Origin of the sequence: Microcoleus sp. FACHB-68, from assembly GCF_014695715.1 — a bacterium.
Classification (GTDB): domain Bacteria; phylum Cyanobacteriota; class Cyanobacteriia; order Cyanobacteriales; family Oscillatoriaceae; genus FACHB-68.
Genome location: NZ_JACJOT010000016.1, coordinates 57,672 through 173,014, shown reverse-complemented (window position 1 = coordinate 173,014; position 115,343 = coordinate 57,672). Strand labels below are relative to the sequence as shown.

Annotated in this window: 93 protein-coding genes, 1 other RNA gene and 1 pseudogene (1 of these 95 only partly in view); 37 read left to right on the top strand and 58 right to left on the bottom strand. The window is 46.5% G+C overall.

Going from position 1 to position 115,343, the window contains the following annotated elements:
- Window positions 1-197: 197 nt before the first annotated feature.
- The 3 genes from H6F73_RS22140 to H6F73_RS22130 all read right to left on the bottom strand — a co-directional run bounded on the left by H6F73_RS22140 (window position 198) and on the right by H6F73_RS22130 (window position 1,914).
- Entirely contained in the window at window positions 198-1,001 is an 804-nt protein-coding gene (locus H6F73_RS22140) for a phytanoyl-CoA dioxygenase family protein (protein WP_190760927.1), read from the bottom strand.
- Between the two features lie 236 nt (window positions 1,002-1,237).
- On the bottom strand, window positions 1,238-1,537 hold the full coding sequence (locus H6F73_RS22135) for a nucleotidyltransferase (protein ID WP_190760923.1): 300 nt from the start codon (window positions 1,535-1,537) through the stop codon (window positions 1,238-1,240).
- A gap of 161 nt (window positions 1,538-1,698) precedes the next feature.
- Window positions 1,699-1,914 (bottom strand): hypothetical protein, encoded by a 216-nt coding sequence (locus H6F73_RS22130; RefSeq protein ID WP_190760921.1) that lies wholly within the window; start codon window positions 1,912-1,914, stop codon window positions 1,699-1,701.
- A 574-nt stretch (window positions 1,915-2,488) separates the two neighbouring features.
- On the opposite strand from H6F73_RS22130, the gene H6F73_RS22125 reads away from it, so the two are divergent.
- The 3 genes from H6F73_RS22125 (at window position 2,489) to H6F73_RS22115 (ending at window position 6,745) form a co-directional block, all read left to right on the top strand.
- On the top strand, window positions 2,489-4,090 hold the full coding sequence (locus tag H6F73_RS22125; protein WP_190760920.1) for a WG repeat-containing protein: 1,602 nt from the start codon (window positions 2,489-2,491) through the stop codon (window positions 4,088-4,090).
- A gap of 303 nt (window positions 4,091-4,393) precedes the next feature.
- Window positions 4,394-5,206: a carbon-nitrogen hydrolase family protein gene (locus tag H6F73_RS22120; protein ID WP_190760919.1), complete on the top strand. Its 813-nt coding sequence runs from the start codon at window positions 4,394-4,396 to the stop codon at window positions 5,204-5,206.
- A gap of 123 nt (window positions 5,207-5,329) precedes the next feature.
- Window positions 5,330-6,745 (top strand): cation:proton antiporter, encoded by a 1,416-nt coding sequence (locus H6F73_RS22115; protein ID WP_190760990.1) that lies wholly within the window; start codon window positions 5,330-5,332, stop codon window positions 6,743-6,745.
- Between the two features lie 267 nt (window positions 6,746-7,012).
- On the opposite strand, the gene H6F73_RS22110 is transcribed toward H6F73_RS22115, so the two are convergent.
- The gene (locus H6F73_RS22110) at window positions 7,013-7,381 is read right to left on the bottom strand and encodes a BON domain-containing protein (protein WP_190669767.1); all 369 of its coding nucleotides are present in this window, start codon (window positions 7,379-7,381) and stop codon (window positions 7,013-7,015) included.
- A 185-nt stretch (window positions 7,382-7,566) separates the two neighbouring features.
- On the opposite strand from H6F73_RS22110, the gene ilvN reads away from it, so the two are divergent.
- Window positions 7,567-8,085, top strand: coding sequence for an acetolactate synthase small subunit (gene ilvN / locus H6F73_RS22105; RefSeq protein WP_190760918.1), 519 nt, complete (start codon window positions 7,567-7,569; stop codon window positions 8,083-8,085).
- Window positions 8,086-8,283: 198 nt separating this feature from the next.
- On the opposite strand, the gene H6F73_RS26260 is transcribed toward ilvN, so the two are convergent.
- Window positions 8,284-11,775 carry a PAS domain S-box protein gene (locus H6F73_RS26260; RefSeq protein WP_190760912.1) on the bottom strand — a complete coding sequence of 1,164 codons (3,492 nt, stop codon included), beginning with the start codon at window positions 11,773-11,775 and terminating at the stop codon, window positions 8,284-8,286.
- A 312-nt stretch (window positions 11,776-12,087) separates the two neighbouring features.
- Between H6F73_RS26260 and H6F73_RS22095 the strand changes: the two genes are divergently transcribed.
- Complete coding sequence (locus H6F73_RS22095; RefSeq protein WP_190760911.1) at window positions 12,088-12,330, top strand: hypothetical protein; 243 nt, start codon at window positions 12,088-12,090, stop codon at window positions 12,328-12,330.
- Window positions 12,331-12,564: 234 nt separating this feature from the next.
- On the opposite strand, the gene H6F73_RS22090 is transcribed toward H6F73_RS22095, so the two are convergent.
- The 8 genes from H6F73_RS22090 to H6F73_RS22055 all read right to left on the bottom strand — a co-directional run bounded on the left by H6F73_RS22090 (window position 12,565) and on the right by H6F73_RS22055 (window position 29,532).
- Complete coding sequence (locus tag H6F73_RS22090; RefSeq protein ID WP_190760910.1) at window positions 12,565-20,238, bottom strand: CHAT domain-containing protein; 7,674 nt, start codon at window positions 20,236-20,238, stop codon at window positions 12,565-12,567.
- A gap of 304 nt (window positions 20,239-20,542) precedes the next feature.
- On the bottom strand, window positions 20,543-21,544 hold the full coding sequence (locus H6F73_RS22085) for a zinc-dependent alcohol dehydrogenase family protein (RefSeq protein ID WP_190760909.1): 1,002 nt from the start codon (window positions 21,542-21,544) through the stop codon (window positions 20,543-20,545).
- 337 nt (window positions 21,545-21,881) lie between these two features.
- Window positions 21,882-22,589, bottom strand: coding sequence for an ROK family protein (locus H6F73_RS22080; protein ID WP_190760908.1), 708 nt, complete (start codon window positions 22,587-22,589; stop codon window positions 21,882-21,884).
- A gap of 89 nt (window positions 22,590-22,678) precedes the next feature.
- A complete protein-coding gene (locus H6F73_RS22075; protein ID WP_190760906.1) occupies window positions 22,679-23,983 on the bottom strand; it encodes a dihydrolipoamide acetyltransferase family protein in 1,305 nt (434 codons plus the stop codon).
- Window positions 23,984-24,147: 164 nt separating this feature from the next.
- Complete coding sequence (locus H6F73_RS22070) at window positions 24,148-24,594, bottom strand: YlqD family protein (protein ID WP_190669754.1); 447 nt, start codon at window positions 24,592-24,594, stop codon at window positions 24,148-24,150.
- Between the two features lie 35 nt (window positions 24,595-24,629).
- A complete protein-coding gene (locus H6F73_RS22065) occupies window positions 24,630-26,591 on the bottom strand; it encodes a long-chain fatty acid--CoA ligase (RefSeq protein ID WP_190760905.1) in 1,962 nt (653 codons plus the stop codon).
- Window positions 26,592-26,773: 182 nt separating this feature from the next.
- Window positions 26,774-29,023 (bottom strand): DNA helicase RecQ, encoded by a 2,250-nt coding sequence (recQ, locus tag H6F73_RS22060; RefSeq protein WP_190760903.1) that lies wholly within the window; start codon window positions 29,021-29,023, stop codon window positions 26,774-26,776.
- 272 nt (window positions 29,024-29,295) lie between these two features.
- On the bottom strand, window positions 29,296-29,532 hold the full coding sequence (locus tag H6F73_RS22055) for a hypothetical protein (protein ID WP_190760902.1): 237 nt from the start codon (window positions 29,530-29,532) through the stop codon (window positions 29,296-29,298).
- 281 nt (window positions 29,533-29,813) lie between these two features.
- On the opposite strand from H6F73_RS22055, the gene H6F73_RS22050 reads away from it, so the two are divergent.
- Window positions 29,814-30,095: a DUF427 domain-containing protein gene (locus H6F73_RS22050; protein WP_190760901.1), complete on the top strand. Its 282-nt coding sequence runs from the start codon at window positions 29,814-29,816 to the stop codon at window positions 30,093-30,095.
- Window positions 30,096-30,158: 63 nt separating this feature from the next.
- On the opposite strand, the gene H6F73_RS22045 is transcribed toward H6F73_RS22050, so the two are convergent.
- The 8 genes from H6F73_RS22045 to H6F73_RS22010 form a co-directional block, all read right to left on the bottom strand.
- Window positions 30,159-31,595: a hypothetical protein gene (locus H6F73_RS22045; protein ID WP_190760900.1), complete on the bottom strand. Its 1,437-nt coding sequence runs from the start codon at window positions 31,593-31,595 to the stop codon at window positions 30,159-30,161.
- A 429-nt stretch (window positions 31,596-32,024) separates the two neighbouring features.
- A complete protein-coding gene (recR, locus tag H6F73_RS22040) occupies window positions 32,025-32,642 on the bottom strand; it encodes a recombination mediator RecR (RefSeq protein ID WP_190760989.1) in 618 nt (205 codons plus the stop codon).
- A 130-nt stretch (window positions 32,643-32,772) separates the two neighbouring features.
- Window positions 32,773-34,461 (bottom strand): glycosyl hydrolase family 28-related protein, encoded by a 1,689-nt coding sequence (locus H6F73_RS22035; protein WP_190760899.1) that lies wholly within the window; start codon window positions 34,459-34,461, stop codon window positions 32,773-32,775.
- Between the two features lie 284 nt (window positions 34,462-34,745).
- Window positions 34,746-35,048 carry a Mo-dependent nitrogenase C-terminal domain-containing protein gene (locus H6F73_RS22030; RefSeq protein ID WP_347239597.1) on the bottom strand — a complete coding sequence of 101 codons (303 nt, stop codon included), beginning with the start codon at window positions 35,046-35,048 and terminating at the stop codon, window positions 34,746-34,748.
- Between the two features lie 507 nt (window positions 35,049-35,555).
- Complete coding sequence (locus H6F73_RS22025) at window positions 35,556-37,583, bottom strand: bifunctional serine/threonine-protein kinase/formylglycine-generating enzyme family protein (protein WP_190760988.1); 2,028 nt, start codon at window positions 37,581-37,583, stop codon at window positions 35,556-35,558.
- A gap of 146 nt (window positions 37,584-37,729) precedes the next feature.
- Complete coding sequence (locus H6F73_RS22020) at window positions 37,730-39,493, bottom strand: ribonuclease J (RefSeq protein ID WP_190760897.1); 1,764 nt, start codon at window positions 39,491-39,493, stop codon at window positions 37,730-37,732.
- A gap of 199 nt (window positions 39,494-39,692) precedes the next feature.
- A complete protein-coding gene (gene dapA, locus H6F73_RS22015) occupies window positions 39,693-40,592 on the bottom strand; it encodes a 4-hydroxy-tetrahydrodipicolinate synthase (protein ID WP_190760896.1) in 900 nt (299 codons plus the stop codon).
- Between the two features lie 124 nt (window positions 40,593-40,716).
- On the bottom strand, window positions 40,717-41,763 hold the full coding sequence (locus tag H6F73_RS22010; RefSeq protein WP_190760895.1) for an aspartate-semialdehyde dehydrogenase: 1,047 nt from the start codon (window positions 41,761-41,763) through the stop codon (window positions 40,717-40,719).
- A gap of 554 nt (window positions 41,764-42,317) precedes the next feature.
- Here H6F73_RS22010 and tig point away from each other — a divergent pair.
- The 6 genes from tig (at window position 42,318) to H6F73_RS21980 (ending at window position 50,101) form a co-directional block, all read left to right on the top strand.
- A complete protein-coding gene (gene tig / locus H6F73_RS22005; protein ID WP_347239596.1) occupies window positions 42,318-43,949 on the top strand; it encodes a trigger factor in 1,632 nt (543 codons plus the stop codon).
- A gap of 206 nt (window positions 43,950-44,155) precedes the next feature.
- The gene (clpP, locus tag H6F73_RS22000; protein WP_190760894.1) at window positions 44,156-44,839 is read left to right on the top strand and encodes an ATP-dependent Clp endopeptidase proteolytic subunit ClpP; all 684 of its coding nucleotides are present in this window, start codon (window positions 44,156-44,158) and stop codon (window positions 44,837-44,839) included.
- Between the two features lie 15 nt (window positions 44,840-44,854).
- Entirely contained in the window at window positions 44,855-46,195 is a 1,341-nt protein-coding gene (gene clpX, locus H6F73_RS21995) for an ATP-dependent protease ATP-binding subunit ClpX (RefSeq protein ID WP_190760893.1), read from the top strand.
- Window positions 46,196-46,286: 91 nt separating this feature from the next.
- Window positions 46,287-47,144 carry an alpha/beta hydrolase gene (locus tag H6F73_RS21990; RefSeq protein ID WP_190760892.1) on the top strand — a complete coding sequence of 286 codons (858 nt, stop codon included), beginning with the start codon at window positions 46,287-46,289 and terminating at the stop codon, window positions 47,142-47,144.
- A 194-nt stretch (window positions 47,145-47,338) separates the two neighbouring features.
- Window positions 47,339-48,076 carry a rubrerythrin family protein gene (locus tag H6F73_RS27105; protein ID WP_199330729.1) on the top strand — a complete coding sequence of 246 codons (738 nt, stop codon included), beginning with the start codon at window positions 47,339-47,341 and terminating at the stop codon, window positions 48,074-48,076.
- Window positions 48,077-48,655: 579 nt separating this feature from the next.
- Window positions 48,656-50,101 carry a ribulose bisphosphate carboxylase small subunit gene (locus H6F73_RS21980; RefSeq protein WP_190760891.1) on the top strand — a complete coding sequence of 482 codons (1,446 nt, stop codon included), beginning with the start codon at window positions 48,656-48,658 and terminating at the stop codon, window positions 50,099-50,101.
- A gap of 77 nt (window positions 50,102-50,178) precedes the next feature.
- Here the strand turns inward: H6F73_RS21980 and H6F73_RS21975 are convergent, their stop codons facing one another.
- On the bottom strand, window positions 50,179-50,739 hold the full coding sequence (locus H6F73_RS21975) for a 2'-5' RNA ligase family protein (protein WP_190760890.1): 561 nt from the start codon (window positions 50,737-50,739) through the stop codon (window positions 50,179-50,181).
- Window positions 50,740-50,769: 30 nt separating this feature from the next.
- Between H6F73_RS21975 and H6F73_RS21970 the strand changes: the two genes are divergently transcribed.
- From H6F73_RS21970 to H6F73_RS21955, 4 genes are all read left to right on the top strand, one after another.
- Window positions 50,770-51,036, top strand: a complete 267-nt coding sequence (locus H6F73_RS21970) for a YciI family protein (protein ID WP_147683344.1) — start codon at window positions 50,770-50,772, stop codon at window positions 51,034-51,036.
- 22 nt (window positions 51,037-51,058) lie between these two features.
- Window positions 51,059-51,155: signal recognition particle sRNA small type (gene ffs / locus H6F73_RS21965), an RNA gene on the top strand.
- 95 nt (window positions 51,156-51,250) lie between these two features.
- Window positions 51,251-51,619: a hypothetical protein gene (locus tag H6F73_RS21960; RefSeq protein WP_147683346.1), complete on the top strand. Its 369-nt coding sequence runs from the start codon at window positions 51,251-51,253 to the stop codon at window positions 51,617-51,619.
- Window positions 51,620-51,812: 193 nt separating this feature from the next.
- Window positions 51,813-52,235 carry a hypothetical protein gene (locus H6F73_RS21955; protein ID WP_190760889.1) on the top strand — a complete coding sequence of 141 codons (423 nt, stop codon included), beginning with the start codon at window positions 51,813-51,815 and terminating at the stop codon, window positions 52,233-52,235.
- A 186-nt stretch (window positions 52,236-52,421) separates the two neighbouring features.
- Here H6F73_RS21955 and H6F73_RS21950 read toward each other — a convergent pair whose 3' ends face one another.
- Complete coding sequence (locus tag H6F73_RS21950) at window positions 52,422-52,916, bottom strand: peptidoglycan-binding protein (protein WP_190760888.1); 495 nt, start codon at window positions 52,914-52,916, stop codon at window positions 52,422-52,424.
- Window positions 52,917-53,864: 948 nt separating this feature from the next.
- On the opposite strand from H6F73_RS21950, the gene H6F73_RS21940 reads away from it, so the two are divergent.
- Window positions 53,865-54,377: a type II toxin-antitoxin system Phd/YefM family antitoxin gene (locus tag H6F73_RS21940; RefSeq protein ID WP_190760886.1), complete on the top strand. Its 513-nt coding sequence runs from the start codon at window positions 53,865-53,867 to the stop codon at window positions 54,375-54,377.
- Window positions 54,364-54,708 carry a type II toxin-antitoxin system PemK/MazF family toxin gene (locus H6F73_RS21935; RefSeq protein WP_199330728.1) on the top strand — a complete coding sequence of 115 codons (345 nt, stop codon included), beginning with the start codon at window positions 54,364-54,366 and terminating at the stop codon, window positions 54,706-54,708. The genes H6F73_RS21940 and H6F73_RS21935 overlap by 14 nt, the downstream gene beginning before the upstream one ends.
- A gap of 67 nt (window positions 54,709-54,775) precedes the next feature.
- Here H6F73_RS21935 and H6F73_RS21930 read toward each other — a convergent pair whose 3' ends face one another.
- Complete coding sequence (locus H6F73_RS21930; RefSeq protein WP_190760885.1) at window positions 54,776-56,782, bottom strand: alpha-amylase family glycosyl hydrolase; 2,007 nt, start codon at window positions 56,780-56,782, stop codon at window positions 54,776-54,778.
- Between the two features lie 191 nt (window positions 56,783-56,973).
- Here H6F73_RS21930 and H6F73_RS21925 point away from each other — a divergent pair, with 191 nt between their 5' ends.
- Both H6F73_RS21925 and H6F73_RS21920 read left to right on the top strand, forming a co-directional pair.
- On the top strand, window positions 56,974-60,621 hold the full coding sequence (locus H6F73_RS21925) for a hydantoinase B/oxoprolinase family protein (RefSeq protein ID WP_190760884.1): 3,648 nt from the start codon (window positions 56,974-56,976) through the stop codon (window positions 60,619-60,621).
- A 215-nt stretch (window positions 60,622-60,836) separates the two neighbouring features.
- Window positions 60,837-61,949, top strand: a complete 1,113-nt coding sequence (locus H6F73_RS21920; protein WP_190760883.1) for a three-Cys-motif partner protein TcmP — start codon at window positions 60,837-60,839, stop codon at window positions 61,947-61,949.
- Here the strand turns inward: H6F73_RS21920 and H6F73_RS21915 are convergent.
- From H6F73_RS21915 to H6F73_RS21905, 3 genes are all read right to left on the bottom strand, one after another.
- Complete coding sequence (locus H6F73_RS21915; protein WP_190760882.1) at window positions 61,930-62,718, bottom strand: phage Gp37/Gp68 family protein; 789 nt, start codon at window positions 62,716-62,718, stop codon at window positions 61,930-61,932. The genes H6F73_RS21920 and H6F73_RS21915 overlap by 20 nt on opposite strands.
- 266 nt (window positions 62,719-62,984) lie before the next feature.
- Complete coding sequence (locus tag H6F73_RS21910; protein ID WP_190760881.1) at window positions 62,985-63,173, bottom strand: hypothetical protein; 189 nt, start codon at window positions 63,171-63,173, stop codon at window positions 62,985-62,987.
- 151 nt (window positions 63,174-63,324) lie between these two features.
- Window positions 63,325-64,314, bottom strand: coding sequence for a pentapeptide repeat-containing protein (locus tag H6F73_RS21905; protein ID WP_190760880.1), 990 nt, complete (start codon window positions 64,312-64,314; stop codon window positions 63,325-63,327).
- 432 nt (window positions 64,315-64,746) lie between these two features.
- Here H6F73_RS21905 and H6F73_RS21900 point away from each other — a divergent pair, with 432 nt between their 5' ends.
- Together H6F73_RS21900 and H6F73_RS21895 are read left to right on the top strand one after the other, a co-directional pair.
- Window positions 64,747-64,962, top strand: a complete 216-nt coding sequence (locus tag H6F73_RS21900; RefSeq protein ID WP_190760879.1) for a DUF2945 domain-containing protein — start codon at window positions 64,747-64,749, stop codon at window positions 64,960-64,962.
- 10 nt (window positions 64,963-64,972) lie between these two features.
- Window positions 64,973-65,302, top strand: a complete 330-nt coding sequence (locus H6F73_RS21895; protein WP_190760878.1) for a DUF3140 domain-containing protein — start codon at window positions 64,973-64,975, stop codon at window positions 65,300-65,302.
- Window positions 65,303-65,400: 98 nt separating this feature from the next.
- On the opposite strand, the gene H6F73_RS21890 is transcribed toward H6F73_RS21895, so the two are convergent.
- The 8 genes and pseudogenes from H6F73_RS21890 to H6F73_RS21860 all read right to left on the bottom strand — a co-directional run bounded on the left by H6F73_RS21890 (window position 65,401) and on the right by H6F73_RS21860 (window position 74,252).
- A complete protein-coding gene (locus H6F73_RS21890) occupies window positions 65,401-66,405 on the bottom strand; it encodes a pentapeptide repeat-containing protein (RefSeq protein WP_190760877.1) in 1,005 nt (334 codons plus the stop codon).
- Between the two features lie 359 nt (window positions 66,406-66,764).
- Entirely contained in the window at window positions 66,765-67,916 is a 1,152-nt protein-coding gene (locus H6F73_RS21885; protein ID WP_190760876.1) for a glycosyltransferase, read from the bottom strand.
- Between the two features lie 119 nt (window positions 67,917-68,035).
- Window positions 68,036-68,941 (bottom strand): annotated as a pseudogene (locus H6F73_RS26715) (GDP-mannose 4,6-dehydratase).
- 8 nt (window positions 68,942-68,949) lie between these two features.
- Window positions 68,950-69,150, bottom strand: a complete 201-nt coding sequence (locus tag H6F73_RS26125; protein ID WP_199330725.1) for a hypothetical protein — start codon at window positions 69,148-69,150, stop codon at window positions 68,950-68,952.
- A 60-nt stretch (window positions 69,151-69,210) separates the two neighbouring features.
- Window positions 69,211-69,801, bottom strand: coding sequence for a class I SAM-dependent methyltransferase (locus H6F73_RS21875; protein ID WP_199330724.1), 591 nt, complete (start codon window positions 69,799-69,801; stop codon window positions 69,211-69,213).
- A gap of 491 nt (window positions 69,802-70,292) precedes the next feature.
- A complete protein-coding gene (locus H6F73_RS21870; RefSeq protein ID WP_190760875.1) occupies window positions 70,293-71,219 on the bottom strand; it encodes a glycosyltransferase family 2 protein in 927 nt (308 codons plus the stop codon).
- A gap of 152 nt (window positions 71,220-71,371) precedes the next feature.
- Window positions 71,372-72,724 carry a flippase gene (locus H6F73_RS21865; protein ID WP_190760874.1) on the bottom strand — a complete coding sequence of 451 codons (1,353 nt, stop codon included), beginning with the start codon at window positions 72,722-72,724 and terminating at the stop codon, window positions 71,372-71,374.
- 130 nt (window positions 72,725-72,854) lie between these two features.
- The gene (locus tag H6F73_RS21860) at window positions 72,855-74,252 is read right to left on the bottom strand and encodes an O-antigen ligase family protein (RefSeq protein ID WP_190760873.1); all 1,398 of its coding nucleotides are present in this window, start codon (window positions 74,250-74,252) and stop codon (window positions 72,855-72,857) included.
- A gap of 467 nt (window positions 74,253-74,719) precedes the next feature.
- On the opposite strand from H6F73_RS21860, the gene H6F73_RS21855 reads away from it, so the two are divergent.
- The 5 genes from H6F73_RS21855 (at window position 74,720) to H6F73_RS21835 (ending at window position 82,585) form a co-directional block, all read left to right on the top strand.
- Entirely contained in the window at window positions 74,720-76,165 is a 1,446-nt protein-coding gene (locus H6F73_RS21855) for an SLBB domain-containing protein (RefSeq protein ID WP_242072600.1), read from the top strand.
- A 39-nt stretch (window positions 76,166-76,204) separates the two neighbouring features.
- Window positions 76,205-78,499, top strand: a complete 2,295-nt coding sequence (locus H6F73_RS21850) for a tyrosine-protein kinase family protein (RefSeq protein ID WP_190760871.1) — start codon at window positions 76,205-76,207, stop codon at window positions 78,497-78,499.
- Between the two features lie 689 nt (window positions 78,500-79,188).
- Window positions 79,189-79,833 carry a PEP-CTERM sorting domain-containing protein gene (locus tag H6F73_RS26710; RefSeq protein ID WP_242072599.1) on the top strand — a complete coding sequence of 215 codons (645 nt, stop codon included), beginning with the start codon at window positions 79,189-79,191 and terminating at the stop codon, window positions 79,831-79,833.
- Window positions 79,834-80,171: 338 nt separating this feature from the next.
- Window positions 80,172-81,743, top strand: coding sequence for a glycosyltransferase family 39 protein (locus tag H6F73_RS21840; protein WP_190760870.1), 1,572 nt, complete (start codon window positions 80,172-80,174; stop codon window positions 81,741-81,743).
- A gap of 641 nt (window positions 81,744-82,384) precedes the next feature.
- Window positions 82,385-82,585, top strand: a complete 201-nt coding sequence (locus H6F73_RS21835; RefSeq protein ID WP_190760869.1) for a hypothetical protein — start codon at window positions 82,385-82,387, stop codon at window positions 82,583-82,585.
- A 76-nt stretch (window positions 82,586-82,661) separates the two neighbouring features.
- Here the strand turns inward: H6F73_RS21835 and H6F73_RS21830 are convergent, their stop codons facing one another.
- Window positions 82,662-84,770 carry a cation:proton antiporter gene (locus tag H6F73_RS21830; RefSeq protein WP_190760984.1) on the bottom strand — a complete coding sequence of 703 codons (2,109 nt, stop codon included), beginning with the start codon at window positions 84,768-84,770 and terminating at the stop codon, window positions 82,662-82,664.
- Window positions 84,771-84,799: 29 nt separating this feature from the next.
- Between H6F73_RS21830 and H6F73_RS21825 the strand changes: the two genes are divergently transcribed.
- Complete coding sequence (locus tag H6F73_RS21825; RefSeq protein ID WP_190760868.1) at window positions 84,800-85,186, top strand: hypothetical protein; 387 nt, start codon at window positions 84,800-84,802, stop codon at window positions 85,184-85,186.
- Between the two features lie 177 nt (window positions 85,187-85,363).
- Here H6F73_RS21825 and H6F73_RS21820 read toward each other — a convergent pair whose 3' ends face one another.
- From H6F73_RS21820 to H6F73_RS21805, 4 genes are all read right to left on the bottom strand, one after another.
- A complete protein-coding gene (locus H6F73_RS21820; protein WP_190760867.1) occupies window positions 85,364-86,032 on the bottom strand; it encodes a hypothetical protein in 669 nt (222 codons plus the stop codon).
- Window positions 86,033-86,121: 89 nt separating this feature from the next.
- On the bottom strand, window positions 86,122-86,319 hold the full coding sequence (locus H6F73_RS21815) for an NAD(P)H dehydrogenase subunit NdhS (RefSeq protein WP_190669685.1): 198 nt from the start codon (window positions 86,317-86,319) through the stop codon (window positions 86,122-86,124).
- A 137-nt stretch (window positions 86,320-86,456) separates the two neighbouring features.
- Window positions 86,457-87,722 (bottom strand): rod shape-determining protein RodA, encoded by a 1,266-nt coding sequence (rodA, locus tag H6F73_RS21810; RefSeq protein WP_242072598.1) that lies wholly within the window; start codon window positions 87,720-87,722, stop codon window positions 86,457-86,459.
- 214 nt (window positions 87,723-87,936) lie between these two features.
- The gene (locus H6F73_RS21805; RefSeq protein ID WP_190760865.1) at window positions 87,937-89,007 is read right to left on the bottom strand and encodes an Mrp/NBP35 family ATP-binding protein; all 1,071 of its coding nucleotides are present in this window, start codon (window positions 89,005-89,007) and stop codon (window positions 87,937-87,939) included.
- Between the two features lie 318 nt (window positions 89,008-89,325).
- Between H6F73_RS21805 and hemF the strand changes: the two genes are divergently transcribed.
- Both hemF and H6F73_RS21795 read left to right on the top strand, forming a co-directional pair.
- Window positions 89,326-90,369 carry an oxygen-dependent coproporphyrinogen oxidase gene (hemF, locus tag H6F73_RS21800; protein ID WP_190760864.1) on the top strand — a complete coding sequence of 348 codons (1,044 nt, stop codon included), beginning with the start codon at window positions 89,326-89,328 and terminating at the stop codon, window positions 90,367-90,369.
- Window positions 90,370-90,625: 256 nt separating this feature from the next.
- Window positions 90,626-90,997 (top strand): STAS domain-containing protein, encoded by a 372-nt coding sequence (locus tag H6F73_RS21795; protein ID WP_190669678.1) that lies wholly within the window; start codon window positions 90,626-90,628, stop codon window positions 90,995-90,997.
- A gap of 151 nt (window positions 90,998-91,148) precedes the next feature.
- Here H6F73_RS21795 and H6F73_RS21790 read toward each other — a convergent pair whose 3' ends face one another.
- Window positions 91,149-91,820, bottom strand: a complete 672-nt coding sequence (locus H6F73_RS21790; protein WP_347239595.1) for a chromophore lyase CpcT/CpeT — start codon at window positions 91,818-91,820, stop codon at window positions 91,149-91,151.
- Window positions 91,810-91,932: a hypothetical protein gene (locus H6F73_RS27100; RefSeq protein ID WP_277882638.1), complete on the bottom strand. Its 123-nt coding sequence runs from the start codon at window positions 91,930-91,932 to the stop codon at window positions 91,810-91,812. Before H6F73_RS27100 ends, H6F73_RS21790 begins: the two co-directional genes overlap by 11 nt.
- 73 nt (window positions 91,933-92,005) lie before the next feature.
- Here H6F73_RS27100 and psb29 point away from each other — a divergent pair, with 73 nt between their 5' ends.
- Together psb29 and H6F73_RS21780 are read left to right on the top strand one after the other, a co-directional pair.
- Entirely contained in the window at window positions 92,006-92,725 is a 720-nt protein-coding gene (gene psb29, locus H6F73_RS21785) for a photosystem II biogenesis protein Psp29 (RefSeq protein WP_190760863.1), read from the top strand.
- 106 nt (window positions 92,726-92,831) lie between these two features.
- Window positions 92,832-93,218 (top strand): VOC family protein, encoded by a 387-nt coding sequence (locus tag H6F73_RS21780; protein WP_190760862.1) that lies wholly within the window; start codon window positions 92,832-92,834, stop codon window positions 93,216-93,218.
- A 16-nt stretch (window positions 93,219-93,234) separates the two neighbouring features.
- Here H6F73_RS21780 and H6F73_RS21775 read toward each other — a convergent pair whose 3' ends face one another.
- The 3 genes from H6F73_RS21775 to H6F73_RS21765 all read right to left on the bottom strand — a co-directional run bounded on the left by H6F73_RS21775 (window position 93,235) and on the right by H6F73_RS21765 (window position 95,041).
- Entirely contained in the window at window positions 93,235-93,768 is a 534-nt protein-coding gene (locus tag H6F73_RS21775; protein ID WP_190760861.1) for a GAF domain-containing protein, read from the bottom strand.
- Window positions 93,769-93,882: 114 nt separating this feature from the next.
- Window positions 93,883-94,179 (bottom strand): hypothetical protein, encoded by a 297-nt coding sequence (locus tag H6F73_RS21770; protein WP_190760860.1) that lies wholly within the window; start codon window positions 94,177-94,179, stop codon window positions 93,883-93,885.
- A gap of 187 nt (window positions 94,180-94,366) precedes the next feature.
- Window positions 94,367-95,041: a phosphoribosyltransferase family protein gene (locus tag H6F73_RS21765; protein ID WP_190760859.1), complete on the bottom strand. Its 675-nt coding sequence runs from the start codon at window positions 95,039-95,041 to the stop codon at window positions 94,367-94,369.
- Between the two features lie 131 nt (window positions 95,042-95,172).
- Here H6F73_RS21765 and H6F73_RS21760 point away from each other — a divergent pair, with 131 nt between their 5' ends.
- Window positions 95,173-95,871 (top strand): uracil-DNA glycosylase, encoded by a 699-nt coding sequence (locus H6F73_RS21760; protein ID WP_190760858.1) that lies wholly within the window; start codon window positions 95,173-95,175, stop codon window positions 95,869-95,871.
- Window positions 95,872-95,980: 109 nt separating this feature from the next.
- On the opposite strand, the gene H6F73_RS21755 is transcribed toward H6F73_RS21760, so the two are convergent.
- The 9 genes from H6F73_RS21755 to tyrS all read right to left on the bottom strand — a co-directional run bounded on the left by H6F73_RS21755 (window position 95,981) and on the right by tyrS (window position 104,732).
- Window positions 95,981-96,820, bottom strand: a complete 840-nt coding sequence (locus tag H6F73_RS21755) for an exosortase-dependent surface protein XDP2 (protein ID WP_190760857.1) — start codon at window positions 96,818-96,820, stop codon at window positions 95,981-95,983.
- Between the two features lie 495 nt (window positions 96,821-97,315).
- Window positions 97,316-97,804, bottom strand: coding sequence for a zinc-dependent metalloprotease family protein (locus tag H6F73_RS21750; RefSeq protein WP_199330722.1), 489 nt, complete (start codon window positions 97,802-97,804; stop codon window positions 97,316-97,318).
- A 277-nt stretch (window positions 97,805-98,081) separates the two neighbouring features.
- Window positions 98,082-99,452, bottom strand: a complete 1,371-nt coding sequence (locus H6F73_RS21745) for a VWA domain-containing protein (RefSeq protein WP_190760855.1) — start codon at window positions 99,450-99,452, stop codon at window positions 98,082-98,084.
- A 117-nt stretch (window positions 99,453-99,569) separates the two neighbouring features.
- Window positions 99,570-100,142, bottom strand: coding sequence for a TerD family protein (locus tag H6F73_RS21740; protein ID WP_190760854.1), 573 nt, complete (start codon window positions 100,140-100,142; stop codon window positions 99,570-99,572).
- A gap of 93 nt (window positions 100,143-100,235) precedes the next feature.
- Window positions 100,236-100,838, bottom strand: coding sequence for a TerD family protein (locus tag H6F73_RS21735; protein ID WP_190760853.1), 603 nt, complete (start codon window positions 100,836-100,838; stop codon window positions 100,236-100,238).
- 96 nt (window positions 100,839-100,934) lie between these two features.
- Window positions 100,935-101,510, bottom strand: a complete 576-nt coding sequence (locus H6F73_RS21730; protein WP_190760852.1) for a TerD family protein — start codon at window positions 101,508-101,510, stop codon at window positions 100,935-100,937.
- 542 nt (window positions 101,511-102,052) lie between these two features.
- Window positions 102,053-102,712, bottom strand: coding sequence for a hypothetical protein (locus H6F73_RS21725; protein ID WP_242072597.1), 660 nt, complete (start codon window positions 102,710-102,712; stop codon window positions 102,053-102,055).
- Window positions 102,705-103,427, bottom strand: a complete 723-nt coding sequence (gene pyrF, locus H6F73_RS21720) for an orotidine-5'-phosphate decarboxylase (RefSeq protein ID WP_190760851.1) — start codon at window positions 103,425-103,427, stop codon at window positions 102,705-102,707. Before pyrF ends, H6F73_RS21725 begins: the two co-directional genes overlap by 8 nt.
- A 120-nt stretch (window positions 103,428-103,547) precedes the next feature.
- Window positions 103,548-104,732 carry a tyrosine--tRNA ligase gene (gene tyrS, locus H6F73_RS21715; protein WP_242072608.1) on the bottom strand — a complete coding sequence of 395 codons (1,185 nt, stop codon included), beginning with the start codon at window positions 104,730-104,732 and terminating at the stop codon, window positions 103,548-103,550.
- 599 nt (window positions 104,733-105,331) lie between these two features.
- Between tyrS and H6F73_RS21710 the strand changes: the two genes are divergently transcribed.
- Window positions 105,332-107,140: a penicillin-binding protein 1A gene (locus tag H6F73_RS21710; RefSeq protein ID WP_242072607.1), complete on the top strand. Its 1,809-nt coding sequence runs from the start codon at window positions 105,332-105,334 to the stop codon at window positions 107,138-107,140.
- Window positions 107,141-107,243: 103 nt separating this feature from the next.
- Here H6F73_RS21710 and H6F73_RS21705 read toward each other — a convergent pair whose 3' ends face one another.
- The 4 genes from H6F73_RS21705 to rimI form a co-directional block, all read right to left on the bottom strand.
- Window positions 107,244-107,567, bottom strand: coding sequence for a DUF1825 family protein (locus H6F73_RS21705; protein WP_190760849.1), 324 nt, complete (start codon window positions 107,565-107,567; stop codon window positions 107,244-107,246).
- Window positions 107,568-107,824: 257 nt separating this feature from the next.
- Window positions 107,825-108,397, bottom strand: coding sequence for a signal peptidase I (gene lepB / locus H6F73_RS21700; protein WP_190760848.1), 573 nt, complete (start codon window positions 108,395-108,397; stop codon window positions 107,825-107,827).
- Window positions 108,398-108,636: 239 nt separating this feature from the next.
- On the bottom strand, window positions 108,637-111,111 hold the full coding sequence (locus H6F73_RS21695; RefSeq protein ID WP_190760847.1) for an ATP-dependent Clp protease ATP-binding subunit: 2,475 nt from the start codon (window positions 111,109-111,111) through the stop codon (window positions 108,637-108,639).
- Window positions 111,112-111,294: 183 nt separating this feature from the next.
- Complete coding sequence (rimI, locus tag H6F73_RS21690) at window positions 111,295-111,900, bottom strand: ribosomal protein S18-alanine N-acetyltransferase (RefSeq protein ID WP_190760846.1); 606 nt, start codon at window positions 111,898-111,900, stop codon at window positions 111,295-111,297.
- A gap of 181 nt (window positions 111,901-112,081) precedes the next feature.
- Between rimI and lysA the strand changes: the two genes are divergently transcribed.
- From lysA to H6F73_RS21675, 3 genes are all read left to right on the top strand, one after another.
- Window positions 112,082-113,494: a diaminopimelate decarboxylase gene (lysA, locus tag H6F73_RS21685; protein WP_190760845.1), complete on the top strand. Its 1,413-nt coding sequence runs from the start codon at window positions 112,082-112,084 to the stop codon at window positions 113,492-113,494.
- 300 nt (window positions 113,495-113,794) lie between these two features.
- On the top strand, window positions 113,795-114,739 hold the full coding sequence (cdaA, locus tag H6F73_RS21680; protein ID WP_190760844.1) for a diadenylate cyclase CdaA: 945 nt from the start codon (window positions 113,795-113,797) through the stop codon (window positions 114,737-114,739).
- A protein-coding gene (locus H6F73_RS21675; protein ID WP_190760843.1) for an isoprenyl transferase crosses the window boundary here: on the top strand, window positions 114,736-115,343 show its 5' portion. The gene runs 142 nt beyond the window's last position; the window shows 608 of its 750 coding nt (coding positions 1-608); it begins with the start codon at window positions 114,736-114,738; its stop codon lies off the right edge, out of view. Before cdaA ends, H6F73_RS21675 begins: the two co-directional genes overlap by 4 nt.

Sequence of the window (115,343 nt, the reverse complement as noted above, 5' to 3'; positions counted from 1 at the left end):
GCTCTACCTATCCGCGCTGTAATTTAGCGAAGTGAATTAGAAAAGTCTTTCTTAACCCCAGATAAACACAGATGAGTTAAAAGCTTGTATTTAAGACCTATTAGCAATTCGAGACTTTTTCCAGCAATTTAATATAAAAAAAAGCAAAAGCGCTCGCCCTTTTTATGTTACAGAGCGAACGCCTATCACATCATTTCTTAGTAAGCAAACGCTTGATAAACCTCAACTGCCGGCTTCTCTTCCAAGGATTCAACAATTGGATTGAAGCGCAATAAATGGCGGGCGCGTTCCGAAAGTGCATCAAAGGAAGCACGGGGAATGTGAATGCAAACCTCCGGGCGATATAACCAGCGCCGGCTATAGCCAATTACCACCATTGGACGCGGTATTTCTGTGCGGTTAGGAGTGCCTCTGTGAAGTCCCCGCACATCGCGGATCATCACATCGCCGGCTTTCAGCAAAACCGGCTCTAACTTGATCTCACCCGACTCCAGGCGCTGCAAGCCTTCCGCCTTGGGGATCATGTGCGTGCCCCGCACCACCTCAAACGGGCCATTTTCCAGCGTCACATCCACGAGTGGGAAGTTAATTGCTAGCTGAAATGGCGGCGTTTCTATCCCAGCTTCCGGGAAAAGCGGCGGCGCATCCCGGTGCACATCTTGATAGTCAGAACCCAGCAATGGCGTGTCTGTTGCCAACTGGCACATCACCGCATCTTCGCCCACCAAACGCTCAACCAGCGCTAGCACATCCTCATCTTCATAAATACTGGGATCGGCAAAGGGAGCGTTGAAGGGAAGGGTAACATAATAACGAGCTGAGCCGCGATTGCGAAGTTTACCTTCGCGCTCGATATGATCGTGTAGCAAGGGCGCAAAGGCTTCGCGCCAAACATTCAGTGTTGCGGTGGAAAAGTGATCGCGCAACACGCAATAGCCATCGTTCAAAACCGCTTGGGCGAACGAGTCAATTTGTTGTTGATTATACCGTTGTTGCTTCATATTTCAATTTTTAGCATTTCATTCGGCTTTTGTGGTGGAGTAGAAAGCTAAAAATTGCCGGTTTTAATCAATCGTTACGGAACAGCGAACTCAGCCTTTTATTGCTAAGTATTATCCCTGATTTTAATTTTTTAACCGAGGGTGGCGGCGTTCATGATTATTTGATTCAGATTAGATAAAAATGCTTATTAAGTTGACAGCGAACTGAGCTATATTAAATGCTAAGTTGCCCATCTTTAGAAGCTGCGGAGTGCTTCTTGGAGAACCGGCGATTGTAAATACGCTCTCTCAGCTTTTTCCGTTCCCAAATTTATCGGACAGCCTAGGATATCTTCTAAGTAGTGTTTGACGCGGAAGAATTGAAATAGCCCGCACGGTCGCTCGAACTTGGCTAAAACGTTTAGATTATTATTAGAATCGGCTTCATTTCTGACTTCCCAACCTAGCAAGTCTAAAGAGTTCACACCCATTTCTTGTAAATCCTGCCGGTGTGCCGCCACTATTGCTAATAGTTCTTCACGCTTCTTCGCTACCATCTTTGTACGCTTTCCCGAAAAAAATCTATTTTAATGACCTGCAAAAGTTTGTCCTGCCGGCACCCAAATGTTCTTTAATGCTGGCTTTCTTGGTATTTTTTACTCAACCGCTGCCGGCTCAATTTTATTAAACCAACTTTGGCGAAATTCAGAGAAAGGGTTCAAGCCGCTGCGGAAACATATTGAGAACGCAGCAATTCACGAGATTCTTGCATAACTCGACCTTTCATTGCTTCTTGCTGTAAGGTAATGAAAGCTCTAAAATCTTCGATGCTGTACTTAGTCGTTTGTAAAAGCTGACGCAACTGTTCTTCGGCTTCAACCGTAAGATAGCCGGTGGCTAATGCTTGTTTGACAATCGGACGGATTCCATTCATTGTTACAGCTCCCTAAACACCAACATTCAAAATCTTTGTTAGTTAGTTAAGACCCGCCTCGCTTTATATTGTTTCGCAAAGCAGGACAAGTCTTGGTAATCTCTATCAAAAGAAAGAGTTACAACCGCAGCAGTTTGGGTGATATTCCTATTAACATAGTGCTTATCTACCTTTGGATGGTTGACAAGGTTAGATTTATTTGAATTCCGCTCGCCTTTGCTTTGCCTGTCGGTTCCTTCGATCATTGCGTCATTCAGCGAGGCGAAAAATATATTTTGATAATTTGCAAAACTTACACAAAGCCGGCACCTAACGGACAGGCTCTCATTTATAAGGCGCTTTGTCAAAATTCTAACTAATATTTTTATGATTAAATATCTATTTCCATTAAATTTCAAATATCAATAAAATCGCTCTGTGCAGCAATTTAGAATTATTTGTGAATACTCCGAACAATTACAATGCCTAGACAACAGAGAAAATGCTATATTTTTAGTTTAAATAAACTATCCTGATTAAACCTATGAAGCTTGAATACTTACCGTTAGCTGTGATTTATTTATGGAGTCCCTCAATGGCAACTGCTTTAACATTTTCTGACGTTCAAAACCACTGGGCGCAAGTCTCAATTGTCAAACTACAAGAGCGAAATTTAATTAGTGGCTATCCAGAGGGAGATTTTCGTCCCGAAGGAACGATTACCCGCGCTGAATTTGCCGCGATTTTGCTAAAAGCTTTCCCCAATGCCCAGCCGGTTCGCAAGCCGGCTAACTTCACAGATGTCCCTAATACTTACTGGGCTTATAAAGCGATTCAAGCTGCCTCTAAAAATGGCTTCTTTGCCGGCTATCCAGACGGGACATTTAAACCGAATCAAACCATCCCACGTGTGCAAGCATTAGTCATTCTTGCTAATGGTTTGAACTACAGCGCCCCTTCACCATCTGTGGAAATGCTGAAACAGTATTTTGAGGATGCAACGCAAGTTCCCGACTATGCAATCAACGCAGTGTCATCTGCAATTTTTGGAAATCTTGTGGTGAATTATCCGAATGTCAAACAATTGAAGCCCAATCAAAATGCGACGCGGGGTGAAGTCACTGCCTTAATCGCTCAAGCTTTACAAATTCCAGAGGCAGTTTCTCCGCAGTACATTGCAAGACTGAATTATATCTCGCCGCCGGCACAATCGTATTGGGCATCAAATTTTTCAGAAGGGCTGGCGGCATTCAGTACCGGCACGCTCAATGATGCAAAATTTGGTTATGCAGACACCAATGGAAAGGTGGTTATTCAGCCCCAATTTACTGCCGCTAATGAATTTTCCGAAGGGCTAGCAGCCGTCAGAGTTGGCTATAAATTCGGTTATATCGATAACACAGGTAAAATGGTTATTCAGCCACAGTATGATATTGCCAAGCCCTTTTCTGAAGGAATCGCACTGGTTGAAATCGATTACAAAGATGCCTATATTGACAAAACCGGCAAGCGCATCAGCAACGAACCCTATTATAATGCAGAATCATTTTCTGAAGGATTTGCGTTAGTTGGCGTTGTGGCAGGAGGTGGCAAATATGGCTATATCGATAAAACCGGCAAACTTGTAATTCCTAATAAATTTGATCAAGCAAAGTCTTTTTCTGACGGACTCGCCCTCGTTAGAATTGGTGAAACTTGGGGCTATATCGATAAAACCGGCAACTTCCCGATTCAGCCCCATTCCGCAGGTGAATCGTTTTCAGAAGGACTTGCACCCGTGAAAATTGGCGACAAATTCGGTTATATCGATAAAACTGGAAAAGTTGTGATTCAGCCGCAATTTACCGTTGCTTGGCCTTTTTCTGAAGGGTTAGCAGCAGCCGGCAATTATGGAAGTTTTGGCTATATTGACAAAACTGGCAAAATGGTAATTCAACCAAAATATCAACTGGTTGAACCTTTTTCTGAAGGGCTAGCCCTTGTAAGAATCGATCGTCCTGAAGGAATTGGTTACGCCTATGGCTACATCGATAAAACCGGCAAGTATGTAATTTATCCGCAATTTGGGGATGCTGCATCTTTTTCTGAAGGGGTGGCGCGAGTTGCCATTGGCGGAAAATGGCGCAATGAAGAGTTAGTAGCCAATGGAGTTTTTGAAGGCGGCACATGGGTTTATCTTCGCAACCCACTCAAATAGTTTATAGCAAATTCTCGTTTTGATTAAGGGGAAGACGTGAAAGAAATTTCGCGTCTCTATTTTTTCTAAGCTTATTGAAATATCAACATATTCAAGATAAAATATTTAGCATATCAACAGCTTTTTCTTTAATAAACAGCGTTGCCAGGGCTTCTCAAAAGCTATAGAATTAGCAAAGTATCTGAGAGTTTTCTGAAAAAAGTAATAAAACGTTGACAAGCAAGATATTTTGGATCTGGGTACTCTAGTAGAACGAGACCTATCGATTGCCAATCTATCGCTCAATCTCTGTTAAATCAATCCATGAAATCTTATCTAGCCGCCGCTCTCCAAATGACCAGCTTGCCTGACCTGCAAAAAAACCTGGTTCAGGCAGAAGAATTGATTGATCTTGCCGTGCGTCGTGGTGCCGAGTTGGTCAGCTTGCCAGAAAACTTCTCCTTTCTAGGAGAAGAAAAGGACAAGATTGCCCAAGCCGAAGAGATCGCGCAGCAGAGTGAAAAATTCCTCAAAACGATGGCCCAGCGCTTTCAGGTGACAATCGTGGGCGGTGGCTTCCCAGTACCGGAAGACAGCGGCAAAGTCTATAACACAGCACTGCTGGTAGATCCCACCGGCACCGAACAAGCTCGGTATAAAAAAGTGCACCTGTTTGATGTGAACTTGCCCGATGGCAACACTTATCAAGAATCGAGCACGGTAATGGCCGGCACAACACTACCGCCGGTTTATCCTTCTGAACATCTCGGTAACATCGGACTCTCGGTTTGTTATGATGTCCGCTTCCCGGAACTGTACCGGCACCTTTCTTACAAAGGCGCGGAAGTTTTATTTGTCCCCGCCGCCTTCACTGCCTACACCGGCAAAGATCACTGGCAAGTGCTGCTGCAAGCCAGAGCCATTGAAAACACCTGCTATGTGATTGCACCGGCACAAACAGGCCGGCACTACGCCATGCGCCACTCACACGGCCACGCCATGATCATAGATCCTTGGGGCGTAATTCTCGCCGATGCCGGTGACAGACCGGGAGTTGCAATCGCCGAAATTGAACCCAGTCGCATCGAGCAAGTGCGCCGGCAAATGCCCTCCCTGCTGCATCGCGTTTTTGTCTAAAAAGCCAGAATCAACCAAAATTTACCGCAAGGTGGGCAAGTTGTGGAATTCCAACACCCAGCAGAATTGCCCACCCCACAGCTTTTGACTGGTACATTAAACAGGATGAGTTCTGCGGAAGTAATGGTTGATGTCATAACCGGGGTGAGTACCTTCACCCCAACCAACTGGAGCCTCGCTGCCGGCTCGCTGGGGCCGGTTCTCGCAGCCGCAACCGAAACGGCAACAGAAGCACAAGGCCCAATGATCCTAGCCGGCGTGCTACTGAGTTTAGTTGTAATTTATCTTGCCAGCAAAATCGGTGGAGAATTTTCTAACTGGCTGGGGTTCCCCCCCGTACTGGGCGAACTGGTGGCTGGGGTTATCGTCGGCGTTTCAGCTTTGCATTTGCTGGTGTTTCCAGAAGGCGTAGCAGACAGTTCCGGTTCTGCGCTCATCGCCTTCCTCCAAGCCACTGCCGGCCTGACTCCTGAGACCGCAAACGCCACATTCCAAGTTCAGAGCGAAGTCATCTCAGTTTTAGCCGAACTGGGCGTGATTGTTTTGCTATTTGAAATTGGTCTGGAATCGAACTTAAGAGAACTGATAGAAGCCGGCGTTCAAGCAACTCTCGTCGCCGTCGTGGGGGTGACAGTACCCTTTGTTATCGGCACAGTCGGGCTGATTGCCTTGTTTAACTTTGCCACTGTTCCAGCGGTGTTTGCTGGGGCTGCTTTAACGGCTACTAGCATTGGAATTACTTCCAGAGTGCTCACAGAAATTGGAGCACTCAAATCGAAAGAAGGTCAGATTATCATTGGCGCGGCGGTGATCGACGACGTTCTGGGGATCATCATCCTAGCCGTGGTGGCGAGTTTGGCCAAAACCGGCGAAGTGGACGTGTACAACGTTGTTTATCTGATTATCAGTGCCAGCGTTTTCCTCGTCGGTGCCATTCTGTTGGGGCGTTTTATCAACACCTCGTTTGTGGCACTGGCCGATCAACTCAAAACACGCGGCCAGATCATCATGCCGGCTATCATCTTCGCCTTGGTTCTGTCTTATATTGGCGCAGCAATCCATTTGGAAGCGATTTTAGGTGCCTTTGCTGCTGGACTCGTCTTAGATGAGACAGATAAGCGCAAAGAGTTGCAAAGACAGGTTATCCCCATTGCCGATATCCTGGTACCGATCTTTTTTGTTACCGTGGGGGCTAAAACCAACTTAGGCGTTCTCAATCCAGCAGTTCCCGCGAATCGAGAAGGTCTGATCATTGCCACTTTCCTAATTGGAGTGGCTATTCTGGGTAAAGTAGTTGCCGGTTTCAGCGTCTTTGGTCAAGAAAAGATCAACCGCTTAGCCATTGGCGTCGGCATGATTCCGCGAGGTGAAGTGGGACTTGTGTTTGCCGCTGTTGGATCAGACAGTGGTGCGCTCTCTGAAGCTTTGGAAGTCGCGATTATTCTCATGGTGATCTTGACGACCTTTATCGCGCCACCCCTATTACGGGTTGTCTTTCAACAACCGGCAGTTGCTGACACCCCTCAAGAATCCGAATAAGATTCTCCTAACATCTCCCCCGTTCCCAGGCGTTGGCCTGGGAGGGTGCGAGGCCGGCCTGGTTTTCTTGGTGATTAGCCCAGTAGCGACAATTTACAATCAACCCCTCAAAACCAGCCGCCGCACAAATGCCGGTACTCAAAACGACTGTAGGGGCGCTTCGTAAAGCCCCCCTACATAGAATGAGATAAAATCCCAAGTTAAGTCACCGCGTCATTTCCAGACAAGCGCCTGAAAACAAGCGAGTATTTAAAACTTTAAACCGGCCTAGCCTACGTTGACTTGATCGGTTTCAACACCCGTAGCACCGTAAGTTCCCTTTGCGATGGACACCAGTTTGTTCAGCTTATCCTGGCTGGGAACGTCTCCTTTTAATACAACGGTGCCGCCGGTTTGAGCCACCCAGACTCTGTCCAGGTCAGCGACTTCTGCATCTTCATCAAACGCTAAAGCGACTCGCTTGGCGAGACCGCTTTGGTCATATTCTCCACTCAAGCCTAACCGTTCTGGTGGGATATCCGGTGTTTGTGGTGCAGCCGGCACTGTATAACTCTGCTGCGGTTGATCAGGTGCCTGAACGGTAGCCTGCTGATTCTGTGGTTTTTCCAGCCCAAATAATCTTTTTAACCAACCCATAAGCTTTTTCTCCAATCAGGTTAAACAAAGTTGATGCACCAGTGATTGAGACTCTGGTTAATCTCCACCATGATATTGTTAAAAACCTCTGTAATCGCAGGAGGTCAAGTAAAATAATTCTTTAGATAGAGATAAGCTGCTTAAAAACTCTGGTTGCTCATCCATAGCAGCGTTTCCTGTAACTTATGAAACACACCCTTTCCGTCCTAGTTGAAGATGAAGCGGGAGTCCTGACCCGCATTGCCGGCTTGTTTGCCCGTCGCGGTTTTAATATTGAAAGCTTAGCCGTTGGGCCGGCTGAGCAAATGGGAATTTCTCGGATTACGATGGTCGTACCCGGTGATGACCGGATTATTGAGCAACTCACCAAGCAGCTCTATAAACTGATTAACGTCCTGAAAGTACAGGACATCACCGAGATTCCCTGTGTCGAGAGAGAGTTAATGCTCGTCAAGGTTAATGCCAATAGCAACAACCGCTCAGAAGTGATTGAACTGGCCCAGATTTTCCGCGCCCGCGTCGTGGATGTTGCAGAAGACTCACTCACTTTGGAAGTGGTGGGAGATCCGGGCAAAATGGTCGCGATTGTGCAGGTACTTAACAAATTTGGCATTCGTGAAATTGCCCGCACCGGCAAAATTGCTCTCACCCGCGAATCAGGCGTCAATACCGAGTTTCTCAAGTCTTTGGAAGCCAAGATTTAGGGAATGGGGCATGGGGAATGGGGCAAGGCTTCGCCAACCTAAAGGTATGGGCATGGGGCATTGGGCTATGGAAATTAAGGCTTTTATGTATTTTCACCCTTCTCCCCCTCTCACCATTCCCCCCACTCAGCACTCAGGACTCCCTCTCCCCCTCTCACCATTCCCCCAATCAAAAGCTCAGGACTCAGAACTCAGGACTCAGGACTCAGGACTGAGCACTTCCCTTCTCATCGGCAGCGTAAAGCAGAAGGTGCTACCCTCGCCCAAGCGGCTTTCAGCCCAGATATGGCCCCCGTGCTGCTGCGCGATACTGCGGCAGATGGCTAAACCCAAGCCGGTGCCCCCCTTCTGTCGGGAGTCGGAGGAATCCACTTGTTGAAAGCGCTCAAAGATAATCTCTAACTTGTCTGCTGGAATGCCCCGCCCTTGATCTTTGACCGTAAATAATACTTCGTAAGGCAACATGAGGGGATTTATGCGTTCAGCCCGCACGTTATCGCCAATCCTCTGATTCCCAGAACCTAAACCTCCCACAGAAGAGAGGATGACCGGCTCGGCTTCTCGTTCTCTTTCCCTAACTTCGGCAGTGAGCCAAACTGTATTGCCTCGTGCGGAAAACTTTATTGCATTACTCAGTAGATTTGTCAAGGTTTGAAAGATACGGTCGGGGTCAGCCCAGAGTTGGACATCCACCGGCACTAAGGAGAGGGTGATGCCGGCCTTATCTGCCATTGCCTGCATCGCCTCACAAGCCTGCTGCATCAGGTCAGCGGCATTACAGTTTTGTTTGGCCATCGTGATTTTGCCTGAGTGGATGCGCTCAAGATCGAGGATATCGTTGATCAAGCGCATCAACCGCTCCGTATTCGTCAGCGCAATATCCAGCATCCGTTGCGCTTTTTCTGGTTGAGCGTTGAGCATACCACTGGTGAGCAAACCCAAAGCACCCCGCATTGAGGTTAGAGGCGTTCGCAGTTCGTGACTCACCACTGAAATAAACTCATCCTTCATTCGTTCCACCGCAAGGCGTTCGGTGATGTCTTTAAAGGTAATCACCGCGCCAACAATCTCACCTCGTTCTTGAATGGGTGTACACACATACTCAACGGGAAAACTTGACCCATCTGATCGCCAAAACAAGTCTTTGTTAATAGAACCCATCTGTGAGGTCTGAGTTGACTGGCAAACCTCCTCTTGAAGGGCAATCGCAATCGGACTTTGAGGCTGGCTGTCAGAGAAGTTGGCGTCAGTTTGGGGGGGATGAAGGCTTGCCTGTAAGGGCCGCTCAAGCAATTCCTCGACTTCATAGCCCAACATTTTTGCGGCTGCCGGGTTGGCGAAGATGACTCTTAAGAGCCGGTCAAAGCCCAGAATCCCCTCTCCCGCCGAGTTCAAAATTAACTCATTGCGATGGCGAAGCTGTTTGAGTTCCTCCTCTGCCTGCTTACGCTCAGTGATGTCCGCGCCAATCCCAACAACGCGGTAAACTTCTCCTAGCTCATTGCGAATCGGGAACTCTCGCGCCCAAATCCAACGCACGCTGCCATCGGGCAGAATGATCCGGTACTCTTCTCTAAAAGGTTGGTCTCTTTCGTAACGTTCGGCAAAGGCAGTGCTGACACGCTCACGATCCTCAAAATGAATACTGTTGATCCAAATTTCCGGGTTTTGGTATAAACTCTCACAGGATCGTTTCCAGAGATTCTCGTATGCTGGACTGATGTAGAGCATCTGCTTGGCATCAGGAGCGACGATCCAAAAAACTTCTTCGATGTTTTCAGCGATCTGGCGGAACTTGGCTTCGCTCTGTCGCAGTGCTTCTTCCACTCGCTGGCGTTCGCTGATCTCACGTTTCAATTCTTCGTTAGCACGTTGCAATTCGGCGGTGCGCTCGATCACCCGTTGCTCAAGTTCTTCATTGAGCAAGCAAATTTCCGCCTCTGCGCGTTTACGCTCGGTGATATCACGCGAAACGGCAATAATTTCTTGAACTTCTGGCTTTTCGGGGTGGCGGACTGTGCGGCTGGTAGTTTCTAACCAGATATAACTTCCGTCTTTACGGCGGTGCCGGTGTGTGAGCGTGTAAATTTCTGGCAGGTTGCTGACAGCCGAATGAGTTTGCCTGAACGCTGCGGCGTATTCAGGGTGGTAAAATTCATATACTGAATGTCCTAGCAACTCCTCTGGCTCATATCCTAGCAGGGTACGGCAAGCCGGTGAGGCGTAGAGATAATCTCCTTGAGGAGTATGTCTAGAAATTAAATCGGCTGACAATTCAGCCATTAATTGATAGCGTTGCTCGCTCGCTTTGCGTGCCTTTTCGGCTTGTTGTCGCTCAGTAATATCTAAACTCACACTCACGTAGCCTTTGGGATTTCCCTCAGCGTCTAGAACGATAGTTTCTACCAAGTGTATCGGAAAAGGCGTTCCATCCTTTCGCCGAACCGTAAATTCTCCTTCCCAGTATCCTGTAGCGTTGATACTATCAAACATTTCCTGACAAAGTTCTTTGTCGCTTAAAGGAGCAGTCACATCAAGGATGGGTTTGCCGATCGCTTCTTCATCTGTCCATTGGTAAAAACTTTGGGCAAACTGATTCCAGTAAATGATGTTTCCTTCTAAATCTGTAGCGATCACGGCGTTACGAACTTGGTTTAAAAGCGAGGCTTGAAAAATAATTTGCTCTTGCGCTCGTTTGCGATCTGTTATGTTACGAGAGTTGACGACGATCCCTTTAATACTGGGATCGTGAAGCAAATTATTGGCAACAGATTCGATGTAGATCCAGGAACCGTCTGCATGACGCACTCGATAGGCAATTGAACTTGTCAGTCCGGGTTGTTGTAGTCTCTGTACCAATAAAGATCGCACTGCCGGCTCATCATCTGGGTGAATTAACTCAAAGATATTTTGGCTAATCTGTTCTGCGGCTTTGTAACCGAGGATCTGCTCTAGCGCTGGACTGTTGAATCGTATGGTGCCGTCGGCTTCTAAGATGGTAATTAGGTCAGACGAATTCTGAACTAAGGCTCTAAATCGGGCTTCGCTTTGAGCCACGGCTGCCTCGGCTTGCTTGCGAACCGCAATCTCAAAGCGCAACTGCTCATTCAAGTTTTTTAATTCGGCTGTGCGCTGCTCGACTCTGGTTTCTAAATCTTGTTTGGTTTTTTGCAGCGCTTCCTGTGCTCTGGCTGTTGCCACTGCGGCTTCTGTGCAATGTGTGATGTCGGAAAACATGGCTAGCATACAGGGTTGGCCGGCCAGCTCAAGGGTTTCTATGGCGGTGATTGCTGTGCGGAGTTCACCGTATTTTCTCCGTAACTGGACTTTGAATTCACTGATTGAGTGGCCTTTGTGCAGCGTTTGCATGATGTTTAAGCGCTCATCGGCATTCGCCCACATCCCAAGTTCTACAGTAGTGCTACCGATGATTTCTTCCCGGCTGTAACCCATTAGCTGTAGAAATGGGTGATTTGCATCGAGGATGCGGCTATCTGTGAGGCGGATAATACAAATGCTCAGCAAACCTGCATGAAAGACTTTGGAGAACAGTTCTTCACTGTGATCTGGTATTGCCACCTGTTTACGTTTGATGAGTGCTGTCAAGATCGACGCACTGATGAGTGAGAGCGCTAACCCAAACATTTGCAGCGCCTCCATTTGGCTAATTTCACAGCTAGAAAGTAGCATTAAAACCACCAAATCAACTACTTCGATCTACTCAAGCTTTTAACTTATTATACTGTCTTAATTTTTGTGCTTTATCAGTTTGTTGCGATTCGTAGCGTTCACTCATTCGTGACGATTATGACTTGTGCTGATGAGGAAACTCATTTAATATCTTATCTCAAAGGCAAGGATGTGTCATAAAATTGCAAATCTTTATTTATAAAGTTTTTATTAATTTATATAATATTTAGAAATAAATAGTTAACTAAAAGTGCTTTTAAAAATTGCTCATAAAATTTACTTTTTTTTGAAATAAATCGTTGGACATAAAAATTGTCCGAATCAACCCCTGGCTGTCGCCGGCTAAATGTTGCCTGGGATGGGCGTTTGGCCGTTAAAAGAGCAGTTCCAGAAACGATTTTACCCGACTTCATGGAGAAAAGGACATTTTCTGTGACTGTAAGGCTGTCTGAAGGAAGTACCTTAAGAGCGCATACCAGACGCTACAGCTCGAATTTTGAACCGGCAGCGGGTTATGGGGTGGGTGCGCCGGCAGCAGTGAGGGAAACACAATGACAGATTATCGCTGATTGAAACCGGCCTTTTCGCGATTTTAAGCTTAAACCTGTCTTTTCTGGCTAAGCGCTCGCTGCCAGTGCTGTCGGTGTTGCTGCCACAATTACGAGCATCAAAGCAAAAAATAATACAAATAGCAACCTGAAAAAAAAAAGACATTGGGTAATTTTAAATTGACAAAATGTAGCCGATGTACCCCTTTAAATCACAACTGACTTTAACATCATCAAACAACTACCACGGACTACCAATCATTGTAAAGCCGGCCCAAAAGTAAGGATGTTTGAGTAACTGGCTCTGCTTCTGTGCTAGAGAAGAGGGCGACGCGAGGCGTTCTTTAGGTGTTATCAACTCACCATCTTGTAGATAGATTTGACCACTGAGCATAGCCAGTTGCGCCTGCCTGAGAGCTTCCGATTTGATCGGAGCGGTTTTAAGCTGCCGGTAAAACTCACTCATCAGCGCCAACGTACCTTTATCACTGACATACCACAAACTCGCCATTGCCGATTTGACGCCGGCACCGACTGCTAAGCCGGCAAAGCCTAACTCTGCCTGCTTATCGCCTACCGCCGTGCGACAGGCACTTAGCACCAATAACTGCACTTGGGGATTATTCCAATCCATTTGCCGCAGTTGATTCATTTGTAACTTTTTGTCCCACATTTGAATGTAGGAATTACTGGCATTTCCCGAATTAAATTCGCCATGCGTTGCCAAGTGAATAATCCCATAGGGGTAGTTTTCTCGGAGAGATTGCAAGTTTTGTAAGGTGAATTTTTGATTAAGGTAATAATCTTTTGACTGTGTTTCTTGGGCGATGTTAGCTAATTCTAATGGCACCGCCGGCAAATCTGGAAGCTCATTAAATTCTGAAGCTCCCATTGCCAAAATCGGCATATTTTGTACAGATTCATAGCGTAAATCAGTCAGCGTCATACTGGGGATCAGGCTAAAATTGTACTTTTCAATTAAAAATTGTTTGCCATTATGTAAAGCTGCAATGGGTAAGGATCGCAAGCCTGCATCCATTGAAAACAGCAGCGTCTCAATGCCTTGGGCTTTTAGCTCCGGCTCTAGGGGGGCGATGATCCACTGATAAAGTTGTTGGGCATTGAGCAAATAGCCGGTGCTATTGAGTTTTAAGGGATTGGTGATTTGATGGCGAAACTGCTCAGCCACTTGCAGCACAGTCTCTTCCGGGATAGGAACACTCTTGTGAATTGGTTTGCCTTCTGCTGTAAACAAGATGAGTTCTAATTGCTCTGGCTGGGCTATTACATAAATAATGGCTGAGCGGTTGCCGATTTCACGGGCAATTGTTTTGAGAACCTCTTGAATACTTTCCGCAGTCATCAAGGTGGGGGCTTCCATCTCATAGTAATCCCCAACTTCCTGACTCTGAAGTTGCTCGATCTGCGGGACTGCTGCCTCGATATTCCCGGAAGCGAGGTTATTTTTTACCAGTGTAGCGAGGTTGACTTCAGCACCGGCATCGGGCATACCCGACATTCGCTGTGACAGATTGGAACCTTCGCGGGAGCCAAAAACCTCAATCTCTCCTGCCAGAGAACCTACCTTGTGGGGGACTGCTGCCTTTATGCTGCCTCGCCCTACCCAGTTTGAACCCTCTGTGGGGAGTTCGGAGATTTGGGAGTTGCTTGTATTTCCCGTGGCAAGTGGGTTTTCTGCTTGAGCCAGTTCCCCACCTATTGCCGGCACGGCTGGAGAGGGTGTACCAATCCCAACCGGCTCAGCCAGTTCCCCGCCTATTGCCGGCACTGTAGGAGCGACGTTACCACTGCCTGATAAAACAGGATTGCTGGCTGTGCCGGTATTTATAGGAGTCGTTGATAAAACAGGATTGCTGGCTGTGCCGGTATTTATAGGAGTCGTTGATAAAACAGGATTGCTGGCTGTGCCGGTATTGATGGGAGTCGTTACTGTCTCTGAGGGAGGAGTGTTAAGGTTTGGTACGATTTGAGGCTCAATAACCAAAATTGGCTGGTTGTTAGCCGCATTTGGCACCTGTGTCGATGGTGTGCGTGTTTGAACCTCCGTTGGGGGGGAGACATTACAGTTAACCCCTGTACAGTTACTATTTGGCGCTGGAGTAATAGTTGGTGCCGGTGTGGGTTCGGGAATGGGTGCCGGCGCTGGGGTAGGTTCAGGAGTTGGTGCTGGGGTAGGTTCGGGAATGGGTATAGGCGCTGGAGTAATTGTGGGTGTCGGTGTAGGTTCAGGAATGGGTGTAGGCGTTGGAGTAATTGTGGGTGTCGGTGTGGGTTGGGGAATGGGTGTAGGCGCTGGAGTAATTGTGGGTGCCGGTGTCGGTTCAGGAATTGGTGGCGGTGCTGGAGTAATTGTGGGTGTCGGTGTCGGTTCAGGAATGAAAGTCGGTTCAGGAATGGGTGCCGGCGTGGTAATGATTTGAATATTGCCTTGAGTATAAGGGCCGGGAAACGATTGAATGGGGGAGATGGCATTTGTTGAACTGCCAACAATTGCAGCAGCCGTGCCGTTGGTTGTGGCATCACCGACAACAAAGGGTTGATTAACCGGATAACCGCCGCCATGCCGAATCACTATCTCGCCATTTGCTGCACCACCGGCAGAGGAAATACTGCAACCATTTAGGCAGAAGTTTGAGGAAAACGAGCCTGGAACCCGAATAAAATTACTCGCTTCAACCGTAACATTACCGCCTGTACCGGAAGCGCTTTCGGCATTAATAGTATTAACCGTAATATCAATGGGGTCGATTATTACATCACCGGCTTTACCCGATGTAGTGCTGGAGTTGATATCACCGGCATTAATAACTCCTGCACCCAGCACTGTGATATTGCCGCCGCCGGTTGATCCAGAAGCGTTTAAGTTGCCTGAGTAGACGTTGCCGGTGAGTGCTTCTAGGCGAATCTCACCGCCATTACCCGTGCTGTTGCTCGTGTTAATTGTGCCGGCACTGGTGTTGATGCTGCCGGTGGTGCTGGTTGCAGTCACCGCTCGACCTGGATTTATAATATTGCCGGCGATAATATCTCTATCGGCAGAGAGCGTAATCGTGGCGTTATCCGTGCCGCTGAGGGTGCCGCTGGTAAAATTAATCGAGCCACCGGGAGCGAGGGAACGTATCGTTACCGGATCATTAAACGTTAAATTTCCTGTCTGAGTAATAACGCCGCTGCTATTAGCGCTTCCGATAAAAATTTGGGAAAATCCATTTTGTAAGGTATTCAATTCGCCGGAGTCTAAATTCAAGCGAGTGTCTGCCACAGTGCCGCCGACAGTCATGCCTAAACTGGGAGTGAGCTGCTGCAACACGAGGCTGCCGGTGCCTCTAATTTGGGTATTGCCTTGTAAATCAATTTCATCGGCACTTAACGTAACCGTGCCGGTAGCGCCGACTCCTGTCGGGTTAATCGAGCCATTTTGCACCAGAATTCCTGCCGCACCATTTGCACCTGTGCCGGTGAGGCTAATATTTCCCATGCCGGTTGCTTCGACAATGCCGTTATTCGTTGAAAAGAGGCTGCGTAATATAATGCCGTTGTTATTGCTGCCCGTCGCTTCACTCGTTCCCGTCAGAAAAATATTTCCAACGCCTGTAGAGCGCACTGTGGCACTGTCTCGGATTTCTATCCCGTAACCTTCATTGCCACCTTTCCCTGTACCCGTCAGCCGAATATCCCCATCTATAGCGCTAATCAGGGAATTAATATCCCCCAGATCGATACCCACACCAACTTGCGGTTCACTACTGCCACCAGTCCCCTCAAGGGTGATACTACCCGAACCCGTGGCTCGCACTGTCGCGCCGCTAAAAAGGATGATGCCGGTACTGCCGTTGCCTGTGGCGTTGGCAGAAGCGGTGCCAGTCAGGCTAATATTGCCGGTGCCGGTTGTTTCTATGATGCCGCTATTGCGAAAAATAATACCGTGGTTATGACTGCCGGCTCCTGTGCTGTTCCCCGTTAGAAAAATATTCCCAACGCCTGTAGAGCGCACTGCACCGCCGTTTTGAACTTCTATACCAAAACCGTTACTACCGCCGTTGCCAGTACCTGTAAGCCTAATATCCCCATCTACGGCACCGATCATTGAGTTAATGCCTGCCACATCGATCCCAATGCCGGCTGAGGTTGAATTGCCGGCAATCCCTTCAAAGGAAACTGTGCCGATGCCGCTAGTTTGCACCAATGCCCCGCCATAAAGCGCGATGCCAGTGTTTCCAGTTCCAATAGCATTAGCAGAGCCGGTGCCATTGAGGCTAATATTGCCGCCTGTGGTTTGCACAGTGCCGCTATTGGTGCTTGAATACTGGCGGAGGATAATGCCGTGGTTCTGGCTGCCCGTCGCCGTGCTGTTTCCTGTTAGGGAAATATCCCCACCGGCTGTGGAATCGACTGTAGCCCCGCTGCGAATTTCAATGCCGAAACCGTCATCAATGCCGCTGCCTGTACCTGTCAGGTTGATATTCCCACTGGTGGAGCTAATAATCGAGTCATTGGTATGATCGATGCCAATATTACCAGTTGCTCCATTACCGCCGCTACCTTGGAGTGTGACGCTGCCGGTGCCGGTGGCTTGCACTGTACTGTTAGAAAGATTGATCGCGGTGTTATTGTTTCCGGTGCCGCTAGGAGAGCCGGTGCCATTGAGCGTAATATTCCCTGTGCCGGTGGATTGCACCACCGCACCGCTGTCAAGATAAATTCCTAGGTTGAAGTTCCCAGTGCCATTACCGGCACCTGTGAGTGTGATATCTCCATCCGCTGAACTCACCCTGGAACCGGCTCCAGTCAGGTTTATCCCATGATTGGCACTGTCCCCAACACCGCCGGTGCCTGTTAGTTGAATCGTTCCCGCGCCGTTTGTTTGCACCTGGCTGTTACTAATGTAAATGCCTTCATTACCCGAACCCGTGGATGCTCCTGTGCCGGTGAGTGCAATGTTTCCACCTCCAGCATTAATGCTGCTATTGAGGATACTAACCCCTTCACTGGCTGAAACATTGCTTATACCGTTACCCGTGAGGTTGCCACCGTTTGTATTAATCGTGGCATTGCTGATAGAAAGTGTGCCATTACCTGTCCCGTCGGCATCAGCAATGAGATCGATATTTCCATTGGTGGTGATATTGCTATTGACTGTTATATTGCTGCCGACAATTGCGCTCAAGGAAGGAGCGTTGAGGGTAAAACCATTGGTGCTGATAGTGCCGGCACCTACAGGTGAGCGCAAAATTAGTGGATCATTAAAGATAACGTTATTTCCTAAAGAGATGGCACCGCTGCTGTTATCGCGTCCGATAGTGATGGCACTAAAACCATCTTGCAAAACGCCGATCTCTGTATCGGTAATATCCAAGATTCCGGTGTTAGCGCTATCAGCAGCCCCGATGGTAATCGGCTGATTAACTGTAAACGGCTGGAGGGTAAGGCTACCAGTTCCAGATACAGAGCTGGCAAAGTTAATCTCATCACCCGTTAGCGTTAAATTGCCCAATGCAGCGCTATCGCCTACCGCATTTGCAAAACTGATGGTGCCGGTGCCGGCATTAACCGCCAGATCGAAGCTACCGTTCACCGTATTGTTAAATGAAATATTTCCTGATATGTCTCTGTTCCTAATAATGATGTTATTGTTAATAACAACTGGGCTGTTGAAAACGATAGGATTATTGTTAGTTTCTACATCGCTATTGAGATTAATAATGCCATTGCTGCTCGTTAATTGAATGCTTCCTCCCGGAGTGGGAAAACTCCCATAGGCAAGGATATAATTTGTAAAGATGCTTCCGCTAGCAGTGAGGCTAATATCGCTGCCGTTCCCAGCGGCATAACTTACTGAGTATAAATTCCCTGCCAGTATATCACCGCTACTGCTGTTCAGGGTAATCTTGCCCCCATTGCCGCTGCCACTAGATGCGATAATATCGCCTGTTTGAATATTGCCGCCAGCACTAATATTAACCTGACCCCCGTTACCACTATAAGAACCCGTAATGTAGGCTTGCGCCTCAATATTGCCGGCTGTAATTGTGCCGACTGGCGCGGATAAAGTAACATTCCCGCCAGTTGGAAAATTCAAATCTCCTAAAAAATCATCATTAGCCTTAGTATCAATATTTCCTATCTGAAGATTGCCGCTATTAGCAGTTAAATTAATGCTGCCGGCTGGGGCAACATTGGAATCACTGGTAATAATATTTCCTACCGTTATACTAGCTCCAGAAACGGTTAAGTTTCTCCCTAAAGCGCTAATTGTGTCGCTAGTGTTCATTGAAAAAGAACCGCCTCCAACATTATCGGCATCCGCCGTAAATGTAATTGAGCCGGTGCCAGGTTGAAAAGTGAGGAAATTGTCTGTTAAGTCATTAATTGTAATATTATTGCTGGCTTCGAGGAGGACATTACTATTACCTGATAGGGTTTCCAGTGCGGTTTCAGAAATGGTATAGGATGTGCCGGCATCTTCTCCTGAGAGGATTTGAGCGTCCGCTACTTGGGGATCGTTCGCACCGGCACTTCCATCAATAATAGTGATATCTACCGGATCGAGCAGTAAACTGCCGAAATTGCCTGTAGTCGCGCTTAAATCTGCACTGCCTCGAAAAATTAGTGTTTGTTTGCCGGATACTTCTGCAAACCCGCCATTGCCTGAATTGCTACCGCCACGAGCGCTCAGATGGCCAAAAAAGCCGATTGTCTGATCCGCCCAGACGATAACTCGTCCGCCATTCCCGTTTAACAACGCATCGGCATTAATAACGGAGTCACGGCTAACAAAGGTGCGTAAGGCATTAGGGACGCTTCCTAAACCTTTGTAATCTCCTCCAATTCGCACATCTCCGCCGCCGTTGCTACCAGAAGCATTGATGCCGGCGTTAAATAACCCAACTTTGTCGCCAAAAAGGTTAACTTCTCCCCCACTTCCTGCCGCTACCGCAGACACATCAATATTGCCGGCTGTAATTGTTGTTCCGCTGTTTGTGGGGATAGTAATTCCAGACCCTGCTAACTGTACCGTACCATCAGGATTAACCGTTAATTCTGTTGCATGATTAATATTTCCACCTGTAAGTAACTGCGGTAAAGATGGAATCGGTAAGATCCAGTTTTCTGGTAAAGATGCCGTGCCGACATTTGCAATGGGTTGAACTTCTAAACTTAATAAATGTCCCTGTTGAGAAAGACGCACGAGGCTGTCTCCGGGGATTGCTGCCAGGGTAATATTGCCTGCCGGTGCCCTCAAGTTTCCGGTATTAATAACTGTGCCACCTAAAAAGGTGAGATTTTGCCCCTGGGAAACGCTCAAATCACCAAAATTGACGATTCCACCCGGATGACTCATTGGGAAGGCAAAGGCGCTGGGAGTCCCCACTAAAGCCGCATAATCATTCACTCCAGAAGCGCTAAACCAACGTGATCCAAATCCAATTCCGCCGGCAGTTGTCGCCGTGAAAGAAGCCGGCACGTTTAAGCTGGAATTTGGGCCAAATACGATGCCGGCTGGATTCATTAAAAATAAGTTGGAATTGCCGCCGGTTACTTGAATTAATCCGTTGATATAGGAAGCGTTACCGCCGCTGATGCGTCCTAAAATATTTTCAATTTGCGGATTAGAAACAAAATTAGCAATCTCACCTGAATTTAAGCCAAAGCGCTCAAAGCTATGGAATAAATTCGCCTGATCCTTCGAGAGCTGTCCTCCAGTAATGTTAATGGTGTTGCCGTTTTGAGTCGTCGTTGTGTTGGTTCCATCAGTTGCCGGTTTAATCGATTGTGCCGGCACTTGTGAAGGCATCAGTAAACAGGACAAACTCAACACAAAAACAGAACTCGAAAACCGCCGAACTCCTTTTGATTTGCGTACTTTGAGGGTTGACTTATGTAAATTGTTCATGTTAAGCGCCAAAGCTTGCTCTTACAGGATAGCTTCAGCATCCGTTGTCTGTTAAGGGGCTATGGCTGCGCTTGCTCTAAAAAAACGAAACTTTAATAAGTTTTTACAATGACTATGTCGTTTTTTCACAAATACGATTAAATTTAAGCCAGTTTAGTAGGATGGGTTGCGCTTCGCTTAACCCACCCTACTGATAAATTAAAGTTCAATGCGCGACATCGATCAACTTGTTGTGAATCACCCTATAGCCGCTTAAATTACTTTAACAAGGCTAGGCGTGAACGACAGACAACCCAAAGAATTATTAGTCGATCAGCAAGACAATCTTGCCAGTCATCGAACCCGTTTCTTGGAGTCGATGAGCTGCTACAGCCTCTTGCAATGGAAACGTTTTACCCAAATGAATTTTGAGCCGGCCCTCATCAATCAGAGTGGCACATTGTTGCAAAATCTTTGCCTGATCTTCCTGATATTTCGCCAAGCCTTGAAACATCGGTGTGAGCATCAGTTCTAGACTAATTCGCAAGTTTCGTAGCCGAGCGACTTTCAAATTTCCATCTTCAGGTGCTGGCTCTAAAATGGTGACAATATCGCCATAAACTCGCACCGCTGGACAACTTTTATAAAACGTTTCTCCCCCAACGGTATCGAAAACAATATCCGCACCTTCTCCATCCGTCCAGTCTAAAGTTGCTTGAACAAAGTCCGTTTCTTTGTACAAAATCGCTAAATCAGCACCGAGTTGCCGGACAAACTCCGCTTTTTCTTCATCTCCCACCGTTGTGCAAACCTCAGCACCTTGCAATTTTGCCAGTTGAATTGCCACATGACCAACCCCACCGGCACCGGCATGAATTAACACTTTTTGGCCGGCTTGCAAGCGTGCGCGATCATAAAGCGCTTCCCAAGCCGTCAACAGAACCAGAGGCGCTGCTGCGGCTTCAGCAAAGCTCAATGAAGCCGGTTTTTTAGCTGCAAAGCGCTCATCAATAACCGCATATTCTGCATAGTTGCCGGTAGAGCCACCAAGTCCACCATTGCAGAAATAAACTTCATCGCCGGCATTAAACTTACTAACAGCACTGCCGGTTGCTTCCACAATGCCGGCACCGTCGCATCCCAAAACTGCCGGTGTTTGATCAGGGTAAAAAGTCCCCCGTTTACGAAGTTTAGTATCGATGGGATTAACCCCGGCTGCTTTTAACCGCACTAAAATTTCTGTATCTTTTTCAATATTCGGTTGTGGAATATCTTGTAATTGCAAGACTTCTGGATCGCCGGCTGCGGTCATCACCACTGCTTTCATAATTGCATTCCCTGTTTAACTGCTTTGCTCGATTAGCTAGATCCTACCTCACTCTAATTCAATCGGAGCCAACAGCACCCTACCGATAACCCACCTTTAAAAATTACCAATTTTCTGGTTGCAAAATTTCTCGACAGCAACCCAAATAATTATATTACCGATAAAAACCCCAACCTTCCCAAAAAACCGCAGATCACAACCTCATAATCTTAAAACATCAAAAAAACTAAAAATATTATCCTCCCAACCCTTAACCCATCTGTGTTTATCTGTGTGCATCTGTGGTTAAAAAACTCTTGAAAAACCCTGTTGGTAATCGCAAAAGCCTCGACCGTTTTTAATCGCGCCACAAAGCAATACCGCCTAATAAACCACTAATATTCGGCACAATTTTGACATTTGCCGGCAACTCCAGCGAGACTTTTTTCGCCTCACCGCCGCCAATATAAAGGCAATCATAATTAAACAAACGTCCAAGGGTGCCAATCGCTTTTTCCAAGCGCCGGTTCCACCGTTTTTGACCGATATCATCCAACGCCGTACGCCTTAATTGTTGTTCGTAGGTTTCCCCCTTGCGAAATGGATGATGTCCCATTTCTAAATTCGGCACTAATTTACCGTTCACAAAGAGTGCAGAACCAAAGCCGGTGCCCAAAGTAACCACCAGTTCAACTCCGTTGCCGGCAATTGCGCCCATTCCCTGCATATCCGCATCATTTGCCACGCGCACCGGCTTGCCTAACCGCTCTTGCAGCGCCGCCGCCAGGTCAAATTCCATCCAAGCTGGGTCTAAATTTACCGCCGTATAAGTAACCCCGTTTCGCACCACACCGGGAAATCCCACAGAGACGCGATCAAATTCTCCCTGTCCGGCGGCTAATTGGGCGATCACCGCGAGTACCGCATCCGGTTTGGGGGGTTGCGGCGTCTCCATCCGACTACGTTCCGTCAGCGGTTCACCGGCTTCATCCAAGACGATTACTTTAATACCACTGCCGCCAATGTCTACGGCTAGGGTGCGGGCCGATCCAGTTGTTTCAACCATTTTAGGCAAAAGATGAGGTGGTTGATGATAGTTCGAGATCCCCCAACTCCCCTTAACAAGAGGCGCTGGGGTATCCCAGGAGAGTCTTCCTACATAGTCAGTGATTGAGTATTTGTTTCAATCAATTTTGCCAAATCCTGCAAGAATGCCGCAGCATCGGCACCGTAGATAATCCGGTGGTCACAGGTGATATTGACCGTCATTTGCCGGCGTACACCCATCATGCCATCTTCGGTCGCCACCACTTGAGGCCGCGCCCCTCCAATTGCCAGAATGGAACCTTGTCCAGGCGGCAAAATCGCATCGAAGCTATCCACCCCGTACATTCCCAGGTTTGACAAAGTGAAGGTTCCTGTGGTATATTCCGCCGGCTGTAATTGCTTGGCTCTGGAGCGCTCCACTAAATCCTTCCAGCTGCGAGACAGGGAGTAAATATCAACTTGATCGGCATTTTGTAACACCGGCGTGATCAAGCCGCCGCCTTCCATTGCCACGGCTACCGCAATATTGATTCCGGAGTTATGCTGAATTCCCGCATCTGTGTAGCTGGCATTTAGCAGCGGGTGTTTTTGCAGTGTCACCGCCACGGCTTTTGCCAGCAGGGCCGTCATGGTAACGCCTTTGGACTTGATTTGCTTGTAAAGCTTATCTAAATTGTCCGTGGTAATGGTGTAACCCACACGGAACACCGGCACTTGCAAACTCGCCACCATATTCCGCACCACTGCATTTTGCAGGGTGTTGAAGGGCACCACTTGGCCCGGTGCCACAGATACCGGGGCGGCGGGGGCTGCCGGCTTCACTTGAGGTGCCGGGGCCGGGGCCGGTGTCGGTGTCGGGGATGTCATTCCTGGCGTTGCTGTGGCACCCACCGGCTGTTTCGCCTTCCCGGCAGCCGCTTCCACATCCTCTGCCACGATCCGGCCATGTGGGCCACTTCCGTGCAGGGACTTCAAATCAACGTTAAGTTCCTTTGCCAGCTTCTTAGCGCGGGGTGAGGCAATACTGCGTCCGTTTTGCCGGCTGGTGCTTGCCTGAGTAATTGCCGGTTCTTCAACTTTGGACTGAGTTGCTGCTGCCGGCTCAGGAGTTGCACTTTTTGCTGCCGGCTGACTTTTGCCAGCGGCTTGCTGCTTGGCGCTTTCAATTTCTGCTTCTGTTTCGGCGACTAAAGCGATGGCAGCACCAACCGGGGCGGTGTCGCCGGCAGATACGATGATCGTGGCTAGATACCCTTCATAGAAGGACTCCACATCCATATCTGCCTTGTCAGACTCGACCACCACCACCGTTTCACCTTTTTCGATTTTGTCCCCTGGAGATTTTTCCCAAGAGACGATTTTGCCTTCGGTCATGGTGGAACTGAGGGCCGGCATGAAAACTTCGTGAATCATAAGGAGGCGATCTGAATCGACAATTAAAACGACAGCAGGACAAGATTGAATTGTACCCTGTTTAGGGGTAAGGGAAAATAGAGAGGAATTCGGGGCTAGGTAGAAGAGAGGGAGTGAGTGGTTGAGTGGACTCAGCACTCAGCACTCAAAACTTAGCACTCAGACTAGAGATCGCCGCGAATTTCCTCTACCACACCATCGCGCAGCAGAATTTCAACTTGCATTTTGTGAATCAAGTTGTCACCGCGCTCAATGCGGAAAAAGCTTTCAATTTGACCTTGGTTGACCTCTTGTTCAAGTTCTAACTGCTGCACTTGTTGCAACTGTTGTAAAATTTGATTTTTTTGCTCTAGCAGCTCACTTTTCTTTTGATTCACCTGACCTTGAATGTTTTCAATTTGTTGCATTACCTGAGGGCCGGGGGGCTGCAAGCTTTGCCTCTGAATTTCCGAAATCATCCGCTGCCCTTGCATTTCTAGCTGTTGCAACTGACTGTCTAGTTGGTTGATTTGGGCTTGGAGTTGCTGTTGCGCTTCTTCTTTCCACCGCGAGGTGACGATAGCTTTAACCGTAATAGCGCGTTTCAGTAATAAAGAGTTGGCCGCATCCATAAACATTGCTCTGGGGAACGCTTAGTATTTCGGGATCAAGAAAACATCCCGTTAATCATATCGCGGTAGTGTTCCATCACAACGGGTCGCTTAATTTTCAGCGTTTGTGTCATCATGCCGTTTTCGATCGTAAAGGGTTCGGCAATTAGGCGGAAGGGTCCAATGCGGTCGTCTGGGCGGTATCCAGGCCGGTTTGGTACTTCACGATTTAATTCTTGGCGGAACAACTCTTGCACCGGCTTAGCACTCAAATCAAGTTCTTTTCCATCTGCCGGCAGCGGGATATTTTGCTCAATTGCCCATTTTTGCAGTGCGTCTAAGTTTGGCACAATCAAAGCCCCTAGCACTTTTTGGTCTTGACCGACTAACATAATTTGGTCAATGTAAGGACTACGAACACAGGCATCTTCAATCGGCTGAGGCTCGATATTTTCCCCATTGGTTAGCACAATGGTATCCTTGGCGCGACCTGTGAGTACCACATCATTACCCGGTGTTAGCCAGCCCAAGTCGCCGGTGTCAAACCAGCCGTCTTTGTCAATTGCCTTACTTGTTGCTTGGGGATTTTGAAAATAACCTTGCATGAGTTGCGGCCCTCGCGCCAGAACTAAACCACGTTCACCGGCAGGTAAGACTTGGCGAGTTTCTGGATCGACAATGCGAATTTCAGTTGCCGGTAGAGGCCGGCCAGATGAACCGCGCAAGTTATGCCAGGGACGCCGTGCAGTTAAAACCGGCGTGGTTTCTGTTAAACCGTAACCTACCAGCAATTGCACATCAACAATTTCAAAAAAGTTTTCCAAGTGCATTGCCAGGGAACCGCCTCCACAGATGGCGTACTTCATCCGCCCTCCTGTGGCTTCCCGAATCTTGCCGTAAACCAGCCGGTCTGCGAAGGTATGGAATGGCCAGAAAGCGGCTGTTTTGATGCCGGCCAGTAACTTTTCAGGAAGTGAGGGAGGATGAGGTTCTAGGCGCAATTCTTTCAGCGTGCGGCGAGATTCGATGTAGCTTTGACTGAAGCCTAGCAAGGTTTTCACCAACTTTTGTTTGTTTGCCGGTTGTTCACGAAATTGTTTCTGAATCGCTTCATAAATCGATTCCCACAGACGGGGAACGGCGATCAAATACTGCGGCTTGTACTGTTTCAAGTCTTGTTTGACGTAGCGAATGTTGGTGTAGATTTGGGTGCAGCCTTGGGAGAGAAGGAAGTATTCCCCAATACGCCCGAAGCTGTGCCAGGTGGGAAGAATCGTCAGGGCGCAGTCGCCCATGTGCGCTTGCAATGCCACCCCAAGAGTATTAATTTGGTGCAGGAAGTTTGCATGGGTGAGGATGACGCCTTTTGGTTTGCCGGTGGTGCCAGAGGTGTAGAGAAGGGTGGCCAGAGTTTGGCCTTTTGGCATGGCTAGCCTGAGCGTTTGGCTTGCCGCTTCTGCCATCAGTTGGGTGTAGTTGACAATTTTTAAGGTTTCTGATTCGGGGGGTTGTTCATCTGAGAGTAAAACGACCCACTGCACCGGCAAGTCGTCTAGCTGGGGACGCAGTTTTTTTAGTGTGGCAAGGTTTTCTACGACTAAGCCGGTGCTGCCGCTATTTTCTAAGATATACAGCAGTTCATCGCGATCTGCTTGAGAGGATCTGACGGCATCTGCGCCGCCGGCTGTCATAATGCCTTGATCGGCGATGAACCACCGGGGATTGTTATCAGAAAACAAGGCAACACGGGGGGGAACTCCGTCGATTGCTGGAGGTAAACCTAATGACTGGATGCCGCCGGCAAACTGTTGTATTTGATCGGCAAGTTGGGTATAGGTAAGCTTTACTTCAGGTTTGCTGTGGGGGTCCCACAGGGCAAGTGTTTGGCCGAACCGAGAACGCGCTAGAGGCCAAATTTCTGGCAGAGACTGCACAGAATTGTACTCTGCCATGTCGGCAACGTTGGCGCGTTCTCGCTCGGTCATGTAGGAATAAAGGTCGGTGGCGGGGCGATTCATGACTTTAATTGTGAGTTTTAGTGGGTAAGTTTAAGTATGTGAGGTGATTTGACGGGCTGTGCCAATTTTATGACAGTTGTTGAAGTTGCATTCGCTTCGCTTTTGGTTAATTTTTGTTTTTTAACCGCAGATGCACGCAGATAAACGCAGATAAGGTTGAGGGTTGGATGCAAGGGTTGGTTTTAGGGTTGCTTTTCTGGCTGTGTGAGTGCTTTTTGTCCGTTTCGCACCCATGCGCCGACTAAGCGAATTTCTCCATAACTGTAGGTTTCCTCTAAATATTCATAAACGGGTTTGAGGGCGTGGGTTCCGACGGCTTCGATGGCTTGCAAAATTCTCTGCCGATCTGGTAGTGGCACGATCTGGTTTAAATCTACCGGCTGATTCATTTCTATCAGTTCAGCTAGATGGTTGGTGATGGTGGTGGGTTTGAGGTTGCGCTGTTTAGCAATTGCTTCGACGCTTAAACCTTGCCGGTGCAATTCCAGTGTTTGCATTTGGGTGTAAGTGGGAAGGTGGGCTGAATCTGGAGAGTTTTGTTTGAGGGTTGCCGGTTCTGGTGAAGCGCTGTTATTGAGACTCGCCCGTGGGCTAATGCCGTGTTCTTGACAGTAAGCTTGGATTTCGGCAATGAAGCGCTGCCCGTATTGAGCGAGTTTATAATCTCCTACGCCGGAAATTTGGCTAAATTCTTCAGGGGTTAGGGGTCTTTGCTGGGCCATCAATCGCAGGGTGGAATCGGCAAATACCATGTAAGGGGGGAGGGATTGCTCGTTAGCAAGTTGTTTGCGAAGTAACCGCAGCCGGCTTACCAGCATTTCTACTTCTGCTGAGTGGCGATCTTTGTCTGTCTCGGTGCTAGCTGCCGGTGCGCTGGGAACGGCGATTGAAACTGAGCGTTGTTTTCGCAAAACTTCCCAACTGCGTTCGTTGAGTTTCAGGACTTGATAACCATCTGCGGTTTCGTCTAATAAACCTTGGTGCACGAGTGATCGCCCTAGTAGTTTCCAATCATCGGCGGTTTTATCCATCCCGATGCCATAGGTTGAGAGTTCGTGATGTTTGTACTGTAAGATTTTCTCTTTTTTGGAGCCGCGCAGTACGTCAATAATATAGGTCATGCCGAAGCGTTCTTTGCAACGAGCGACGCAGGAGAGGAATTTTTGGGCTTCTATTGTCCAGTCTTGGATGGGTTTGGGCTGCCGGCAGTTGTCGCAGGTGTCGCAGTTGCCGGCAAATTCTTCGCCAAAGTAACTCAGTTGGATGGTACGCCGGCAGTCTGTGCCTTCGGCATAATCGATCATGCGGCGCAGTTGTTGATGGGCGATTCGCTGTTCTTGAGGGTCTGGTTTTTGGTCGATGAAGTGTTCGATGCTTTTTTTGTCGCCATAGCTGAAGAACAGGATACAGCGTGCCGGCTCTCCATCTCGCCCTGCCCGTCCCGATTCTTGATAATAGCTTTCTAAGTTGCGGGGCAAGTCGTTATGGATAACACAGCGCACGTCGGGTTTGTTAATACCCATGCCAAAAGCGATGGTGGCAACCATAACTTGCACATCATCGCGAATGAAGCGAGTTTGATTGATGCTGCGCTGTTCATCGCTCATACCGGCATGATAGGGCAGGGCGGAAATTTTATCTTGTTGCAATTTAAAAGCAAGTTCATCGACTTTGCGCCGGCTGAGGCAATAGATAATGCTGCTGCCACCGGCTTGTTTGATCAGTTGCAGGAGTTCTCTATAAGATTGCTTGTTTTTGGGGCGAACTTCGTAATAAAGATTAGGCCGGTTGAAACTGGCGATATGAATGCAAGGTTCTTGTAGCGCCAACTGCTGGATAATATCTTGACGTACACGGGTGGTGGCGGTGGCAGTCAGCGCCATGATCGGGATGTCTGGGTAGCGCCGGCGCAAGTGTTGCATTTGCCGGTATTCTGGGCGGAAGTCGTGCCCCCACTCGGAGACACAATGGGCTTCATCGATGGCAAAGGCGCAGACACCCAGTTGAGATCGCACTTGCTCTAAGAAGGGTAAAAATCGGTCGGCTAAAAGCCGTTCTGGGGCGACATAGAGCAGTTTAATGTTGCCGGCAAGGATGGCTTCTTCACGCGCCCGGACTTCTTGCCAGTTAAGGGTACTGTTAAGAAAGGTTGCGCCAATACCGTTATTTTGCAGCGCTTCTACCTGATCTTGCATTAAGGCGATCAGCGGCGATACCACCACTGTGACGCCTGGTTTGAGGAGTGCCGGCAACTGAAAGCACAGGGATTTTCCGCCGCCAGTGGGCATGATGATCAGCGAATCCCGGTGGGCTAAGGCGTCCTCTACAATCTGCCGTTGTCCGGGACGGAAGCTGTCATAGCCAAAAAAATGTTTGAGTGCTTGTTCTAAAGACAAGGGCTGGGTTGCCGGTAACGGGATTTTTGCTGACATTGCCCTCAGTGTGTCATGTACCTCTCACTTATTTTATGGGTTGAGGGTGCCGGTGTCTGTTCCCGACAGCCGAGCACTTCATTAATTCTTTAAAGATTTGTCCAATAAAGCTGCCGGTATAAATTCCTGTCGCTACCGGCTGTCTGCGTTCGATTTTACTTGAACTTGCCGGTCTTTCTCTTGGAATTTTGCGTAAAGAGGGATACACGTATCCGGTTATTTGCCGGTTGTAAAGAAATTTGTATTAGTGCAGAATTTCGCATCTAGTGACCTTAAAAGGTCTTGTGAGGACAGGAAATGGTTATCCCCTTATGGTTGCATCCGACATACAATCCCCGTAGCCACCGGCTTTGTTTAATCAAGTCTGAAACTTCTGAGATTGAGGAGTTGGCTATGGGTTCGCTTTCGCAGGTGACACCGGCTGCTGTGGTTCCTGCCGTTGAAGTCGTTGTAGATAGCAGCTTTGTTTGCCCCATCACAGCGCAGAGTTTGCCGGAGTGCGCCTGCATGAAATCATCCCTCAAACTCCATGACTTTTGTGTTTTCTGTCCCGCAGCGCGGTTATCAAGCTAGTTGCAATTCAAGAAGCAGAGTTTCTGGTAGTTATGCCAAATATTAGTGTGAGAAAATTCTTTTTTGAAATTGCCAGATCCTCGCCGCAGTCAGAGCCGGCAGCGAATAGCGATTCCTCCCAAATTCAACATTTTTGCCTTTAAAATTGCCAGGGGAGTTTACTGTACCGAGATGCTCAGGCACAATGTTGGGTAAGCAGTTTTTAGTGGAGTCTCTTATGCCAAAAGCAGTGTGGAACGGTACTGTGATAGCCGAAAGCGATCAAGGTCAAGTGGTGGAAGGCAATTATTATTTTCCGCCGGATGCGATTAAGCAGCAGTATTTCAAGGAAAGTAACACCCACACCACCTGTCCTTGGAAAGGGGTTGCGAGTTATTACAACGTTGAAGTTGAGGGTCAAGTTAATAAGGATGCGGCTTGGTACTATCCGCAGGCAAAGGATGCAGCGAAGAACATTGAAGGATATATCGCATTTTGGAGAGGCGTGAAAGTTGAATAAAGGGTAAATTTTCTTTACCTTTTTTAGGGGCGGTAGATATACCGCCTCTGCTTTTTTCTTTGACTACTTATTCACGACTTCTTTATGCCGGCGCTGTTGGATGAGCCATCGAGCGATTAGCCCTACTAAAATGCCGAGAAAAGCACTCATGAGCAGGGATGTAATGAAGGGATGAAGGGTGCGCGAGGTAAAGGGTGGGTGAATAGGGTTTTCCGGCGTTAGGTGAGTGGAACTGCTAGCAACAACCACGGCTGTTCCGATGCCGGCTCCTAACCATTTGATGGTGTCTTGCCGGCAGATTGCTTGCTCAGCTTGTTCAATTTCTACCATGCCTCTAATCGCGCTTAGCAGTTTTTCCAGCAAGCCCGATCCATGCTCAAAATAACCCAAATCTGCTTGAATTTCTTCTTGTAAATATAGACAGTTTTTTCGACTAAAGATTTCTAGAAAAATTAAATTATCTGATTGCAGCTTCGCTTGAATTTTAGCGAGTTTTTCTTCATAACACTGGGCATTCATTTTAATCATGTGCCGGCACTGGTCTAAATCTCGCAGTAATCTAGAATATTCCAATGCAGCCTTGGGAATTTTTTTCAATACTCCTTTATATTGAAATAATTCCTGACAATATAAATCATTTTTATCACCTAAGCACTCAATTTTTTCAACTTCATCCTCTATGGTTTTGTAGGCATCATAAATATTTTTATAAACTTTCCGGCTGTTGAGATAAGATTGAACAACTTTGCTTCTATAATAAAATAAATCCATTAATTCTTTATAGCATTTCTCAAATTTTGTGTCAGTTACCGTATGGCAAAACAACCAAACTAAAATGTGCTGGTGAGGTGGGGGCTGATTGATAATGCCATATTCAAAAATAGCACTGCCAAAAAGTAGGCCGTCTCGATTGAATTTAGGACGGTGTAAGGGATCGGGAATGAATTCCTCAACACATTGATCTGCAAGTTCTCTTAAAAACTGTTTATCTTGGTAATTTTGTCCCTCTGTTAGCCAAGCTGTAATTAACAGCGTTTGACCCAGAGATGACTCAATAAACTCTGGCAGTAAGCAACTATCTGGATTGAACTTACTCAGAATCGAAAGGTCTACAGACTCTGTTTTCTTGCCATTTTCTCGATCAGGCCGGCGAAGATTTAGCCAAAGCGCATAACTGTCATGAGTTTGCAGCGGATAAGCAAAGCCAGAAATTTTGACAACTTGATGATCGTTTAAGAGCAACTGACCATTAAGCGGCAAAGAAACTTTATTGTCTTTAATTTCCGTTTCTTTCAGTAAATCAACACGCGGACTATCTGAAAACTTTTGCTGATCTAACTTTTGTGTCAGCTTGAGGTCTTCAATTTTAAGTTTTTCAAAGATTTGATCGCATTTTCGCCACAACTGGTTGTTAGACTGTTCCCCAGTAGAGTCCCCATAGCCGTTGCGGAGATGAAATGCAAACAGGTGGATGTTAGGCGCGTAGACTTTATGATTCATGGCTTAGAAGTTTTGACGGTGAGTCATTAATCCTGTCTTTAACTGCCTTGGGTAGGATAAAACAAAGATTTTTTTTAATTAGCAATTCTTCGGTGGGGTGTCCGTGGGGACTGTGGTATTTTCTATATGATAGCTAGCGAAACCGGCATTGATGAGCTAACAGTCGTTTTTGCATTAATCAAGAATAGTACCACCAGCAAGGCAGTTATTGTATTATTTAAAAATTTCGAGTTGGCACATTCCTCGCCTCGTTGGGCCAATTTCAATATTAAATCAGATTGATTTACAGGGAAACCAACAAGAGAGAAAGGGGAAAAAGTGACACCGGCAGCTCATTTTCCATTTCTGTTAAGGCGGTGAGTGAATGGCGGGAATAGGGCCGGCACACAGCCAGCGCCCTTCGGTTTCATTTTGGCATCCTGAAACCTGTTATAACTCCCGCCGGCCTTCTAACGCCCGCGCCAGGGTCATTTCATCCGCATATTCTAGATCGGCACCCATCGGTAAGCCAAAGGCAATGCGCGTCACCTTGGTGAAAAGCTTAAGCGATCGGCCCACATAAAGTGTCGTCGTCTCTCCTTCCACGCTGGGACTAATGGCCAGAATGACTTCCTTAATCTGTTGTCCACTCACCCGCTGCACGAGGGGTTGAATGCTCAGTTGCTCTGGGCCAATCCCATCCATTGGTGAAATGACGCCACCCAAAACGTGATACTTCCCGCGATACTCTCGCGTTTTTTCTAAAGCAATCACGTCGCGGGAGTCTGCAACCACGCAGATCGTCTCGTTGTCCCTGGTAGGGTTGCGGCAAATTTCGCACACCGGCTCTGCTGAGAGGTGAAAACACACTTGACACAACCCGACCTGTTGTTTGGCCTCAATTAAAGCTTGGGCCAGCGCTTGAATTTCGGTGTCTGGTCGCTTGAGGATATGCAACGCTAAGCGCTGCGCGGTTTTAGGGCCAATTCCGGGTAACCGTTGCAGCTGCTCAATCAGACGAGCTAAAGGACGTGTGTAAACTTTGAGCCTCCTTCGGTGGCTGTAAATCTCTATTACTATGATGACATTCCGAGGGAAGTTGCAACTCGGTAATTCCTTAAAATTTTCTATCTGGAAGTTTTGGAGATAGGCCGGCAGCGTGGGATTCGGAGATTTTCAGCTTGGGAACTATGATGAATTAGTTTAAGCAAGGTTTGGTTTGGAAACCTGTATTTCCGCTAACTGCTACATGGCAGGATGCTTCGATTGCTCCTGTATTATTACCGGCATTATTTTTGATTAAGTTGCCGCTTCCGCCTGCGCTGGATTTTGCTAAAATTCCTCCGTTTACTGTGTTATTTTCAATTTGCACATTTTCCATTGAATTAGATTGTTTATTCGTATCTGCCACAACATAAATGAGTGCAGTGTTGGTGATATTATCGAATAAGTTGTTTTCAGTAATATTGACATTACGAATTGAGGGAACTTTATAAAAGCCAATGTAAGAATTACCTTGATTTTTGGTAATAGTCGCTCCATTCACTTGAGTTCCCCCACAGCATTCTTGAACTAAAATTCCTTCTCCATCAACGCTGAGATATTTAGAATCCATGATTCGATGCCGGTAAACTTGATAGTTATTTCCCTCTAGGCGAACATTCCAACCAGACCAATCAATTGCGCGGTTTTCTAAGGTGACGGAACCTTGAGGTTCTTTGATGCCGGTGGGATCTGTCCACCATTGTTTATTTTCGCTATCTTGAATTTGATTATCTTGAACGATTAAACCCTCACCTGATGCTTGAATTCCCACTCGCATACTGTGATAAACCCAGTTATCCCGAATAACAATTCCTTTGCGAAATAATCCTGGCTCGGTTTGAGGGTTGCCGGCAAGGCTATAACCACCGGCTTTGGAACGATTCACGACAATTCCGTAATGATTGCCGTAGTGGAAAGGAACTTTATTACCTTCGGAATAAGTGATAGTATTGTTGCCTTTAAGCGGTCTAACTTTATAACCGGGTTGCTCGTAATTGTCGGTAATCGCGTCGTTAATCCGATTGTTGGCGACTAAAACATTTTCATAAGCATTAATTTTTAAATTTGCGGCAAAGCGATGGCTATATCGCATCCAAGGTTCTTGAAAGGAAGGATTGGGAATATTTGGATCTGGATCAGCAACGTTGTTGTTGCGAATGCCAAAGATCATAATATTTTTGTTTTTCCCGCTATTCGTATCTCCCTCCCAATAAATGCCGGCCCGATTAATATCAATATTGACAAGACCAATATTACTATCTTGATTGGGTGAAGCGGTTAGAATTTTTTTAAAGGCTGTCTGGTTGGGGGTTCCGTTTCCTGATAATTTTGGCTCGTATTTAGGAAAGACAAACTTTGTCGGGGGAGCATAAGAGCCGGCTTTCGCATCTTTAACTGAAGGCGTTTCTCCGCGAATAACAACTCCATTTTTCAGAGAAATACTATCGATAAAATTATAAGTGCCGGCAGGAAAGTAAACCACCCCGCCACCGCCGGCTGATGCCGCATCTCGCGCGGCATTAAATCGCTCGATTGGGGAACCTTTAAAATCTTTTATGTTATAAACACAATTCCACTTAATTTGATTTGTCCAAGAATACGTGGAATTGCCGTAACGAGCGGTTATTGGGTTATCTGTGGGGCTGCCGGTGGCACTACCGCAGGAGGATGAAGGGTTAGCGGTGAATGTGGAGCTTTCAGATTGGGGAATTTCTAAGGCTGTCAGATAATTGTAAGCAACAGACAGACTGTAGATTCCACCAAAAAAACTAAAGAATAAAGCGATAACTAAAAAAACTTGCCAGAACTTTTTAAAACGCCGGTTCGCAGGTTTTCGGCTCATTCGCGATCTCCTTCAAGGGTGATGATCTTTCCTGTGCCACAGTATCATGTGGGTGCAGAATCTTTAGCCCCCTGAAGGAGACAATGCTTGGGAATATAACGCCGGCATCAACGCTTTTGTCTCTAAGAAAAAGAGCGGAGCCAAATAGACTTTTTCGGGTTGACGCGGGGCAAGTGTTCAAACGTTGCAGTTAATTAGCCTTAAATGCTCGCCACCATTGGTTGTGTGAGGAAGCTGAGATTGTTGGTGGGTTGCCGGCAATCACTGCTTTAATCAGTGCAAGATTAGCAGTAGCGAGTGACATCTTCACCGCATTTATCTGCTAGATAGCAAAGTGCACGGAAACGCAGCCCTACCACTTCTTCGTAAAGGGGGTTGAGCTTGCACATGGGGGGAATGTGAAACAGGGTGCGCCCAAACACTTTGATGTCGCGCTCAAACGGGCACTGAGCGGGAATCAGTTGGCAAAGCCGGTGAGCCAATTCGCGGTTTTGGACTTGTACTTGATCGAGCCACTGCCGCAAGGGTTGGAGTGGATCGAAGCCGGGTTTTTGAGATGGATAATTCGCTGTTGTTGCTGCACTCATAGGGGTTTCCGGTTTGGCAATCCAGACCCAGCTTGCAATGGTGATTGTCCGTATGGTATTGTGGGATACATTCATGTTTTTTTCCTCTGTTGGCAGAAGTTGTAGGCACGCCTCTGCCGACTTTCTACAAGACCTCAGCTAGGTTTCCCGGATTTGTGCTGCTGTTAACGGGTTGGCTTTGATTATGAGCCGGCGCAGAAATCCTGAACTTGAGCTGAGCAACTGGGATGCTGTTGCATTCCTCTGTTATTCTGCCCAAAAAGTGAAGACTTTATAAAGGATTAACATCACTAAGTTAAATATTTCTTCTCACCGCCATAAGTGATCGATATCACTACGCGGTGCTTTATATGCTGCTGTCGGCTCAATTCGGTCGCTCATTCCAGGTGATGAGTCAAACAATGCCGGCATCCACTAACGCAGCCGGCTTGACGGGAGCTAAATCTTTAGTAAGTTCTGGCAGCCGGCATAAAGTGGCAATTGCATACAGAGAGGTTTCAGTTGATTCTATGCGGGAACAAGCACTACCCGAAAACCAATGTAGTAGCTCCAATAGTCCGGCACGTTCCTGCTACGATTGGCACTACGGCAGTTCCTGGGGTTGAAGTACCAAGAACCTCCACGCTGCATCCGGCCATAACCGTGCTTTTTACTCAACGGGCTAGAAGCCCCCTCTTCACTCCCATAGAAGTGAATGATATCTCCACCACTTTCCCACGCACTGCCATCAGAAGGCGCACCGTTGTAATTCTCATGCCAGACATCTTGACACCACTCCCAGACATTGCCGTGCATATCATACAGCCCAAAGGCATTGGGTGGAAAACTCCCGGCATCGGTTGTTTCTCGTCGGTTAACGCCTTTTGGTGCTGAGGCGTAGATGTAGTCGCTATTATAGTTAGCCAAATCAGACGTTATTGTCTTACCAAAGTAAAACGGGGTGGTGGTGCCGGCGCGACAGGCATATTCCCACTCGGCTTCGCTGGGTAAACGATAGTTGCGCCCCGTTTTTTTCGAGAGTTTCTGGCAAAATGCAATAGCATCATTCCAAGATACATTTTCTACCGGCCTATTATTTCCTCTAAAGTGAGCCGGGTTATTCCCCATCACGGCTTGCCACTGCACTTGGGTGACAGGGTATTTGCCCAAAAAAAACGGCTGTAGCATTACCGAATGCTGGGGACTTTCACTGCTCTCTCGCTCTTGTTCCGTGGCTGGGGAACCCATGAGAAATTTGCCGCCGGGAATTGCCACTGTTTCTAGAATTACATTGTTGCTGAGATTTTCGACAAAAACGCCCGCTTGTCTGTGCTGTCGACTGACAGTTTCTCCCCTGGCATTGACAGTAACGGTTGTGAATCCAAACGTTGGAGTTTCCGGTTCAGGCGGGTGCGGATTATCTCCTACGGTTTCAGGCTGTTGGTTCCAAAAATTTTTGCTGATCACCAAACCCACACCAACCACACCCGCAAACGCTGTCAGATGTAACAAAGTGCGCCGGGTTATTTTATTGGTAGGTGAGGGAGTCGTTGGGGTGGATGAAGAAGGTGCTGCTGCAACGGAATTCAGCGGCGTGGGTGAAGAAGGTGCTGCTGCAACAGAATTCAGCGGCGTGGGTGAAGAAGGTGCTGCTGCAACAGAATTCAGCGGCGTAGGTGAAGAAGGTGCTGCTGCGACGGAATTCAGCGGCGTAGGTGAAGAAGGTGCTGCTGCGACGGAATTCAGCGCTTGTAACGCTTCTGTTGCATCTTGGTAACGTTGAGTGAAGTGAGAACGCACCATTTTGTCTAAAACATCTGCTAACCCATCGCTGACAGAAACGCGATTTTTCCAAATCACTTCACCATCATTGTCTTCTGGCAATTGATTGGGCGTGATTCCTGTCAGTGCTTGTATGCCAATCATCCCTACTGCGTAAATATCGCTGCTAGGTTTAGGTCTACCCATTGCCTGTTCGATAGGCATATAACCGAGAGAGCCAATAGCAACTGATACATTGGTGTGCCCCTGTGCGTTAACCATCAGTACGCCGATTTCTTTCACTGCCCCGAAGTCTATCAGCATCAATTGGTCATCTTTTTTCCTCCGCATGATATTTTTGGGGTTGATATCCCGGTGGATGATATTTTTGTGGTGAACATCCGCCAAAATTCCCAAAATTTCCTGCAAAAGTTTAATTGCTTCAGGCTCACTCAACTGCTTGTTCTCAGTGAGTTCCTCCGTCAAGTCATGCCCCTCAATATAGTCTTGAACGAGATAAAATTCTCCAGTTTCCTCAAAGTGGGCAAACAGTCGGGGAATGCGCTCACAACTGTTGCCAAGTTTATACAAAACTTCTGCTTCTGTTTCAAACAAACGTCTGGCAACCAGCAACACGGCGGGGTTGGGATCTTTCGGTTGCAGGTGTTTAACGACACACAGGGGATGTCCCGGTAAATCCCGATCTTTTGCCAGATACGTGTCCCCGAACCCGCCGCTTCCCAGCAGCTTGACGATTTCGTAGCGATTCCGCAATATTTTACCGGCAACGAGCATAATCTGTACTCCGGGCAGTGGCAATTTATTGATTTTCGCACAATAGCCCTTGCTCCCGCACCGCACTCGCGCCGGCTATATAGCATCACACAAAAAATGAGGAGAAGAGAAAACTCTCCCCCTCATTTGCTTAATTGGCTGTTAAATTACGAGGCAACTTTAGCCGTTGGGCGGCGGCGTCTACCGGCAGTTTTCATCGGCGGTTCTTGAGGCGTTTGCATCAAGAACACCAGTAAAGGATTGCTTTGCAGTTCGCGGCGCAGCATTCGTTGCAGTTCGCGCTCAATTTGGACATGAAGGCCGGCCCAATCGACTTCCAGTTCGCCATCATTTGAAGGTTTGGCAAATTCTGTCCAGCGATCATTCAATAAACCTGCCAGAATTTCGCTGACCCACTGTTTCAACAGCATTCGCTCAACGGATGATACCACCCCTCGCAGGTGAACTTCCGGTTGCGCTGTCATTTGACCATTCCAGTCAATCGCGGCGGCAATCGTCACGACACCGTCTTCCGCAAGCTGCTGACGTTCTTTCAGGACGTTGTCTTTCACAACACCCGTACGGGAAGAATCCACCAGTTCCAATCCAGAGGGCACTTTATCGGCGATCCGCATACTGGTTTCGGTTAATGCAACAACATCTCCGTTATCGATAATCACCATATTCTCAGCGGGGATGCCCATACTCTGAGCGGTTTTAGAGTGCTGGATTAACATCCGGTGCTCACCGTGAACCGGCAAGAAGAATTTCGGACGGGTGAGGGCAATCATCAGTTTTTGATCTTCCTGACAACCATGCCCGGAAACGTGAATGCCTTTATCTCGGCCATAAACCACGTGAGCACCCTGCATCATCAGCTTGTCGATAGTGTTGACAACGGCGATGGTATTGCCAGGGATGGGGTTAGCGGAGAAGACGACGGTATCGCCTTTGCGGATTTTGATCTGCCGGTGTTCCCCATGAGCAATCCGTGTCATGGCTGACATTGGCTCACCTTGAGAGCCGGTGGTCAAAATCAACACTCGCTCATCAGGTAACTGGCGAATCGCGTGCAACGGCTCAAACAAGTTATCTTCGCACTTGATATAACCTAGGTTGCGGGCGTGTGCGATCACATTCAGCATGGATCTGCCAACGACAGATACAATCCGATTGTGTTTCTTAGCCAGCTCCAAAATCATCTGCAGCCGGTGAACTGAAGAGGCAAAGGTCGTGACAAATAAGCGGCCTGGTACTTGCGAGAAAACCCGATCTAAATTGGGATAAACAGACCGTTCTGAGGGGGTAAATCCTGGGGTTTCCGAGTTAGTTGAGTCGCTCATCAGGCACAGTACGCCTTTTTCGCCATACTCAGCCAATCTTTGAAAGTCGAAAAATTCGCCATCAACCGGCGTGTGGTCAACTTTGAAGTCGCCTGTGTGAATGAGAATGCCAACTGGGGTATGAATGGCAACGGTGAAGCTGTCTGCGATCGAGTGGGTGTTGCGAATGAATTCCACAAAGAATGAGGTGCCAATTCGCACCATATCGCGCGGCCCAACTTTTCTCAGTTCGGTACGGTTGGAAACACCGGCTTCTTCGAGTTTGCCTTCCAATAAGGCCATTGCTAAGCGCGGCCCGTAAATCACTGGAATATCAAATTGCTTTAAGTGAAAGGCAATGCCGCCGATGTGGTCTTCATGACCGTGGGTGACAATCATGCCTTTAATTTTGTGCCGGTTTTCCCGCACGTAGGTCATATCTGGCAGGACAATATTCACCCCGTGCATGGAGTCGCTGGGAAATCCTAAACCGGCATCCAACAAAATCATTTCGTCGTTGTATTCAAAGACGCACGTATTTTTGCCGATTTCGTGCAATCCGCCTAGGGGAATAATTCTTAGGGCTGTTGAAGATTCGTTTTGAGTCATGGACATCCTTTTGATAGATAATTTGGTTGTTAACAGTTGCAAATGAATTTAGCTAATCATTCATTGCTAATTTGCACTTAATCCGCTTCTTTAGTCATTAGCGATTCGCTACTGACATCTAGCAAATAACAGTTTTCCTGAAAGCTCAGGGGTGAGGCATCGCCTTCAAAGTATTCAATTTTGCAAAAAACCTGGATCGCTACCACACGCTCGTTTGCAGGAGAGATAACTCTTTGAGCACCGCTGATAAAGCTTGACTGACTTCAGCCGGTGGATCGCACAGGGGTAAGCGTGTTGAACCCACATCCCAGCCTTGAAGTTTAAGCGCTGTCTTAACTGGAATTGGATTGGTTGTTGCAAACAGGGCTTTAAATAGGGGGAATAATTGCAGATGAATTTGAGTGGCTTTGCCGGTTTTGCCAGTTTCAAATGCTTCGATCATTTCTTGGAGTTGTTCTCCCACCAAATGAGAGGCAACACTGACGACGCCGGCAGCCCCTACCGCCAGCATAGGAAGGGTGAGGGAATCATCTCCAGAGTATATCTTGAATTCCTCTGGGGTGGCGTATCGAACTTGAGTGACTTGATCCAGGTTGCCACTCGCTTCCTTAATCGCCACAATGTTGGGAATTTCAGCTAATCTCGCAACGGTTTCTGGCAGAAGATTTTGCCCTGTGCGTCCCGGAATGTTGTACAGCATCAACGGTAGGTCGGGCACTGCCTCGGCAATCGTTTTGAAATGCTGATAAAGTCCCTCCTGAGGTGGCTTATTGTAGTAGGGGACAACCTGCAAAGAACCATCCAATCCTATTCTAGCGGCTTTTTGGGTCGCTGCGATCGCTTCTGTGGTGGAATTGGAGCCGGTGCCGGCAATCACTTTCGCTTTACCGGCAACGGCTTGTTGCACAACCTGAAATAACTGATATTCTTCATCCCAGCTTAATGTGGGAGACTCGCCGGTTGTCCCGCACACGACTAAAGCATCTGTTCCGTGAGACGCTAAATGCGCTGCCAGTTGTTCAGCGACTGCGTAGTTGACACTCCCATCTTCTTTGAACGGCGTAATCATTGCCGTCACAACCCGTCCAAAATTTACCACACGTTTCTACCTAAGTTATTTTTGTATGCTTGTCCTTTGTGCAGCAGTCCTTTTTCCTTTGTCCGTTTGCAAATCATTTCCGGACTCGTAATTAGGGACAAAAGACGTAATTAGCGATTAACCTTTAGCTATTCGCACCGATTGCAACTGCCGGTTTTAACAAGTTTTTAGCAACCAATAATTCGGCAATTTGGACGGCATTTAAAGCCGCTCCTTTGCGAATTTGATCCCCGCTCAGCCACAGTTCTAAGCCGCAAGGATGAGAAATATCCTGACGAATTCTGCCAACTAATACGTCATCCCGACCTGTTGCTTCAAAGGGCATGGGGAAGTAATTCGCCTGCCAATCTTCTACTAACTCAACCCCTGGAGCTTCTGAGAGGATTTCCCGCGCTTTAGCCACACTAAACGGTTGGTCAAACTCTAGGTTAAGGGCTTCCGAATGGGCACGCAATACGGGAACCCGCACACACGTCGCACTAACTCGCAATGCCGGCGCACCGAAAATCTTGCGTGTCTCATTTACCATCTTCATCTCTTCCTCACAGTATCCCTGATCATTTAGCGGGGAATTATGCGGGAATAAGTTAAAGGCGAGGGGATAGGGGAAGATTTCTGTTTTGGGTGTTTCCCCGGCCAAAATCGCTTGGGCTTGGGCTTTCATTTCTTCCATTGCCCGCGCACCGGCACCACTTGCCGATTGGTAGGTGGCGGCAACGATGCGCTGCACCGGCGCAACTTTATGCAAGGGCCACACTGCCACACTCATTAAAATCGTGGTGCAGTTAGGATTGGCGATAATTCCCCGATGATTCGCCGCTGCTTCTGGATTCACCTCTGGCACGACGAGAGGAACGTTGGGGTCCATGCGAAACGCGCTGGAGTTATCGATCACCACCGCACCGGCTGCTACGGCTTTATGCGCCCACTGTTTCGACGTTGAACCGCCGGCAGAAGCCAAAACGATATCTACATTTTCAAACGCACCCTCTTCCACAGGCTCCACCGGCAGTTGTTCACCTTTAAAGGGTAAAGTCCGCCCTGCTGAGCGCGGGGAAGCTAGCAGCTTCAGTTCGCTGAGGGGAAAGTTCCGGTTTTCCAATAATTCCAGCAATTCTGTGCCAACTGCGCCGGTGGCTCCTAAAATTGCTACTCGATAAGATTCAGGCAAATTCGTTTCCTCCTGTTAACTCATCACAATTGTTTATTAACTTCGCGATCTTGAAACATCAAAAAAAAACTTGATTAAATCTAAAATTTAGCAGTCATTACTTTTGATTTTCCATTAAATTTTATCTAAAAAAGTATATTTTTCTGGGGATTTTCCTTATCCTTACACCCTGCTGATACAGTCTCCCGTCCAGTGCGCCTTTTATGGGCATTTCAACTAGAATAACCGATTCAAACTGCAACGCTGTTATAAATTTATCTTTAATTAGCCTATTTTGGAAGCGTTTAGGCCGGCCTAAAGCCCAGGAGCCTAATTAACTGGCTTTTTCATCACGCAATTTAGAAGATGTCGTTAGGTTAACAAGCTTATCACAGAAATTGTCACCCAATCTTGATCCGGCTCCAAGCTCCACCACAGCGCCTGAGATAGGCCGGCTAAGCGCACTGGGGTGAGCCTCGTTCAAACTTCCGTCACGGGCAGGCCGTAGAATTAAACAAAATACTGCGTTTGGATCGGTTACGATAGAAATTTGAACGGCGATCGTAACCGGAAGTTTGGGCTGGAAATACCCAGTTAGACCTAGCGGTCTTGTCCGGCCCGATCCCATCACCGGCTGCGAGCTGCTAGGCGATGTTGACCTCCATTGCTGGAGGATCGCCTTTAACGCAATCTCAGCCGGTGAAGCACCGAATAAAACCGATCAAGAACCATCACAGCTGTTGTCTGAAACGAACGCGCCCATGAAAGTCACCCAGGAAAAGCTTCCAGCTAGCCAAGTTGGCCTAGAAATCGAAATTCCCCCAGAAATGTCTACAAAGACCTACGAGCGGGTCATTCAAGACCTCAGCCGCACAGCGAATATTCCTGGGTTTCGCAAAGGCAAGGTTCCTCGCCAGATATTGCTCCAGCGCTTAGGAACCGTCCGCATCAAAGCCGCCACCTTGGAAGACTTGATTCAAAATGGCCTGGAAGCAGCCATCAAGCAGGAATCGATTCCAGCGATCGGCAACTATCAACTCCTCACGTCCTTCGAGGAACTGATCACCCAGTTTAAACCCGGAGAGCCGCTAACCTACAAAGCCACAGTGGATGTAGAGCCGGCAGTTCAGGTGAGTGACTACAAAGGATTGACGGTACAGGCTGAAGAAGTCAAGCCAGATTCTAGCCAAGTCGATAAGTTTCTCGAACAGCGCCGAGGGGAACAGGCTACCTTAATTCCGGTAGAAGGGCGACCGGCACAGCAGGGAGATATGGCAGTCGTTGACTATACTGCACGGTTTGCCAGTGACTCAGCAGAGGAAGCCACCGCAGAAGTTCCCGGAGCGCAAGCAACCGACTTTCAAGTGGAATTGGTAGAAGGCAAGTTTATTCCCGGCTTCATCGAAGGCATCTTCGGCATGAATCTGGGAGAAACGAAGGAAGTTACCGTTCAGTTTCCGGAAGATTACACCCGCGAAGACCTGGCCGGCAGATCTACAATTTTCACCATTACTCTGCAAGACCTCAAAGAAAAAGAGCTGCCCCCATTGGATGATGACTTCGCTCAAGAAGTCAGCGAGTTCCAAACCTTAGCAGAACTGCGAGAATCGGTCGAGTCCAAATATAAAGAGGATGCCGATAAGGAAACAAAAGCCAACAAAGAGCAAGCCTTGCTCAAGGAGCTTTTAAATCACGTAGAAATGGAAATTCCGGAAACGCTGATTGAGCGAGAAGTCGAGTACCTGCTCAAGCAAATGGCCATCCAACTGGGAAATTACGGCCTAGATGTCAAGCAGCTCTATAGTGAAGAAAACCTGCCCCAGATGCGGGAGCGTTCACGACCGGAAGCGATTGAGCGCATCAAACAGGCTCGCGCTCTGCAAGAAATTGCCAAGCTAGAATCAATCGAACCGACAGACGCAGAGATTGATACCCGGATCGAAGAAGTCGTGGCCCAGCTTGCCGGTCAATCCATTGATCCAGTCAGGGTGCGCGATTTTGTCCAAGCAGAGCTACAGCGAGAAAAAACCCTCGAATGGCTGGCAGAAAACGCGAACATCGAACTGCTGCCAGAAGGTTCTTTAACGAAAAAAGATGAGGCCGAACTTGAGGAAGAAGAAACGGCTGCGGCATCAGAGCAGATTCTTGAGGCTGAAGTCACTCAAGTAGATGAGCCGGCTGTATCATCTTCTGGAGAGCCAACCTGAAGCCGGTGAAAAAGACGCAAACTTTGCTCTTAAGCAAGAGCGAGTCGCGGGATTTGTGAGCCATTCGGGCATTTTTCCCGAAACAAACCGGCAGAGTCCATCTAGCTGCGGCATAATGGTGACAGATACCAGAGGCAGTCGTTGCTACCATCTGGAAAATTCCCTTAACAGCTAGATGCTAAATTGCACGCTTTGAGTTAACTCCTATGCTTGTATCTCAGTCCCAAAATGACCCATTTATCAACTTGAGTCGCTTGGAGATTCGCTCCGGCGCAGATGCTGTCCTCCCGATGGTGGTGGAACAGTCCGGCGTGGGGGAACGGGCGTTTGATATTTACTCACGGCTGCTGCGGGAAAGAATCGTGTTTCTGGGCACACCCATTGACGATGCCGTGGCAGACTCAATTGTGGCGCAGTTGCTGTATCTAGAAGCTGAAGATTCAGAAAAAGATATTCAGATATACATCAACTCTCCGGGTGGCTCAGTTTACGCCGGCATGGCAATTTACGACACCATGCAACAGATTCGCCCCGATGTGGTGACCATTTGTTTTGGCCATGCAGCAAGCATGGGGGCGTTTCTCCTCTGCGGGGGAACCAAGGGCAAACGGATGTCTTTGCCAAGCGCCCGGATCATGATTCACCAACCCCTTGGCGGTGCTCAAGGGCAAGCGATTGATATCGAAATTCAAGCCAAAGAAATTCTATATATCAAACGCAATCTCAATGAGTTGCTGGCCATGCACACGGGTCAGCCGTTTGAAAAAGTAGAAGTCGATACCGAGCGCGACTACTATATGTCGGCTTTAGAGGCCAAAGAGTATGGCCTGATTGACCAGGTGGTATCAAAGCAGAGCCTTCCCATCCCCGGAGAGGCCGTTAGCGCATAGAAATGAGAGGCAGATATGTCCAAGTACGACTCCCATCTAAAATGTTCCTTTTGTGGTAAGTCTCAGGAGCAAGTCCGCAAGTTGATTGCCGGTCCGGGAGTCTACATTTGCGATGAATGCGTAGACCTGTGCAATGAAATCTTAGACGAAGAGCTGTTTGATGCCGGCTCTGCAACTCCCCAGCCGACTCCGCGTTCTGAACCCCCTCAGAAGCGGCGAGCTCGGTCTGGGAATTTATCCTTGAATCAAATTCCTAAGCCGAGAGAAATTAAGAAATATCTCGACGAACACGTGATTGGCCAAGATGAAGCAAAAAAAGTGCTTTCTGTGGCGGTTTACAACCACTACAAGCGTCTGAGCTTCACCCAAGCCAAAGTTAACGGTAAAGCCGCTCCTGACGATACGGTGGAGTTGCAAAAGTCTAACATTTTGCTGATGGGTCCCACCGGCTGCGGCAAAACTCTTTTGGCTCAAACCCTGGCAGATATTCTTGACGTTCCCTTTGCCGTCGCGGATGCCACAACGCTGACAGAAGCGGGGTACGTTGGAGAAGATGTCGAAAATATTCTGCTGCGGCTGCTGCAAGTCGCAGACTTGGATGTAGAAGAAGCCCAACGCGGGATTATCTACATTGATGAAATCGACAAGATTGCTCGCAAGAGCGAAAATCCCTCAATCACACGGGATGTCTCCGGCGAAGGAGTACAGCAAGCGCTGCTGAAAATGCTGGAAGGCACTATCGCCAATGTCCCCCCCCAAGGAGGACGCAAACACCCCTATCAAGATTGCATCCAGATAGACACAAGCAATATCCTGTTTGTCTGCGGGGGAGCGTTTGTGGGGCTGGATAAAGTAGTTGAACAGCGCATTGGGAAAAAATCAATGGGCTTTGTTCAACCTGGAGAAGGTCAGCCCAAGGAAAAACGCGCAACAGATATTCTCAAGCAACTGGAACCCGATGACTTGGTGAAGTTTGGCATGATTCCAGAGTTCATCGGGCGGGTGCCAATGGTGGCGGTGGTGGAACCGCTGGATGAGGAAGCCCTCATTGCAATCTTGACTCAGCCGCGCAACGCCCTCGTGAAGCAGTACCAAAAGCTGCTGAAGATGGACAACGTGCAGCTAGAGTTTAAGGCAGAGGCAATTCGGGCGATCGCTCAAGAAGCTTACCGCCGCAAAACCGGCGCACGGGCGCTGCGGGGCATCGTGGAAGAGTTGATGCTGGATGTGATGTATGAGTTGCCTTCCCGCAAGGATGTATCGCGCTGTATGATTACGCGAGAAATGGTAGAGAAGCGCTCAACAGCGGAACTTTTAGTGCATCCGTCTTCGCTGCCTAAACCGGAATCAGCTTAAAATGGAGCATTGGGAATAGGGATCTGGTGAGATAGCTTCGCCCGCTCTACACTCAATGCTTCATACTTTATTCGCAACAAGCAGTTTCAGGATGCCCTACATTCAGGTTCGCGGAGTCGAACATTACTACGAATGGGTTAAATCACCGGCAGCTTCAGAAAACAAGCCGGTGATGGTTTTTATGCACGGATGGGCCGGCTCGGCTCGTTACTGGGAGACGACGGCAAAGGCACTCGCTGATCAATTTGATTGCCTGCTTTATGATATGCGCGGGTTTGGGCGTTCCAAGTTGCCAAAGCAGCAGCAGCCTGATCCGCAGACGCAGGAAGAATTAGATTATGAAATGGAAAGCTATGCCGACGACTTGCTGGGGTTGCTAGACGCTTTGCAGCTACAGCGCGTGTATCTCAACGCCCATTCAATGGGGGCGTCTGTGGCGACACTGTTTCTTAACCGCTATCCAGAACGAGTGGAACGTGCGATTCTAACGTGCAGTGGGGTTTTTGAGTACGAAGAAAAAGCGTTTAAGGCATTTCATAAATTTGGCGGCTATGTGGTCAAATTTCGCCCGAAATGGCTGGTAAACATTCCTTTTGCAGATCGGATGTTTATGGCGCGGTTCCTGCGCCGCAGTATTGCCGGCAACTTGAGACGTGCTTTCATGGAAGATTTTCTGGAGGCAGATTATGCGGCGGCGATGGGCACAATTTTTACCTCGGTGAGTGAGAAAGCATCTTTGGTGATGCCGCAAGAATTTGCTCAATTGAAAGTCCCAACGCTGCTGGTAGCCGGTGAGTATGACCAAATTATCCCAGCAGAAATGGGCCGGCACGCCGCCTCGCTCAGTGATAAGGTTGAGTTTGCCTTGATACGAGAAACCGCTCACTTTCCCATGCTTGAAGATCCGGCGACTTATTTAAAGTTGGTGCGGGAGTTTTTAGGAATTTAGGGAAAAAATACTAACGTAGACAGTGCCGGCTTTTTGGGCAAATGGGGTGCCGGTTTTGCAAAATTATTCCCCTCGCGCATCTTTTACCGTCAGCTAACCCTGACTTTAACAGTCAAAGATGCCGCTAAAATCAACCCACTAGGGCAGGGGAAACTTGCTCGGTGAGGAAAACACAAACCAAGGGGAGAACACTTATGAGTCCAGACTCATCCAAGGAAATGGATCTGTCAAATTCTAATACCTTTAAAAACTTAGAAGCTGCCTTCGCCGGCGAATCTATGGCGAATCGGAAGTATCTATTTTTTGCAGAAGTCGCCCGTCAATTAGGGTTTGGGGAGATATCCAAGTTATTCAAAGAAACAGCAGCACAAGAAACAGAACACGCGTTTGCCCACTTTTCTTTGTTGCATCCAGAACTTGCTGTAGAAGATGCAGCCGGTTTATCTGACGCCCAAAAACACGAAATTATGTCTCGCTGTCTTTCCCTAGCAGTTGAGGGCGAGACGTATGAATACAAGACAATGTATCCGGATTTTGCAGCAGATGCTGAGCGAGATCGCGACAGTGGCGCGGCAAATGAATTTAAAGCTCAAGCGGCGGAATCTGCCGAGCACGCACAGATGTTTCGGCAAGCAGCTCAACGTTTTGGATTGCTCAAACACACAGAGCAATTCCATGCAGAGCGTTATACTGAAGCGTTACAAGAATTAGAGGGAGAAAAGCCGGCACCGAGAGTTGTCAGCGATAACCCAGCCACCAGTCGTTGGATCTGCAAAAAGTGCAGCATGATTTACGATCCGGCTGTTGGCGATCCAGATTCAGGAATTGCCGCCGGCACACCTTTTGAAGAGATTCCAGAAGATTGGGTTTGCCCGATTTGCGGCGCTACTAAAAAGATGTTTGCGCTCATGGAAGAGAAGGCAGCAGCATAATTAAAAGGTCAAAAAAAGAATTTCTCTTTGTAAGGGGCATTTTGTTTGCCCTTTATTCTTTTATCCAATATAATTTTTTATAATTTAATTGGGTATAAAAAGAGAACAATGCAGTTAAACAAATATTTAACTTAAAAAAAGCAAGTAAAATTGTTAGATTAAAATCATTTTTTTCAAAACAAAGCTGTTGAAATATATCAACATAAAATACGATTTTATATTATTTTTTATTTTTAAATATACCAAAAGGAGGAAGGAGTGACGCCGTATCATGTGCTTGCCGGTTCCTCGCGTTTTTATAGGTTTCATAAGCTTACATAATATCTGAAGTGCTTAATCGCTTATCAAGTCGGTTGGGCAAAGCCGAGGCCGGTTATTCCTTTCTTTGGCAGAGTTCATTGATTGCTTCCCTACCGTTTATTTGTCAAAAGCCTTGAGTTCGCTTTTTCGTAGCCTGTAGCTTTGCGTTTTACGACTGTGAGTTTGTACCGGCTATTAAGAAAAATTCTACAAAACTGTCATTGTGTCATAAAATCTTAACAATAAAGGAAATCAGAGCAAACGCTAAAAATTAGACCAATGACGTATTACATTTCTCCCCGTTTTTTAGATAAAGTTGCGGTTCACATCACCAAAAACTTCTTAGACCTTCCGAAAGTACGAGTTCCGCTGATTCTCGGCATTCATGGACGCAAGGGAGAGGGCAAAACCTTTCAATGCGAACAAATTTTCCAAAGGATGGGCATTGAAGTCATTCATATGTCTGCCGGCGAGTTGGAAAGTCCAGATGCGGGAGATCCATCACGTTTGGTTCGCCTGCGCTATCGGGAAGCCGCAGAGTTAATTAAAGTGCGTGGCAAAATGTGCGTACTAATGATTAACGATTTGGATGCCGGTGCGGGGCGGTTTGACTCAACCACTCAATACACGGTAAACACACAGATGGTGAACGGCACCCTGATGAACATTGCCGATAATCCCACCAATGTGCAACTCCCTGGCAGTTATGATTCCACGCCTCTACACCGTGTCCCCATTCTTGTCACCGGCAACGACTTTTCCACCCTATATGAGCCGCTGATCCGGGATGGCCGGATGGAAAAATTCTACTGGGAACCAGACAGAGATGACCGAATTGGTATCGTTTCCGGTATTTTTGAGCAAGATGAACTTTCTCGCAAAGACGTTGAAAAACTTGTTGATACATTTCCCAATCAAGCGATTGATTTCTACGGTGCGTTGCGGGCGCGGCTTTATGATGAGCAAATCCGAGAATTTATTTACAAAATAGGAATTGAGCGGATTTCCTCGCGTGTGGCAAATAGCTCTGAAGGCAAGCCACAATTTCCTAAACCAGATTTCAGTTTGTCTCGCTTAATCGAATTTGGTAATTTGATGAGCCAGGAACAGCAACGGGTGCAGAAAACAGGGCTGGCAAAAGAATATAATCAAGTCTTGCGCTCAAATAATCAGCCGGCAAATCAATCGGGAAATCAACCCTCATCTTATCAACCGGCAAATCAATCGGGAAATCAACCCTCATCTTATCAACCGGCAAATCAATCGGGAAATCAACCCTCATCTTATCAATCGAAAAATCAATCGGGAAATCAATCCTCATCTTATCAACCGGCAAATCAACTATCATCAACCGAAAGGGAAGCCAAAAAGGCGGTTGATCGCAATGAGATAGCAAATGATCCAACTCATGTTGCAGCTTACCAGCAAGTGACCCACACCGGCAACGGTCATAATTCGCAACTCAGTGCAGAAGTGATGGAACAACTGCAACAAATTGTGCAAGGTGGATATCGCCTTGGCATTGAGTATGTGGATAAGCGCCGGTTCCGAACAAATTCTTGGATAAGTTGTGCTTCAATTCCAGCGAATCAAGAGTCGGAAGCAATTTCAGCATTGGAAGCTTGCCTGCATGAGCACAGTGGGGATTATGTGCGTTTAATTGGCATTGACCAAAATAGTAAGCGCCGTGTTGTTGAGTCAATTATTCATCGCCCGAAAAGCTAGTAAATCGTAAAGCAAGTTCGTTCCCAGGCGCTTGCCTGGGAATGGCTGATGTGAAGCTAAAAAGCGTTATGTGTTCCCTAAAAAGCCGGTTGAAATGGAAACTCACGATGGATATTCCACTGCTTGCCATCGTGAATTAGCAGCGTCAGGTTGCCGGCTGTAAATTCAAAATGCAGTTCTCGATCCTGAAATTCTGGCCAAGCGGCTTTGAAATTTTGCCGGCTCAAGTCTCTAAAAGCAACTGTCATGTGCGGCGCATAAGGACGCTGTTTTGATTTGGGATCTGTAATGCCTAGGGTAGTTTCCAAATGCGTCATTAAGCCGGCTTGCAAGGTTAGCAAAGCCGGCGTTTTTATAACATTGACGTAGATGACGCGGGGGACAAAGGCAGCAAAGCCAGAGAGGGTAATGGGAACAGAAGGGCGTTCACTGGCAAATTCACTCAAACACTCCTCCAACACCGGCACCTCCTCAGTCAGCCATTCAAAGGGGGGTTGCAGCGTGATATGAGGAGGCGATTTAAATGCAGCACGACTGCCGTAGTGATCGGCAAAGTATTGCTTGATCTCATTGACTTGGGTTCTAATGTCTTTGGGTGGCAGAAGCGCAATGAAGTAGCGACTTTTAGATTTGTCCATCACTAATCCCCACTAATCACTACTAATACGATGCCTTGGTTTGTCAAGATTGAGGAAGGAATTGTCGATAAATCTACATTTGATCAGTATGTGCCGGCACACAAGGCTTATGTCCGAGACTTAATTGAAAAGGGACATAAGGCGCGTACTGGCTACTGGGCGAGACGTGGCGGCGGAATGCTGCTGTTTGAGGCAGCATCCAAGGAAGAAGCCCACGCGCTGGTTGCCCAAGATCCCTTAGTGAAAAATGGCTGCGTTAAATATGACATTTACGAGTGGTGCGTAGTCGTAGAGTAAATAGTTATGTTATAGTGTTATTGGCTCGGACTCATGCGATCGCAACGCCTAAATCTTGTCAGGACCGGAAGGTAGCAGCAACACGGGATGCTTGTGGTAGGCGTGGACTCCGGGTCACTTTTTTTTTACGCCTTGAGTTCAGTGGGCAATCAGCCAGCTTTAACTTTATGCTGGAATCATCAGATACTTGTGTTCTCAAGGAGCCTCACTAGCAATGGCTGGTTTAGGAGATATTGTTCAAAAGGCTTTTTACCTCGGTGTTGGGCTGGCTTCTTATGCCGGCGAGAGGGCCGGCAGCACGTTGAGTCAGCTGCGAACCCAAGCTCAAAAGCTTGCAGATGAAATGGTTGAGCGGGGCGAGATGACAGCGGAAGAAGCCCGCAAGTTTGTTGACGATATGGTGATTAAGGCGCAGCAGCAGCCATCCGGCGGAACAGCCGCGAAAGAAGGGCCGGCTGAGCCAAGACGGATTGAGATCCTCGATGAAGAGGAACCCTCAACATCGGAAACGAAAAAGGCAGATAACCTGCGTGATCAGGTAGAAGCGTTGCAGGAAGAGTTGCGCCGGCTACAGCGCGAGTAGAATCACACAACAGGGATAGCAAAAGCGCCGGTGGCTTTATTCCTGGAAGAGATTACAGAGTGTGAAGATGAGTGCAGCAATCCACTCCACATTCCCCGATCAGGGATCACAATGGAGAAAGAAGTGCAGGATTCCCGCTTTGCGGCTCAACCTGCACTTTTATGATGTTTTTTAAGAGCAAGCTTACACGCCAATGGAAGACTGGCAAAAAAGTTTTTTTGAGATGCTGGAAGAGGCGACTCACGAGGTTGAGCAGTTCTTCATCGAAGTAACTGAAGAAGCGCTCGAAGCGGTCGATGCCTTCTTTGAGCTTTCTTTCGAGCTTTCTGAAGAAATTACAGCACAAGTACAGAATACGTTTGTCAATGATCTGGATCGGTTTTTAAATGAACTTGTCGAGCCGATGTTCGATGTTTATTTGGAACTGGAAGAATTAGATTTTACCGATCAGCCTGATCAGTATGTGCATTATGTGGAACCCACATCGCAAAAACATCCAGCTTGTATGGGTTGCCGCAATTATCATGGTCATGTTTACGGGGGCAATTTGTTAGTTTGCGGGATGCATCCGAGCGGTTGGGATGATGCAAATTGTCCGGACTGGGAAACCCATTAAAAATGCCGGGGTAGCGATCACGATTTTTTGGATGGCTACACCGGCACTTTTTTAGTTTATAGAAGTTAGCCGGTTCGTTAAGGAATGAAGCCGGTTTTATAATTTGAGAGTTATAGCGGTTTGCAGTTAGCTGGAAACCGCTATAACAGAACTGAAAACGCAGTTGCTCAATGCGGTTTCCCGGAATTAGCAGTGATAGGGCGCGTAAATTCGGCTCAAGGCATACCAAGTTGAGCTGCCGGTGATGCCATCAACGGCTAAATTGGCATTTTTTTGGAATGCTCGAAGCCCTCCATCAGTCCCAGGGCCAAAATCACCGTCAATGGTGGATTTATAATTACCGGCATCTTTGAGCGCTTGCTGTAAGGTAATCACAGCCTGACCTTTACTGCCTTTTCGCAACACCGGCATATTAACAGGTGCGCCGGTGTAGAGTGCTTGCCAAGTGATATTTCCCACAATGCCATCGGCTTTAAGGAAAACGCGGCGCTGATAGGCTTTAACCGCTTCTAACGTTTTATGTCCGAAGTCGCCATCAGCATTGATGCAGTAACCCCAATGAATCAGGAGTTTTTGCATTTCCTTAACCGCTTCTCCCTTAGATCCAAACAGGAGTTGGGGTTTATTCAATTGAGCGGCAGCGGCTTGAGCTTGGATGGGTTGGTTATCTGTGGTTTGCATTGTTTTCTGGGTGGAGTGAATGTCTACATTTACTAAGGTAAGGGGTCACACCCATCGCCACCATCGCCCAATCAGTTCATCCAGTAGCAGGCTTTATCAATCGCTCCATCAGTTCACCCATTAGGATGAGGGTGATCGGCAGATTGTTGAAGTATTTCAACGCGCATTCCATCTGCTGCAGCAATTCTATATTCCCACAAAATGCGCCGGCAGCTTACACTGAAAGACGTGAAAGACTCGCGCCTTGTTGCGAGCAACTGCACACAGCTTTTTGCCGGCTTTGTTATGAAATGAAGCCGGTTTTACTTTTAGATACGGGTGATGGGAGTGGGCAAAGGCTGTCTTGGAAAAACTTTTATGATAAGGAAATATCGCATACCCACCCGCAAAGGCGAGTAATGCTAAAATATTCCCAGTGCAAAGATGTCAGAATGCTTAAGTTCTAGGCACTTACTGCCATACAAGAGGAAGGCCAAGATTTGGTCACTTGAAAAAGGTGAACAACTAAAAAGTCTCACTATTAAACAGTTAACTCCGGATTTTAAAAATTCTGTAGTTATTAGCCCGACTTTCCAACTCATTGCTAGCGTCATTGCTATGGCCAGCAATGATTCAACTAAACATTCGGATCTGAACTTATAAATCCTGTAGTTATTAGCCCGAATACCTCATTTATCGCTACCGACAGCCATGATTCAACTATTATGAATTGGGAGGTAAAAATAGGAATTCCACTAAATATTTTAACGGAGCATTCTAGCGCTGTAACATCTGTAGCTTTTAGCCCTGATTGTCTATCTCTCGTTAGTGGGAGTAATGACCAGACTATCAAAGTTTGGCGGTGCGCTTAAAGCGCGTTCAAATTGAACTTCAACAGATTAATCAGGAAAATGGCAGGGGGAGAAATGAGAAAGTACGAGCCAATCAATTAAACTAACGGGGTAGAAGATGGCAAAAACTAATCTGAATCTAGATAATCACAATTTTTCCGAACTGATTAATCGGCTTGAAGGTAGTGGTTCTCGCATCGTGATTGAACAAGAAGGAAATGTGATTGCTGCTCTCATTAACTATCTGAATCTAGATAATCACAATTTTTCCGAACTGATTAATCGGCTTGAAGGTAGTGGTTCTCGCATCGTGATTGAACAAGAAGGAAATGCGATTGCTGCTCTCATTACCTATGCCGATCTCAAACGGTTAGAAGCATTGGAGGCGATCCTCCTTAAAAAAGCAGAACAAGAAGAATATGAATGGCTAAAAGCAGCCATGAGGAATCCAGCCTTTGATTTTTTGAAAGACTCTGAAGAAGATATTTACACTTTAGCGGATGGCAAGCCTTTTCATGACCCAGAATGGGCTAAATCAGTTATCAGCGATCCTGAGTTTATCTCCCCAACAGACTCTGAAGAAGGCATCTATACCCTAGCCGATGGTAAACCATTCCATGATGAAGGGTAAGATTTTCCTTGCGCCGTTCCCCTATGACGATCTATCAGCTAATAAGCTGCGTCCAGCTGCTTGCTTAACGAACCCTTTAGGCTCACGCCGGCACATCATCTTAGCTTATATCACCAGCCGTATTCCTCCTAAATTACAGGAAACAGACATCGTCTTAGATACCACGCATCCAGATTTCGCAGCTTCAGGCTTACGAGTTCCATCCACGATTAGGTTACACCAATTGGTAACGGTTTCTACAGCAGTTATTCAGCGTGAATTGGGGGAATTGTCGTCAGAAATACAAAGTGAAATTGCAGAAAAGCTTTGCACATTACTCAGCAAAAAGTAACCACAGATTAAGCTTTTATCAAGGAGCGATCACGCCGCTAAAACGTGATCGCTAACTTTTTCAATCATTAAACCATTGCGTAAACTTTCGCTTCCCAAGGGAAAATCCCTTCTCTACCGGCCCACTCATTTGGCACCATCCGATCTTGTGAAATTTCCTTCCACTGTTTGCCGGCAGGAATTCCCGGCCAATTGGGGACTTTATACTCTGAACCTGGAGGTGTGCCGTAATCAGAGAAATTGGCAACCACAACCACTAATTTATCAGCTTGATTGCCGCGCTGCCACACAACAACTCGCTTTCCTTCGTTGAAGTCACAGTGAATAAAGTGGGTATCACTGACTGAAAAAGCCTCAGCAGTTGTGCGGAATTTAATTAATCTGGCGACATATTGAAAAATGCGCTGCCGCCAATCTTCTTTCACGCGGCTGTAGTTAACTGGATCAATTTGTTTGTGATTTCCATGTTCGTTACTGAGATCCAAATCTTGTTCGTCTGCAAATTCATCGCCGGCAAAAATCATCGGAACTCCCACAGCGGTTAATAAGCAGACAAATGCTAACTTAATGCGCGGTTCGGTGTGATGAATTCCGTTATTCTTCAGCCAATTAAATAAACGCTCATTTCCCATGCCGCCAATATCATGAGACGTTAGATAATTAACCGCCTCGTAATCATTGGCAAACCCTAAAAGCCGGCAGTCAATGAGTTTACGCACGCTCCATTCAAAGCTGGATTCATCAAAGGCATTTTGACCTAAAATCACCCGCCGGATAATTTGCTTAAACTTTTCGTTCCACAACCCATCTAAACGATTTTGCCGAACTAGAGACAGCGGCACACTTAACTCTTCACCGACGACAAGGAAACGCTCATCGGCTCCATTTTGATTTCCCCAGCGTTCCCGCCAAAGCGAACGACAGAAGTTTTTAAATTCCTCTAAAAAGTCATAATTGCCAACATTATTCACACTATCAAGGCGCAAACCATCGACTCGGTAGTATTGCAGCCAGTGGGCGGCGTAGGCTTTCATGTATTCACGAGCCGGCACAAACCAAGATTTTTGTCCGTTTATGGGGTGATAGCCTTCCACCCAATAATTATATTTGAATAAATCCCCGCCAAATCCATCTCGACTGCCTTGTTCTGGATCACCGGCACCCCATTTGATGTAGAAATCGAGAAAGCTAATATTGTGGTAAGGATTATTCCGAGAAAACGCCATTACGGCATCGACAAAAAAGCGCAAGCCATGCTGATGACAAACCTTGATTAAATTGGCTAAATCAGTTGAAGCCGTGGGTTCTGATTGATGATCTGGCAATCCTAAATCGAAATCTGCGGCGAAATAGTTGCCAGTGCCGTAACCCCATTCCAGCTTATCGTCGCTATCGGATGGCGGCAGCAATTCCAACGCATTCACACCGAGTTCCACAAGATGAGCGCGGTTTTTTACTTCATTAAGGGTGGGAAATGTCGGTGCGGTTTTGTCTGGAACTAATAGAGAGAGAACGTCCCGAAATGTGCCGTTGCCGACTACAATTTCACCAGTTGAATCAATTCGTGCCCAACGAGTCGGTAATTCGTAAATAACGAGCCGGTTATTCGTTGGGAGTGCCGGCAAATCAACATCTCCTTCCCAGCTAACAGTTTGCCCTTGAGGATCACAAGGAATTAGCTGACCATTCTTAAATAACACCACACTGGCGGCATCAAAACTAGCAATTCCGCCTTTCTCTGCCGGCACCGGCGCAGGAAACCGCCGATCCACTGTCCAAGCCATCGGATCGGTGCAGTAAACCACTTGATAGGCTTCGCTATAAGGGGCGGTGTCACGAACTTTAAACCAGTAGTAATAAACTTGTCCGTCTTTTAAATCACACTCTTGCGCCGGCACTTCCCATAAATCGGAAAATTGCGCGGATTGTTTCAGCGGAATTTCTCGAAAATTGTCAAAAGTTGGTGACTCGGATGTTTTGAAAGTGCCAATGTAAAGTGCAGGTGCGGGTTCCAACGATCCCGGACGCCACAAAACAAAGTGCGTGGTTTTCCGAATGAATATATTGAGAGACATGATACAGCCCTTCTGGGTAAAAATGAACTGATGCGGTTTTCAGCTAACAGTTGCCGGTTTCAGCAAACAAAATAAATATAAAGTGATAACAGTCGTTTTTACTCGTTTCGCAATGAACACTTCCCCAAATCTGAATAATCGCTAAAAAAAATAAATATAAACTCATAACAGTCGTTTTTACTCGTCCCGCAATGAATACTTCCCCAAATCTCAGTAATCGCTGGCAATTTTGGATCGACCGAGGCGGCACGTTTACCGACATTGTTGCCAAACGCCCCGATGGGCAACTGCTGGTTCACAAACTGTTATCAGAAAATCCTGAACGCTATAGCGATGCGCCAGTTCAGGGAATTCGGGAGATGATGGGAATGGGTGCCGGTGAACCGATTCCCTCAGATTCCGTTGAAGTCGTCAAAATGGGCACAACCGTCGCCACAAATGCCCTGCTGGAACGGAAAGGCGATCGCACCGTATTGCTGATTACCAAAGGCTTTCGAGACGCGCTACGCATTGGCTACCAAAACCGGCCTGATATCTTCGCTCTGCACATTGTACTGCCAGAAATGCTCTATGAGCGCGTCATTGAAGTTGAAGAACGCTACAGCGCCCAAGGTGAAGCTTTAATTCCTTTGGAAGAAGCCAGTGCAGCCGCCGCGTTACAAGAAGCCTACGACGCCGGCATCCGTAGTTGTGCAATTGTCTTGATGCACGGCTATCGCTACTCGACTCATGAGCAGCGCCTTGCTGAAATCGCACAAAAAATAGGCTATATTCAAGTTTCAGTTTCTCACAAAGTTAGCCCCTTAATGAAACTGGTCAGCCGAGGCGATACCACTGTTGTTGATGCTTATTTATCGCCTATTCTGCGCCGCTACGTGGATCGAGTTGCCGCTGAGTTAGGCAATTCTGTGAAGCTAATGTTTATGCAATCCAACGGCGGATTGACCGATGCCCAACAATTTCAGGGCAAAGACAGTATTTTATCCGGGCCGGCAGGTGGCATTGTCGGGGCGGTGCAGACGAGCAAAATTGCCGGTTTTGACCAAATCATCACCTTTGACATGGGCGGCACCTCTACTGATGTGGCTCATTATAACGGTGAATACGAGCGAGAATTTGAAACCGAAATTGCCGGTGTGCGGCTGCGAACCCCAATGATGGCGATTCATACGGTGGCTGCCGGCGGCGGTTCGATACTCTTTTTTGATGGTTCCCGCTATCGCGTTGGGCCAGAATCGGCAGGGGCAAATCCTGGCCCTGCTGCCTACGGGAAAAATGGGCCGCTGACTGTAACCGATTGCAATGTAATCACCGGCAAAATTCAGCCGGCATTTTTTCCCAAGGTATTTGGCCCGAATGGGGATTTACCGCTGGATGCAGAGATTGTGCAGCAGAAGTTTGCCCAGTTGGCGCAAGAAATTGAGCAGGCAACGGGGGACAGGCGCACCCCGGAAGAAGTGGCGGCTGGCTTCCTGGCAATTGCTGTGGAAAAAATGGCAAGTGCGATTAAAAAAATCTCACTTCAGCGCGGCTATGATGTTTCTGAATATACTTTGTGTTGTTTTGGTGGTGCCGGTGGGCAACACGCTTGCTTAATTGCGGATGCACTGGGGATGAAACAGGTATTTATTCATCCTTACGCGGGGGTGCTTTCGGCTTATGGTATGGGTTTGGCGGATGTGCGGGTGATTCGGGAACGGGCGATTGAGGCGAAGTTAAGCAGTGAATTGGTGCCGACATTAAAACAAGCATTAGCAGAGTTGGAGACGCAAGGGAAAGGCGAATTAACCGCAGATGCAGGCAGATTAACGCAGATGGAGGTTTTGCAGAAGGTACGTCTGAGATATGAGGGAACAGATTCGGCGCTAATTGTCGATTTTGGCGAGACTGCGACGATGCGGGAGCAATTTGAGGAGGCACACCGGCAGCGTTATGGCTTTGTTCAACCGGAAAAGGCGCTAATTGTTGAGGCGGTTTCGGTTGAGTTAGTGGAAAAGATGGAGTCGCCGGCAGAGTCGATGATTTCGCGGCGCACAGATGCGGTGCCGGTGCCGGTTGCTATGGTACAAATGTATGCTGCCGGTGAGTGGCAGGAAGTGCCGGTTTTTCAGCGGCAAGATTTGCAACCTGGGGATGAAGTTGTCGGGCCGGGAATTATTATTGAAGCAACGGGTACGAATATTATTGAGCCAGGTTGGCAGGCGCAATTAACTGAGCGCAATCATTTAATTTTAAACCGCAGATGCACGCAGATAAACGCAGATGAAGACATTCGTATTAATCAGCGTTTATCTGCGGTGGATAAAGCAGATCCCGTGATGCTGGAGATTTTTAATAATTTGTTTCGGGCAATTGCCGAACAGATGGGAATTACGCTGCAAAATACGAGTTCCTCTGTCAATATTAAAGAACGCCTCGATTTCTCCTGCGCTATTTTCGATAGCAATGGTGAGCTAATTGCGAATGCGCCTCATATTCCGGTGCATTTAGGTTCGATGAGTGAAAGTGTAAAAGCTTTAATTACGGCGCGTGCCGGCACGCTTAAATCTGGGGATGTTTATGTGTCGAATAATCCCTACAATGGCGGCACTCACCTCCCTGATATTACCGTAATTACGCCGGTTTTTTCTCCCTCTGACTCTTCCCCTCTCTTTTACCTCGCCTCACGGGGACACCATGCAGATATCGGCGGAATTACTCCAGGTTCAATGCCGCCAAGTAGCACCAGTGTTGAGCAAGAGGGGGTGTTATTTGATAATTTCCTTTTGATTAATCAAGGAAAATTCCAAGAGAAACAACTTTTAGAACAACTTGCTTCAGGAAATTACCCTGCACGAAAGCCGGTTCAAAATATTGCAGATTTGCAAGCACAAGTTGCCGCAAATGAGCGGGGAATGCGAGAACTGCATAAGATGGTTGAGCATTACGGGTTGGAAACTGTACAAGCTTATATGGGTTTTGTGCAGGATAATGCTGAGGAGTCAGTACGCCGTGCAATTGCAGTTTTAAAAGATGGGGAATTTACCTATCCGATGGATAATGGCGGTGAAATTAAGGTGAAAATTTCTATCAATCAATCCAGTCGTAGCGCCAAGATAGATTTCACCGGCACATCTCCTCAACTTAACAGTAATTTCAATGCGCCGGCAGCCGTGTGCAAAGCAGCAGTTTTATATGTTTTTCGCACATTAGTCGATGATGATATTCCCTTAAATGCCGGTTGCCTTAAACCTTTGGAAATTATTATTTCTGAAGGGTGTATGCTGAATCCGCGTTATCCGGCTGCCGTGGTTGCCGGCAATGTGGAGACTTCCCAGAATATTACCGATGCTTTGTATTGTGCGCTGGGAGTAATGGCGGCATCTCAGGGAACGATGAATAATTTTACGTTTGGCAGCGAACGCTATCAATATTATGAAACGATTTGCGGCGGATCTGGAGCGGGGACTAAGTTTGCCGGCACCGATGCAGTGCAAACGCACATGACAAATTCTCGCCTCACCGATCCAGAGGTTTTAGAATGGCGGTTTCCTGTACTTTTAGAGAGTTTTTCCATTCGCCCCAATAGTGGTGGCAAAGGGCATTTTTACGGCGGAAATGGAGTCATTCGTCGCCTTCGTTTTCTGGAACCGATGACGGCTGGAATATTATCAAGTCGTCGGATAATTCCGCCTTATGGGTTAAAGGGTGGGGATGCCGGTGCTTTAGGGAAAAATTACGTGAATCGCCATGATGGAAGTGTAGAAGAATTAAGCAGTAACGCAGTTGTTGAAATGAATGCCGGTGATACTTTTATAATAGAAACTCCTGGGGGTGGGGGATTCGGTATTTCCCCTTAATCAGTGACTCAGAATTCTGGAGACGCGGGTTGCTCGCGTCTCTAATCTTGGTTTGACTATAATGAGAAAAAGCTAAAAATGCGATTACCCATGAACCCCCAAGTTTTAACGCAGCAATTTAACTCGGAACAGCGGTTTATATTACGCGGTATTTCATGGCAGCAGTATAAAACACGCATTAGGAGGATTTAATTGATGTTTAGGAGAAGAAGCTGATGAGCAATAGTTCTTTCTTTGATAAATCTAAAGAACAGTCTTTGGTCAAAGCTGAAATAGTGGCTAAATACTTTTGGGCTTGGGCCAAAGTCGTTACCCCTCACGCTAAGACAAGGGGGCATAATATTGCTTATATTGATTTATTTTCTGGGCCTGGTCGATACCAAGATGGCTCTAAGTCTACTCCTTTACTGATTTTGGAGCGTGCTATTGCAGATCCAGATATGCGAGAAATGTTAATGACTATCTTTAATGATAGAGACTCCAATAACACGCAGTCACTCCAACAAGCCATAAGTTCCCTAGCTAATATAGAGAGTTTGAGACATCAACCTAGAGTTTTAAATGAGGAGGTAGGAGAAAAATTTGTCCGAATGTTTGAACAATTTAGGCTAGTACCAACCTTATTTTTTATTGACCCCTGGGGATATAAAGGATTATCAATAAGACTGATCGGATCGTTAATAAGGAATTGGGGGTGTGACTGTATATTCTTCTTTAACTATAATCGAATAAATATGAGTTTGGGTAATAAAGTTGTTGAAGAACACATGAACGCCCTGTTTGGTAAAGAACGAGCCGATGTCCTGCGAAAGAAACTAAACCCCATGCCTTCCTACGAACGGGAATTAACTGTGCTAGAAGCTATTTCTGAAGCTCTCAAAGAAATAGGTGGTAAATATGTGCTGCCATTTTGCTTTAAAAACGATGAAGCTACAAGAACTAGCCATCACCTAATTTTTGTTTCTAAAAATGTCCTGGGCTACTCTATCATGAAAGAAATTATGGCTAAAGAAAGCACAACCTCAGACCAAGGAGTGCCATCTTTTGATTACAATCCGGCTACGATATATCAACCTTTACTTTTTGAGCTATCACGACCGCTTGATGAACTTGAAAATATGTTACTCGATGAGTTTGCTGGTAAGACACTGGCAATGAAAGATGTTTATAACCAGCATCACGTAGGCAAACGCTACATTAGCAAAAATTACAAAGATGTGCTGTTGAAACTAGAGCAGCAAGGCAAAATCATAGCCGATCCACCTACTCCCCCACGAAAGAAGAATACATTTGGAGATAAGGTAAAAGTTACCTTCCCGCCAAAATAGCATGATTAGATTTCTTTACTGTGCGTCTAGATTTCACAGCATCATTAATCCTCTGTTGAAGGTATTTATCCCATGCTGCCGGCATTTCATCCCAAATTTGCCCCTCTAGCAATCTCCCGCCCGCTTTAGGTGTTCTACCTCCCCATTGCTTGAAGAAAAATGCTACCCCTGCGTCCTGACATTGATCCTGAATCTTCTTCACCCAATCTAGTTCTATAGAACGATGTTTTAAACCTGACTCTCCTCCAACAATGACCCAGTCTATACCTGTCAAGTCCATTTCCAAAGCGCCTAAAAGTGGTTCGCATGATAGGAATCGCACCGCTGCAGGTACTTGTCGCAAGTAGTCAACACGGTGAACGTAGTTTTGATTTTCTACAGACACTCCCATCCAAATATTTTCATGCCAATCTAATTGAGGCGCAAGCTCAAGTAAACGCTCATGCCTTTTTGTGAGAATTTGATAGATGTGCCAAGGTGTTTCACCTATCACATTAAAAACTTGCTTAAGAAACTCAAGAGGCACTTTTTCGTGGAATAGATCGCTCATTGAGTTGACAAAAATTCGACTAGGTTTGCGCCAGTGTCTAGGATAATTTAGGCGTTCTGGATGTAGTGTTAAGTCAAAACCTGTTGGAAAATTTGTATGGAAACGCTTTGTTAATGCTTCTGCATAGCAATGTGTGCAACCAGGGCTAACTTTGCTACAGCCGGTTGTAGGGTTCCAAGTTCTGTCAGTCCATTCTATACCAGTTTGATTGCTAGCCATAAGCAGAGGTTAATAATAAAACAACGGTCTCTTCTTTTGGGTTCACTAAACAGTTGACTTTAACTGTATTAATTAAAGCTTACAACAAGAATATAGAACTACTATAACTTAAATTGACTTAAAAATCAACTTTACTCAGTATTCAAGGTTGCTTAAGTAAACGATTTTCTAGATTATCAAACTTATAACTAACCTATGTTATAGATTTTTTTTAGTTATAAATTTTGACAATTTTTCAAGAATTATTTTAAATTGACACTCTATTTTCAGACATATTCCAGCATCTGAAAACTAAATTTTTCCATCAATTCAGGCAGCGAAGTTCTACGAAGACGTGCCTGCGCCGCCAAAGCTTCTATCCGCTGCGCTTGCAGTTTTTCTAGGCGCTCACTCAAGTGCGGTAACTCACGATGCTCATCAGAAGTTAAAGTTTCAGCCTGTCGCTTGGCAACCAAGTTCTTGTAAGATTCCTGAGTTTGAGAAGGAATTTCCTTGTATTGCCAATTGCTGCTATCAGATCGGCTCTACTTCCACTTTCTAACTTTAGTGGTAGAGATACCGGCGCACTCGGTTGCGGTTAGAGTCAGCTTAAAAAACGCATCCATCCTACTCGTGAATTGTGCCATCCGGCATTGTTGCGCCGGTTAAAATTGCCTCCTGCCAATCAACGGATTCTAAATACGCCCCCCGTAGGCTAGCGCCACTCAAATCTGTCCCACGCATTCCCGCAACATTCAAATTTGCCCCCCACAAATAAGCTTCGCGCAAACTCGCCCAGCTCAAATCTGCATTATGCAGGCTTGCCTTATTTAAATTTGCGCCAGTCAAGTCTGCCTCACTTAAATTTGCCTCACTTAAATCCGCCTTACTCAAGTTTGCCTCACATAAATCTGCTTTATTGAGAGAAGCTTGATGCAGATTTGCAGCGTGTAAATTTATCCGAGACAGAAGTGTTACACGTAACTGAGCTGAACTTAAATTTGCCGCCGATAAATTCGCTCCGCTGAGATTTGCGCCACTCAGTTTTGTGTCACTTAAATTCACTCCATCCAAATCTACTGCATTCAAATCTACGCCATTAAGATAAGCGCCACTTAAATTCACTCCATTAAATGACACACCTCGCAACTGAGCGCCACTCAATCTCGCCCCACTCAGGTTTGCCCAATTTAAATTCGCTTCCCTTAAATTCGCAGAACGCAAATTAATTCCCCGCAAGTCTGCGCCACATAAATTCACTCCGCGCAAGTTAGATAAACTCAAGTTCACTCCCGAAAGAATTGCCCCAGTTAGTTTGGCTTCACTCAGCAGCGACTTAACTAAATAAGCTCCCTTCAAATTGGCTTTTGTTAAGTCTGCTTCTGTGAGTCTTGCCTCATTTATCTTGGCAAAACTCAAATCTGCCCGATTTAGGAAAGCGCCCGACAAGTTTGATCCGGTAAGAATTGCCCGACTGAGGTTAGCGGCAGACAAGTACGCTCCTGACAAGTTTGCTCCTGCCAGGTTTGCTCTCTCTAAGTTGCTCCCAATGAGATTCGCTTCTCTAAAATCTCTTTCGCCGGCTGCGTATCGGCTCAACAATTCTTCAACACGCATATCATTTGCCCCCCGTTGTCGCTCGATTAAGGGATTTTGGTTTTAGTTATAAATTGCTCTAACTAATTGTCCCCAAGGTGTAGATTTCTGGCTGTTTTTTTGAGATAACTACTTATAATTATACGGAAAGTTGCATCCGCTAATCCATACCGGCACAGATGTCACTAGCCGCTAAATCTATAAAAATTGCACTGGATTTCTGTGACGCGCCCAACGAAAGCGAGTGTCACACATATCTGCGCCGGCACCTCGCCTGAGTCTTAAAATCCCAGTTTTTTGGCCTTGCTGAATTTTGTTGTCGGCAGCAAACAACCTCAAAAAGAGGGATTCTCAGCCAGAAACTGAGCTGCCGGCAATCTGTAATTCGACCGATTTCTCTGGCTTTGTCTCCAAACATAATGTGGGAGAAAACTATCAAACAGGAGAAAACCCTTGACAGAGGAATTCAAAAAAGGCGACCCCGTTGAGTGGAAAACCTCACAAGGCAAAACAACCGGCCAGGTCAAGAAAAAGCTTACCTCACCCACAGACATTAAAGGGCATCACGTCGCTGCCTCAAAAGACAATCCAGAATACCTCGTTGAGAGCGACAAAACCGGCAAAGAAGCCGCCCATAAGCCTGACGCCCTTGAAAAGGTAGAGGAGTAATCCCCGCGCCATGAGTAAAAATGCGACATCCGTCATTGACGAATTTCGTCAAGTCGTCAACATGACTCCCTCTGAACTTGAGTCTTGGCTAGAGACAGACGAATCAAAGGCAGTCGGTCAAAAGGATGGAGACTCGGAATCAACAGGACACAAATCTGGCCGGCGCATCATCGAACTGCTCCACAAGAAACCGACTGACTGCAACGAAGATGACTTATCGCACATGAAAAAAGTCATCAGTTACGTCCACCGGCATACCGCACAGCAACCATCGGGCGACATTGAGGACACACGCTGGCGGTACTCTCTGATGAACTGGGGTCACGATCCACTCAAGTAAAGCATCCCTTGCTTCTGACGCCAAGGAATCCGAGCCAGGAACTGTTGAAGTCCAGACTCCATAACAGTCCAAGTTTCACGGATTGCAGAAAACGCTCCCTAAGCGCAAAGCTGGCCATCCGGCATCACTGCTCCATCAAAAATCGCATTGCGCCAGTTCGCCCCAGTCATTGCCGCATCGCGCAGACTGGCTCCCCGGAGGTCGGCCCCCTCAAAGTTAGCCCCATCCAGCTCTGCGCCCCAGAGGTAGGCACCCTGCAAGTTGGCCCCGCTTAAATCGGCCCCAGCGAGGTTGGCCAAGTTCAGGTTGGCCCCGCTCAGGTCTGCATTCCGCAAGTCTGCTTCCCGTAAATCGGTTTTCATCAAATTCGCCCCATTGAAGTGACCGTCTTTGAGGACACTCTGATGCAAGTCTGCTTGTTTGAGATTGCCTTCTTCAAAGCTAACTAAGCGCAATTGAGCGCCGGTTAAATCAGCGCCGGCAAGGTTGGCTCCACCTAATTTGGCTCCATTGAGTTTGACCTCACTCAGCTCAAGTCCGCTGAAATTGACACCTTCTAGGCTCAGTCCATTGAGAAATGCCCGACTCAATTTAACTCCGTTGAGTTGTGCGCCTTTAAGCGAGGCTCCGCTCAATCTCGCTCCACTGAGGTTAGTCCAGTTCAAGTTTGCGCCGTCAAGGTTGGCTGAGCGCAGGTTAATGCCATTGAGGTTCGCGCCACACAGGTTGACTCCCCGCAAATTAGCGCGATAAAGGCTGACCCAACTGAGGATGGCTCCACTAAGTTTAGCGCCTGTTAGATCCACGTTCGCGAGTTGTGCCCCTCTAAGATCGGCTTTCGTCAAGTCTGTTTCTATGAGATTACTTCCCTTCAGCTTGACAAAACTCATATCGGCCCCGTACAAGAAGGCTCCATTGAATTTAGTTTCGAGCAGGGAGGCGCGACTCAAATCAGTTCTTGCCAGAGATGCTTCTGTTAGATTTGCTCCGGATAGGTTCACGCTGGCCAGTGTGGCTCCAATCAAGTTGGCCTCTGGTAAGTTGGCTCCCTTAAAATCTCTCTCGCCAGCGGTGTAGCGCTTGATCAGTTCATATTCATTCATATTGTCTGCCTCCTAGGTGATGCCGGTAAGCCTCTTCCAAGGCTAGAGTTCCCAGATACTTAGTAGGGATCGCAATCAAAAGGTCAACAAATATAACAAGTTCAAGGCGATGCCTCAGAGCTGGCTGGATTGCGTCTCTCTTCCGTCTGTGGCAATGGCTGATGCCGACGTGAAGAAGTTTTTGTTTATTTTTGTTCATAAAAAAACGAGTTCTGGGATCGAGTAAATAGACCTCAGAACTCGCATTTTTGACGGTGTTGAAGTTTGGACACTGAATTTTTAATCCTTCTTTTTATAGAAGGCACGGGTTGCTGTTAGTGTTCAGCCCCTCAAACAGTATTAACTCAGTTAAAAAAGTGTTAGATCGCGCTCCGAACTATCTCTAGAAAGCGCCGCCCATAAGCTGCTACGCGTTCTTTATTCTCTTGTTTCGCGATACTTTCTCTGTCTAAGTCTGGGCCTGGTTTAAAAGTAGACCAAGCAAGAGATATCAGGTCTGCGAGTTGTTCGGCATTACCGCGCTCAAAAAAGTGAGAATAGGGAGGATTCTGCTCGATGTGTACCGGAAAATCAGAAATCAACATGGGTTTTCCGAGGGTTCGAGAGTCTTCTACCACCGTACTCCACCCTTCAAACAAGGAAGGTTGAATGACGGCTAAACTTCTCCGCATCAGTTGAATTTGATCAATGCGAGGAATCAGCCCTAATGTGCGAAATTGATCGTTAAGGTCTAATTCTTTGATACGGGCAAGGAGTTGGTTAGAATATTCAGGATTGCGACGATCTTGTAGGCTGCCGGTGCAAGCAACAATTGGCTTAATTCCCTGTTGTTTAAGTAAGCCCAAAGCTTCAATAATTACGGTATGATCTTTGTGTTTCCAAAACTGATTACTCACCAAAAAGAATTGATCAGGCAGTTCGTATTTTGCTTGGATTGATTTGGGATCTCCCTGAAGCCATTCTGGTTCTAAGAAACTCGCAAAGGTCATTACTGCACTGCGGGAAGCAGCGTCTGGATAAAGATGCTTGAAGTCATTCTGCGCCATCTGACTGCTGAGGATGACAACAGGCGCAACTTCAGCCATTTTTTTATGCTTGATGTCGCGATCAGCAATTTCTTCTGGGGAGAAAAGGTGGGGGAGGTGATAGTGTTGAAAGTCAGGAATCCAAGCGCCCCAGCGATAGGGAGCACGTGCGCCGGCAAGTTCCGGATAGACAAAATCAACCTTTTGAGGGTTGAGCATCTGTAGCGGAATGAAAGAAAAGCGCTCAGCTAAACCTTTACAAATTTTAAGGTATCGCCGATCAAACACATTTCTGGCATAAATTTGGTCAACGTAAGGACGCATCGGCTCAGCTAATTCTAAGTTAGATGAGTAAACCCCTACGCTCAATTTAATTTGGTCTTTTTCCTCTTTTGGTAAGCTGGCAATTGCGCGAGCTAAATTTTGAATGTAGAGCGCTCCTCCTATCCATCCAGAGTCACCCAACATATTTAAACAAATGTGCATAATTTCCCCTCTTAATCCTACTTTTTCAGCCACAGGAAATAAATTGGAACTACCCAAATTTAGACTTCAGAAAAAGCTAATTAATTTGGGCAGATAGTTTAGTGATTACAGTGTAAATTCTACAATTTGACTAAGGTTTTTATTCCTTCGTCAAGACTGATTGTCGGCTCCCAGCCGGTCAAGGATTTTAACTTAGAAATATCTGCAAGCAGGTGCATTCTTTCTACTTTTCTGACTCGTGCCGGTTCTACCTCAATCAAGATTTCTTCTCCAATTTGACGCTCAAAAGCTTTAACAACATCGACGACTGAATACTCGATGCCTCTACCCAAATTGAAAATATCTATTTCCTTTGCAAAGTTCTCTAGCAGAAAAATCACTGCTTTTGCCATATCATACGTGTGGATAAAATCTCTCTTCGTTTCCAAGTTTCCTAACTTAATCTTTCTGAGTCCTCAATTAATTTGCTGTTGAATTTCAGGAATTAATTGAGGGTTTGTTTCATTAGGCCCAACAGCATTGAAGAAGCGACGAATGCTCGTAGGAATAGAGGTTTGTACATAAAAATTATTCATTAAATGTTTCTCAACAAGCTTCGACAATCCGTAAATATTCATCGGTTGGGTTTCAGGGATAGCATGGTCGCAAATCGGGTAAACTGCTGCCGTTGAAGCAAAAAATATCTTTTTTAAGTTTTTAAGCTCTTTGGCTGCCTTTAAAATATTGAGCGTTCCTTTTGTGTTGACATTACTGGATTCAAAAGGATACTGGTTGCAGTAAGGGATAAAGTGTATGGCTGCAAGATGTATAATCCAAGCGGGATCAATCTCCAGAATTGTCTTTCTTACTTCCTCTGCATTTAAGATATCCAAATTATAAAAATGGGTATCTGGAATTTTTATGAATTCTCTATTTCCAAAAGACAAATTGTCAATTACAGAGATTTCATAGCTAAGTTTTTGCAGCTCAGCAATTAGAGCAGAGCCAATAAAACCTGCTCCTCCAGTCACTAGAACTTTTTTCATTGGCTTGCTTAATTTTGAGGTTTTACAGCGACGAATGTGTAAAGACGACCCGGCGAGTGATCGCGCCATGTGCGAAAGCGATTAACTAAAGCAATAAAGCTTTCTTGGGAAGCTAATGCTTTAGCAACAGATTTCCCCGCATATTTCTGCAATACAGCAGCAATTCTTTCTTTATTCTTCCCTTTTATTGTTGGGAAATAATTAATCACAGACTCTTGCGGGCCATAAACATTTTTAATGGTGAAGCCGGCATCGATTAGAGCCTGACGCTACTGTTTCAGCAAAAATGCGTTTTCACCGCCATACAAAGCATGAAGCGGGTGGGAATCCAGAAAAACGTTTAAATCTTCTGACTTAGAAATTACGTGCTCCCGCGTAGCAATTAGCACGCCACCCGGACGTAAGACTCTTGCGAGTTCCCGACATAATTGATTCAGATCCGCTGCGTGGTGTAAAACCTGGCGGCAATGTACAATATCGAAACTTGATTGTTCAAACGGTAATTTTTCCCCAAAAGATTCCACAACATTAATGGGAAGATTGGATTCTTGAGAAAGTTGCTTGATTGCGCCGGCTCCCACAATATTACTCGGATCAGGCTCTAGAGCTGTCACAGTACACCCTGCATTCGCAAATGCATAACTCGCAATTCCATTGCCGGCTCCCAGATCCAGAACCTTCCCTGGTATCCAAGCTGACAAAAGTTCACAAACAGCTTGCCATTCTTCACTGTCAGCAAACCGCTTAGCGGCTCCTATCAAAGGCTGATCGTAATAACAAGCTTTGATCAATTCTTCTTTACCAGGCTGAGACTTCAACCATTGAACTGCCTCTTCCCAAGTTAAAGCTTTACCATCCATCTTTTAACTTCCTTGGAATAACACGGACAGGGTTTTGAGTTTTCTGAACTTAGTATGTCCATGCGATTTTTTTAATAAATCGAGAACCAAATATGATAATAGCACCTTCACTTCTTCTTGCCAGATCGGCAGATTAAATCTAACTTGCGATCTCAGCAAGTGCCGGTTTGCTAACCAAAATCAAGCTAAACACTAAAATGTCAGGCTCTCATATCTTTCTGGGAATTTTGCCTTAGAGTCTCCATATTTATTGACACAGAGCCAGATTTTCTCACCATATGCGTGGGAGCTATAAGCGGAACAGTCATTCAGCGCATTGCCTCAAAAATTCCTTTCTATGCTAATCTCTGGCACAGCGAAGCGCCAGATTTTGCAGCCTTTAGTCGCGCATCTAGCCGTCGGCTCAATGATTTACATAGCTTCCGTAGAGCCTGTGAGATTCAAGGGAATTATACCATCTATAAAACAGGTTTGAGGGCACTCTCAAAAAATTAAAATTTGATGAGTTTCTTAATTCTTCTTTTAACCCGTTTAAGTATGCTCGGAGCATAATCGTAACAAACATTTTGAGTAACTCGATCAGCCGGCCAATTACGAATAAACCCAGTGGGATGTTTTAAAGGAAAATTCATCGCTTCAACCGACATATTAGCGGTTTTACTATTGGGATCACCCGTATGAGTTGCGTCTTCACCAAAGCCAATATTTGAAACTAAATTTTCTTTAGGTGTGATACTGAGCGCATTTTGAACCCAACAGGCGTATGTCCATCTAAAGCCCCAATTATTCACCGTGTCATCATAAGAAACTTGAAACGCACTTTTCCAAGCGTTAACGGTTTCAGTTTCTATAAGCAAATCCTTCAGGAAATCTCCCTCTCGAAGTTGTGGCCACAGCTTCATTTCAATATCATAATATTGCCATGCCCTTCGCCAGGTCGCCCATCCCCAGAAGTGGGGATAGCGAGAAAAATAGTAGCTATCGTCAGTAACTTTATTACCAAATTGATAATTCGTTCCACTGACGCACATGATTCGCTTATCATCTCGATATTTTTCGAGTAGCTCATCACAAAAGCGAAAGAATGTCGGGTGAGGCAAGCAGTCATCTTCTATAATAATTGCTTCTTCAACCGTATTAAAAACCCAATCTAATCCACTGGAAACTCGATTTTTACACCCTAAGTTGATGTCAGAATAATTTGTTAGAACTTGGCAATTCCAATCAACGTTGTCAATAATTGCACGCGCTGCCGCACACTTAGCTGCTTCACCGGCTCTGTCAGGACGAGGGCCATCAGCAATCACCAAAAGTTGTGCTGGTTGTGCTTGACGAATGGCATCAAACATCTTTTTAGTTGTATCAGGCCGGTTAAATATAATCAAGACAATCGGAGTTTTTACTTGCCAATCAGCCATTTTAATTTCTCCATTATTCTTTCAGCTTTGCTACTTTTATTATGTGGCTACGACACATAAACTTGCGAGTCTGATTTAAGCTAGCTCAAGGGAAAACTCTTTTTTGATATTGGTTCTTTACTACCTAGTTGCTAGCCTCAAAACCTCTATTTTTAGAACTTCGACTTTATATTAAATAAATCTTTTGGATTTTTAATAAAGTCTATTAGGAAAAGTGCTTTGGTTTGCTTTAAAAATATCACCCTGGTTTTTGGATAGAAAGCATTCGCTCCATAAGCTGCAAATCCCTGTGCGATTACGGTGGCAATGCCGGCTCCCAACCCTCCATAGGTAGGAATTAACAGAAAATTTAAAAATACATTAACCACCGCCCCAACAGCCGTTGTTGAAGCTGAAAACCTGATTAAACCTTCTGTAATTAACCAGGGACCTCGTGCTAGGCCCAAGGAGACAAATAACCCAGCCCAAACAAGAACTGCTAACGGTGGAGATGCCTCAACATACTGTTTTCCATAAAGAAAATCTATAATGTAACCGGATAAAAAAGTCATGGGAATCGCTACAGCGTAAGAGACCACCGCCATTAAATTTAAAAGTTTTTGTACTCGTCCATAATAGACTTCTTCACTTATTTCCTTAGCTTTGACAATGGAGGGGAAAACAGATTGAATAATTGCACCCGGAATAAAGTACCACATTTCTGAAATTTTTACGGCAGCTGAATAAACTCCCACCTCGCTTGAGTTTCTCATTTGCCCCAACATCACCTGATCAATCCGCATATATATCATAATGACGAACCCAGATAATATTAGCGGCCAGCTATCTTTGAGTAATTCTTTGGCCCGCCTAAAACTGAATCGCCACGCTTTTAATAGATGCCCTCTCCACTGATAGGTAATTCCCAAGGCTATTGCTGACAAGATTTTTTCTCCTGTTAGCGCCCATGAAAAGGCAATTAGTGGTGAGCGCAGTTGGATCAAGGTAATTTTGACCGCGTTGATGATCACGTACGCAGAATTCGTAGACCAAACGGTAAATTTAGATTGAACTTGCGATTGAAACCAAAAATCAATCACTTCAAAGCATAGAAAAACCGTTCCTGTTGCGGCAGCTGCTACTAACCCAAAGGTTCTGTTATCTGTAGGGTTTAAAAATCCAAGCGTTCCTACTGTTAAAAATAACGTGAGCAGGCCTCCGAGGAATTTAAGAACAAAGGCAGTTCCGAGGGTTTCTTCTTTACAAGATGGGTCACGAGCGAGGTCGCGGACTACGATTTGACCTAAGCCTAGTGTGGCAATTGGACTAAACAGCCCGACAAAGGCGATTGCATAATTGAGGAGGCCAAATTCATCCGGCCCTAAATAACGTGCGACCCAAACTCCTACAAGCAAACCCAGGCCCATTTGTAAAAATTTTTCTGCAAACAACCAAGCTGTGTTTGCGATAACTTTACGCAAACCCGGACTGAGCTTTTTAGTGAACGCAGTGAGCTTGTTTAACATTAGAAGTTTTCAACTTGTTTCAAAAAAGATAATTGTTAAGGACTGGATAAGCCGGCAGCATAGTGATATCGCAACGGCTATAACTTTCCATGCTTTGCCGACAGCCTTCCCACTTTTATGGATGCCTTGATTATAGCGAAGACGGTTCTCTGATTCTGTGAGTTTCTCTTTGTTTTTTTGTGTTCGTGTCTAAAGTTAAGCGAACAGTTAATACTATATACCAAAACCAAACACTGGTGACTCCAAAAAGACCTGTTTCTGTAAGGTTTGTCATAATCGTATAGGTCAAGAATACAAGCGGTAATCCTGCTTCTGGTAATTTAGCGCTAGTTAGATATGTAACCGCTTTAACAAGATTATTAAAGAACGAAAGAATAAATAAACTCAATCCCACCCATCCTACTTGTAAAGCGAGGTCTAAAAAACCATTATGAGAATGGGGCGGTTTAAATTGGGTTTTAATCACAATGATGTCACGTCCTGGATCATCTAGTCCTCGCCAAGGTTGCCAAAAGCTGGCCGATCCATAGCCTAGCAAGGGACGCTGATTAATTTTGTCGATGATCTGCGGCCAAAAGTCCGTGCGTCCGGTTAGTGTCATATCCTTGCCCAAACCCCCCACAACAATTGACTCCAGGTTGTCTGAAATAACAATAATTAAGATTATGCTGACAATCAGAAACAGCACGACGGAAATAAAAGCCCACTGCACCGGCAACCTTTTCACAAAGTTGAGGTAAAACCACAAGCTTAACAGCACAATGACTAAAACTTTACTGGCTCCACTATTGGCATTTTGCAAAGAAAAAAGTGCGAGCAAAATAACAACAGCAGACAGGCGTCGCTGCTTCGGCGAGTAAAGAGCGTGCAAAAACCACAATACCGCCGTTAAAGCCATGAAGAAGGCAAACTGGTTTGGATGTCCTAAAATCCCACTCCACCCCTTGAGATGCCTTCCAATCGAAGGTTTAAATTGGGCGTAGTATATACTAAATATGACTGCGACAAAGCTAATCCAGCGAAACAACCGAAGAAGTTCTGTCCAGCTATATTGTTTGCCTATATAAACCGCCACAGCAGATGCGCCTATATAGGCTAAACTTGCCTTCGTTGCTATCTCTGGAGTATCTGACCAAAAACCAGAGAAACTGACAACTCCCAGAAAAAGACTTATAAAAGGAGCTTTGACAATCAGGGTGATGATAATATTTAAAATATTTTGCAGGGTGTAGCGTAGCCTTGAAGACAGAAGAAAAACTAAAGTCAAATAAATAGCTAACTGGGCTGCGACGGTGACCATCTTTGTATTGTAGTTATATAGCACAGACGGATGCAGCTTAGTGAAAGGACTAATACTAGCCCCTGTGGCTCCGGATATTGTAAAAAGAAAAAAGCCTGCAAGAAACTTTTCAGCGTTGGCGGCAAGCTTGCTATTTTTAGCAAGAGCATTGTAAACTAACAAAATAAAACAAATTGCTATGCCAAGGATTATTATTAATAAAAAAGGCTCTTTAAGAATTTCTTTCATAATTTAAATTTTTGACAAGTTTAATCTTTTGCTAGATTTAAAATTAACTTAATAAAAATATTTTAGGGGGTTTTACCTGAATTCCCGTAAAAGTGAAATTCATCCTTAACAATTATTATAAAGAGCTTGCTGGCTGCTCGGCTCGCCCTTTGCTTCGGTGTATCCCGTCAATTGCTGAACCGGCAGTCTTAGGGGTTTGGCTGCACAGCCGGCCAACAAAGACAAAGGTCTATCTTGGCTCATAAAGGTCTTAAGCGTTATGCCGGCCCAGTTCACTAACCAAAAAACTGGTTAGAGCCAACAGGCATCGCAGATCCTCTCCAGTTAGTATGCCCTCTAGTTTGGCAGTTTCTACAGAACCCGGTTAAATTTAGAGAATGAAGAAAAGAATGTTGTGTAGGGTCTGTGCGAGTTCTACTAGACCAATAACCCAACTGGTTGCGGGTCTAAGCGTAGTGGCACTAAGCATGGCCACTTATTACCCTAGCAAAGCCCAACTCCCCCCGCTCCCGCCCCCACCGGCAGGCTACCCCGGGCATCAAGGATTCCCACCCCCACCCTTATCCTCTGGCAGCAACGTGTTATCAACAGCCGCTTATACATTAGGCGGCGGCGACAATATTCGTATTGATATTTTTGAATTGCCACAATATAGTGGCGAGTACCAAATTCCAGCCGGTGGAGCCATACAACTGCCCCTGATTGATAGCGTATCTGTCCAAGGACTAACATTAGAAGAAGCAAGTGAAGCCATTTCACAAGCTTACAGTCGCGTCCTCAAACGTCCCCTAATTACCCTCAGCCTTCTAGCAACCCGTCCTTTAAATATCCTGATATCAGGCGAGGTGAACCGTCCCGGATCATATCCCCTGGCCCTGACATCGGGCGCAGGCACCAGACCTTCCGTTCAGTTCCCCACATTATTGCAAGCCATAGAAAAGGCGCAGGGAGTCACTCTCACCGCTGATATTCAACGCATCCAGCTGCGCCGGCCAGCCGCCAGAGGGCCAGAGCAAGTGCTTGTGGTTAATCTGCGAGAATTTTTGGAAACAGGCCGGTTGCCCCAAGACCTCACCTTACGGGACGGAGACTCGATCTTTGTCCCCACATCTGCCCAAGTCGCGCTAAACGATGTCCGCCAATTATCCACCGCTAGCTTTGGCACCTCGATAGATCAACCCCGCACCGTTGCAGTGCTGGGCGAAGTCAACAGTCCCGGTAGCTACGTAGTGGTTGGAGGAAACACCCAAACCGAGTTAAGAACTTTAGGGTTTCCCACCGTCACCCGGGCCATTCAGCTAGCCGGAGGTGTCAGACCCTTAGCGGATGTGCGCCGCATTCAGGTACGGCGACTCACAAAAGCCGGCGGAGAACAACTTTTTAATGTAAATTTGTGGCAACTTTTGCAACAAGGAGATATATCTCAAGACGCAATTTTGCAAGATGGAGATACGGTTATTATCCCTACTGCTACTGAATTAACGCCGGCAGAAGTCTCAGAATTAGCTACAGCTAGCTTTTCTCCTGATAAGATTTTAGTTAGTGTGGTAGGCGAAGTAGGAAGACCAGGGTTTGTTGAAGTTCCGCCTAACACCACCTTGACTCAAGCTCTATTGACCGCAGGAGGATTCAACAACAGTCGGGCCTATCGAGAATCGGTGGAACTGATTCGTCTGAATTTTGATGGCACGGTTTCTCGACGAACAGTGCCCGTTGATTTTGCCCAAGGAATCAATGAACAAACCAATCCCCTGCTCCGCCCTAATGACATCATTGTTGTCAAACGCTCTGGCATCGCTAGCGTAGCGGACACTGTGAACACTGCGCTAAATCCCGCAGCGAACATTCTTGCACTCATAACCATTCCCAACCGATTTTTGGAATTTCTCACTCTCTTGGGCATTACTAAATAGAATTGAGCGAATCTTTTTCTGGGGATATCAGCAAAAAAGATGGATACAGACTATCATTCTCAGCCGATTTCATCTAAGCGTAATGGGCAACCGGCTCAGTCGCTGCCTCAGCTATCAACCGGCAGGCTTGAAGAGATCGAGGAACAGCCTTTAGATCTGGCTTGGCTATTTGGGGTGGTGCGCCGCAGAATATGGGTGATGGCAGGAGTAGCCATCTCATTGAGTGCCATTTCTGGAGGCTTGCTCTTGTTGAAGCACAAACAAACAATTCCTAACTACCAAGGCGGCTTCCGAATTCTGGCTGAGCCGATCACCGCAGAGGGCCGTTTGGCAAGAGTATTTTTACAGGCCCAAAGTAACAATTTGGGGGCAGCCGATCTCAGTAAGATAGGCTCCTCAGTCGAAGACTCAAGTTTGGTGGACTACCAAACTCAAATTCGGGTTTTAAAGAGTCCTGAACTGCTGAACCCCGTGATTGCCCAGTTAAAAAAACGTTATCCAGAAATTAGCTTTAACACATTATTAGCTAATCTATCGATTAGTCGCGTTAGTTATGAAAGAGATGGCAAAGAAGTCGGGACAAAAATTTTAGATATCCGCTACCAGGATGAAAATGAGAAAAAAATTCAGTTTGTCCTGCAAACACTGGCTGACAACTATTTAAATTACAGCCGCCAAGAGCGCCTTAGCAGCACCAAGCAGGGGATCACATTTATTGACACCCAACTGCCTGAACTAAAACGGCGCGTTGACACCCTTCAAGAACGTCTGCAACGATTGCGCCGGCAGTCTAACCTCAGCCTACCTGAAGTAACCAGCCGAGGTCTGTCTGATCAAGCAGGGGCGCTGATGTCGCGCAGAACAGACATCCAAGCCCAACTGGCTGAGTCTAGAGCGCTGTACGCGAACTTGCAAAGACAGTTTGCCGACCAGAGAAGCGCTCAAGTCTTGGGCGTAGACCTAAAAACCTACGAACCGTTAGTCAGACAGCTCCAAGATGTAGAAAGTCAAATTGCCGTTAATTCAGTCTTATTTCAGGACGATAGCCCGCCTATGCAGTCCTTGAGAGAAAAGCGAGACAATTTGCGGGTGCTATTGCGTCGAGAAGCTGATGCTGCTCTGCAAATGGTTGCAGGTCAAATCCAAGCGCTAGAAGCTCGTCAACAATCTATTGCCGACAATGAAAATTTATTAAACCAGCAAATTACGCAATTCCCGGCTGTTTTACGTGAGTACGGCGATTTACAGCGGGAGCTAGAAGTGGCTACCGATAGCTTGAAGCTATTCCTATCTAAACGAGAAACCTTACAGCTCGATGCCGGCCAGCTGGAAGTGCCTTGGCAAATCATTGCTAAGCCTGAGGTTTTTGTGGATGAGATGGGCCGGCCAATGCCGGTGGAAACCTCACAAACTCGTCGTCAACTAGCCATCGCAGTGATTCTGAGCCTGTTGCTGGGCATTGGGGTCGGGTTCCTTACAGAGGTACTTAACACCGTCTTCCACACACCAGAAGAAGCAAAAGCTGGAACAAAACTGCCTGTTCTGGGGGTTATTCCCTTCGCCAAAAGGCTCCAGAAAGTTGCTCCCGTCAAGGAAACAGCCGATGTGAGCGGACGCTCATCTGGTGGCCTTAAGCTCGTACTGGGTAATCCCAGTTCCTCTCAGCATGACAGCGCTTCTCCAGTTTTGGAAGCTTTCCGCTCCCTCTATACGAATATCCGGTTGCTCAGTCCACATACGCCAATTCGTTCTTTTGCCATCGGCTCAGCAACACCTGGAGATGGAAAATCTACGGTAGCTGTCCATTTGGCCCAGACTGCCGCCGCGATTGGCCAGCGTGTCTTGCTGGTAGATGCGGATCTGCGCCGGCCTCAACTCCATCAAAAGTTAGGGTTGCCGAATGTCCGGGGATTGAGCGATGCCATTGCCACAGACATCGGGCTGAATGATGTGATCCAGCGTTCGGGCAGCGTCTGGGCCGATGAATTGCCTTGGGAAGATAACCTGTTTGTGCTGACTGCTGGACCCTTGCCTCCAGACCCTATCAAACTGCTCTCATCTAAAAAAATGCTCTATTTAATGGAGCAATTTCAAGCCTTTTTTGATTTGGTCATTTATGACACTCCACCGCTTGTCGGGCTAGCAGACGGGAACATCCTAGCCGCTCATACCGACGGGATGGTGATGGTTGTGGGGCTTGATAAGACAGACCGAGCAATGGTGGTCAAAGGATTAGATGGCTTAAAAATTTCTGGCGCTTCTGTTTTAGGAATCGTGGCAAATGGGGTTAAAGGGTACAGCGCTAGTAGTGATGTTTCCTATCACCGTTTGTGAAATCAACGGCTGCCATCTCCAGTGCCCTAAAAGTAGTCTGGGGATGGCAGCCAATTGAACCGGACGGTTGGCAAAATCAAGCGAATTGTTAAGATATATTCGCTTTTGTCCGTTTGGGGCTGCCACTGCCCCACAATTTTCATTCCTGCTGGAGTGCGTTCCCTGACAATTCCTAGAATTACAGGCTGAAGAGCGGTTCACAGTTATAAAGGGTTTATAAGTGAAAAAACCCGTCTCTCGTGATTGACCCAGCCGCTTTCAGTTGAGACAAAGGAACTTTTCTGTTAATTAAGGAATCGCTCTTTACATCTGCTATCAAAAAGCCGGCCACAGCTTTGATGACAAAACTCAAGCTGCCGAGGTGTCACCTATAGATATCTATCTATAGTTAGTGATACAGATCACGCTAGTGGTCGAGAAAAGCCTATAGGATAGTAGTGAAAGGTCGGGCCAACATAAATCTGCTCGGACAGGTCAAACTTCATATTGGCTATGCACATTGTAAAGAATTAACGAACCCCCGCCAAAGTTATAGACATTGGCGGGAAATGAGGTTAAGACATAAGTAATATAGTGTTTAGTCAAATCTTGAGCAGCTTGTTGGGTTTCGCTCAGCAAGCGGTCTGAAACTCATATTTAACAGCAAACGGCCGCTTTTGAGTTTAAATTTGACATTTAAGGAGAATCTTATGAGTTTCCAAAGACGCTTTGCCACTGTAGTCGCCACGACTGCGCTTACCGGCCTAATCTGTGTGCCGGTGCAAGCTGCCAACTTATTTGGCAGTAGCGTCAAGTTTGATAAGGATACGGAGGTGAGCTTTGACTTTTTGGAATCTCACGGGATATACAAGTCGGACTTTGGCGTGCAACAAGCCGATGGAAGCTTCACTTCCCTGCTTAAAGAAATCCAAAACGCTGATGACACCTCAGGTAAATCAAAAGATGATTGGTTTGGAAGTTGTGGGATTTCCGTTAACCAATGCACTTCTACCTTCACATTTAAGGCCGGCATAGATTACACCTTTGCCTTGCAAAACTATGAGAAGGTAAAAACCACCAATGGCTGGGGGTATAGCGACACGCCAGGTACAGTTGTTCACTCCACCACTACGCCACAAGCTGTCGCCTATACTAAGCTCTCTGACACTTCCTACAAACTGGCTTGGGATGATGGATACGCTGGTGATCGAGATACCAACGACTTCATTGTTAAAGCGTCATGGAAAAAAGCTGCATCTGTGCCTGAACCGGCAGCCTTAGCCGGTCTGGTTCTAGTCGCTGGAACATTGGTAATTTCTCGTAGGCGTAAAGGAGTTTTAAGAATTCCGGATTAGCACTGAGCGAGAACCTTCCCAACTAAGCATCTCACAATTATTTTCTAGCCATCAGTTTTATTTTTAAGAAAAAAGTGAGTAAATATTAGCATTGACAGACAGAATGAGTGCTGTCTTTTATTATGACAATTATCGGCTGCCGGTTATAACACACAATTAACGAGAGCAAAAGTACATCTTTGCATTCCCCCTAAAAGCCTGCTATAAAGTTACAGCAGAAACCGTGCTTTAATCTTTCTTCTAGCATTGCCAGAGGTTGACCTACCTGTGCGCCTCAGATGAATACGCAGAGCACATTTGTGCGCTAGACTGCTACTTTGGGGTGCTACTGCTGGTATATGACAAGAAAATTCAAATTTTTAATCATCGTCCTACTACTACTAGGAATATTTTTTCGATTTTTAAATCTAGATCGAAAATTCTACTGGTATGATGAAACCTTTACCTCATTACGCATTTCTGGCTATACAGAAACAGAAGTGGTTCAGCGGGTTGCTAACGGCGAGTTAATTAGCATCCCAGAATTACAGAAATATCAACGCCCCAATTCAGAAAAAGGCGTCATTGATACGATTCAAGGATTAGCGGCGGAAGAACCCCAGCTGACGCCTTTGTATTTTGTCATGGCACAATTTTGGGCGCGGACTTTTGGCCATTCTGTGGCAGCCATCAGAAGTTTATCCGCCTTGATTAGTTTGCTAGTTTTTCCTAGTATCTACTGGCTTTGCCTAGAACTCTTTAAATCATCCATGGTTGGCTCGCTAGCTATGGCATTGATAGCCGTTTCTCCCTTCCATGTACTGTACGCTCAGGAAGCGCGACCCTATAGTTTGTGGACGGTAACGATCTTAATATCGAGCGCTTCTCTTTTACGAGCGATGCGGCTCAAACGAGCAAGCAGTTGGGTTATTTATGGAATAACTGTTGCCGTAGGGCTTTACTCTCATCTTTTGTTAATTTTAGTTATGATAGCGCATGGATTTTATGTAGTTGTCACCGAACGCTGGCGCTGGAACAAAACGATAACTTCTTTCATATTGGCTTCATCTGGTGCACTGTTAAGTTTCCTTCCCTGGATGGCGGTCGTGATTAATAACTCTACTGAAGTTTATGCTCGAACAAATTGGTCTTATTTAAAAATTAGCTGGATATCCTTATTTAATAACTGGATTATTAATATTGTCAGAGGCTATTTTGATTTTGGCTCAACTAGGGAGTCTGTTGGAGCGTATTTTATACCTATTAGTGTTCTGATATTTATTTTATTAATACTCATTGTATTCTCAGTTTACTTTTTAACAAAACAAACAAGTAAAAATGTTTTCTTATTTATTTTTACCTTAATTTTAATTCCTGGTTTAGCCATAATTATACCAGATTTAATTGGCGGAGGAGTGCGCTCAACCAAAAGCCGATATTTGATTCCATCTTATCTAGGTATTCGGTTAGCAATTACTTATCTTTTAACCAGTAAAGTCCTCTTCCCTGAAGCCAAAAGCCGACAACATAAGCTGTGGAAAATTATTACTGTCGTGCTAATATCTAGTGGCATCCTATCTTGCGCCATTAGCTCACAATCAGATACTTGGTGGAATAAAGAATGGGGCGGACAAAACCCACAAATCGCTCGCACTATTAACCGTTCCCTTAAACCGCTAGTCATTAGCAATCTTTCTGATGCTAGTATTGGTAATGTATTTTCTCTGAGTTACCTGCTAGACTCTAAAGCTCAATTTCAATTGGTTGTGAAATCAAATATTCCTGAGATTCCTCAGGGGTTTAGCGATATATTTATATACGGGTTATATAAAAACAATCGAGAAAACCTTAGTAAAAAACTAGGGGTTAAGTTAGAAAATATCTACTCGAATAAAAATGCCGGCATCGGTCTTTGGAAATTGGTTAAGTAACTCTATTTTTCAAAAATAAAAAAAGCCATTTTATTGCAAATAAGAATGCTATATAAATAAACTATTAAAGATTAAACTTAATCTAAATCATTCCTGAGCAAGCTTTGCTTTAATTCCTTCATCTTTACGCTTGTCAACAGCCACCAGCAAATTAGTTGAAAGCTTTAAATTTAGGAAGCATAAAGCTTAACATCATAACGATCACAGAGAAACAAAGGGGACAGCCAAAGCTTTCTGTCTTTGCTCCTAGTTAGCTTAACGTTTCGGTAGCTTAACGTTCACACCGGCTCAAATATTTGTGCCTCAGTGAGCCTTGAGCAACTTTAACACGCCGCTCTTTAATTCACAAAGCTTAACTCAAGCGACCGCCAATACCTGAAACGATCAGATCCAAACATCAGAAATTTAACCTATTTGCCTCAAATTCAAGGACTTAAATCACAAAAATCTAGAATTAAAATCACAAGCAGGCCAGATATAAATCACAAACTTAGAGGATTACTATCACAGTATTAAGACGCTTCAATTATCAAAATAGAGAGTGACTATCGCTTTTGTGCGATAGGTTCAATGAATCCTCACCAAATGGCCCCATAGATAACCTTACCTATTGCTTGAAAATTACAAATTTTTTAAAAACAATGCAATTTCCAAACTATCTGTACCAAGTCACCCTTGAAGAACTTTACGGTCAAGTCATGTTCTCGAATATCGTGACTCGAAGCGACCGGCAAATGCTAAAAGATGCTTTATTAAAAGAATCTCTGAGCGAAAATGAACACGACATTATCAATCGGCTGATCTATAACGTGCGGCGGGGATGGGTTAGGCTCGTTGATTAAACTCACCCAAACCCTCGAATAAGCATTCCTACGCCTTGCCAAGTGGCCAGATCCGAACGAACTGCCGAGTAGCAGTTTAACCACTAACGTTCTTATTTTTTGGTACAGAATTTAACACGATGTCGGTATTAACCCGCTGCGGCTCTCCAAACATTACTAAAGAGCAGGTTAATTGCCTGAGCATCTGAGTCGTCACATCACTGACCGCCAATCCCGCCGCCGTGCGATAGCGCTGCGAACGCCAAACCACCAAATCCACAGACTCAGCAGCGTTGAGAATCGCTTTGACCACATCCGCGTGGGGGATAACTTGAATATCAAGCTCCACCTTAGCAAGACTTACCCATTTACTAACCAGTAGAGACAGTTGCGACTCGATCCAGGCTTTCTTGCTAGCAGGAGTTCGGCGATCACATACGTGTAACAAAGTAATTTGCGCCTGATTAGCCTCAGCCAGAATTCGAGCGAACCGTAACGCTTGCATAGCTCGATCACTCAAGCTTTCTATCGGCACCAAAATCCGCCGAATTTTTAGTGGCGAATCGAGTAGGCGCGTCACAGCTACCGGACAGTGAGAGGAAGAGAGCACACTATCAATCACACTGCCTAACAAACGAGTGCGAAATCCAGGTTGTTTACCCCAACCCATCACAATTAAATTGGCATTTTGCTCTCGGCTGGCATGGCTAATCCCGTGATCAATCGCATAATCAATTCTCAATAGCGGTTCTGCCTTGACGCCCATTTCTCCACCCAGTTCTGTGGCCCGATTCAGTAGCGTCTGGCATCGCTCAATAGCGGTTTCTATTTGGGGAGCATCCATGTGAGCGTGAGCGGTAGTAATTGCCAAGGGCACAATCCGCCCTGCTTCATGCCGTGCCAATATCGCCGCCATCTCAACCAAATACTGCTCTGTCTGGGGATTGTAGACTGGAACGACGACTGTAAAGTCCGTGTCTGCCACCTGAGTTCCCCAAGTTTGGGGGATTGGTTCAGTCTCCAGACTTTGAGTAGTTGTACTTAGCCCTGGAGCAACCCGACTGGTAATCACCGGCCCTAGAGTGGCCGTGGCCAGCATCAAGACAATCACGCTATTTAAGACATCTTCAGTCAGCAGTCCCGCCCGAACGCCCACCAGCGTTGCTGCCAGAGTTGCACCCACTTGCGGCAACGACAGTGACCACATTGTTAGCATCTCTTGCCGGTTGTAGCGGTAAATTAAAGAGGCGAAAAACGCCGCTAAAAATTTGCTGCCTATTAAAGCTCCGACAATCGTCAGCGGCATCCAAACCGAGAGAATGCTTTTGATAAAGGCCGGCACATCAATCAGTAGCCCCAAATCCACAAAGAAAATGGGAATGAACAGCACACTCCCAACAAAAACCACCTTTTCCTTGACAGGCCCTTCGCCCACCACATCATTTACTGCAAGACCGGCCAAGAAAGCTCCAATAATCTTTTCAACACCGATTAATTGCGCTCCCAGCGATGCCAGAAATACCGCTAAGAGGACGAACAAAAACTGGTTGCCCTCCTCATCGCCGGTGCGGCGAAAAAATTCTCGCCCCGCCCAGTCAAAGCCAAAAAGGACGACCGCAGAGTAAATAAGTAATGATACTAAGAGCGTAACCAGTTGGAAAACAGTAAAGCTACCTGCCTTAACCGCCACACAAACGGCTAAGACGAGCAAAGCGCCAACATCAGTAAAAATGGTTGCACCGATGGTAACGATGACGGCTTCGTTGGCCACAACTCCCAGGCGGCTGACAATGGGATAAGCCAAAAGGGTGTGAGAAGCTAGCAGGGAACCGATTAAAATTGAAGCATTCCACCCAAAGCCAAAAACTCTCCCAACGACTGTCCCAGCAATCAAAGGAACGATGAAGGTTAAGCTGCCAAATCCAATAGAGCGATCCTTTTTTTTACGAAACTGATGGATATCCACTTCTAGCCCTGCCACAAACATCAGGTAAAGCAACCCAATGTCTGATAGCAGTTTCATCGTCGGTAAATCAGTATCGAGTAGCTTCAATCCATTCTGGCCAAGTAGCACGCCAGCGGCTAGCAAACCGACTAATCCTGGAATTCGGAATCGCTCGAAGACAATCGGCACGGTCAAGATGACCACCAGCAAAATCGCAAAAGGAACTATCGGTTCCTTAAGAACTTCTGAGAGATGTTCCATAGCGAGGAGTTGAGAAATTTGGTAAATGAGTGTTGACAAAGACCCGAGTCAGCTATGCAGCCGGCTCAAGGTGGCGAATCCTCGCTCAGAGGAACTGTAATGCCTTACCAATATTGCAGGCAGCAAGTCAACGTCATTTTCAACGGCAGACAAACTTTACGACTATCCACCTGTGGATAGATTTGATTTCCCATCAATCGCCAATCAAGCAATTTTCCTCACAAGTTTTGCCGGTGCTACATGGGTTTAGCTCTCTCAAATCCATAGTTAGCCCTGTAAAACTATCTAATTTAGATTTAAAACCTCAACGGCTATCAATGATTAAGTGCTTCAAACCGGGCATCACATTGAGCCGGCTCTTAATGACAAAAGCAATTTTTACGATTTTTGGCTTGATTGGCCGGCTCAGAGGATGAGCCAAACTACCCCTTGATCTTCTTATTCTAGGCAGTTTCTAGTCCTTAACCCCTCAAAATTTAAAATGATTTAATTACTTTGCCATTCTCAGCCCGAATCTTTTCAGCGGGCAAGTTTTTTTGTTGACAGCTAGCTGAATTTAAGATATGTATTTTAAATTCTAGCTTGTGCCCTTTTTATGGGTGAATTTGACTCAAAATTACTCTTAAACGGTCATAGTCATCCTTAAGCAACAGACTCAGGGTGCGTCCTGCTCTCACCAACCACTCGCGGTCAGCCTTGCGTAACTGATAGACTTCCCGAATTGCCGCTGCCGTCAACGCTTCCACCGGCGCACCAGTGAGCTGGAGTAATGTCCGCAAAAAATCCAGCTGTTCGCTAAAGTGAATAATTTCCGCCGGTTCGCACTGGTAAACGGCTTGGTGAATTTGTGGCGGACGAGGCGGAAGATACTGATAAATCGTGCCGGCAGGTTTTGTGGAACCGTTCCTTCCCTGTGGTGCCGGCGCAAACCCCACAATTGCTGCCCGAAACTCTGTTGTCAACATCGCAAAAATCTGGGGTTGCTCCTCTCGCAAACCTTGGAGAGACAAACCCAACGCCCGCGCTCGGTGAACCGAATCAATCGGGCTAGTTGTGGCATGATAAACCACCGCATAAATTTGATTTCCCGATTCTTCATCCATCGACTTGACCCAGCTGCCAAAAGGTGGCATAGCCGGAAAACTCAAGTCATCAGGCTCCAAACACTGAGCTAAGAATTCTGTCGTTGCCGTTTCAATCACCTCAGCAATGTGGTTGGGGTGGCGATTGCCAGCGGTAAATTGGGGCAGAGGAAGGCGCATATCTTTGGGTAAAAGGTAATGGGTAATCGATAACAGATAATGGGGAACCGTTTTAGCAATTCTCCATTATCTATTATTTCTTCCCTTCGCTATTTGGCTTTCTGGCGGCCTGCTGTGGCGTCTACCAATTCCAATTCTGAAAGTCGGAAGGTTACTAATTTATCCCAGTTACCTCCCTCAAACAGCACAGCTGCCTTGCCATCACTCACTCGTTGCACTTGTCCTTGAAAAGCGTAATAAATATCGTTGGCATTCTTCACGCGCACTGCTGAACCGGGCAGAATCATAATTGCACAGAAGTAGATTTTCCTTTATTAGCTTACTAGGAATTTGCGGTCATTCGTCTGCTCGTTTTGTGTGTTTGGTGAATTGTTTGATCGCCATTAACAGCCGGCGATCAGATCGATGACAATCTCACAAACCGCTAAAACCTCAGCCGTTGCCGGTAATTGGCCACAGATTCCACTAGCCCAAGCGCGATAAAGTTCGTTAGTAATGCTGAGCGACCGTAACTGATCCAAGGCAGGGGAATGCCGGTAACGGGCGCTAGGCCAATCGTCATGCCAATGTTGACAATCACCTGAAACACCAACATTGACAGCACGCCGATGGCTAATAACGAGCCAAAGTTGTCTTTAGCATTTTGGGCGATCATCACCAAGCGCAGGCAAATCACCCAGAACACGAGCAACACAGCGATGCAGCCCACAAACCCCAGTTCTTCACCAATGGCTGAGAAAATAAAATCTGTATGTTGTTCGGGAATGAAATTAAGTTGGGTTTGCGTTCCCCGATAGAGTCCCCGCCCCCAAAATTCGCCGGCACCGATAGCAATGCGAGATTGGATCAGGTGGTAGCCGCCGCCTAAGGGGTCTTTATCCGGATCGAGAAATAGAATCAATCGATCTTTTTGGTAATCTTTGAGCAATCCCCACAACAGGTGCCCTAGCTGACCGGCTAGCATATTGCCGACCATCGCACCTAAAGAACCGAACAGTGGCCACGGTAGGGTCAACCACCCGATCACACCCATTGCGCTGACCCAAATCAACCAAGGGGCACTCCGCAAAAGCGCATAACCGATAGATGCTCCCCAATCTGACCACTCCGGCACACAAACACTGAAGATAATTGCAGAAAAAATCGGGGACACCATCAGCAACAACCATCCCGGATTAGCATTTGCCCAATAAAGCATCCCCAGGGTAATCGCGCCAAACACCAGGGATGTTCCCAAATCCGGCTGTATAAACACTAATAACCAAGGCACGCCAGCAATTGCCAAGGTTTTGAAAACAGAGGGAATGGTTGAGGCCGTTCGAGTGTGCAGCAGAGATGCCAAGGTGATAATCATCCCTAATTTGGCAAACTCAGAGGGTTGAATATTAAAACCGCCAATCGTAATCCACCGTTGCGCCCCCAAGGCTGTGGTGCCAATAAACATCACCGCCAGCAGCGATAAATTGGTGATGGCATAGATCCCCCACTGCCACTGAATCAAAATTTCGTAGGGCCAGCGAGCCACGATGACAGCCAGGAGCAAACCAATACCGCCGACAAGCCAGTGCTGCCACCAATCGGTCCATCCCAGGTTGAGTTCAGTGCTGCGGATCATAATCCCGGCAAATATGGTGAGACCAATAGCCAGGGCGAACAGCAGCCAGTCAACCTGGTGCCAAGGCGCGAGCATTGACTTCCAGCGAAATATAAAGAATTTCCGAAACATTTTTTAGGGGTGACAAGTGAGGTTTGAGAAGTGGGTAATCACAAATAGGACGCAGGAATTGACAAATAATAAACGATATGCTAGCTACCGTCTAGTGCGTTCTTTTGCTTTTTGCATTTTTTCTGCTCACTTTTTCTTTCGGCCTTCAGCCTTCGCACTCCGCACAACTCACCGGCTCCTACGCTAAAGCTGCTACAGAAACTTTACCGGCAATTCTTTCAGCTATGGCTCGCAAAGCCTTGGCCGAGGCAGAATCCGGGTCGGATAGGACCACCGGGATGCCGGCATCGCCACCTTCTCGCAGGGTAATTTCTAGGGGGACACAGCCCAGCAGGGGCACTCCCAGTTCTTTAGAAGTTTTCTCGCCGCCGCCAGATCCAAAGATGTCATACTGCCGGTCAGGCATATCGGGGGGAATGAAATAGCTCATGTTTTCCACAATTCCCAACACCGGCACGCCCATCTGTTGGAACATCTTCAAACCTTTGCGCGAATCTAATAGCGCCACATTTTGCGGAGTCGTGACAATAACAGCCCCGGCCATCGGTACGGCTTGCGTTAAGGTTAACTGGGCGTCGCCGGTGCCGGGGGGCATATCCACAATCAGATAGTCTAACTCTCCCCACTGCACTTGATAAAGAAACTGGCGAATGATGCCGTTGAGCATCGGGCCGCGCCAAATCACCGGCTGGTCTTTGTCAATTAAAAAGCCCATCGAAACCAGCTTGACGCCGTAATTAAAGGCCGGTTCGAGCACTTCCCCTTGCCCACCATTGCGAACCGTGACTTTGGCATCCGCGAGTCCTAACATGGTGGGAGCATTTGGCCCATAGATGTCAGCATCAATCAGACCGACTTTGGCACCGGCTTGTGCTAACGCCACCGCCACATTCACCGCCACGGTACTCTTGCCAACGCCGCCCTTGCCGCTAGAAATGGCCAAGATATTTTTAACACCGGCAATTCCCTGCCGGTCAGGCACTCCTTTCTGCTGGGGAGTTTCAGCCGTGACATCTACCACGACATCCTGAACGCCCGGTAACTGCTTAACTGCCTTTTGGCAGTCCTCCACAATAAATTCTCGCAACGGACAAGCCGGTGTCGTTAGCACCAAAGTAAAACTGACCTTGCCACCGTCGATCTTGACATTGCGAATCATGTTTAATTCCACCAAACTCTTGCGGAGTTCGGGGTCTTGCACAGGTCGTAACACTTCTAAAACCGCACTCGAATCAAGCATCTCGGACATTGTGTTCTCCACCCTCGCTGTGAAATCGGGCACATTGGTTGGCTTTCTTAATGCATCTTAACCTTAGCGTCCACTTCTTTTAGGTTGAGTTTTGCAGCTTGTAGTAGGCTTAAAAATGGTATCAGTCAGGAGCGCCTTTTTTATAAGTAGCTGCCCAGTGCTGAGGCACAGGCTACGCGGTCGCTCACTAAGGCACTTTCACGATTTACCATTGAGCAGCTTGATTGCTTGAGTGAGCGAGCTAAACAGTCTAACGATTGAGATAATTGGCCGCTCTTAGTATCTTGAATTCGCGAACCGATATTAGCATTGAAATCTATGACTGCTTTTTCCACCTCCGAGGCTACCGCATCCCAATTTTTGCCCCCAGCTGATTCCCAATCCCGAATCAGCCAGTTTATGAAACAGCTACAAGATGAAATCTGTCAGGGTTTGGAACAGGTGGATGGCACCGGCACGTTTCAAGAGGATTCGTGGGAACGCCCAGAAGGCGGCGGCGGTCGTTCTCGCGTTATGCGCGAGGGGGCGGTTTTCGAGCAGGGCGGTGTTAATTTTTCTGAAGTTTGGGGTTCTCATCTGCCGCCTTCGATTTTGGCGCAGCGCCCAGAGGCAGCCGGCCACCCATTCTACGCCACCGGCACGTCAATGGTATTACACCCGCGTAGTCCCTACATCCCGACCGTCCACCTCAACTATCGCTACTTTGAGGCTGGGCCGGTGTGGTGGTTTGGCGGTGGAGCAGATTTGACGCCTTACTATCCTTTTGCCGAAGATGCGGCCCATTTCCACAACACGTTTAAGCAAGCTTGCGACCGGCATCACGGGGAATATTACTCGGTGTTTAAGCGCTGGTGTGATGAATATTTCTACTTAAAGCACCGGCAAGAAATGCGGGGCGTTGGCGGCATCTTTTTTGACTACCAAGATGGCCAAGGACATCTGTATCGTGGCCCTGATGCGAATGGCCCAGCAGCGGAACACAGCAATCACATCGGGATGCCGGCCCAGCGCACTTGGGAAGACTTGTTTGCTTTTGTGCAATCCTGTGGTCGGGCATTTTTACCGGCTTATACGCCGATTGTAGAGCGGCGACGGTCGATGGAATATGGGGATCGCGAACGCAATTTCCAGCTATACCGACGGGGCCGGTATGTTGAATTTAACCTTGTCTACGATCGGGGTACCATCTTTGGCTTGCAAACCAACGGACGCACCGAATCGATTTTGATGTCTTTGCCGCCCTTGGTGCGTTGGGAATATGGCTATCAACCTGAACCCAACACCCCGGAAGCCGAACTCTATGAAATCTTCTTAAAGCCTCAAGATTGGGCAAACTGGACGCCCGATGCTTTGAATGGTTAGAAAATTTATGAGCTGGGCGATTAACCGCCCAGCCGCGTTTCTTTTCGTAACTATTTGTTGCCGGTCGAAAATAAGCTAAGCTACAACAGAAGCCATTGCAGATAAACTTTAGGGTTAGCATTGGCGATTAAGCTCAAACACAAGCCAAGACAGGCTTTAATTAAGGCGGGTTTTGTCTCCAGTTAAAAGGTTTGGGCATAAATACCGATCTTTGTCAAGATCGACCCGACAATCTATAGTTTCGAGGGGAAGGGCCGTGATTCATATAGAGCAAAAAACACACACGACCCAGGACGGCACAACAGTCATTGTCTTGGCACCGACAGGGCGCTTAGACATCACGACGGCCTGGCAATTCCGCTTAAAGTTGCAAGAGTGTATTTCAAAACTCAGCCGCCATATAGTTGTGAATTTGGGTCAAGTAAATTTCATTGATAGTTCTGGTTTAACGTCCCTGGTGGCCGGTATGCGCGATGCCGACAAAGTCAAAGGCAGTTTCCGGATTTGTAATGTCCATCCAGAGGCCAAACTGGTATTTGAAGTCACCATGATGGATTCTGTCTTTGAAATTTTTGAAACGGAAGAAGACGCACTGGAAGGAGTGCCTCGTAATTCCGTAGCGAGTTAAACCTTGACAGCCTCTGAGCGACTTAACTTAACTCCGTAAACTTGTCTTTACTCGTCTGAGTGGAGTCATTCGCTTGTGTGGCGACAGGGGTGCATTTAATTTAAGTTAGCGATTCAGATGCGCCGGCAAGCCGTGAGCCGGCAAACCCTTATTAAAGAGGTAGCTCATCTGAAAAATCTTGGGATTTAGTAAATCGAAAGGGTCCTATAATCGCCCCCCACAAAGCCTTACCCGTCGCTGGATCGATTCCTTTGTCGTAGGTGAGCAATTGCGTCGGTGTCGCCTCAAAGCCGAGGGATACTTGGCGAGTTTCTCCTTGATAGGTAAAGCAGCAGCGGGCGTCTGGAGGCAAGGATGCGCCAAAGTGATAACCACCGGCAGCAAGTGGCTGTTGCGTGACACTCAGCGTGCAGCCCGGAAGAAATTCAAGTTCTGCCGGTGTCAGCCGGCTCAATAAGTCTCGGTTGCGACCGCATCCTTGAAAGGCAGTGGGGTCTTTGAGCATATAGTACCGCACTTGCAGTTGGGTCTGGGAACCACTCCCGACAGACTGCAACTGCATCACTCGCTGGCGATAGGGACGATCTAAGCTGACTATATTCGCCTGTTCTGCAAATAAAGTGATAGAGTCTTCGGAAAATAAGTTTGCGGGCACCGGACGCTGCCATAGGCGCAGGTGGACATACCAAGCCGGTTCTGCAAACGCTTGAGCTTGATTGTCAAATTCACCAGCGAGATAACGCGCCAGAGCGGTAAGTTCGGGAGAGAACGTCATAAATGGGGTGAAATAACCGAACATCGCATGGCAGCCATTAGCCACCATTCAGCACGAATTTATACCAAGGCGAATGTAATAGCAATATCGCATTCAATCGTTCGTTCTGGCTGCCATATTGCCCTGCAACCACCAGCAACAAAGGATCGGCATTCCGCATTGCTACAGCCTGCCTTGGCAAACGTGTCACAAGCGCGAGACAATAATAGTTAAGTTGCCCTTTAAGTTTGTCTGTGAATAACGTTCGCACTGTTTCAGATACCAAGCGATCTTTCTACAATCTTCACACCCGTCCGATCAACTCAATTTATCGTCGGGTGGTTGAAGAACTCATGGTGGAAATGCACTTGCTTTCCGTCAATGTAGACTTTCGCTATGATCCCATCTACGCCCTCGGCGTTGTTTCATCCTTTGACCGATTCATGCAAGGGTACATACCCGAACAAGACAAACCCTCCATTTTTAATGCCATCTGTCAAGCCTTAGAAGACGATCCGCAAAGATATCAACACGACGCCCAGCGCTTACAAGAATTCACTTCTCGCCTGTCGCCAAGTGAATTAGTGGCTTGGTTGAGTCAATCATCGATGCCGGCAGAAGCAGGTGACTTACAAGAGCATCTGCAAGGGATCGCCCACAATTCCCACTTTAAGTACAGCCGTCTATTTGCTATTGGGTTATTCACCCTCCTAGAACTGGCTAGCCCAGATTTGGTGAAAGACGACAAACAGCGGGTTGAGGCACAGCAAAAAATCTGTGACGCCCTACATCTGCCGGCAGACAAATTACAGAAAGATTTAGAACTGTACCGCAGTAATTTGGAAAAAATGGCCCAGGCACGGATTGTCCTGGCGGATGTCCTTAGCGCGGATCGGAAAAAACGGGAACAGCGTGCTCAAGCTAAAAACACCGTAGCGGCTCCCCCTAATGGTTCTAGCGAGTTTAAACTTTAAAAGTTAGATTGTTTTTGTACTTTGTTATTTGTCGTTATCAAGGCAAATGACAAAGCACAAATAACAATTTAAACACTCAAATTTTCAGCGAAGTCCGCGTTAGCTGATGGATTTTCAATGTCAGAGTGCGCTCGTTACCCTTGCCACTCCCAGTTTAGAAACGTTAGTGCAATTTTACCGGCAATTACTTGCTCAAGCACCACACCCCTACATTCCGAATGTATACGCCGAGTTTCAACTTCCGGGATTGCGATTGGGGATTTTTAAACCGAAAGAATCACACTTTTCAGAATTTGTCAATACTTATAACAGTTGTTTTAGTTTGTGTTTAGAAGTTAATGACTTAGAAGCAACAATTTCTCATTTATCCGCTTTGGGATATCCGCCGGCTGGAGACATTTTAACGGCTTCCCACGGCAGAGAAATTTACGCTTACGATCCCGTTGGAAATCGTTTAATTCTTCACGAATCTGTAAAATTTTCCCCGATTTAAAAATACATTTTATCGCTCAAATTTTAGCCGACTTCATATAAGCAACAGCAAGCGGTGTAATTTTTTCTGTTACTTGGGAAATTACAAATCGGTCAAAATCATTCCACACTCGTGGCTGATTAAATACACAAGGTTGTAAAATTCCCCACAATTGACCCTCAAAGCATAAGTGAGCGTGAATTAACGCTCTATGTCCAAAGGTTTTGTGTTCAAAAGCTTTGTTAACAACAGCTGGACTTGCGGTTTCCACATCCTCAACAAAAATTGAAGGTTCGGTTCGCAACGCCGCCGCAAATAAAGGATCTTCTTTTGCTAAAGATTCGGGTTCGGGTTTCCAATCAGCATCGAAGATTTCGGGAAATTCTGGACTACGACACCAGCAGTAAGAAACTTTACCGACACGTGTGTGAGGATCGCGCAAATAGAGAAAGCAACGATCACTTTGCAACACTTCGCCTAAAGCCGGCATTAAAGCGGAAAAAACTTCCTCCGGTTCGCGGTCATTTTCTAAAATGTTTACAAGAACTGCCGGCAGAGTTTGATCAAGCATGAGTAGGATAAAAAAACTTTTCTAATTTGTCATTTAGTTTCACAGAAATTTCGGCTTTCTAGCTGCGGCATTTAAATCACAAGCTTTACTTAGCCCAAGTCAAGTGCTAGCTGATTACAAATGGCCGGCTAAGTCAACAATACTATACAGGCTCATAATTAACAGCAGAAGTGCTGTCCATTGAACCACTTGGGGATAGGGGGAAGGCGTAACTGTCTGCCTAATTAAAATTGAAACAGATGAGCCGGTTACATAGCTCAAACTCAACACCAGGAATGGCCAGCTATCGGTCATGCCCCAGAATAAGAGCAAAGCCATTGCCAACATTAACATGACCATCTCAACAAACCGAGGTGGATTCTGCTGGCTCGATAAAATTAAAGTCTGACACCAAAATTGCCACAGTCTCATTGATCAATTATCAGCTAACGGCATTTAAAAATTAGGTCATCTGGAAAGCACCCCAGACAAACCACTTTTTTATTCTTCATTCTAGCTTCCGCATGGGAGCCTCCCAATTATGTAGCGGCAAAGCCTTTGGGTAATCAATCTTTAGTACGATTTATAACTGGTTGTACCAAATGCTTTGCCCTAACGTTTAGAGATCTGACAGCCAAGCGTTGTGCTGTTGCAGACAAATCAAGGCTTCTGCCATTTCAACTTGGGGAAACTCAGCATAAAACCGGCTGACACTCAGAAACGGCTGAGGTGTCGCGAATAGAATGACGTGATCTCCCCATTCGTGCAGAGATTCCAGTAAATCTGGTGGCGCTACCGGCGCACAGATCCAAATTGCTGCCGGTTGTTGTGTTCTCAAAGCTTGAGCTGCTGTTGCCATCGTCATGCCGGTGGCAATGCCGTCGTCAACTAAAATTGCAATTGCACCCTGCGCACTCACCCCAGGCTGTGCGGGGGCGAGATCGGCTAGCTGATCTTGGGCTTTTGTTTGAGCCTGAAGCAGTGCAGTTTCTCGCAGCTTAAAGTCTAGCCGGCGGATGCCACGTTGGGCTGACCAAAGTACATGGCCATCTGCTGTGACAGCCCCGATGGCCAGTTCTGGATTTTCTGGCAGGGTAATTTTTTTGGCCAAAATAACATCTAACGGGCACTTGAGGAGACGCGCTATCGGCGCAGCCACCGGCAACCCGCCTCTCGGTAGGGCGTAAACAATCGTTTTAGCCCCCATTTCAGCATTATTTAATTGAGAAACAACCAGCTGTGCCAGCTTTTCGCCGGCATCAACACGATTGCAAAACAATGGGGAAGGTGACATTGATCCCTCCAGCCACACGGCAACTCTTGCCTCTATATTCGCTGATTTTCGCCCTGCACTTCGACCGGCAGATGCTCTAGCATCCTAATTCATCTAGAATTTAGAGTCTAAAAGTAAAATTCTCCAGCGCCATGTCCAACGAAGACCAGCTCAACCTGTTCGATCTATCACCCGATGGCGAAGCCGGTGCGTCTGGGTTTTTCCAGCAAGACTTAATTCCCACAAGCGCCAAAATTCCCGTTCCCCCAGGTACTTATCCAACAATGGCACCCCTGGCGAAACACTGTAATGAGTGTTACCGCTGCGATTTGGGAAAGACTCGCACCCACGCAGTCGTTGGACGTGGCAATTTGCAAGCGCCGATTATGATTATCGGAGAAGCGCCGGGGCAAAACGAAGACGAAACCGGCTTGCCGTTTGTGGGCAAATCTGGTCAGTTGTTAGATAAAATACTTGCTTCTGTGGGCTTGGAGACAGAACGAGATATTTATATTTGCAATATGGTAAAATGCCGGCCTCCGGATAACCGTGTGCCTACGCCGGCAGAAATAGCCGCTTGCAAGCCATACCTGCTCGAACAAATTCGTCTGGTAAACCCAAAAATTATTCTGCTCACCGGCGCAACTGCTGTCAAAGGTGTAACCGGCGATAAGCGAGGAATTACTAAAATTCGCGGCACTTGGCTTGAATGGGAGTCGCGACTGTGTATGCCCATTTTTCACCCGGCTTATCTGCTGCGGAATCCTTCGCGTGAACAAGGCAGCCCTAAATGGCTAATGTGGCAAGATATCCAAGCAGTGCGTGCCAAATTGGATGAAATCCACAATTAATCCGTTTAAATTTTCCCCATGCCGGCACTCTTTTCGCAGTTTTTGCTGTAATTAACAGTGCCTTTCAAAACCCCCAATCCCCAAATCCTCCCCGCTTCCTGCCCATCAATTAGCTGTGCTTACTCACCTGACGCCGGCGAGAAATCAGCATCATCCCGGCAACCGCACCTAAACCAACCATAGAAGCCGGTTCAGGAACTTGTCTAGCGACTAATTTAAAATCTGGCCCATTATAGCTGCTATCTGCTGTCAGCCGAATCCCATTCAAAGAAGTCACCCCAAGCTGTTGCAAGCTCAGCCCCCAACTTCCGACAATGTGAGCTGCACTAATTTCCAATGTATCAATGCTATAGTCTACCAGCGTTTGATCTGCCCGATTGAGCTTGACAAAATTCCCGATTAACTTGCCGGATGTATCAATTGCTTGAACGCCTAAATCGCTATTCTTTCCTCGTTCCCAGAAAAACAGGTTATCTAATCCCGATTTATCCGCACGAACAATTTTATTAAAGAAAAGGTTCATCCTAAAAGAACCTGTCTCCTCAGTGTCAATAATATTGTTGAGATTGCGGTTTCCCAGATAAGCGGCAACTTCTGCGCCGGTTGGATCGTTCATTCCAGATGTCGGCATCGGCGCATTGGCTTTATCACCTTTATCTGTGCTTGCTCCACCTGTGTTGTTGTTTGTGCCGGCTATTTCTGGGTTGCTCGTATCTCCTGATTGCTTATTTGTGATCGGTGTATTCGAGAGAATTTTTGCCTCGTTAACCAGTAAAAACCGATCAATCGTAGTTTGATTTTGTGTAATAGAATTTAACCAAATATCACCTTCGGCTCCATCAACTGCCGTAAAGTTGGTTGTAAAACTAGCTGCTTGAGCAGTCGTGGAAGCCGCGATAACTAAACCTATCGCTAAGTAAATACCTTTTAATGCGGAATGAAAGTTCATATAAGTTCCCCCCATACATAGTTCCCGTTGTAGCCGGTGTGTAAATAGATCGGAGCCATATTTGGGAGGTATCCCGTTCCTAAGCAATTACTTAAATCTCTAAAATCCGACTCAAGCCTTTGCCTATATCTGTGAAATATATCTCGCTGATCTACACAGGACTATCCTAATTCCCACCAGGCTTGCTCTACCAGGGTTTACAGCGATTTTTACTCAATCTTTAAAATCGGCAGGAGTATTCCATAAGTATGATGAAGTTCCTTCGGAACGCCTCTAAAAAATAATGGATACCATAGAGTTTCTTAATAGTTAAGATTTAATTATAGTTTAAAAAATAATATAAATAAGTGATTATGATAGAAGGTTAAGTTCTTTTATCAAGCATTTCTTAGCAATCCTTTATCAAAGGGAATTCGGGTAGAAATAGGGTTTTTGAATTAGGGGCCGGCATAAAGTTAGAAATACCTGTTGTTCTTGTGCCCACTCGCTTGTATGCTAAAAACGTCTTTTGGTAGTTTGCCTAGAGATGGCATTATTCATCGAGTTGATTTGCGAAGCGTGAAATGAAGGAGGCATTAGACTATGGATTGTATGATCGAGTCCATCATACATAACATCCGTTTGTAGCGCCGAGTGATCGAGTCCTAATGTATGCCCGATTTCATGGGTGATAGTATTCGCAATTAAATTGGACAATTGATTAGCATTAAGACTAGCATTGTAAGACGCATTAAATATTTGGTCAATGCGAACAATAGCACGGGCTGTAACCATTCCTAATTGAAAAGTAGCCACTCCCAGATAGTCAACTGGCTGGTTGTCAGCAAATACATACACGTGAGTAAAGTCCTCTCCCCACTCTAGGGGATCAGGCTTATCTGACGTCAAAAATACTTTGACGCTTCTAAAGGCCCCATATATTTTAGAAAAGGCATCAATAAGAATAGTTGCGATTGCTTCTCTATTTTCCTCGGTAACATCCATTCCAGAGATATCTACCCAAATGCAACGGCGATCGCTATCCTTTTCTACAACAGTTCGCCCACAAGAAGGACAAAACTCCCAATGAGATTGGATGCGCGAACGACATCCCTGACAGCGGGGTTTGGGGGGTCTAGTCAGGTTTATGCGTTCCCAAATAGGAACTTTAAGTTTACGAGTGGGTCTGGTAAAATCAAGGCGATCATACAAAGACATTGATTTATAATAAAAATTTTTAGGGTAATATTTTTTTTCTAATTTTACAAAAATCGCGTAACTTCTAGTTTAATATCCCTTTCGCTCTTGCCTGTTTAATCCAACCCGGAAATTCATTCAGCAGTCTTTCATACAATTGCTCATCAGTAATTTTTCCTAAATCATCTACCTGAAAAAAGTCGGCGTTATCAACAATCCGACCACCCATCGTGTCTAATCTTTCCAAAATTCCATAATTAGAACCAGCTAAGCCAACAAATTGCCAGAATATAGGATATTTTGCTGCATCAACCACAGCTTTTGTAATCCCTTGTTCATCAGTAACGCCTCCATCACTAAGAAATACAATAAACGTAGGCAGTTTATCAGGCATTTCTTGAGTGTATTTCTTGATTACATCTTGGATTACACGAGCTTCATTGTTTCCAAAACCTAGTTCTTTCATCAGAGAAGGGGTTTTCAAAATCAGGAAACTTCTCTTTTTTTCTCCACATTCTTCTTGAACGTAACCATCAACATTTGTCTCATGGACTGATTTTGTTCTTTTGAATGTTGAACCAAAAAACCAAACGTCTAATTTTCCATCATTATCTAACCTACTAGCAACAGGAACTATTCTTTCAAGAAAGGCCTGTACTGCCCCAGAAGTATACTGTTGGAGCATAGAGCCAGAAATATCTAAAACCAAAGCAACGCGTGCTACGACATTAGTAATACCTTTTTTGGTAAGAACAATATCTACTTTTGTTTTTAACAAACTAATATTTGCTTTTTTTGTAATATCGATAGGCTGCGATGGACTATTTTGAAGAGGAACAATTACTGGAATTTCTACTTTAGGCTCTACTTTCTTTTCTTTCGGGTTAGTTTCGACAATATACTTATCTACAAAACTTTGTAATCCAGCATTATAACCTTCTCCAACGGCTTGAAATCTCCAGTCATCATCTTTTTTATACAATCTTCCAAATTCCAAAGCTGTCTCTTGAGAAAAAGCTTCTCTCAAATTGTACCGAGCCAAAGACCTTTTTGTTTCTGGGTTGTAAATCTTGATAAATGCGTTTCTAATTTGGCTGAAATTTTGATTTTTTTCCTGTCCTTCATGAATTGTAACAACAAAAACTATTTCTTGAATAATAGGATTTATTTTTTGCAAATCAACATAAATCGTCTCATCATCTCCGTTACCTTCTCCGGTTCTATTATCTCCAGAGTGTCTTAAAGAACCATCAAGGGATTGAAGGTTGTTGTAAAACACAAAGTATCTTTCATCAGGAACTTTGCCATCTGCGCCTAACATGAACACAGAAGCATCAACATCATAACTTTCTCCATTCTGACTGACCTGCCAGCCCAAGCCAATAGAAACTTTTTTTAACTGTGGAACCTCTTGAGAAAGATTAAATCTGCCACCTTTAGATAATTCAATTTCCATTTTTAATAGCTCCTTTATGTTGACCAGTAAATTTTTGTAGTCAAGTTAAGTATGTATTAAAAAAAGGGGAGACAATAATAAATAAATCCCCCTTTTGATTAAATCCTTAACTAGCTTCTAAGAAGCGTATTTATCTACAAAACTTTGCAGACCTGATTTATAACCAGCGCCGACAGCTTGGAATCTCCATTCACCATCTTTTTTGTAAAGCTTACCAAATTCAATCGCTGTTTCTGCCGAAGCATCTTCATCTAGTTCATACTTAGCAATTTGGTTTTCTGTTGCATTATCGTAGATCCTGATGTAGGAGTTTCTCACTTGCCCAAAGTTTTGCTTTCTTTGATCTGCTTCATGGATAGTCACAACAAAAACTATTTCTTGAACTGAGGCATCAACTTTACTTAAATCAATTTGAACAGTTTCATCATCCCCTGAACCCTCACCAGTTCTGCTATCTCCCTGATGTTTCACAGAACCGTCTGGGGATGTTGAATTGTTATAAAACACAAAGTATTTGTCGTTAGGAATTTTTCCATTAGCGCCCAACATAAATACAGAAGCATCTAAGTCGAAAGCTGAACCTGTATCTGTGGCGTTGATATCCCATCCCAAACCAATACCCGCATTTTTCATGCTAGGTGCTTCTTTTGAGAGATTGATTCTTTCGCCTTTGCTTAAGTTAATTGACATGATTCCTACCTCTTGGTACAAAACGATTTTTATTCAGAGTAGAGATTGAGTTTAATTACTCAAGAATTATCAGGCTAGCTAATTAACGAATGGTTAAGCATAGGCTTGCACGAGTTCCTCTAACCCATTAACGCTAACACCATTACCAATGGCTGCCATTTTCCACTCGTTGTTGTGATTGTAAATTTCAGCCATGATCATCCCGGTCTTTCCTTTGTATTCAGCACCTGACAAATTATACTTGGCAAGTTCTTGATTGTTAGAGTTGTTTACTAGACGGACAAAAGCATTTTTTACTTGTGCAAAGTCTTGTTTGCGCTTAATACACTCAAAAATATTAACCGTAAAAACCAGTTTTACAATCTCCTTTGGTAGCTTAGCTAAATCTATAATAATCTGCTCGTCATCACCTTCTCCTGCACCTGTTAGATTATCACCCAGATGGGTAATTGCTCCTGATTTGTGGGATAGGTTGCCAAAGTAAACGATGTTAGCTATATCTCTTACTTTGTCATTTTGATCTAAACAGATGACTGAAGCATCTAAATCGTAGTCTGGAGTATTGCTGAAAGCTCCAAACAAACCACCACCCGTGCGTTTTGCCACATCCCATCCCAGCCCACACATGAGTTTGGTTAACCCTGGTGCTTCTTTGGAAAGAGAGATGCGTTGCCCTTTCTGAAGGTTAATTCCCATCTAAATTATCCTAGATATATTGAGTTAGTAATGTTTTTCAGTTACTTGATTGGCTAGTCGTTCGCAACAACATTTATTCAGGGTTGGTTCTGAATTTTAGCTATAGCGATCAAGTAGTGCTTGCAAGCCACCTTGATAGCCGGCTCCCACAGCATTGAGCCGCCATTCACCATCTTTACGGTAGAGTTCAGCCATGATTAATGCTGTCTCTATCGAGTAGTCTTCTACAAGGTCGTAACGGATTGCTTCCTGTTTTGTCTGAGCATTAACAACCCGGACGAAAGCATTTCGTATTTGACCAAAATTTTGACCGCGTTGCTGTGCTTCGTGGATAGTGACAGTAACAACGATTTTTTGAACGTTGCTTGGAACTTTGTTGAGATTAACTTTGATAACTTCATCGTCTCCCTCACCTAAACCCGTAAGGTTGTCTCCCAGGTGCTGAAGTGATTTATCAGGGTCGGGACTTGTAAGATTATTGTAAAAAATAAAGTGGTTGTCAGAAATAAGTTTATCGTTGGCACCTAACATGAATACTGACGAGTCTAAATCAAAGTCGTAACCTGTGTCTGTAGCTTTAACGTCCCATCCGAGTCCAATCAAGACCTCTGTTAGGCCAGGTGCAACTTTTTCAAGTGATACTCGTTGTCCTTTAGCTAGTGAAACTGCCATGTGTTTTTCCTCCTGTTAATAGCAAACAAAAAGCACACAAATTTGAAATAAATTTCAAATTTGTTCCATCGAATTTGGATTTTTTCTGCAAATAGCAAAAGAATGCAATCTGCTACAGTTAGTAGCTAAGTAATTCGGACTATGTGGAGAATAGTTGAACAGCAATTAAGAATTTTTTACATGGATAGTGGTGAAGGTTTAGCGTGGTTTACCGTAAAGTAAATAACACTTAATGAAGCCACTAAGTTTTGTGTTCATCCGGTTGACTTCAAGAATTTACGCACGACTTTACCTATCTCTGTTGAGTCATTACTAAAAGTTTTTATGAGTAGCCGGCTTTTTTCCTCGATGTATTACGGACTGGAACGCAGGCCATGTCCTGCGCTTTATCCTAGTCATTGTTAAAAAGCATTGTAAAGAGTAAAAATACTTAGTGCGAAAACCCTCTATGTTTATACCAAATAATTTCCTGTTAAGTTTTGTTCTTTTCCCAGCTCGCCCGGTTGACCTTTCTTACTGGCGCTATGAGCTGCTAAATTCAGTTATCGGATCACACCGGCGCGACAGTCTCGCAGCCAAGTATTAATAGCCTGAGCAATAACGCCGGTACTGCTATCTCGTGGCGGTAAGGGCGGTTTTCCTGCCGGATAAGTACCCAGTCGGGAAAACATCATCGCCAAGCGCCAGCCACTTTGAGTTTTAGTTAGAAACACCCAGTGGTAATGCTGTAATTCTACCAACGTGCCGGTGGCATAATTCCGCTCAAGGGTACTAATAAAAACTTGGCGGGGTTCGTCAGAAGATGGCTCTACCGGCTCACCAATATCTAAGGAAGCGCTTTTAGGAGAACGTCCGGGGCCAAGCGGTAAAGGTTCATACTCTGGAAATCCCGCTATAATCACATAACTCAGCCCCTCTGTCACACCAACACTGCGAGAGCGTTGAATCACGCGATTTGCATAACTCGGTAAATCTACAATCAGCCGATTAAAAAGTGGTTCTAACTCAGCAGTTTGGCAAACAAAATTGGAATTTTCGGATGGAGGTTGTGGCTTTTTGCTAATAAATTCGGCGGCAAAGGTTGATTCGATAGGCCAAGTAAATAGTAAACAGTAAAAAGGCACAAGAAAGAACATCTTTCTCTTGCCTTTAACAGTTTGCTTTCTACCTTTTAGCGTTTCCACCGGCAGTCGATTATGCAATCGCCGAAATTTCTTCACAAATTCGCTCAAAAGCAGCCGACGGATCGGCAGAGGCAGTAATTGGACGCCCGATCACAAGATAATCAGCACCGGCAGCCACAGCATCCCTTGGCGTCATTGATCGCCGCTGATCGCCCGCCTCTGCCCACACCGGACGAACCCCCGGACAAACTAACAGAAAATCATCCCCACAAACTTGTCTGAGATTTTCCACCTCTTGAGGTGAGCAAACCGCGCCGGCAAGACCACTTTCTTGGGCTAAAATCGCCATTTGCAAAGCATACTCCGGTAATTCCAAAGGAACTTTCAAATCGAACGCCAAATCCCGCGACGACAGACTCGTTAGCAGAGTAATTGCGATTACATTAGGAGGTTGCTGTCCCGTTGCAGCAGCACCTTCTTCCACAGCGGTTTGCGCCGCCTTTAGCGCCTGACGACCGGCACTCGCGTGAACTGTCAGTAAATCGACCCCGTAACTCCCCGCCGCCCGACAAGCACCGGCAACCGTATTTGGAATGTCGTGAAACTTCAAATCCAGAAAAATCCGCTTTTGCCGGTCTTTTAACTGAGACAAAATACTAGGGCCGGCGCTGACAAAAAGCTCTAACCCAACTTTCCAAAACGAAACGAGCGGCAGCGACTCAACCAGCGCTATCGCTGCCGCCTCTGCCGGCACATCTAAAGGAACAATGATGCGGTCTGATACTGATACCATTTGGTGTTTTCACTGCTACATTTTGGGATTGGGGCATGGCTGCAACTGTAGAGCTTATGGATAAGACCAATGCCCCTACCGTTCTTGTTGGCGAAGCCTTGAGCTATGCCCCAATCCCCATTACGGAACTAACCGCACAAACTTCTTTTTCCCGACTTGCAAAACCTTACCATGCAGCTCAGCTCGCTGCTCGAAGGCGCAGTTAATATCCTCAACGCGTTCACCATCCAGCCGCACAGCCCCACCTTGAATCTGCCGGCGGGCATCGTTACCCGTTTGGCACAACCCACTCGCACTGAGAATATAAAACAGTTTGGCGGGAAACTGCACCGACTCTAAGGAGAATTCCGGGACAGCATCGGCTTGCTTAGCATCTCCTTGGACTAAGGTCAGCGCTGCCTGCTGGGCCTGCTGGGCGGCTTCTGTGCCGTGATACTGAGTGACAATATCCAGGGCGAGAAGTTTTTGCCGTTCGCGGGGATTTTCCGGCAACCCATTAAGCGGTAAATTTGTCAATAGCTCAAAATATGATTCTATCTGCTGATCGGGAATTTTTTCGAGCTTAGAATACATGGTCAAGGGGTCTTCGGATAAGGCCACATAGTTGCCGAGGGACTTGGACATTTTTTGAACGCCATCAGTTCCCAACAAAATCGGCATTAGCAAGCCAAATTGAGGCTTTTGGCCAAAATGTCGTTGCAGGTCTCGCCCCACCGCAATATTAAATTTTTGGTCACTTCCTCCCAGTTCTACGTCGGCTTCCACAGCCACGGAATCATAGCCTTGCATTAAGGGGTAGAGAAATTCATGGATGTAAATCGGGTTTTCTTTCTCGTAGCGTTCAGCAAATCCTTCTTTGGCCAGCATTTGACCAACAGTCATGGTTGCGAGCAGTTCCATCGTTTGGGCCAGCTCCAGCTTAGAGAGCCATTCTGAGTTATAGCGAATTTCTAAACGGCCCGGTGTGTCAAAATCCAGAATAGGCCGAACTTGGCTGAGATAAGTTTGGGCATTTTGGTGGACTTGCTCGATACTGAGTTGCTGACGTACTTCCGATTTGCCGGTCGGATCGCCAATTCTAGCGGTAAAATCTCCTATTATTAGCACTGCAGTGTGACCGGCATCTTGGAAAGCTCGAAGCTTACGCATCGGAATACTGTGACCCAGATGAATATCAGCGCCGGTGGCGTCAATCCCGAACTTCACCCGCAAAGGCCGGGAACCGCTAAGCCGGCGCATCAGATTTTCATCGGGATTCTCAGAATTTGGCGCATTGGGAAAAATTTCACTCACACCCCGGCGCAGCCAGGAAACGTCTGGAGCCGCACCCCCCTCACTTCCCCCGCTTTGGAAAGATGGGTGAGCGCTAAGGGATTGACTGTACGGTTGATTTGAAAGCTGAGTTTGCAAATTCACAACTTGATTGGTTACACTCACTGAAATAAAAATCCTTTGGATATAGCAGTTATTAGGCAAGAGAACGAGTTTTCCCCAGATCCCTAACCTTTAAAAAGTCGAACAGCCAGATTACTATATGCAAAAGTTGCAGAAATATCCATGCCGGCCTAAAAAACTTTGGAGTGTGTCTTGACGCACCTTTCAATTTATAGAGTAAGGTTAATCTGCACCCTTTTCTGTCCTGATGGCTCTACTGGTGGTGGTGAAATTACTACAACAGGGGGAAAGCCAGGTTTGACTGCCGGTAGGGAGTGCACTCAAACTAAAATCTCTGGAGAACATCTCGCCCAAACAAGCTTTTCAGATTAAGCCTTTTTCGTTGAGGACGTGAAATCGCCGTGTCAACTAACACAATTAGACAAGAACCACCGAGAAACCCAGCACCGGTATTTAATTTTGTTCAGGGTGTCAGCAAAGTAACAGCAGGAACGCTGCTTGGTATTACAATGCTGGCCAGTTCCGTGGTAGCCGGGGGACTGGTTGGCTTGGCGATCAGCTTCCGGAATCTGCCAGATGTGAGAGTTTTACGCAACTACACACCCACGGAAACTACTCACATCTACGACATTAATGGCACCCAGCTGACCAGTATCCATGATGAAGCAAATCGCGAAGTGGTGCCGCTCAACAAAATCTCTCCGGATCTCAAGCGGGCGATTTTAGCAATAGAAGATAGCCACTTCTACTCCCACCACGGTCTTAACCCAGGCGGGGTGTTGCGTGCCTTTGTGAAAAACATGGAGGAGGGTAAAACGGTTGAAGGGGGTTCAACCATCACCATGCAGCTGGTGAAAAATCTTTTCCTGTCTCCCAAACAGGCTGTCAGCCGTAAGGCCGCTGAAGCTGTGCTGGCCATCCGTCTAGAGCAAATTTTTAAAAAAGACCAGATTTTAGAACTCTACCTAAATCAGGTTTATTGGGGTCACAACTTATACGGAGTTGAAACAGCATCCCGCAGTTATTTTAATAAGTCTGCTTCTAAGTTAAATTTGGCTGAAGCGGCGATGATGGCCGGCCTGGTTCAGGCACCCGAAGATTACAGTCCTTTTGTCAACTATCAGCGGGCCAAACAACGGCAGGCAGTTGTCCTGAATCGGATGAAAGAGCTGAAGTGGATCACGGCTGAAGAGGAAGCTACTGCCCGCAAACAACCGCTCGGAATCGGGAAAATTACTTCGTTTCCAGGTAGTAAGGTGCCTTATGTTACCCAGGCAGTGGTTCAAGAGTTAACGAAGCGCTTTGGCCGGGATGCAGTTGTGAAAGGGGGGATGCGGGTTCAAACCACCATTGACCTCAAACTACAGCGCATCGCGGAAGAAACGGTACGCGATTGGCATGATCGGCTTTACTACCAGGTTTATGCGGATCAAATGGCTTTGGTGGCAGTTGACCCCCGTACTCACTTTGTGAAGGCAATGGTGGGGGGCGTTGATTACGGGAAAAGCCAATACAACCGTGCCGTCCAAGCCCAGCGCCAACCCGGCTCGGCATTTAAGCCATTTGTTTACTACACGGCTTTTGCTAGCGGCAGATACGGCCCAGAGTCTATCGTGTATGACTCGCCGGTGAGCTATCCAGATGGGGACGATTATTACTCCCCCAGAAACTACGGCGGCGGCTACTCAGGAGCCGTGAGCATTCGTAGGGCGCTGGAAGTTTCACTTAATGTGCCGGCTGTCAAGATCGGCCAGGATGTGGGGCTGAATAAGGTGATTGAGGTTTGCCGGATTCTGGGCATTAAAAGTCCGATCGAGCCGGTGGTTTCTTTGCCTTTGGGCGCTGTGGATCTGACTCCACTGGAAATGGCTGGTGCCTTTGCCACGTTTGCGAACAATGGCTGGCATTCGGAGACCACATTTATTGTTCAAGTAACGGATAGTAGCGGCAATGTGTTGCTAGATAACACGCCTAAACCCAAGCTGCTCCTCGATCCGTGGGCATCGGCTTCTGTGAACAGTGTCCTGCAAGGGGTTATTTACCAAGGGACGGCAACTTCAGCCCAAATAGGACGACCGGCAGCCGGTAAAACAGGGACAACTTCTTCCGAACGGGATATTTGGTTTGTCGGGTATGTGCCGCAGCTATCTGTTTCCGTTTGGGTGGGTAATGATGATTACACTCCCTTGGTATCGGGATCTACAGGTGGTGGATTTGTTGCGCCGGTATGGCGTGATTTTATGCTGCAAGCGCTACGAAATGAGCCGGTGCAATACTTCAAACCTGCTTCCGACTTTGAGCCACCCTCTCCAAATTAAAGGAACCTGGAGTTAGGATTTTAGATTTTGGATTAGAGGATCTACGTTACTGCCAACAGCCGTTGGGTTCAAGCGCTTAGCCCCAATCTAAAATCTAAAATCTTCAGGTTTGCTTTTCCAGCTCAGCCTTCATCCGCTCTAGAGTAAAGTGCATCTGATCAAACATTTGCTGAGGCGTCATGCCAAATTGATTTAGCTGCGTCTTCAGCTGCTCTACTGTCATTTGAGCCATGAAGTCTTCTGACAATTCAAAGCGCTTCATAAAAATTCGATAGCGCTCCATCATAGCTTCCATTTGATCGATGTAGAGCTTTTTGCCCTCTCGGTCAAATTTGCCGTAGTTACCTCCCAGTTGTATGAGAGCTTGATAGTCCTCAAACAACTGCTTGGCTTCTTGCTGAACAATTTCTGAATCAAAAAATCCCATTGCTAAGTCCACCCAATTGACTTAATGACTAGGTGGGAAGTCCCGCTGTAGCTGAATTTTCCTAGTCTTATTCTAGTGCAGTGCCAGGTTTTGATTCAACTGAGCGGGTGTGGAAAGCCCTACTTCTCAACACTCAAGCTGAGTGCCTAAAGGTGGGCCTAGCGCACTTTTTCCCTCAAGAAAAGCAAATTCTTCATTTCTTATGTTTCTTCACAAGGGTTGACCTTGACATTGCTAAAGTTGACAAAGCCAACCTATCAAACTCGACCAAGTCGGCTGAAAGGCCAAAAGCGAAGCCAAGCACGGCCAATAATATTTTGTTTTGGCAGAAACCCCCAAATATGAGAGTCGTTACTGTTATTACGGTTATCTCCCATGACAAAGAATTCATTCTCAGGAACCGGCTGGGGTCCCCAGTTATAGTCCGGCGGTTGGGCGATGTAATCTTCCATTAAGGGAGAGTCATTCAGATAAACTTGGCCATCTTGGATCTTAAGAATTTGACCCGGTTCACCGATCACTCGTTTAATAAAAGCTTGATCTTTGTCGTACCCCTCTTTTTGCAGCGCTGGGGGTGGAGCAAAGACAATAATATCGCCGCTCGCTGGTGGCCGAAAGTGATAGGAAATTTTTTCTACGACGAGGCGATCACCCATTAACAGAGTTGGCAGCATTGAATCTGACGGGATGTAGCGCGGTTCTGCCACAAAGGTGCGAATCGAAAAGGCTAAAACGAGCGCAATGACTAAAATTTGAATATTTTCGCGCTGCTTGCGCCACACTCGCACCCAAAATGGAGAAGTTTCCCAATTTTTTTCATCAAATGCCATCAAATCCTCCTTTAAGGTTACTCCCGTTCTGTGAAGGTGTGCCTAAACTTTTTGGGCCGGCCTCTGTTGCAGACAGCACCCAGCAGCTCTGGCATTTTAGCTTGAATTGCGCTCTTATCCATCAAGCGACAAGCTGGCAGCAACCGCAACCCATATAAAAAGGCGGTAGAGATGAATCTTCTCTACCGCTTTTTATTGAATCAAATTGCTTAACGATTAGGAATTAGCCACCGGCAATGTTACATTTCAGCGGCTTGGGGGAGCAGTTCCCGCTTTTGGCCAAGCACTACCTTCACTTGACCGTCATCATCAACATCAATAGTGGCAGTGTCGCCATCTTTGATGCGTGCTGACAGAATTTCTTCAGCCAGAACGTCTTCTAGCAAGCGCATGATCGCGCGGCGCAGGGGTCTGGCACCGTAGCTTTGGTTGTAGCCTTCTTGCACCAAGCGCTCTTTAAAGCGTTCGGTAACTTCCAAGACGATCCCTTTCTCAGTCAGGCGCTTGAAGACTTCACCCAGCATGATATCGGCGATTTCCTTGATTTCGTCCATATTCAGCTGGCGGAAGACGATGATTTCATCGAGACGGTTGAGGAACTCTGGGCGGAAGTAGTTCTTAAGTTCTTCGTTAACCAGAGACCGAATACGGGTGTATTGAGCATCCGATTGATTTTCGGAGAATTCAAAGCCCAATCCGCCGCCGCCTTTCTCAATCACCTTAGAACCGATGTTGGAGGTCATGATCAGCAAGGTGTTTTTGAAGTCCACCGTGCGGCCTTTGGCATCAGTAAGGCGTCCGTCTTCAAGGATTTGCAGCAGCATATTGAAGACATCGGGGTGGGCTTTTTCGATTTCGTCAAACAGCACCACGGTGTAGGGACGCCGGCGTACAGCTTCGGTTAACTGGCCACCTTCGTTGTAACCGACATACCCAGGGGGCGAACCGATCAGTTTGGAAACGGTATGGCGTTCCATGTATTCCGACATATCGAGCCGAATCATGGCTTCTTCTGAACCGAAGAAGTAGGTAGCCAAGGCTTTGGTTAGCTCGGTTTTACCAACGCCGGTAGGGCCGGAGAAGATAAAGCTGGCAATGGGACGGTTGGGGTTCTTCAGACCAACACGAGCGCGGCGAATGGCACGAGAGACAGCTTTGACGGCTTCTTCCTGACCGATGAGACGCTGGTGGAGGGTATCTTCCATGTGCAGCAGTTTCTCGGATTCGGATTCGGTGAGTTTATTCACCGGCACGCCTGTCCAGCTGGCAACAATTTGAGCGATGTCTTCTTCGGTCACAACCGGGGAGGCATCTTCACTCTTAGGAGAGTCGGTCTTTTTGCTGTTAGCGATCGCGCGGATTTCTGTTTTGATTTCCATTTCACGATCACGCAGTTCACCGGCACGGTCAAAGTCTTGAGAGCGAACGGCGTCGTCTTTCTCTTTCAGAACTTGCCGCAGTTCTTTATCAAGTTCTTTGGCTGCCGGTGGCAGTTGAGAGTTGATTAACCGCACTCTTGAACCGGCTTCATCTACCAAGTCAATCGCTTTATCAGGCAAGTAGCGATCACTGATGTAGCGATCAGAGAGCTTGGCCGCTGCTTCCAGAGCAGCGTCAGAAATCTTGAGCTTATGGTGTTGTTCGTAGCGATCACGCAACCCGTAGAGAATCTCAATGGTTTCGTCAACGGTTGGTTCGCCCACCATCACCGGCTGGAAGCGGCGTTCTAAGGCGGCATCCCGCTCAATGTGCTTGCGGTATTCATCTAGGGTGGTTGCACCAATGCACTGCAATTCACCTCTAGCCAATGCCGGCTTGAGAATGTTTGCCGCATCGATAGCCCCTTCTGCCGCACCTGCACCGATGAGGGTGTGCACCTCGTCAATTACCAGGATGACATTGCCGGCAGAGCGGATCTCATCCATGATTTTTTTAAGGCGTTCCTCAAATTCCCCGCGATACTTTGTGCCGGCTACCAACAAGCCAATGTCTAGGGTGACAACCCGCTTGTCTTCGAGAATGTCAGGAATATCGTTATTGGCAATTCTTTGGGCCAGACCTTCCGCGATGGCAGTTTTACCGACTCCAGGTTCCCCGATTAACACAGGGTTGTTCTTGGTACGGCGACCGAGAATTTGAATCACCCGTTCAATTTCTTTTTGCCGGCCCACCACTGGGTCAAGTTTGCCGTCAGCGGCCATTTGGGTCAGGTTGGAACCAAACTCATCAAGTGTTGGCGTTTTGGTGCGCCCCTGAGACGCGCCTGGGGTGACTTCTGCCGTCTCTCCCAGCATTCTAATGACCTGCGTCCGGACTTTTGACAGATCCACTCCCAGGTTTTCTAGCACTCTGGCTGCTACGCCTTCCCCTTCTCGGATTAGACCTAAAAGCAGGTGTTCAGTGCCAATATAATTATGTCCGAGTTGGCGAGCTTCTTCTAGAGATAGCTCTAGAACGCGCTTGGCCCTTGGAGTAAAAGGAATTTCAACTGCGACGAAGCCAGAACCTCTGCCGATAATTTTTTCTACTTCAATACGAGCGTCTTTGAGATTGACGCCCATTGATTTAAGAACTTTGGCGGCAACACCAGTTCCTTCTCCGATCAAACCCAGAAGGATTTGTTCTGTGCCCACGAAGTTATGTCCCAGGCGACGTGCTTCCTCCTGGGCCAGCATAATCACCTTTATGGCTTTTTCTGTAAAGCGTTCAAACATGGCGTTATTCCCATCACCTGCTGCGTGCCCGTACGCTGATTTTAGCACAGGGATTTTATTCGGCTGTCACACTTGCAACATATAGGGGGATCGCAGCCGGCAAAACTGAAAAGATTGAAGGCAAATGCCCAATTTATTTTAAATTTCCTTCTTTTGGGTGAGTGTCTTTTGAGTGGTTCTGCTTTACAGGTTAATTTCTTGCTGATAGTTGATAGACCAGCCAATGCGGGAAAGGCGCTCGTAAGTTTCTTGATGCCAATTGGCTAACGTTTGGGTAAATTCAGGGCGTTGCAAACCGGAAAGCCAGAGAATTAAAGCATCTTCGCCAGTATCTTGGTAGTAGCGGCGGCGGCGTCCGACTTCTCGAAACCCAAATTTTTGGTAGAGAGACAGTGCCGGTTGATTAGAACTTCTCACTTCGAGGGTCGCCCATTCCAGATGCCGATTAACTGCCGATTTCAGTAAGTCCAGCAACAATACTTGTCCAAACCCCTGATGCCGATATTCAGGATGAACGGCCAAAATTGTGATGTGCGCTTCTTCTAAAATTGCCCAGAGACAACCTAATCCTAGGAGGATTTGTTTATTACCCTTAGTCTTTTGATCTTTGTCTGTTGCGGCCCAGTCATGATCTATGACAAAGGATAAACTCAGCAAATCGCTGTTAGGACTGTCTATTTCTCGCTGGTAGGCATCGATTGACCACAACCCGCCAAAACACAGCCGATCAAGTTCCACCACCGCCGGCAAAAGCTCTGATGTCAGCGGTTTCAGTTCCAAAAAATTCACAGAAGCGAGTGATAAATGGCTGAGAACGCACAAAACTCAATTGTACTGTCTCGGTCAAACTCGAAACAAGAATAAGATTTTGGATTAGCCAAAAATTCGTAAAATGTTTGAAGTTTGAAATCGCAACTGAGAGCCGAAACGCACCTGCTCCCTCACTCAACTAAGGATAAAGAATCGGATTATGCTATCTACTCGCCCTGTAGCGGCTGAAAATTCAGCACATCAATATTTACCAGAGACGATTGGTGCTTCAGAATCTCGCTCACCGAACCAACAACTGTTGCCGATCACAGCGAAAGTGAACAGTCAAGACCATTTGGAAATTGGTGGCTGTGATGTGACAACGCTAATAGAGCGCTTTGGTTCTCCGCTATACATTTTGGATGAAGAAACGCTGCGGACGGCTTGCCGGCAATACCGGGATGCTTTCAGCCGCTACTATCCGGGTGAATCTCAAGTGCTTTACGCGTCTAAAGCTTGGAGTTGTTTGGCTGTCTGCGCGATTGCCAACAGTGAAGGCTTGGGGATCGATGTGGTATCTGGGGGTGAACTGCACACAGCCTTGGGTGCCGGCGTTCGTCCGGATAAAATTTATTTTCACGGCAACAATAAGTCCCGTGCAGAACTGAACTTGGCCATAGAAACCGGCTGCATCATTGTGGTGGATAACTGGCTGGAACTGCACACCCTGGCGGAAATCACCCAAACTGCCTCATTTCTGCCGGTGCGGATCATGTTACGTCTGACTCCTGGCATTGAGTGTCACACCCACGAGTACATCCGCACCGGCCACTTAGACAGCAAATTTGGCTTCGATCCCGATGGGGTGGATGAAGTTTTTAACTTTGTCAGCAAGCAGTCTTCTATATCATGTATTGGCATTCACGCTCACATTGGCTCCCAGATTTTTGAACTACAACCGCATCAGGATTTGGCCAAGGTTCTCGTGCAATGGCTGGTCAAAGCCGGTGAATATGGATTGCCGGTGACAGAATTAAATGTCGGCGGTGGGTTGGGCATTCGCTATACTGAATCGGACGATCCCCCTAGCATCGAGTCTTGGGCAAAGGTGATTTGCGAAGCGATTGCCGGCGAATGCCAAGCTCAGCAGTTGCCCTTACCCAAGCTGCTATGTGAGCCGGGACGTTCGTTAATTGGAACGGCTTGTATCACAGCTTATACAGTCGGAAATCAAAAAGTGATCCCCGGAATTCGGACTTACCTGGCAGTTGATGGGGGAATGTCAGATAATCCCCGTCCGATTACTTATCAATCTCTCTATCGGGCCGTGATCGCTAATCGCATGGGATCACCCATGACGGAGACGGTGACGGTGGCCGGCAAACACTGCGAATCGGGAGATATCTTGATTAAAAACGCGCAACTGCCGCCGGCAGAACCGGGTGATGTCTTGGTGGTAATGAGCACCGGCGCTTACAATTACAGCATGGCCTCTAACTACAATCGTCTGCCCCGACCGGCAGCGGTTTTGGTCACAGAGGGGGAAGCCAATCTCATCTTGCAGCGAGAAACTTACCAAGACTTGCTCCGCCAAGATCGGCTACCAGAAAGACTCACCGGCTTTGCCGAATAAATTTCCGGCTGCTAAGCCACTAGCCGGTTCATCCCTGAGGAAACACAGAAGCGAGAAACAAATTTTCGTCTTCTCACTTCACACTGATTCTAGTTGCCTTTAACCCTCGCCTAATTTTCAGATTGGTTGTTACATCTGTAACAATTTTCTCTGTAGGCGCAGGTGGCATCAGATGCAAGAGAAGTTCTGGTTTAAAAGACTGCCACATGGGATGTCTGCTGGCATAAAATCAAGCTGTAAGGACTCAGCATTGCTGAGCCTGTCTCAAGCACAAATCTGCTAATCTTTGCTAAAAGTTCAATGAATTTGGGTCCCGGTCACGACCCTAGCTGGACTCAGTCCGTGCTGCGTCACCTTATAGACTTTTGGACGCAATGGCTGAAAGGCCCTATTGACATTGGGTTAGTTCTGGCCCTCACTTATATGGTGCTCGTCATTATTGGTGAGCGCCGCACGCTGTGGATGGTGCGGGGATTAATTATCTTAATGCTGGCGACAACGGTCAGTAACAGCTTGGATTTGAGGCTGTTAAGTTTTGTCCTGGAAAAGTTGGTGATTGGCTCGGCGGTGGCAATGGCTGTAATTTTACAGTCCGAGTTCCGCCGGTTTCTCGAACAACTGGGCCGGGGAGAAATTGTACAGCTGTTTCAACCGTCAGGGGGAGCCATTCCCAAGACCGACATTGTACTCGATGAAATTGTAGATGCGGTGAAGGAACTGTCCCAAAACCGCACGGGTGCTTTGTTGATTTTGGAAACAGGCAACCCAATTGATGAGCGAGATTTTTCCGTGCCCGGAGTGAAGTTGAATGGAGAAGTGTCTAAGGAACTGCTACAGACGATTTTTCAGACAACCACACTGTTACACGATGGGGCTGTTTTAATTCGGGCCTCTCGTATTGTTGCAGCCGGCGTGATTTTGCCACTTTCTGAACGCACAGCTTCGCGACAACTAGGGACGCGCCATCGTGCTGCAATGGGAATTACAGAACGTGTCGAAAATTGCCTGTGTGTCGTTGTATCTGAAGAAACAGGCTCTATTTCCTTAGCGGAAAGGGGCACACTAAATCGACCTTTAACCAGCAGTAAACTCAAAGAACTGCTAGAGGCTCGATTTTCTCAATCTGTTGAGCGCGAAGCAGTTGCTCCTAATTTGCGCCGTTTGGGAATCCTAAGTTCTCGGATATTGGCACTTGTTTCGCGTTTTCTGCGTCTTCCATCATCGGCTTCTGGTGATAAAAAATGACTGCTAAGCCAACTGTTTTACAAGAGTTACCTGCTGACCTTAACCAAGAACGTCTGCCTAGACACGTAGCAGTGATTATGGATGGGAATGGCCGCTGGGCCAAGCGTCAGGGGCTACCTCGGATTATGGGCCATCGGCGGGGGGTCGATGTACTCAAGGATCTATTGCGTTGCTGTCGGGACTGGGGAATTAAAGCGCTGACTGCTTATGCATTTTCTACAGAAAATTGGGGCCGGCCTCTAGAAGAAGTTGATTTTTTGATGACCCTATTTGAACGCGTCTTGCGGCAAGAGTTACGGGAAATGATGCAAGAAGACGTTCAAATTCATTTTGTAGGAAATTTAAATGCGCTCCCGCGAACCCTCCATGCAGAGATTGAGCGGTCGGTGGATGAGACTCGCCACAATCAGGGAATTCAGTTTACTGTGGCTACAAATTACGGAGGCCGGGAGGAGATTTTGCAGGCGTGCCGAGCCATTGCAGTGCAAGTGCAGCAAGGTTTAATTCAACCAGAGCAAATTGATGAAGCTCTGTTTGAACGCCATCTCTACACTGCCGGCATTTGTGACCCCGACTTGCTGATTCGCACCAGTGGAGAAATGCG

What these genes read in the sequence shown, in the direction of transcription:
- H6F73_RS21890 (WP_190760877.1), bottom strand. Translation starts at nt 66,405, where the DNA reads ATGAATGAATATGAACTGATCAAGCGCTACACCGCTGGCGAGAGAGAT.
- H6F73_RS21760 (WP_190760858.1), top strand. Translation starts at nt 95,173, where the DNA reads ATGTCCAACGAAGACCAGCTCAACCTGTTCGATCTATCACCCGATGGC.
- H6F73_RS26710 (WP_242072599.1), top strand. Translation starts at nt 79,189, where the DNA reads ATGAGTTTCCAAAGACGCTTTGCCACTGTAGTCGCCACGACTGCGCTT.
- ilvN (WP_190760918.1), top strand. Translation starts at nt 7,567, where the DNA reads ATGAAACACACCCTTTCCGTCCTAGTTGAAGATGAAGCGGGAGTCCTG.
- rodA (WP_242072598.1), bottom strand. Translation starts at nt 87,722, where the DNA reads ATGCTCGCGCCTTGGCACCAGGTTGACTGGCTGCTGTTCGCCCTGGCT.
- H6F73_RS22045 (WP_190760900.1), bottom strand. Translation starts at nt 31,595, where the DNA reads ATGAATCATAAAGTCTACGCGCCTAACATCCACCTGTTTGCATTTCAT.
- H6F73_RS22115 (WP_190760990.1), top strand. Translation starts at nt 5,330, where the DNA reads ATGGTTGATGTCATAACCGGGGTGAGTACCTTCACCCCAACCAACTGG.
- H6F73_RS21940 (WP_190760886.1), top strand. Translation starts at nt 53,865, where the DNA reads ATGGCAAAAACTAATCTGAATCTAGATAATCACAATTTTTCCGAACTG.
- clpX (WP_190760893.1), top strand. Translation starts at nt 44,855, where the DNA reads ATGTCCAAGTACGACTCCCATCTAAAATGTTCCTTTTGTGGTAAGTCT.
- H6F73_RS22140 (WP_190760927.1), bottom strand. Translation starts at nt 1,001, where the DNA reads ATGAAGCAACAACGGTATAATCAACAACAAATTGACTCGTTCGCCCAA.
- H6F73_RS21870 (WP_190760875.1), bottom strand. Translation starts at nt 71,219, where the DNA reads ATGGCTGATTGGCAAGTAAAAACTCCGATTGTCTTGATTATATTTAAC.
- H6F73_RS27105 (WP_199330729.1), top strand. Translation starts at nt 47,339, where the DNA reads ATGAGTCCAGACTCATCCAAGGAAATGGATCTGTCAAATTCTAATACC.
- H6F73_RS21885 (WP_190760876.1), bottom strand. Translation starts at nt 67,916, where the DNA reads ATGCACATTTGTTTAAATATGTTGGGTGACTCTGGATGGATAGGAGGA.
- H6F73_RS22025 (WP_190760988.1), bottom strand. Translation starts at nt 37,583, where the DNA reads ATGCTCGTTGCCGGTAAAATATTGCGGAATCGCTACGAAATCGTCAAG.
- H6F73_RS27100 (WP_277882638.1), bottom strand. Translation starts at nt 91,932, where the DNA reads ATGCGGAATGCCGATCCTTTGTTGCTGGTGGTTGCAGGGCAATATGGC.
- H6F73_RS21830 (WP_190760984.1), bottom strand. Translation starts at nt 84,770, where the DNA reads ATGGAACATCTCTCAGAAGTTCTTAAGGAACCGATAGTTCCTTTTGCG.
- H6F73_RS21935 (WP_199330728.1), top strand. Translation starts at nt 54,364, where the DNA reads ATGATGAAGGGTAAGATTTTCCTTGCGCCGTTCCCCTATGACGATCTA.
- lysA (WP_190760845.1), top strand. Translation starts at nt 112,082, where the DNA reads ATGCTATCTACTCGCCCTGTAGCGGCTGAAAATTCAGCACATCAATAT.
- H6F73_RS22135 (WP_190760923.1), bottom strand. Translation starts at nt 1,537, where the DNA reads ATGGTAGCGAAGAAGCGTGAAGAACTATTAGCAATAGTGGCGGCACAC.
- H6F73_RS21955 (WP_190760889.1), top strand. Translation starts at nt 51,813, where the DNA reads ATGGAAGACTGGCAAAAAAGTTTTTTTGAGATGCTGGAAGAGGCGACT.
- H6F73_RS21855 (WP_242072600.1), top strand. Translation starts at nt 74,720, where the DNA reads ATGGCCACTTATTACCCTAGCAAAGCCCAACTCCCCCCGCTCCCGCCC.
- H6F73_RS22065 (WP_190760905.1), bottom strand. Translation starts at nt 26,591, where the DNA reads ATGAATCGCCCCGCCACCGACCTTTATTCCTACATGACCGAGCGAGAA.
- H6F73_RS21975 (WP_190760890.1), bottom strand. Translation starts at nt 50,739, where the DNA reads ATGGACAAATCTAAAAGTCGCTACTTCATTGCGCTTCTGCCACCCAAA.
- H6F73_RS26260 (WP_190760912.1), bottom strand. Translation starts at nt 11,775, where the DNA reads ATGCTACTTTCTAGCTGTGAAATTAGCCAAATGGAGGCGCTGCAAATG.
- H6F73_RS21755 (WP_190760857.1), bottom strand. Translation starts at nt 96,820, where the DNA reads ATGAACTTTCATTCCGCATTAAAAGGTATTTACTTAGCGATAGGTTTA.
- H6F73_RS21895 (WP_190760878.1), top strand. Translation starts at nt 64,973, where the DNA reads ATGAGTAAAAATGCGACATCCGTCATTGACGAATTTCGTCAAGTCGTC.
- H6F73_RS22125 (WP_190760920.1), top strand. Translation starts at nt 2,489, where the DNA reads ATGGCAACTGCTTTAACATTTTCTGACGTTCAAAACCACTGGGCGCAA.
- H6F73_RS21770 (WP_190760860.1), bottom strand. Translation starts at nt 94,179, where the DNA reads ATGAGACTGTGGCAATTTTGGTGTCAGACTTTAATTTTATCGAGCCAG.
- H6F73_RS22020 (WP_190760897.1), bottom strand. Translation starts at nt 39,493, where the DNA reads ATGACTCAAAACGAATCTTCAACAGCCCTAAGAATTATTCCCCTAGGC.
- H6F73_RS21740 (WP_190760854.1), bottom strand. Translation starts at nt 100,142, where the DNA reads ATGTCAATTAACTTAAGCAAAGGCGAAAGAATCAATCTCTCAAAAGAA.
- H6F73_RS21915 (WP_190760882.1), bottom strand. Translation starts at nt 62,718, where the DNA reads ATGGCTAGCAATCAAACTGGTATAGAATGGACTGACAGAACTTGGAAC.
- recQ (WP_190760903.1), bottom strand. Translation starts at nt 29,023, where the DNA reads ATGTCAGCAAAAATCCCGTTACCGGCAACCCAGCCCTTGTCTTTAGAA.
- H6F73_RS22035 (WP_190760899.1), bottom strand. Translation starts at nt 34,461, where the DNA reads ATGAGCCGAAAACCTGCGAACCGGCGTTTTAAAAAGTTCTGGCAAGTT.
- lepB (WP_190760848.1), bottom strand. Translation starts at nt 108,397, where the DNA reads ATGGCATTTGATGAAAAAAATTGGGAAACTTCTCCATTTTGGGTGCGA.
- H6F73_RS22070 (WP_190669754.1), bottom strand. Translation starts at nt 24,594, where the DNA reads ATGGATGCGGCCAACTCTTTATTACTGAAACGCGCTATTACGGTTAAA.
- H6F73_RS21815 (WP_190669685.1), bottom strand. Translation starts at nt 86,319, where the DNA reads ATGATTCTGCCCGGTTCAGCAGTGCGCGTGAAGAATGCCAACGATATT.
- H6F73_RS22090 (WP_190760910.1), bottom strand. Translation starts at nt 20,238, where the DNA reads ATGAACAATTTACATAAGTCAACCCTCAAAGTACGCAAATCAAAAGGA.
- H6F73_RS21710 (WP_242072607.1), top strand. Translation starts at nt 105,332, where the DNA reads ATGCTGGCCAGTTCCGTGGTAGCCGGGGGACTGGTTGGCTTGGCGATC.
- H6F73_RS22130 (WP_190760921.1), bottom strand. Translation starts at nt 1,914, where the DNA reads ATGAATGGAATCCGTCCGATTGTCAAACAAGCATTAGCCACCGGCTAT.
- H6F73_RS21840 (WP_190760870.1), top strand. Translation starts at nt 80,172, where the DNA reads ATGACAAGAAAATTCAAATTTTTAATCATCGTCCTACTACTACTAGGA.
- H6F73_RS22080 (WP_190760908.1), bottom strand. Translation starts at nt 22,589, where the DNA reads ATGGTTGAAACAACTGGATCGGCCCGCACCCTAGCCGTAGACATTGGC.
- H6F73_RS21750 (WP_199330722.1), bottom strand. Translation starts at nt 97,804, where the DNA reads ATGGATGTTACCGAGGAAAATAGAGAAGCAATCGCAACTATTCTTATT.
- H6F73_RS22030 (WP_347239597.1), bottom strand. Translation starts at nt 35,048, where the DNA reads ATGAGTGCAGCAACAACAGCGAATTATCCATCTCAAAAACCCGGCTTC.
- H6F73_RS21960 (WP_147683346.1), top strand. Translation starts at nt 51,251, where the DNA reads ATGGCTGGTTTAGGAGATATTGTTCAAAAGGCTTTTTACCTCGGTGTT.
- H6F73_RS21875 (WP_199330724.1), bottom strand. Translation starts at nt 69,801, where the DNA reads ATGGATGGTAAAGCTTTAACTTGGGAAGAGGCAGTTCAATGGTTGAAG.
- cdaA (WP_190760844.1), top strand. Translation starts at nt 113,795, where the DNA reads ATGAATTTGGGTCCCGGTCACGACCCTAGCTGGACTCAGTCCGTGCTG.
- H6F73_RS21835 (WP_190760869.1), top strand. Translation starts at nt 82,385, where the DNA reads ATGCAATTTCCAAACTATCTGTACCAAGTCACCCTTGAAGAACTTTAC.
- H6F73_RS22050 (WP_190760901.1), top strand. Translation starts at nt 29,814, where the DNA reads ATGCCAAAAGCAGTGTGGAACGGTACTGTGATAGCCGAAAGCGATCAA.
- H6F73_RS21745 (WP_190760855.1), bottom strand. Translation starts at nt 99,452, where the DNA reads ATGGAAATTGAATTATCTAAAGGTGGCAGATTTAATCTTTCTCAAGAG.
- H6F73_RS21790 (WP_347239595.1), bottom strand. Translation starts at nt 91,820, where the DNA reads ATGGTGGCTAATGGCTGCCATGCGATGTTCGGTTATTTCACCCCATTT.
- H6F73_RS22075 (WP_190760906.1), bottom strand. Translation starts at nt 23,983, where the DNA reads ATGATTCACGAAGTTTTCATGCCGGCCCTCAGTTCCACCATGACCGAA.
- H6F73_RS21765 (WP_190760859.1), bottom strand. Translation starts at nt 95,041, where the DNA reads ATGTCACCTTCCCCATTGTTTTGCAATCGTGTTGATGCCGGCGAAAAG.
- H6F73_RS21775 (WP_190760861.1), bottom strand. Translation starts at nt 93,768, where the DNA reads ATGCTTGATCAAACTCTGCCGGCAGTTCTTGTAAACATTTTAGAAAAT.
- H6F73_RS21780 (WP_190760862.1), top strand. Translation starts at nt 92,832, where the DNA reads ATGGATTTTCAATGTCAGAGTGCGCTCGTTACCCTTGCCACTCCCAGT.
- H6F73_RS21695 (WP_190760847.1), bottom strand. Translation starts at nt 111,111, where the DNA reads ATGTTTGAACGCTTTACAGAAAAAGCCATAAAGGTGATTATGCTGGCC.
- H6F73_RS21805 (WP_190760865.1), bottom strand. Translation starts at nt 89,007, where the DNA reads ATGTCCGAGATGCTTGATTCGAGTGCGGTTTTAGAAGTGTTACGACCT.
- H6F73_RS21705 (WP_190760849.1), bottom strand. Translation starts at nt 107,567, where the DNA reads ATGGGATTTTTTGATTCAGAAATTGTTCAGCAAGAAGCCAAGCAGTTG.
- H6F73_RS21735 (WP_190760853.1), bottom strand. Translation starts at nt 100,838, where the DNA reads ATGGGAATTAACCTTCAGAAAGGGCAACGCATCTCTCTTTCCAAAGAA.
- H6F73_RS21970 (WP_147683344.1), top strand. Translation starts at nt 50,770, where the DNA reads ATGCCTTGGTTTGTCAAGATTGAGGAAGGAATTGTCGATAAATCTACA.
- H6F73_RS21860 (WP_190760873.1), bottom strand. Translation starts at nt 74,252, where the DNA reads ATGAAAGAAATTCTTAAAGAGCCTTTTTTATTAATAATAATCCTTGGC.
- H6F73_RS21980 (WP_190760891.1), top strand. Translation starts at nt 48,656, where the DNA reads ATGACGTATTACATTTCTCCCCGTTTTTTAGATAAAGTTGCGGTTCAC.
- H6F73_RS21850 (WP_190760871.1), top strand. Translation starts at nt 76,205, where the DNA reads ATGGATACAGACTATCATTCTCAGCCGATTTCATCTAAGCGTAATGGG.
- clpP (WP_190760894.1), top strand. Translation starts at nt 44,156, where the DNA reads ATGCTTGTATCTCAGTCCCAAAATGACCCATTTATCAACTTGAGTCGC.
- H6F73_RS21865 (WP_190760874.1), bottom strand. Translation starts at nt 72,724, where the DNA reads ATGTTAAACAAGCTCACTGCGTTCACTAAAAAGCTCAGTCCGGGTTTG.
- H6F73_RS21930 (WP_190760885.1), bottom strand. Translation starts at nt 56,782, where the DNA reads ATGTCTCTCAATATATTCATTCGGAAAACCACGCACTTTGTTTTGTGG.
- H6F73_RS21990 (WP_190760892.1), top strand. Translation starts at nt 46,287, where the DNA reads ATGCCCTACATTCAGGTTCGCGGAGTCGAACATTACTACGAATGGGTT.
- H6F73_RS21730 (WP_190760852.1), bottom strand. Translation starts at nt 101,510, where the DNA reads ATGGCAGTTTCACTAGCTAAAGGACAACGAGTATCACTTGAAAAAGTT.
- H6F73_RS21920 (WP_190760883.1), top strand. Translation starts at nt 60,837, where the DNA reads ATGAGCAATAGTTCTTTCTTTGATAAATCTAAAGAACAGTCTTTGGTC.
- H6F73_RS22055 (WP_190760902.1), bottom strand. Translation starts at nt 29,532, where the DNA reads ATGCAGGCGCACTCCGGCAAACTCTGCGCTGTGATGGGGCAAACAAAG.
- H6F73_RS22085 (WP_190760909.1), bottom strand. Translation starts at nt 21,544, where the DNA reads ATGAAAGCAGTGGTGATGACCGCAGCCGGCGATCCAGAAGTCTTGCAA.
- pyrF (WP_190760851.1), bottom strand. Translation starts at nt 103,427, where the DNA reads ATGGTATCAGTATCAGACCGCATCATTGTTCCTTTAGATGTGCCGGCA.
- H6F73_RS21950 (WP_190760888.1), bottom strand. Translation starts at nt 52,916, where the DNA reads ATGCAAACCACAGATAACCAACCCATCCAAGCTCAAGCCGCTGCCGCT.
- H6F73_RS21925 (WP_190760884.1), top strand. Translation starts at nt 56,974, where the DNA reads ATGAATACTTCCCCAAATCTCAGTAATCGCTGGCAATTTTGGATCGAC.
- H6F73_RS21820 (WP_190760867.1), bottom strand. Translation starts at nt 86,032, where the DNA reads ATGCGCCTTCCTCTGCCCCAATTTACCGCTGGCAATCGCCACCCCAAC.
- H6F73_RS21905 (WP_190760880.1), bottom strand. Translation starts at nt 64,314, where the DNA reads ATGCGTGTTGAAGAATTGTTGAGCCGATACGCAGCCGGCGAAAGAGAT.
- hemF (WP_190760864.1), top strand. Translation starts at nt 89,326, where the DNA reads ATGACTGCTTTTTCCACCTCCGAGGCTACCGCATCCCAATTTTTGCCC.
- H6F73_RS22120 (WP_190760919.1), top strand. Translation starts at nt 4,394, where the DNA reads ATGAAATCTTATCTAGCCGCCGCTCTCCAAATGACCAGCTTGCCTGAC.
- H6F73_RS22110 (WP_190669767.1), bottom strand. Translation starts at nt 7,381, where the DNA reads ATGGGTTGGTTAAAAAGATTATTTGGGCTGGAAAAACCACAGAATCAG.